This is a genomic window from Pseudomonas sp. 14P5.3.2 (assembly GCF_057799175.1).
Genome location: NZ_JBYOKU010000001.1, coordinates 287,838 through 403,180, shown reverse-complemented (window position 1 = coordinate 403,180; position 115,343 = coordinate 287,838). Strand labels below are relative to the sequence as shown.

Below are 115,343 nucleotides of genomic sequence, written 5' to 3'. Positions count from 1 at the left end.
CTTGCAGGATCTCGGCGACTTCGCGGTAGGACAGGCCTTCGACATAAGCCAGATACACGGTTTCGCGCTGGGTTTCCGGCAACGCATCGACCCGGCGAATCACTTGTGCCGCCATCACATGAGTCTGCGCAGCGTATTCGCCATCGAAGGCCAGTTGCCCGTCGGCATCGACCTGACCGGCGCCCTGACGCACCCGGCGGGCGCGCACTTCGTTGAGCCAGATCGAATGCAGAATGCTCAGCAGCCAGCGATCCATGCGCGTGCCGGCGACATATTGCCCGGCACGCTCCAATGCCCGCACACACGTGGCCTGCACCAGATCCTCGGCCACGTGCCGATTGCGCGACAGCAGCAGACCGTAACGCCACAGTCGCGCCAGATGCTGTCCGAGTTCCGCTCTGAATGCCCGATCGCTGACGATGATGGCGTTCCTTTATTTATTTCAGGTTTTCGATGAATCGTTGATGGCTTCAGCCAGGTCCTGGTATTCCTCGCAGGAGGTGCCGCAAATCGATTTGATCTGCTGCAACTGTTCCTGCGCCAGATCGACGCGGCCTTTGATCACGTAGGCTTCGCCGAGGTATTCGCGCACTTGCGCGTACTGCGGATCGAGTTTCACCGATTGCAGGTAATAGCCGATGCCCTCGTCGGTACGCCCCAGTTTTCGCGTGGCGTAACCGCGATAGTTCAGGGCTTTGGCGGTGTTCGGTTGTTTCAAAGTGTCGAGCAGGGCCAGGGCTTCTTCGTATCGACCGTCCTTGGCCAATCTGTAGGCGTAATCGGTCCGATCGGCATCCGGCACGGCGCTGCTGGTCTGCATCACGCATTTCTGCGATTTGCTGTCCCAGACCTGGCCTTTGGGGCAATTGGGCTTCTGCACGGGAGCGTCTTCATCACCGTTGGCAAACGCCATCGATGCGGACAACGCAGCCACCAGCAGCAACGGGGCGGCGAACATAACGGAACGGATAGTCATGGGCAAGGCTCCACAGAGGGTTATGTATCACTTTGAACACCGCAGGACGGCAATTTATTCATTGCTTTGTCAGGCTCTGTTCAAGGTACGCGCAAATAGCGCGGTTATGCTCAGGAACGCCTGCCGTCCATCCAGCGCTTCGCCATGACCCAGCGCTGACACACGAGGAACTGCCATGAAAGATCAGGTCCATCATTCCGCTGCTGCCGGCTACAGGACTGCCGCCGACACCTACGTCAAAGGTCGCCCCGATTACCCGCCGCAGGTCAGCCAGTGGTTGACCCAGACGTTGGGTCTGGACAGTCACAAGACCGTCATCGATCTGGGTGCCGGTACCGGCAAGTTCACCGGACGGCTGGTGGCGACCGACGCGCAGGTAATCGCCGTGGAACCGGTGGCGCAGATGCTGGAAAAACTCTCCGCCGCCTGGCCGCAGGTGCTGGCGGTGAGCGGCACCGCCACGGATCTGCCATTGCCCGACGCGTCGGTGGATGCGGTGGTCTGCGCGCAGGCGTTTCACTGGTTCGCCACTCCCGAAGCCTTGAACGAAATCGCCCGCGTGCTAAAGCCCGGCGGCAGACTCGGGCTGATCTGGAACCTGCGCGACACGCAGGTGAGCTGGGTACCGAAACTCGATGCCCTCGTCAACGCGCTGGAGGGTGACACGCCGCGTTACTACACCGGGCAGTGGCGTCAGGCGTTCCCACATCCGGCGTTCGGCGCGCTGCAGTTGCAGCAGTTTCATCATGGACATACCGGTTCGCCGGAGGATGTGATTTTCAATCGGGTACGCTCCACCAGTTTCATCGCGGCACTGCCGCAGGCGCAACGGGACAAGGTCGATGAGCAGATCCGCGCGTTGATCGCCTCGGAGCCGGCGTTGCGTGGGCGGCATGTGCTGACGGTGCCTTATGAGACGGCGGCTTATGTGGCGGTGAAGGGCGGTTAGATCGGCGGTGACTTCATCGCCAGCAGGCTGGCTCCCACAGGGGCAAGTGGGTGTCATCAATCCATGTAGGAGCTGCCGAAGGCTGCGATCTTTTGATCTTGAAAGTCAAAAGATCGCAGCCTTCGGCAGCTCCTACAGAGATCAAGGCGCGGCAAAAATCTCCTTGTTGGAGTCAGTCCCGCATTTGGCCGAACCGCCATCGTGATGCCTTGTTATAGTTCGGGCTTCATTTTTTGCCCGGTAAAGGATCACTGCCATGACTCAATACACCGCCTTCAGCGTCGAACTGGCCGACAACATCGCTCATGTGCAGATCAATCGTCCGGAAAAGATCAACTCGATGAACGCCGCGTTCTGGAGCGAGATCGTCGAGATTTTCCAGTGGATCGATGACACCGACGAAGTGCGGGTGGTGGTACTGAGCGGCAACGGTAAACACTTTTCCTCGGGCATCGACCTGATGATGCTCGCCGGCGTCGCCAATGAACTGGGCAAGGACGTCGGCCGTAACGCACGCCTGCTGCGGCGCAAGATCCTCACCCTGCAAGCCTCGTTCAACGCAGTCGACAACTGCCGCAAACCGGTGCTCGCGGCAATTCAAGGTTATTGCCTCGGTGGCGCCATCGACCTGATCGCCGCCTGCGACATGCGTTACGCCGCCGAAGACGCGCAGTTCTCGATCAAGGAAATCGATATCGGCATGGCTGCCGATGTTGGCACTTTGCAACGGTTGCCACGGATCATCGGGGACGGCATGCTGCGTGAACTGGCTTACACCGGCCGCACCTTCGGCGCTGAAGAAGCGCGCAGCATCGGCTTGGTCAATCGCGTGTATGGCGATAAGGAGCTGCTGCTCGAAGGCGTCATGGACATTGCCCGTGACATCGCCAGCAAATCGCCGATCGCCGTGACCGGCACCAAGGAAATGATCAGCTACATGCGCGACCATCGCATTGACGACGGCCTCGAATACGTTGCCACCTGGAACGCCGCCATGCTGCAATCCACCGACTTGCGCGTGGCCATGGCCGCCCATATGAGTAAACAGAAACCCGAATTTCTGGATTGAGAAACCATGACAGCTCGCTGGACCACTGCAGTACTGGACACCGATCAACCCGGCGGCTGGGCCGTGGCGCGCAGCCCCGAAGGCTTTCTGTTCGATGACAACGGCGCGCTGTTCCCGCGGGAATGGCTCAAGCGCCAGGACTTGTCGATCCTCGTCGAACACGGCATCGGCCATCTCGATGGGGAGCCGGTGTATCTGCTGGAATTGCACCGTTCCAGCGAGGTGCCGGGCTGCAACTGGAAAGGCCTGCGGGCATTCATGCTCGAAGGCGATCACACCGTCTATAAAGTGCTGGGCTATGCCGCGCAGATCGGCACCTGGGCCCGCGAGCATCGGTTTTGCGGCAACTGCGGACAGGCGATGACACAGGTGCCGGGCGAGCGGGCGATGTATTGCCAGCCGTGCGACCTGCGCAGTTATCCGCGCATTTCGCCGAGCATGATCGTGCTGGTGACCCGTGGTGACGAGATCCTGCTGGCGCGCTCACCGCGTTTCGTCAGCGGGGTCTACAGCACGCTGGCCGGGTTCGCCGAGCCGGGCGAGTCGGCGGAGGACTGCCTGATTCGCGAGGTGCGCGAGGAAGTCAGTATCGAGGTGAAGAACATCCAGTACATGGGCAGCCAGTGCTGGCCGTTCCCGCACTCGATGATGCTCGGCTTCCATGCCGAATATGCCGGTGGCGAGATCATCTGCCAGGAAGACGAGATCGAAGACGCCCAGTGGTTCAACGTGCACGATTTGCCGCCGTTGCCGGCGTCAAAATCGATTGCCCGGTACCTGATCGACGTCTACGTGGCGCGCCGCTTAGGCCACGCTGAACCAGTGTTGCCAGGCTAGCCGCACGGTCAAGCCCAGCACCACGGTGATGAACACCGGGCGAATGAACTTGGCGCCACCGCTGATCGCGGTGCGCGCCCCGAAGAACGCGCCGACCATCACCGACAGGCCCATGCTCAGGCCGATGATCCAGTCCACTTGCCCGGAAAACACGAACACCGACAGCGCCGCAATGTTGCTGACGAAGTTCATGCTGCGCGCCACCCCGCTGGCCTTGACCAGATCGATCGGGTAGAGCAGCAGGCTGCTGACCGTCCAGAACGCACCCGTGCCGGGGCCGGCCACGCCGTCGTAGAAACCGAGGCTGAAGCCTTGGGTCGATTGCCATTTCTTCTTGATCGGCGCGTCACTGTCCAGCGGCGCTTTGGGCGTGCCGCCGAACAACAGATACAGGCCACAGGCGAAGACGATCACCGGCAGCATCTTGTTCAGCCATTCCGCCGGCAGGTAGTGCGCGACGATGGCCCCGGTGAGCGCGCCGACCAGGGTGCCGACGATCGCGTGCATCCACTGCCGAGGGTGGAACAGTTTGCGTCGGTAGAAAGTGAAACTGGCGGTGGCCGAGCCGAAAGTCGAACTCAGTTTGTTGGTGCCCAGCACCAGATGCGGCGGCAGGCCGGCGGTGAGCAGCGCCGGAGTGGTCAACAGACCGCCTCCGCCGGCAATGGCGTCGATGAAACCGGCAATGAAAGCGACGAGGGCCAGGATGGCCAGGGTGGTGAGGTCAACGCTGAGTTCGAAAGGCATGGAATCGGCTTATTCGGCAGGGCGCAGAGGGGCTGCGGGGAAGGGCTGACATGTTACCTGTATCCGGCTTTTGCGGCGACCCGTCGGACGCCTTCGCGAGCAAGCCCGCTCCCACACTCTGGAATGCGTTCACCCTGTGGGAGCGGGCTTGCTCGCGAAGGGGCCAGCTCAGACATCGCCTATTCAACTGTTGCACACCCAACACCTCGACAACAAATTACCCTCCAAGAATGCAACTCCATCGGCTTCAAACCCAATAAAACCGGGCCTCTGAGCGATGGCACGCTTGCTGCTCTGTCCCACTGACCTTCCCAACGTCCCGAGGACACGCCAATGAGCAAGCAAGCCGTTAAATTCGCCTACTGGGTGCCAAACGTCAGTGGCGGTCTGGTGGTCAGCAAGATCGAGCAGCGCACCGACTGGGGCATCGACTACAACCGCAAACTGGCGCAACTCGCCGAGGCGGCCGGGTTTGAGTATGCCCTGACGCAGATCCGCTTCACCGCCGGGTACGGCGCCGAATTCCAGCATGAATCAGTGGCGTTCAGTCACGCACTGCTGGCCGCCACCAGCAAGCTCAAGGTGATCGCGGCGATTCTGCCGGGGCCGTGGCAACCGGCGCTGGCGGCCAAGCAGTTGGCGACCATCGATCAACTCACCAACGGCCGGATCGCGGTGAACATCGTCAGCGGCTGGTTCAAGGGCGAGTTCCAGGCCATCGGCGAGCACTGGCTGGAACACGACGAGCGCTATCGGCGCTCGGAGGAATTCATCCGTTCGTTGCGCGGGATCTGGAGTCAGGACGACTTCAGCTTTCGCGGTGACTTCTACCGCTTCGACCATTACACCCTCAAACCGAAACCGCTCGGGCGTCCGGAAATCTTTCAGGGCGGCAGTTCCCGTGCGGCACGAGACATGGCGGCGCGAGTTTCGGATTGGTATTTCACCAACGGCAACAGCGTCGAGGGGATCAAGGCTCAGGTCGATGACATTCGGGCCAAAGCGGCGGCAAACAATCATTCGGTGAAAATCGGCGTCAACGCTTTCGTCATCGCCCGCGACACTGAAGAAGAGGCGCGTGCGGTACTGGCGCAGATCATCGACCAGGCTGACCCGGAAGCGGTGAATGCGTTTGGCGATGCCGCGAAGCAGGCGGGCAGGGCATCACCGGAGGGTGAGGGCAACTGGGCGAAATCGACGTTCGAGGATCTGGTGCAGTACAACGATGGCTTCAAGACCAACCTGATCGGCACGCCACAGCAGATTGCCGAGCGGATCGTGGCGTTGAAAGCGGTGGGGGTGGATCTGGTGCTGGCAGGGTTTCTGCACTTTCAGGAAGAGGTGGAGTATTTCGGCGAACGTGTGCTGCCATTGGTGCGGGAACTGGAGGCTGAAAGGACTGCCGCAGTAGCCTGAACACTACAAAACCAATGTGGGAGCGGGCTTGCTCGCGAAAGCGGTTTGTCAGTTACATGAATATTGACTGACACGACGCCTTCGCGAGCAAGCCCGCTCCCACATTTTCGATCTATGTGAACTAGAGACCGAGATCGGACAGCCCTGGATGATCATCCGGACGCCGACCCAGCGGCCAGTGGAACTTGCGCTCGCTTTCCTTGATCGGCATGTCGTTGATGCAGGCATAGCGTTGAAACATCAGCCCGTGCTCATCGAACTCCCAGTTTTCATTGCCGTAGGAGCGAAACCAGTTGCCCGAATCGTCGTGCCATTCATAGGCGTAGCGCACGGCAATGCGGGTGTCGGAGTAGGCCCAGAGTTCCTTGATCAGACGGTAGTCCAGCTCCTTGGCCCATTTACGGGTCAGGAAGGCCTTGGCTTCTTCGCGGTTGTTGGCGAACTCGGCGCGGTTGCGCCATTTTGTGTCGACGGTATAGGCCAGCGACACCTTCTCGGGATCGCGGGAGTTCCAGCCATCTTCGGCCAGACGTACTTTTTCGATAGCCGATTCACGGTTGAACGGCGGTAAAGGCGGACGCACTTGGGCAGCAGTCGACATTTTCAGTCTCCCGATCTAATTAACAATTAAACAACGCTCAGGCTGATTTAAGGCGTTACAGGTCCAATAACTTACGCGCCATGCATTGCGCATTATCAGCGGCACTGTGATCACCCATCACCAACGCTACGGTAATGGCGCCGTCAATCAGGATCAGCAATTGTCTGGCCAGACGTTGCGGATCTTCGACGCCATGTTCGGTACACAGCTCGCACAGGTAGTCGAGCAGCTTCTGTTTGTGGTCTTTGGCGACCTGGCGCACCGGGTCTTCGGGATCGCCGGTTTCGCCACTGGTATTGATGAAGGCGCAGCCGCGAAAGCCTTCCGAGGCGAACCAGCTTTTGAGCACGGTAAACAGGTTGAGCAGGCGGTCGGCCGGGGTCTCGGCCTGATCAACCGCGCTGCGGTACCAGTGCATCCAGCGCACATCGCGGCGTTGCAGGGCCGCGACGGTCAACTCCTCCTTGTTGGCGAAGTAGCGGTAGATGCTTTTTCTGGAGACGCCGGCGGTTTTCACCAGAAGATCCATGCCGGTGGCGGCGATGCCACTTTTGTAGATCAACTTTTCGGTGACATCCAGAATGATGTCGCGGGTCGAGGTGTCAGTGATTTCGTTCATGTGGCGAACAGTAGAACGATCGTTCTCCTTGGTCAAGCAGTGATTTTCAGATTGCTTTCGCGAGCAGGCTCGCTCCCACATGGGAATGCGTTCAAATGTGGGAGCGAGCCTGCTCGCGAAGGCGTCATTACAGACAGTAACAAGACCCGAACCGGTTGATGGTGTAAGCTCTCGGGTTCTTCGGATTCGACCCATTGCGAGCCCTATGCCGTTGCTTTTCAAACGCTCTTTGCTGCCCAAACTGCGCAGCTTTCCGCTGACTGCCGAGGCCGTGACCATTCTGTCCGGCGCCGCCGAGTTCCGTCGTTGCCTGCTGGAGAAAATCGCCGAGGCGACTCAACGCATCTACATCGTTGCGCTGTATCTGCAGCACGACGAGGCCGGTCAGGAAATTCTCGATGCCTTGCACGCCGCCAAGCTCAAGCGTCCGGAGCTGGAAATCGTCGTGGTCGTCGACTGGCTGCGCGCCCAGCGCGGCTTGATCGGTGCCGGCAAACAGCCGGGCAACTCGGCGTGGTACCAGGAAATGACCCGCACACACCAGAGCGAAGTGCCGGTCTACGGCGTTCCGGTGCAGACCCGCGAGTTGTTTGGCGTGCTGCATCTGAAAGGCTTCGTGATCGACGATTGCGTGGTTTACAGCGGTGCGAGCCTGAACAATGTCTACCTGCACAAGTTCGACAAGTACCGGTTCGACCGCTATCACGTCATCGAAAACCGTGAACTGGCCGACTCGATGCAGCATCTGGTCAAGCACGGTCTGATCGAATCCAAGGCCGTGCATCGCCTCGATCTGCCGAACCTGCCGACCACCCGCAGCCTGCGCAACGACATCGGCGATCTGCGCAGCCGTCTCAAATATGCGGCGTACGACACCAGTGCCGGCAGCACGGCGCATACCGGTCTGTCGGTGAGTCCGTTGCTGGGCGTGGGCAAGAACAACCCGTTGAACCGGGTGATTGTCGAACTGATCGCCAGCGCGCAACAGCAACTGACCATTTGCACCCCGTACTTCAATCTGCCGCTGCCGATCATCCGCGAGGTCAACCGCGCACTGGCCCGTGGGGTGAAGATCGACATCGTGGTCGGCGACAAGACGGCCAACGATTTCTACATTCCGCCCAGCGAGCCGTTCAAGGTGATTGCGGCGCTGCCGTATCTGTACGAAATCAGCCTGCGCCGCTTCGCCAAGCGGCATCAGCGCAATATCGACAGCGGCCAGTTGAACCTGCATCTGTGGCGTGACGGCGACAACAGCTATCACCTCAAGGGCATGTGGGTTGACCAGCGTTATACGCTGCTGACTGGCAACAACCTCAATCCACGGGCGTTCCGCCTGGACCTGGAAAACGCGCTGCTCATCGATGATCCGCAAGGCGAGTGGCTGGCGCCACGGGCGAAGGAGCAGGAAGAGATTTTCCGCAACACCACGCGGATTGCCAGCTTCCAGAGCCTGGAGACACTGCCGGAGTACCCGGCGGGGGTGGCGAAGTTTCTCAAGCGGGTGAGTCGGGTGCGGATCGAGCGGTTGCTCTACCGGATTTTGTAAACCTTCAGATTATTCGGTGCGGCTTCGGCCGCTTTCGCGAGCAAGCCCGCTCCCACAGGGGGCTGTGTTGACCACAAACAAGGTGATCGACACAGGCCTAATGTGGGAGCGGGCTTGCTCGCGAAGGGGCCGGATCAGGCGCTACAAAAACTCAGTTCAGACCGAGCTTGCCACGCAACGTGGACAGATCTTCAGCCAAAGTATTGACCGGGCCAACCAGCGCCTTGCGGTCTGCATCCTTCACTTTGTCGTAAGTCTCGAAACCACCGTCCTTGGTCTTGTACTTGGCGAGGATCTTGTCCACGGTGGCGAAGTTCTTGTCGACTTTGGCGACGAACGCCTTGTCCTGTTTCTCGATCTGCGGACGGAACAGGTCGACGATTTTCTTCGCGCCGTCGATGTTGCCCTGGAAGTCATACAGGTCAGTGTGGCTGTAGCGGTCTTCTTCACCGGAGATCTTGGTCGCGGCGACTTCTTCCAACAGCGCGGCCGCACCACCGACGACTTTCTCAGGCGGGAAGGTCAGGCCGGCGACGCGGGTTTGCAGGTCCTGGACGTCTTTGTCCAGTTTGTCTGCCAGGTCGTTCAGGCCCTGAGTGCTCTTCTCCGAGAACAGCGAATATTCGATGCGATGGAAACCGGTGAAGTCTTCAGCCTTCACGCCTTTTTCGTGGTCGTCGACGCGCGAGTCGATGGACGCATCGAGGTCACTGAACAGCTCGGCGATCGGCTCGATCGACTCGTAGTAGACGCGGGTCGGCGCGTAAAGCTTCTGCGCGGTGGCCAGATCACCTTTCTTCACCGCATCGGTGAATTGTTTGGTGTGAGTGCCCAGTTGATCCAATTGCTCGGTGACGTAGATCTTGTAGTCCGACACCGGGCCGACCAGATCCAGTGGCGCCGTCGCGGCGAACGCCGAAAGTGGGGTGTTGAGCAAACCGAGGGTCAGCAGTAACGCGAGTGGCGACTTTTTCATGGAGCGGCTCCGAAGGTTTTTATGGTTATGCAGCTGTTTTGGGTTGTGTGGCGTTGAGCAGCGAGCGACCGATGAAATCCTTGTCGCCGGTGACACCCGGAAGGGTGAAGAAGTAACCGCCGCCGACCGGTTTGAGGTACTCCTCAAGCGGCTCGCCGTTGAGGCGGGTCTGCACGGTGATGAAGCCTTTTTCCAGATCGGCCTGGTAACAGATGAACAGCAGGCCCATGTCGAGCTGACCGTTCTTGTTCACGCCGTTGGAGTAGTTGAACGGCCGGCGCAGGATCAGGTTGGCCTGACTCGCAGCGGTACGCGGGTTGGCCAGGCGAATGTGCGCATCGAGTTTGGTCAGTTTGCCTTCCGGGTCTTTGCTGTAATCCGGGACTTCGGTTTCGTGGTTGGCGCCCATCGGCGCACCACTGGTCTTGACCCGACCGATGATGCTTTCCTGTTCCTGCAACGGCGTACGGTCCCAGCGCTCGACGAAGTTGCGGATGATCCGTACGGCTTGATAGCTGCCGTGGGCCGCCCACGCCGGCTCATCGCTGCCCGGTTGCACCCAGACAATCTTGTCCATCGCTTTGGCGTCGTTGGAATCGGGGTTGGCCGAGCCATCACGGAAACCGAGGAAGTTACGCGCCGACTGCGCCGGCACCCCCGGTTTGGCCGGGGCTTGTGGCGGCACGCTGCCTTCCTGTTTCCAGCGCACCAGCAGCAGGTCCGGCAGGTTCTTGACGATGTCGCGCAGGGCGTGAATGTTGGTGTCGGCGGTGTTCGAGCAGAACTGCAGGCCCAAGTCGCCGTGGCAGCAATCGGCTTCCAGCGCATCGTTGGGGAAACCGACCATGCGTTGCAGGCGCTTGGGTTTGGCTGCGGCCAGACCGAAGCGCTCGTCGAATAACGATTCGCCTACGGAGACAGTGATGGTCAGGTTGTCCGGGGTCACCACCGGCCCGAGAATGCCGGAATCCGGCGGTGGCAGTTTCGGGTCGATCTGCGCCACCGGGCCGCCCTTCATCAGGAACGCGATGCGTTCGTTGAGGGTGCGGAACAGCCGCTCCAGGTCTTCGCGATCACTGGCCAGTACGTCGAACGAAACGAACATGCCGGCCGCCGGGCGCGGGGTGACGATGCCGGTCTGGTGCACGCCGTGGAAGTCATGACGGTCTTCGGTCTTGTCGCTGCTCGGCGCTTCGGTGACTTGCGCCGGGGCCGCCGCCATGGCTGGGCAGCTCAGGGCCGAACCGGCCAGTGCGACGCCGGCGGCGCCCATGCCCATCAGCAGGCGGCGACGTTGCAGGTCGAGGTTTTGCAAATCTCTCATCGGTATTCGTCTTCTGCTTACAGGCCGGAGAGGCCGAGGGCGGGATCGATGCCATCCAGAGCGTCAGCCAGGGCCTGAGCCTTGTCGGCGATCTGTTTGCGTTGTTCGCCACTGACCGTGTCGTAAGTGGCGTAGCCGTCCTTGACCTTGAAGCTGTTCAATACGTTGTCGAAATCGCTCAGCGCTGCGTCGATTTTCGGCAGCAGATCCGGCGCTGACTTGGTCAGCATCGGCCGCAGCAGCTCGACCACTTTGTGTGCGGTTTCCAGGTTGCCGGCAAAGCCGTTGAGGTCGCCGTGGCTGTAGCGTTCCTCTTCACCGCTGGCGGCGCGCACGTCGGCCAGGGTGTTGAGGTTGCGCACCACGATGCTCACCAGTTGCTCCGGTGGTAGCGATTGGGCCAGCAGTTGCTGTTTGAGGGTGGTGACGTCGGCCAGCAGACGCTCGGCCACCGGGTTCAAGCCGTCGAGGCTGCGTTGCTGAAACAGCGCGTATTCGATCCGGTGGAAGCCGACGAACGCTGGATCCTGTTCGCGTTTTTCGAAGTAGTCAGCGCGGGCATTGATGCTGTTGTCCAGTTCGGCCAGACGTTGCGCGGCAGGTGCCAGACGCTGGTAAGCGGCACGGGCCGGCAAGTACAGCGCCTGTGCCTGGGCCAGGTCGCCGCTGGCAATTGCCTGATTCAGCGCGGTCACGGCTTTGATCAGCGCGCTGCCCTGAGTGGCCAGATACACGCGGAATTCCGACAGCGGCCCGACGAACGCGACCATCGACGGTTTGGCCTTGGCGGCCTCATCGGAGGCGGCAGTCGGCGTTACGTGCAGCACGCCACGCGGATTGCTCAGCAGCCCGCACGTAATCGCGTAGTCGCCGGGTTGCAGGTTGGCGTTGATCACCTGGCTCAGGCCGGGGGCGATGTTCTCGCGCTCTTCGATCACCAGCACGCCGTCGAGAATTTCCCACTCCACCGCCCGGTCGGAGCGGTTGACGATGCGGAAACTGGCGCGACCGGCGGGAACCGTCAGCTCGTTCGGATCGCAGCTGTGCGCGTTGATGTTCACCACCACTTCATCATGGTTGTGCTGCCGCTTGGCCGCGGCCATTTTCGAGGCGTAGTAGAACAAGCCACCGGCGGCGATCATCACGACCACCGAACCGGCCACCGCCCAGCGCAAGGCGCGGGGAGGGGAGGCCTGAGGAGTATTAGGCTTTGACATGGATGCCCTTATTGGCTGGAAGCGGAAGTCGTTTTGGCAGCAGCTTTAGTGCTGACCGGCGCGGCGGGGTAGAAGAACATCACCAGCGCCACCACCAGATAGATCAGATAGGCACCGAGGGTGCTGACGGTCGGTGCATCCTGATAGCCGAACATGCCGGCCAGCACCGAGCCCAGCGGGCCATCCATCGGTAGCGTCGCACTGAAGTCGAAGAGCACGGTTTGCAGGTGATTCCACACCCCGGCTTCATGCAGCGCCTGCACCGAGTTGGCAAGAATCCCGGCGGCGACCACCAGAATGAACAACCCGGTCCACTTGAAGAACGCCGACAGGTTCAGGCGCATGCTGCCGCTGTAGATCAGGAAGCCGACGATGATCGCCAGCACCAGGCCGAGCAGGGCGCCGATTGGCGCGCCCGGGCCTTCGCTCTGCTGAAATACGGCGAGCAGGAAGAACACGGTTTCCAGCCCTTCGCGAGCCACGGCGAAGAACACCATGGCGATCAGCGCGATCACCTGATGCTTTGACGAGGTCAGGGCGTGATCCAGCGAGGCCTGCAGCGAATGCTTGATCGAACGTGCGACCTTGCGCATCCAGAACACCATCGAGCTGAGAATGCCCACCGCGACCAGTCCGACAATGCCTTCGAACAACTCCTGCTGTTTCTGCGGGAATTCGGCGCTCACCAGTTCCAGGCCACCACCGACCAGCAACGCCAGGGCCGCAGCGAGAAACACGCCGATCCACACGGCAGGCATCCACTGGCCACGGCCGGTTTGTTGCAGGTAGCTGGCGATGATGCCAACGATCAGCGCGGCTTCGATGCCTTCGCGCAGCATGATCAGAAAGGGAACGAGCATTCAGGCAACCACGAGTTTTAGATAGGTGGCTAAGTTGTAACATAATGACACTCATTCCCAAATGGGGGTGGTTGACATTTACCTGAACATTCGCTGAACGGCATGTTTTTTCGCCCCGCACAGAACCTCTGTAGGAGCTGCCGAAGGCTGCGATCTTTTGACTTTGGATTTTGACTTTAAAAAACAAGATCAAAAGATCGCAGCCTTCGGCAGCTCCTACAGGGTTTTCGGTGAATCGGATGACTGCGTTAAGATGCCCCTCACTCGAAAACAACAAGGTCTGCCTCGCTCCATGTCGGAAAAAGACACCATCGCCGTTCAACTGGTGCGTGAAGCGCTGCTGCAAAGTTGTGCCCCGGGCGTGGCCACGGATGAAGTCTTGAACAAGGTCGGGATTGCTCCGGCCCTGCTGCACAGCGAACAGGGCCGGGTGCCGGCCTCGCAGTACGCGAAACTCTGGCGATTGCTGGCCCGGCGCGGTGATGACGAGTTCTTCGGCATGGATCCGCGCAAGCTCAAGTCCGGCAGCCTGGAATTCCTCTGTCGCAGCGCCATGGCACAGCCGACCCTGGCCGCCGGGCTCAACAGCGGGCTGAACTTCCTCTCGCTGATGCTGGAAAAAATCCCGGCGCAACTGCTGCATCAGCAAAGTCTGGCGGAAATCGTCCTGCTCGAAGACGACCCCGAACCCCGCCGGGCCTTCACCTATTTCACTTACTGGATGATCGTCCACGGCGTGGCGTGCTGGCTGGCGGGGCGGCGGATTCCGATTCTGGCGATCGAGTTGCGCTGCGCCGAGCCGGACTTCTGCGACGACTACCGGGTGATGTTCTCGGAAAACCTGCGCTTCGACCGTCCGCGCACGCGGATGATCTTTGCTGCTGACTGTCTCGATCTGCCGATCAAGCGTACGGCCGAAGAGCTGAAACGCTTTCTGGCCCATGCGCCGGCAAACATTCTGGTGAAGTACCGCGATCCTGAGAGTCTTGCCAGCCGGATCAAGCAGGATCTGCGGCAATTGCCCGCCGAACAGTGGCCGGAGACCGAGGCGCTGGCGCAACAATTGTGCATGTCCGCCTCGACCCTGCGCCGGCGATTGTCCGAAGAAGGGCAGACCTATCAGGGACTCAAGGACAGCGTGCGCAAGGAACTGGCAATCACCTGGCTGGCCGAGCCGTCGATCAGCTTCGTCGAAATCGCGACGCGGCTGGGGTTTGCCGATGCGAGTTCGTTCTACAAGGCGTTTCGCAAGTGGTCCGGGTCGAACCCGGGGCATTACCGCACGTTGATCCTCAACGAAGCCGTCTGATCCGTATTGTCAGTCGCCTGATCGGGCCTCTTCGGGAGCAAGCCCCCTCCCACATTCGAAATGCATTCTTCCTGTGATTACAGCCTTCCTGGTTTTCGCAGGTGGAGCATTCTTTGAAATGCAATCTTCTGTGATTGCAGCTTTCACAGTGATCCCCCCTATGCAATGCAATTCCCTTGTGGGAGGGGGCTTGCTCCCGAAGGCGCCAGTCCAGGCGGCACATCTCTGGAATCTTGGCCAAACCAATCAGCCAGATTGACAGCTTTGACCATTGCCGCCTCCGCGCCGCAGCGCGACTATCCCTGTGTTGTTTACGGTTCCCAGCCTAATAAAAACACAGAGGGATTCTGGCAATGCGCGATTACTTGTCTGCCACCGAACAGTTCAACTATCAGCACACCGTGGACGCTGCGCTCAGCGGCACGTTGGAGGCGCTCAACGCCTGCGTCGAATGTTGCGACCGCCATGCCTTGCCGGGGCGCATTGCGTTGTTCTGGGAGGGCCGCGACGGCGCGAGTGCCACGTACACCTTCAGCGAGCTGCAAGACAAAGCCGCACGTTTCGCCAATTTCCTTCTCGCCCAGGGCGTGCAGAAGGGCGACAAGGTCGCCGGCCTGCTGCCACGCAACATCGAATTGCTCATCACCGTATTCGCCACCTGGCGCATCGGCGCGGTGTATCAGCCACTGTTCACCGCGTTCGGCCCCAAGGCCATCGAACATCGGCTGAACAGCTCCGCGGCCAAAGTGGTGGTCACCGATGCGGTCAACCGGCCGAAACTCGCCGAGGTCAACGATTGCCCGACCATCGTCACCGTCGGCGGCACCAAAGGTCAGGGCATCGTCCGTGGCGATTTCAGTTTCTGGGCCGAGCTGGCCAACTATTCCAGCGTCTGCGAGCCGGTACTGCTGACGGGCGAAGAGCCATTCCTGCTGATGTTCACCTCGGGCACCACCGGTCCGTCGAAAGCGCTGTCGGTGCCGCTCAAGGCCATCGTCGCGTTCCAGAGCTACACCCGCGACGCGGTGGATCTGCGTCCTGGAGATTCGTTCTGGAACGTCGCCGATCCGGGCTGGGCCTACGGCATCTATTTCGGCGTCACCGGCCCTCTGTCGATGGGTCACCCGATCACCTTTTACGATGGCCCGTTCACCCTCGAAAGCACCTGCCGGGTGATCAACAAATACGGCATCACCAATCTCACCGGCTCGCCGACCGCGTACCGCTTGCTGATTGCCGGTGGCCACGAGTTCGCCAAGTCGATCAAGGGCAAGCTGCGCATCGTCAGCAGCGCCGGCGAGCCGCTCAACCCGGAAGTGATCCGCTGGTTCGCCGACAACCTCGGTGTGGTGATTCACGACCATTACGGCCAGACCGAACTGGGCATGGTCCTGTGCAACCACCACGGTCTGCAGCACCCGATTCACCTTGGCGCCGCCGGTTTTGCCTCGCCGGGCCATCGCATCGTGGTGCTCGACGAAAATTACAACGAACTCGGCGTTGGCCAGACGGGCATCCTCGCCATCGACCGTACACAGTCGCCGATGTGCTGGTTCGGCGGTTACCAAGGCGTGACAACCAAAGCCTTCGTCGGCGATTACTACCTCAGCGGCGACACCGTGGAGTGGAACCCGGACGGCAGCATAAGCTTTGTCGGTCGCAGTGATGACGTGATCACCACCTCGGGCTACCGCGTCGGCCCGTTCGACGTCGAAAGCGCGCTGATCGAACACCCGGCGGTGGTCGAAGCAGCCGTGGTCGGCAAGCCTGATCCGGAGCGCACCGAACTGGTCAAGGCCTTCGTCGTGCTCAACCCGCAATACCGCGCCGAACCGGCGCTGGCCGAGGAGTTGCGGCAACACGTGCGCAAACGTCTGGCCGCGCATTCGTACCCGCGTGAAATCGAATTTGTCAGCGAATTGCCGAAAACCCCAAGCGGCAAATTGCAGCGCTTTATCTTGCGCAACCAGGAAATCGCCAAGGCTCAAGAGGCCGCGGCGCACAACGTTTCAGCTTGAATCAGGAAGTCAGTCATGCAGATCGAGAACAAGGTTTTTATCGTCACCGGCGGCGCCTCCGGCCTCGGTGCCGCCAGCGCTGAGTTGCTGGTCAACGCCGGCGCCAAAGTGATGCTGGTGGACATGAACGCAGAAGCCGTTGCCGCGCAGGCCCAGCGCCTCGGCGCGCAAAGCGTCGTCGCCGACATCAGCAATGAAGCCGCTGCCGAAGCCGCCGTGCAGGCCACGCTCAAAGCTTTTGGCAGCCTTAACGGTCTGGTCAACTGCGCAGGCATCGTGCGGGGCGAGAAGATCCTCGGCAAGAACGGCCCGCATGCTCTGGCCAGTTTTGCCCAAGTGATCAACGTCAACCTGATCGGCAGCTTCAACATGCTGCGTCTGGCCGCGGCGGCCATCGCCGAGAGCGAGGCGAATGCTGACGGCGAGCGCGGGGTGATCATCAACACCGCATCGGTCGCAGCGTTCGACGGCCAGATCGGCCAGGCCGCGTACTCCGCCTCCAAAGGCGCGATCGCCAGCCTGACCCTGCCGGCCGCCCGCGAACTGGCGCGCTTCGGCATCCGCGTGATGACCATCGCTCCAGGTATTTTCGAAACCCCGATGATGGCCGGCATGACCCCGGAAGTGCGCGAGTCGCTGGCCGCCGGCGTACCGTTCCCGCCGCGTCTCGGGAAACCTGCCGAGTATGCCGCGCTGGTTCGGCATATCATCGAAAACAGCATGCTCAACGGTGAGGTGATCCGTCTCGACGGCGCCTTGCGCATGGCCGCCAAGTAAGGAGGATTTGTCATGAGCCTTTCCAACGATCCAATTGTCATCGTCAGCGCCGTCCGCACCCCGATGGGCGGTTTTCAGGGCGAACTGAAAAGCCTCACCGCGCCGCAACTGGGCGCCGCCGCGATCAAGGCCGCGGTTGAACGCGCAGGCGTTGCCAGCGATGCGGTCGACGAAGTGCTGTTCGGTTGCGTATTGCCCGCCGGCCTCGGTCAGGCACCGGCCCGTCAGGCAGCACTGGGTGCCGGGCTGGATAAATCGACGCGCTGCACCACGGTCAACAAGATGTGCGGCTCGGGCATGGAAACCACCATTCTCGCCCACGACATGCTGCTGGCCGGCAGCGCCGACGTGGTGATCGCCGGCGGCATGGAAAGCATGTCCAACTCGCCATATCTGCTGGATCGTGCCCGCGCCGGTTATCGCATGGGCCATGGCCGGGTGCTCGACTCGATGTTCCTCGACGGCCTCGAAGACGCCTACGACAAGGGCCGTCTGATGGGCACCTTCGCCGAAGACTGCGCCGAAACCAACGACTTCAGCCGCGAAGCCCAGGATGCCTTTGCTATCGCTTCGACCACCCGCGCCCAGCAGGCGATCAACGACGGCAGCTTCAAGGCCGAGATCGTTCCGCTGACCGTGACCGTCGGCAAGGAACAAGTGCTGATCAGCAACGACGAGCAGCCGCCGAAAGCCAAACTGGACAAGGTCGCGTCGCTGAAACCGGCGTTCCGCGAAGGCGGCACGGTGACGGCGGCGAACTCCAGTTCGATCTCCGACGGTGCGGCGGCGCTGGTGCTGATGCGCCAGTCGCAGGCACAGAAACTCGGTCTGAAACCACTGGCGGTGATTCATGGTCACGCGGCGTTTGCCGACACGCCGGGCCTGTTCCCGGTGGCACCGATTGGCGCGATCAAGAAGCTGGTGAAGAAGACCGGTTGGGCGCTGAACGAGGTCGATCTGTTCGAGATCAACGAAGCGTTCGCCGTGGTGGCAATGGCGGCGATGACCCATCTGGAAATCCCCCACGACAAGCTCAACGTGCATGGCGGCGCCTGCGCACTGGGCCATCCGATCGGGGCCTCGGGCGCGCGGATTCTGGTGACCTTGCTCTCGGCCCTGCGCCAGAAGGGCCTGAAACGCGGGATCGCAGCGATTTGCATCGGCGGCGGCGAAGCCACGGCGATGGCCGTGGAATGCGTCTACTGAAGCCAACATCTGACTGTCCTTGTGGGAGGGGGCTTGCTCCCGAAAGCGGTGTGTCATTCAGAAGTTATTTGACTGACCCGGCCTCTTCGGGAGCAAGCCCCCTCCCACAATGAACGGGTGGTGTTACCAGAATTAAGGATTCACCATGATTCCCAACGAAGACCAAACCCAGATCCGCGACATGGCCCGGCAGTTCGCCGAGGAACGGCTGAAACCGTTCGCCGCCGAGTGGGATCGCGAGCATCGTTTCCCCAAGGCAGCCATTGGCGAGATGGCCGAGCTGGGCTTCTTCGGCATGCTGGTGTCGGAGCAGTGGGGCGGTTGTGATACCGGCTACCTGGCCTACGCCATGGCCCTGGAAGAAATCGCCGCCGGCGACGGCGCCTGCTCGACCATCATGAGCGTGCACAACTCGGTCGGCTGCGTGCCGATCCTCAAGTTCGGCAACGACGACCAGCGCGAACGCTTCCTCAAACCGCTGGCCAGCGGCGCGATGCTCGGTGCGTTCGCATTGACCGAGCCGCAGGCCGGCTCCGACGCCAGCAGCCTGAAAACCCGCGCGCGCCTCGAAGGCGATCACTACGTGCTCAACGGCTGCAAACAGTTCATCACTTCTGGGCAGAATGCGGGGATCGTGATCGTGTTTGCGGTGACTGACCCGAGTGCCGGCAAACGCGGCATCACGGCGTTCATCGTGCCGACCGATTCTGCGGGCTACAAAGTCGCCCGGGTCGAAGACAAGCTCGGCCAGCATGCTTCGGACACCTGCCAGATTCTGTTTGAAGACGTGAAAGTGCCGGTCGCCAACCGCTTGGGTGAGGAGGGTGAAGGCTACAAGATTGCCTTGGCCAACCTCGAAGGCGGACGCGTCGGCATCGCTTCGCAAGCGGTGGGCATGGCCCGTGCCGCGTTCGAAGCGGCCCGCGATTACGCCCGTGAGCGCGACACTTTCGGCAAACCGATCATCGAGCACCAGGCCGTGGCCTTCCGTCTCGCCGACATGGCCACGCAGATCGCCGTCGCCCGGCAAATGGTGCATTACGCCGCTGCCCTGCGTGACAGCGGTCAGCCGGCGCTGGTCGAGGCTTCGATGGCCAAACTGTTCGCCTCGGAAATGGCCGAGAAGGTCTGCTCGATGGCGTTGCAGACGCTGGGCGGTTACGGTTACCTCAACGACTTCCCGCTGGAACGCATCTACCGCGACGTGCGCGTCTGCCAGATCTACGAAGGCACCAGCGACATTCAGCGCATGGTTATTTCGCGCAATCTCTGACAAGGAATCTTGCCCATGACTTACGAAACGATTCTGCTGGAAAACCACGGCCGCGTCGGCCTGATCACCCTCAACCGCCCGCAGGCACTGAACGCCTTGAACGCGCAACTGGTCAGCGAAGTGAACCACGCCCTCGACGGTCTGGAAGCGGATGCGAACATCGGCTGCATCGTCATCACCGGTTCGAAGAAAGCTTTCGCCGCCGGCGCCGACATCAAGGAAATGGCCGAACTGACCTATCCGCAGATCTACATGGACGACCTGTTCAGCGACAGCGACCGCGTGGCCAACCGACGCAAGCCGATCATCGCAGCGGTCAACGGCTTCGCCCTCGGTGGCGGCTGCGAACTGGCGCTGATGTGCGACTTCATCCTTGCCGGCGACAACGCCAAATTCGGCCAACCGGAAATCAACCTCGGCGTGCTCCCGGGCATGGGCGGCACCCAGCGCCTGACCCGCGCCGTGGGCAAGGCCAAGGCCATGGAAATGTGCCTCAGCGGGCGGATGATCGATGCGGTGGAAGCCGAGCGCTGCGGCATCGTCGCGCGGATCGTGCCGAGCGATGAATTGCTCGACGAAGCGTTGAAAGTCGCCGCGGTGATCGCCAGCAAATCGCTGCCGATTGCGATGATGGTCAAGGAAAGCGTCAACCGCGCCTTTGAGGTCAACCTGACTGAAGGCGTACGCTTCGAGCGTCGGGTGTTCCATGCGGCGTTTGCCACTCAGGACCAGAAAGAAGGGATGGCGGCGTTTGTGGCCAAGCGGACGCCGGAGTTTCAGGGCAAATAATGCGCTGACCTGACTGACGCCTTCGCGAGCAAGCCCGCTCCAACATGGGATTTGTGTACGACGCAGATCCAATGTGGGAGCGGGCTTGCTCGCGAAGCTTTTGGCGTTACAACTGATAGTTCTTCAATTCCCGGGCAATCACCATCCGCTGAATCTCGCTCGAGCCTTCATAGATCTGGGTAATCCGCGCATCGCGGTAGTACTTCTCGACCGGATAGTCCTCCAGATACCCATACCCGCCATGAATCTGAATCGCCGAGGAGCAGACCTTCTCGGCCATTTCCGAGGCGAACAGTTTGGCCTGTGACGCCTCCGACAGGCACGGCTTACCCGCCGTGCGCAGACGCGCCGCGTGCAGGATCATCAGTCGCGCCGCGTTGATTTGCATGTGCATGTCGGCCAGCAGGTTGGCGATGCTCTGGTGTTCGTTGATCGGCTTGCCGAACTGGATTCGGTCGCGTGAGTAAACCAGCGCCGCTTCAAACGCCGCCCGGGCGATGCCCAAGGCCTGCGCAGCGATGCCGATGCGGCCGCCTTCAAGGTTGGACAGGGCAATCGCCAGACCCTTGCCGCGCTCGCCGAGTAGATTGGCCTCGGGAATGCTGCAGTTGTTCAGGGTCACCGCGCAGGTGTCGGAAGCGCGGATGCCCATCTTGTGTTCGGTGCGATCGACGATGAAACCCGGGGTCTCGGTCGGTACGAGGAACGCGGAAATGCCTTTCTTGCCCAGATCCGGGTCGGTCACCGCAAACACGATCGCCAGTTTCGCCCGTTTGCCATTGCTGACGAATTGCTTGGCGCCGTTGATCACCCACTGGCCGTCACGCAGTTCGGCACGGGTGCGCAGGTTGTGCGCCTCGGAGCCGGCCTGCGGTTCGGTGAGGCAAAAGCAGCCAATCGTCTGGCCACTGGCGAGATCCGCCAGCCAGGTCTGTTTCTGCGCTTCGCTGCCGTAGTTCATGACCGGGCCGCAGCCCACCGAGTTGTGAATGCTCATGAAGGCACCGGTGGCACCGTCGCCGGCAGAAATCTCTTCCACCGCCAGCGCATAGGCCACGTAATCGACGTAGGTGCCGCCCCATTCCTCGGGCACCACCATGCCGAGCAAACCGAGCTCGCCCATCTTCGCCACCAGCGCGTCGTCGATCCAGCCGGCCTTTTCCCAGGCTTGTGCATGGGGCGCGATTTCGCCGCGGGCGAAGTCCCGGGCCATGTCGCGGATCATCACTTGCTCTTCAGTCAGTTCGAGATCGTGCATGGCTCAGCTCCCGCTCTCAGTAAAACCGTGAAAGAAACTCGCGACATGCCCGGCGTCCAGCGCAGCAAGGGTCGGCGGGTTCCAGCGTGGTGTCTTGTCTTTGTCGATCAGCAGGGCGCGCACGCCCTCGATCAGGTCGCCGCGTTCGAACCACTGGCGATCCAGATGCAGTTCGAGGGCGAAACAGTGTTCCAGGCTCAGGTGCCGACCGCGACGGAGCATTTCCAGGGTCACGGCCATCGCCAGTGGCGAGCGGGTGTCCAGCAGATCCGCGGTGGTGGTCGCCCACTCATGGCTGTCGGCGACGGTGACCGCGCGCAGTTGCTCGACAATGCTCGGCACGTCCGGCAGGGCGAAGAAATGGTCGATGGCCGGGCGCAGTTTCTCCAGCGGTGCATCGGCCAGGGTTTGCACGCCATTTTTCGCGAGCAGGCTCTGCAGATCCTTGAGCGGCGTATCGCGCCATTCCAGGTGATCGAGTTGTTCGTCGAGGCTCGCCAGTTTGCTGCTGTCGACAAACCAGTCGGCCAGCCCGCAGTACAACGCATCGGCCGCACGAATCTGCACACCGCTGACGCCCAGATAGATCCCCAGTTCACCGGGAATCCGCGAGAGGAAATAACTGCCGCCGACATCGGGGAAATAACCGATCGCCACTTCCGGCATCGCCAGACGACTTTTTTCGGTGACCACCCGCAGATCCGCACCTTGCACCAGGCCCATGCCGCCGCCCAGGACGAAACCGTCCATCAAGGCCAGCACCGGTTTGCGGTAATGATGAATCGTCAGGTCGAGGGCGTATTCCTCGACGAAGAAATCTTCGTGCAGCGTGTCGCCGCTTTTGAAGCTGTCGTACAGCGAACGGATATCGCCACCGGCACAGAAAGCCTTGTCACCGGCACCGCGCAGCACAACCGCGCGCACGCTGGGGTCAGTGGCCCAGGCATCGAGTTGCTGCTGCAACTGACGAACCATGTCGAGGGTGATGGCGTTGAGACCGGCGGGGCGGTTGAGGGTCAGGTGACCGATGTGATTGCGAACCTCGGCCAGCACTTCGTTTTGTGTGGCATCCATGGACGGCGTCCGCGGGGATGAAGCCTGAGCAGTCATCACTAACTCCCTGCTTTTATTGTCTTTATTCGAGAAGCTCGCGCGCGAGCGTTGACCGATCGTAACAGTGCAAATTTGCCGTGTACAACCGGGATATGTGCAGGGGGAGTTTGCGTTTTTGCCTTAGGGGAGAATCGACATCTGCTGGTGTAGGAGCTGCCGAAGGCTGCGATCTTTTGATCTTGAAAGATCGCAGCCTCGTTGCACTCGACAGCTCCTACAGGGAGTGTGGGGTATCAGGAGAAGACTTCGCCGATGCTGCGGCGTTTGGCATGCAGCTCGCTGGCATGAATCAATTGTTCGAGGTCTTCGGGGGTGACGTCGATAAAGGCTTCCATGTCGGCCAGTGCCCGTTTCAAATCTTCGGCGGTAATTGACTGGCTGTCGACGGGAGCCAGCAGCGGCGCAGGCTCGGTCGGGCGTTTCGGGTAGCGGATGCGCGTCAGGTTGTTGTAGGCCAGCGCGCTGAGCAGCATGCAGGCGGCGGCGAGCATCACCGGTTCCATGGCTTTCCAGTCCATTGCGATGGTGGCCGGATCGGCCAGTACCAGCGTCAGCGCGAGCGCACCGGCGGGTGGGTGCAGGCAACGCAGCCAGCACATCAGAATCAGCGCGATGCCCGCCGCCAGACAGGCGCTGCCCAGGGTGCGACCGAACACGTGGGCGACCAGCAACGCGACAACGCTGGCGCACAGGTAGCCGCCGATGATCGACCAAGGTTGAGCGAGGGCGCCCGAAGAGACGGCAAACAGCAACACCGCTGAGGCGCCCAACGGCCCGATCAGGTGATACGCGACCTCGATGCCGAACACCTGACTGCACGCCCAGACGCTGAACAAGGTGCCCAGCGCCATGCCGATCGCGGCGCGGCTCCATTCGGTGGGGCGAGTGTTGATGGCGGCGGGCAACCAGCGAGCGAGCATGTACATCGGGTCCTTGCGGTAAATTCGGGGCAAAAAAAAGGACTTGTCCGTTTCGGAAAGTCCTCGAAGTGTTCCAACTATTGGGGGAGGAACGCGCACAGTGTGCCGTGCAAAGTCGATGCTGACAAATTCATATAAATGCTGCTTCAGTGCATTATTTTTGAATTATCGCCACGCGGCGTCCACTGACAAAACACAGATACCCACCCAGCGCCGCCAGGGCGCTCAAGGCGTAGAACATGCTCGGCGCTGGCGTGTGCATCAGCAGGAATCCGCACATCATTGGACTCAGCGCGCCGCCTAACGCCGCGAAGTTCTGCGCACCGTAGTAACTGCCGCGCAGTTCTTCCGGGGCCAGGGTGTCGACGAAGAGGAAATCCGCCGGGTAAATGATCATCTCGCCGAGGGTGAAGATGAACATCGCCACGCACCAGCCGACCAAACTGTCGGCCAGGCTGAAGCCGATCAGACCGACGATGAACAACGCGGTGCCGCCGGCAATCCAGTAGCGCAGGTGCTCACGTTTGAGGAATCGCCCGATCTGGTACTGCAGCAGGATCACCGTGATCGCGTTGCAGGCGAGCAGGGCGGCCATGGTGTCGAGTGTCTGGTCCTGCGTGTGGGTCACCAGCAGGTACTGCGACAGGTACAGGGTGAAGCGCCCGTGAACCAGCGTGCTGAGCAGGCAACCAAAAGTGAACAGGATCATCGTGCGGTCGTTTTTCAGGATGATCAGGGTGTTCAGGAAACTCTGCGGTTGGCTGACCTGCGACAGCGGACTGGCCTCGCGGGACACGCCCAGCAGCAGGAAAACGCTGCCGGCGGCAATCAGCCCCGCGACAATAAACGGCGCTGAAGGCTGAACGCCGGCAATCACCACGCCGATCATCGGGCCCACGGCGTAGCCAATATTGGTCAGCGTGTAGTTCAACGAAAACGCCTTGACCCGCTGGCCGACCGGCAGGTTTTCACTGAGCATCGCTTTGGAGCAGATCAGGAACAGCGCCGACGCCGTTTCACTGATGATCAGCACCAGCGTGACCAGGTACAGATTCTGCGCGAAGGTCAGCAGCATCAGGCCGACACCGCTGGAAAGCATGGTCAGGATCAACAGCTGACGCTTGTCGAGGCGATCGATGATGTAGCCGCCGTACAGCGACAACAGCGTGGCACTGAACACGGCGATGCCCAACAGCAGACCGACATCCTGTGGGTTGAGGCCCAGTTTGTTGCTGAGAAACAAGGTCAGCAGCGGACTGATCAGGGCACGGCTGATGACGATACTCAGCGAGGTGATCATCAGTCGGCGGATCAGGCGGGAGTAGGTGGCCACGAAGAGATCAATGTCCTTATTTCAGAATGCGCGGGTGAGCCTTGCCATCCTCACCGGGTCCCGCTCAGCGGTCAACCTGACACAGCGTAAATCCCCTTGTGGGAGCGGCGGTGTTATCAATAGAGGGGCAGGTGCATGGCGCAGCGTCGCTCGGCGGCAAAGCCATGCTCGATTTCTTTCTGCAGAGCATCGAGCAAATGCGCTTCGTGCTCACCGGGTGCGACTTCCACAAACCCCATCCGCTGATAAAACGGCGCATTCCACGGCACGTCGCGAAACGTGGTCAGGGTCACCGCGCGCATTTGCTCGCAGCGGGCATGTTCAATCGTGGCCAGCAGCAGTTTACGGCCCACGCCTTGACCCTGAAACGCGAGGCTGACCGACAGTTCTTCAATGTGCAGCAAGTTGTCGAAATCCAGCGCGCGGATAAACCCTGCGAGTTGCGCCGAGGTGGTTTCGGCGACCCAGACGTGGGCATTGTCGATGGCTTGGCGGTGTTGCGCGGCGCTTGCCACGTCGGTGTCGGCAAGCCAGGCGAGGGTTGGATCGGTGCGAAACAGATCGGCGGCCGAGCGTTCGATGGCGGGGAGGGCGGCGGCATCATTCTGCCGCGCCCGGCGTACAACAAAACTCATGGTAAAAATCCCTGTAGGAGCTGCCGCAGGCTGCGATCTTTTTCCTGAAAGCGCAAAAGATCGCAGCCTCAATCAGTTCCTACAAGGGCTTCAGATACAACAGCACGTAATCGTTCTTGTCGAAACGCCCCGTCAGCACGGGTTGCAAGCCGGCCAGCGGGGTGCCCTGTAGCGATTGCAGGTCCTTGCTGTCCATCATCAGCCAGGCCGGGCCCTTGAGGGCTTCGAGTTGCTGGACTGTTTCGGTGAACTGCGGTTGCAGATCCTGCTCGACGTTGACCATGAACTTGATCGCCTTGGCGTCTTTGCCCATGCCGTGCAGCACCAGCGGTGCCGGGTTCTGCTGCACCTGCGCGAAGGCGGCGCGACTGAACGCCTGCGTGTCGTACAGACGTCGCTCTACCGGTTCGAACACCGCGGCATACACCGTCCACAACGCCAATACCGAACACAGCGCCAGCACTTCGGCACGCCAGCGCGGAATCATCAGACGCGACAACGCGAGCAATTGCAGAACGCCGAGCACGATCAGCACCAGGGTGATGCCGTCGAGCTGCTCGGGAAAGCGGCGCTTGGCAACCAGCAGGGCCACCATCAATAGCCCCGGCGTCACCAGCCAGATGCCTTGAATTACCCCACGCAATACGCGGAACACTCGACCGTGCAGCACCTGGAACGGGTACGCCGCGATGATCGCCGCCATCGGCAACATCGGCAGCAGGTAACGCGCCTTCTTCGCCTGTGGAATCGACAGACCGACCATGACGATCAGCCCGGCGGCCGCGCAGTATTGCACCAGACGCAAGGCCGGCCCGCGCTGATGCGGCTTGCTCAGCCAGGTCGCGGCCAACGCCAGTATCGCCAGCGGATACGCCAGTGCGTAATTGCCCATGGAGCTGGTGAAGTAATACAGCGAACCGCTGACGCCTTCGCTGCCGTCCATGCGCCCCATGAACTGCATACGAATCACGTCTTGCAGGAACGCCTCGCCACCGCTGAGTTTAGCCAGCCACAACAGCAGGCCGACGCATGCAGCGAGCAGGATCGACGCCAGCACACCGAACACGAACAGCCGTTTCCACTCGCGGTTGAGCAAGTAGTAACTGCAGAGCATGCCGGTCGGCACCACCAGGCCGATGGGCCCGCGAATACCGAAGCCCAGCAACAACAGGATAAAGATCAGCGGCCAGCGACGGCGCGAGCCGAAATGGTCGTGCGCGTAGCCCAGGTAAAACACCGACAGCGCCACGGCGGCGAGCATCAGGTCTTGCGACACGGCGCGCACTTCGGTGACGAAGGTGCTGGTGAGCATCAACAGCGCAATGCTGATCAACGCCCAACGCTGCGAATGCACCGCCAGCAAGCGATACATCAACGTCACGATCACGCCGCCGGCAATCGCGCTTGGCAGCCATGCCGTCAGGGTGTTGATCGCGCCGAAGGGCAACGACAACAACCAGATGAACAGCGTCGAGAGCGCTGAATAGTCGGCGTAAGGTTGACCGTAAGTGGTCGGGAATACGGTCGGCCCGTGTCGCAACATTTCCTGGGCAAACAGTACGAACCGTGAATCGAAGCCAATGGGAGCCTGTCCGTAAACCCCGGCTATGAACAGCAACAGCGCCAGCAGCCCTGCGATCAGGGACTGCCGGCGGATGACAGGCGACAACGTGATCAAGCGACGTCCGCTTTGTTAGGCCACTGTTGCAGCGGGATCGGCAGTTTGCGCGAATCACCACGGCCGATCGGGAAGTACTTGAAGCCGTTGCGCGCCAGACGCTCGGCGTCGTACAGGTTGCGGCCGTCGAAGATCACCGGGGCTTTCAGGCGCTGCTCGATCAGGTCGAAATCCGGCGCCTTGAACTGCTGCCATTCGGTGCAGATGATCAGCGCATCGGAACCCGACAGCACCGATTCCGGGGTGCCCATCAGCATCAGTTTTTCTTCGTTCGGATACAGATGCTGGGTTTCCTGCATCGCTTCCGGGTCGAACGCACGAACGCTGGCGCCAGCGGCGAACAGCGAATCGAGCAGCACGCGGCTCGGCGCATCGCGCATGTCGTCGGTGTTCGGCTTGAACGCCAGGCCCCACAGGGCGAAGGTCTTGCCGCGCAGGTCACCCTTGTAGAACGCGTTGATGCGTTCGAACAGCTTGTGCTTCTGCCGCTCGTTGATCGCCTCGACCGCTTGCAGCAGGTCGCTGGAGCAATGTGCCTGTTCGGCACTGTGGATCAGCGCGCGCATGTCTTTCGGGAAGCACGAACCGCCGTAACCGCAGCCTGGGTAGATGAAGTGGTAACCGATGCGCGTGTCGGCACCGATGCCCTGACGGACCGACTCGATGTCGGCGCCCAGGTGTTCGGCCAGTTCGGCGATCTGATTGATAAAGCTGATCTTGGTCGCCAGCATGCAGTTGGCGGCGTATTTGGTCAGCTCGGCGCTGCGCAGGTCCATGAACATGATGCGGTCGTGGTTGCGGTTGAACGGCGAGTACAGGTCGCGCATCACGTCGCGCACTTCGTCACCTTCGCAGCCGATGACGATGCGGTCCGGACGACGGCAGTCGGACACCGCCGAACCTTCCTTGAGGAATTCCGGGTTGGACACGATATCGAACTGCAGCTCACGACCGGCCTTGTCCAGCGCGGCTTGAATGTGTGCACGCAGGGTGTCGCCGGTGCCGACCGGCACGGTGGATTTTTCCACCAGGATCAGCGGCTGCTCACGATGGCGCGCCACGGCGTCACCCACCGACAGCACGTATTTCAGATCGGCCGAACCGTCTTCACTGGACGGTGTACCCACGGCGATGAACGCGACGCGACCGTGTTGTACGGCGAGTTTTTCATCGGAGGTGAAATGCAGGCGGCTGGAGTCCAGACCTTCGCGTACCAGGCTCGACAGGCCCGGTTCAAAGATACTGACGTGACCCTGGCGCAGCAGTTCGACTTTCTTCTGATCGATGTCCATGCACACGACGTCGTGACCGACTTCGGCCAACACGGCGGCCTGCACCAGGCCAACATAACCGCTACCAAATACTGTGATTTTCATGGAGCACTCCTGAATTCGGGCGCACGAGACGGACGAGTGTTAATAGTGATGACCCCGAGCATGACCAGTGCCACGCCCAGCGATTTAGTGAAACTGAACGATTCGTTGAACAGCGGCAGACTGGCCGCCAGCAGGTACACCAGCGCGTAGCTGATGCTCAATAGTGAATAAGCCCGGCCGAGCGGCAGATCGCGCAATGCCGCGAGCCAGCAGAGCATCGACAGGGCGTAGGCGAAAATTGCTACCAGCACCACCGCCAGTGCCGACAGATCGACACTGCCGGCGCTCAGCGCCGCCAGCCATTGTTCCGGTTGCGGCAGGCGCGTCATGCTCCAGCGCATGCCCAGTTGGGCACTGCTGACCAACCCCACGCTGGCGAGGGCGAAACCGATACCACGTACCTTGTTCATGACTGTTGCCCCAGCAAAACCACGCCGCCGATCACCAGCGCCACACCCAGCCAATGCTGGCGGTCGATGGGCTCGCGAAAGACGAAGCGGGCAATCAGGGTGATCAGCACGAAGTTGAGGCTGAGCATCGGGTAAGCGATGCCCACTTCAAGACGTTGCAACACCAGCAGCCACACCAGCAGCCCGCTGCCGAGAGAAACCAGCGCCAGCCACAACCATGGCGAACGCAGTTTGTCGGCCCAGGACGAATCAACGCCGCGCCAGCTCTCCACGGCGAATTTCTGCGCGACTTGCCCCAGGCACGTCAGCAGACACGCCGTCAGTAACAGCAACCAGCTCATGACGGATCCTTGGGCAGCACCATGATCACCAGATTGCCCGATTCGTAACGGGTACCGTCCTTGGGCAGCAGATCCAGCTCTTCGAGCTCGTCCTGGCCCTTGACGCGCATCAGCACACCGACCGATCCGCTGCGGCGCGCTTCGCGTACCCATTGTTGAACGTTGTCCTTGGTGAGTCGGCGCTCGGCGCCTTCCGGGTAGGAAAGACCGTACTTGAGTTCGCCGACTGTGTTGTACAGCGCGACCTCCGGTTGTTTCATGCGCCAGGCCAGTGCCGCCGCCGCGCCCAGATCGTTGCTCAGCAGATGCGTAGCGCCGGACAGTTCAGTGACGTGATGACGGACGAACTGATCCGGGGTCTTGTTGGCCACCACCGACTTGGGCAACGCCGCCGGCAGGATCCCGGCCAGCAACAGACTGCCCAACGCCGGAGCCGCCCAGCATTGCAGCGGCAGGAACGCTTGCGCGAGGTTGGCGATGATCCAGCCGATCAGGGCGATGAACACCAGCACCATGCTGTGCAGTTCGTGGTCGTACACCGGTTTGTTCAATTGCAGGTAAACCAGTGCGATCAGCGTGACCACACCCAGCAGCAGGTTCAGCAGACCGTTGATCCCCAGCGCCCGACCTTGTTCAAGACGCAGGCGATCAGCCAGCGCATTGCCCAGCACCAGTGCCAATGGCAACAGGCACGGCAGGATGTAGGTCGGCAGTTTGCCGTTGCTCAGGCTGAAAAAGCCCAGCGGCAGCCACAGCCACAGCAGCAGGAAGACCATTTTCGGCTGGGCACGGGTTTGCCAGGCTTGCTTGAACGCGGTCGGCAACAGACCGACCCACGGCAGGCTGAACGCCACCAGCAGCGGCAGGTAAAACCACCACGGTGCATCGTGCTGCGCATCGTCACCGGCAAAGCGGCGAATGTGTTCGTGCCAAAAGAAGAACCGCCAGTAATCCGGCTCCTGCGCGTGCACCGCCAGTGCCCACGGCAAGCTGACGATGATCGCGATGGCAATCGCCACCCGACCGAACACCAGCAGCTCGCGCCAGCGTTTCTGCCAGAGCATCCACGGCAACGCGATCAATACCGGCAACAACCAGGCGAGAAAGCCCTTGGTCATGAAGCCCATGCCGCAGGCCAGCCCCAACAACGCCCAGGCGCCCAGACGTTGCCCGGTGCTGCGGCCGTCGAGCGCAAACCACAACGCCACCAGGCTCAGGTTGACCCAGAAGGTGAATTGCGGATCAAGGTTGGCGTATCCGGCCTGGCCGGCGACGACCGTGAAGCTCATGTAGAGCAGGGCACAGACGAAGCTCTTGCGCGGATCGTTCCATAGCCTGCGCGCGACCAGGTAGGCCAGCAGCACACTCAAAACGGTGCTGAGGGCCGACGCGAAGCGCACGCCGAACAGGTTCTGCCCGAACAATTCCTGGCCGATGGCAATCATCCAGTAGCCGGCAATCGGTTTCTCGAAATAACGCAGCCCCATGAAATGCGGCGATACCCAGTTGCCACTGAGCAGCATGTCCTGGCTGATCTGTGCGTAGCGGGTTTCGTCGGGAATCCACAGGCCATGGGTGTGCAACGGCAACAGATAGGCCAGCAGACAGAGACCGATCAACAACGGCAGTGCCCAGCGTCTGGTCATGCGCCTTGCACTCCCAGCCAGCCTTCACGGCCTTCGAGCACGCCGCGTTGCACACGGCCCACAGGCAGGGTGTTGAAGAACTCGGGCAACAAGTCGCCCAAGGGTTTGAAGTCAATGTTGCGCTGGCGTGCATCAGCCAGCAATTGACGAAAATCCTGAGCCATCAGAATCCCTTCTACTTCGGCATGAATGGTGTAGACGTTGAGTGCTTGCGCCTGGAACTGGTCGAGGATGAAGGCGTTGAAGTCCTTCGCCGCCACGTGCGGGCCAACGACTTCGTCGAAGGTCGGCAGGTCCACCGGAATCTGCGGAGTCCCCGGCGTGCCGTCCGCCAGCAGCGGACGGAACAGGCTCTGCCCGCGGCAATCGCTGTTGTAGCGAAAGCCGAAGGTCTGTTTGGCCTCGATCACGCGCTCGTCCGCACGCCAACCGGCGGCGGCCGAACACTGGATCTTTTCTCCGAGGATGTCGCTCAACGTGTCGACGCCCTGACGAATCTGTTCGATCAGTTGGGCATCGCTCCAACGCCCGGCGTTGGCCTGCCAGCCATGGTGATCCCAGGCGTGCAGGCCGACTTCGTGACCGGCGTCCCGGGCCTGACGCATCAGGTGCCCGAGATCACGGCCAATCGGTTTGCCGGGCCAGGCAGTGCCGGCCAGCAAAATGTCCCAGCCGTAGAGGCCGGCAGCGTTGGAGCGCAGCATTTTCCAGAGGAACTGCGGGCGGATCAGGCGCCACAGATGCCGACCCATGTTGTCCGGGCCGACACTGAAGAACAACGTTGCCTTGACCTGCGCCTCGTCGAGCATCTCCAGCAGCCGCGGCACACCTTCACGGGTGCCACGGTAGGTGTCGACATCGATACGAAGACCTGCCTGCATTACTTCTTGTCCGCGATTTCGAGCATGGCTTCACGCAGGAAGAAGTCCAGGGTGTTGCCGATGGTCTCGCGCATTTCCACGGTCGGCTCCCAGTTCAACAGGCGCTTGGCGTTGGCGATGCTTGGCTTGCGGTGTTCCACGTCCTGGTAACCGGCACCGTAGAACGCCTTGCTTTCCACGTCGCGGAAACCGGCGAACGGAGGGAAGTTGTGACGCAGCGGGTGCGCTTCAAACTGACGCAGCAGCTCTTCGCCCAACTGACGGATGCTGGCTTCGTTGTCCGGGTTGCCGATGTTGATGATCTGGCCGTTGCAGACATCGTTGTCGTTGTCGATGATCCGCGCCAGCGCCTCGACGCCGTCAGCGATGTCGGTGAAGCAACGCTTCTGCTCGCCACCGTCGAACAGACGGATCGGCGTGCCTTCCACCAGGTTCAGGATCAACTGGGTGATGGCGCGGGAGCTGCCGATACGCGCCGAATCCAGACGGTCCAGACGCGGGCCCATCCAGTTGAACGGACGGAACAGGGTGAAGTTCAGGCCTTTGGCGCCGTAAGCCCAGATCACGCGGTCCAGCAGTTGCTTGGAGACCGAGTAGATCCAGCGCTGCTTGTTGATCGGGCCGACGATCAGGTTCGAGCTGTCTTCGTCGAAGTTCTTGTCCTGGCACATGCCATAGACTTCCGAAGTCGACGGGAAGATCACGCGCTTGTTGTACTTGACGCAGTAGCGAACCAGTTTCAGGTTTTCTTCGAAGTCCAGCTCGAATACGCGCAGCGGGTTGCGGGTGTACTCGATCGGGGTGGCGATGGCCACCAGCGGCAGGACCACATCGCACTTCTTGATGTGGTACTCGATCCACTCGGAGTGAATGCTGATGTCGCCTTCGACGAAGTGGAAGTTCGGGTGGCTGCGCAGACGCTCGATGGCGTCGGAGCCGATGTCCAGACCGTAGACTTCGTAGCGGTCGTCACGCAGCAGGCGCTCGGACAGGTGGTTACCGATGAAACCGTTGACGCCCAGGATCAGTACGCGAGTACGACGTGGCGCACGACCGGATTCGGCGCCGCGCAGCAACGAGCCATCCACCAGACCCAGTTCGTTGGCCAGTTGCGGGCCGCTGAGGTACAGACCGTTGTCGTTGCGCTGACCGGCGTTGATTACCAGCGAGTCTTGACCGCAGGCAATGCGCAGCGGATCGACGCTGATCACGCGACCTGGCGCCTGGCCTTCGTTGCCCTTGACGACTTCGGCGCTCCAGACGATCAGTTTGTGCTCGCCCACGGCGCAGAAGGCGCCCGGGTAAGGACGGGTCACGGCGCGCACCAGGTTGAACAGTTCTTCGGCCGGTTTGGCCCAGACCAGTTTGCCGTCCGCTGGCGTGCGGCGACCGAACACGGTGGCTTTGGATTCGTCTTGCGGGGTTTCAGTGATCTTGCCTTGCAGCATGTTCGGCAGGGTGTCGCGCAGCAGGTCGCTGGCGGCTGTGCGCAATTTGGCGTGCAGGGTCAGACCGGTGTCGCTGCGCTCGATGGCCACGCGTTGCTGGGCAACGATCGCGCCAGCATCAGCGCGCTTGACCATACGGTGCAGGGTGACGCCGGTTTCGGTTTCGCCGTTGACCAGCACCCAGTTTGCCGGAGCGCGACCGCGATAACGTGGCAGCAGCGAACCGTGCAGGTTGAACGCGCCTTTTTTCGCCAGGGCCAGCAGTGGCTCGCTCAGCAGGTTGCGGTAGTAGAAGGAGAAAATGTACTCCGGGTCCAGCTTGGCGATGCGCTCGATCCACAGTGGGTGGTTGGCGTCTTCCGGCGCGTGTACCGGAATACCTTTGTTCGCGCACAGTTGTGCAACCGACGCATAGAACGCGTTTTCTTTCGGATCATCGGCGTGAGTGAACACTGCTGCAATGTCAAAGCCGCTGTTGAGCAGGGCTTCAATGCCGGCGCAGCCAATATCGTGGTAGGCGAAGACAACAGTTTTTGCACTCATGAGAGAACCTGATCGGAAGTGGAAGAATTAGCGGTAGAAGAAAGACCATCAACGGTGACGGCAGGGGCCGGATCGGCCGGCTGGCTGCGCAACACCTTTTCGATGAAGAAACGCGGACGGGCGCGCACATCGCTGTACATGCGGCCCAGGTATTCACCCAGCAGCCCCATGCCGATGAACTGGCCACCGGTGAACACGAACAGTACGGCGAACAGTACGAAGGTACCGCCACCCGCCCAGCCGGCACCGAACGCCAGACGCAGAATGATCAGTGCGACGGCGAACAGCACACCCAGACCGGCCATGGCGAAGCCGACGATGCTGAGCAAACGCAGCGGGGTGGTGGTCATGCAGGTGACCAGATCGAACATCAGGTTGATCAGGCGCATCGGGCTGTATTTCGAGTCGCCGTGTTCACGCTCGGCGTGGGCCACGACGATTTCGGTGGTATGACGGGCGAAGCTGTTGGCCAGGATCGGGATGAACGTGCTGCGCTCACGGCAGGCGAGCATCGCGTCGATGATGTTGCGGCGGTAGGCGCGCAGCATGCAGCCGTAGTCGCTCATGGCAACGCCGGTGGAGCGCTGCACGGCAAGGTTGATCAGCTTCGACGGATACCGGCGCAGCGCCGAGTCCTGCCGATTGCCGCGCACGGTCCCGACCACGTCGTAACCTTTTTCGGCTTCGGCCACCAGCCGTGGGATTTCTTCCGGCGGGTTCTGCAGGTCGGCGTCGATGGTGATGACCACGTCGCCCTTGCACTGTTCGAAACCGGCCATGATCGCGGCGTGCTGACCATAGTTGCGGTTGAGAATGACCGCCACGAACGGGCTGTTTTCACGCCCGGCGGCTTCTTCGAGCATGTTCGCCGATTCGTCGCGGCTGCCGTCGTCGACCAGCACGATTTCGAAGTCGTGATGCAACTGGCGGCAGGCCGCCTCGGTACGACGCAGCAGCTCGGGCAGGCTTTCCTGCTCGTTGTAGACCGGGATGACGATCGACACACTGCGGATTGGATAAGGTTTCACAGGCGTTTTTCCATGATTTGTGCGATGGCACCGACAACACGGTCAAGGTCTTGATCGGTCATGTCGGGGAACAGCGGAATCGAGCACAGCCGCGCCGAGTTCCATTCGGTGTTGGGCAGGTAGAGGTCGGGGTCACGCTGGCGATACCAGGTGTGCAGGTGGGTGGCAATGAAATGGATACCGGTGCCGATGCCCTGATCCTGCAAAGCCTTCATGAAAGCTTCGCGATCCATGCCGCAACGCTCGCTGTCGATGCGCAGGATGAACAGGTGCCAGGCGTGTTGCTGGGCGTAGTCGGGCAGGGCCAGCGGTTGCACTGGCAAGCCTTCGAACTTCTGCAGATAGCTCGTGGCCAGTTCGGTGCGACGGGCGTTGATTTCCTCCAGACGCTGCAGTTGCACCAGGGCAATCGCGGCGTTGACGTCGGCCAGGTTGTACTTGAAGCCCGGCTCCATCACTTGCGCCTGCGGCTTGCGGCCACCGGTCAGACGGTCATAGGCGTCGACGCCCAGGCCGTGGAATTTGAGCATGCGCACACGGCTGGCGAGGGCTTCGTCATCGGTGACGAACATCGCGCCTTCGGCACAGGTCATGTTCTTGATCGCATGGAACGAGAAGATCGCCGTGCCTTGCGAGCCGACGTGACGCCCCTTGTAGCGGGTGCCGGCAGCGTGGGCGGCGTCTTCGATGACCGGGATGCCGTGCTTGTCGGCGAGGGCATACAGCGGATCGAGATCGAACGCTGCGCCGGCATAGTGCACCGGAATGATTGCCTTGGTCCGCGGGGTGATGGCCGCTTCGATGCGCGCAGCGTCGGTCATCAACGTGTCGCGGTCGACATCGACGAATACCGGTTTGGCGCCCAGCAGGGAGATCATGTTGGCGGTCGAGACCCAGGTCTGCGACGGGGTGATGACTTCGTCGCCCGGGCCGATGCCCAGGGCCAGCAGCGTGATGTGCATGCCGCCGGTGGCCGAAGACAAGGCTACCGCGTGCTTGCAACCGACATACTGCGCAAACTGCTCTTCGAGTGCCTGGTTTTTCGGCCCCGTCGTGATCCAGCCCGAGCGCAACACCTGCTCTACGGCGGCAATTTCCTCATCGCCGATACTCGGGCGAGAGAAGGGGAGAAACGCCTGACTCATGGGCACCTCATTGCAAAAAAAATAAAGGATGAATTCACGGAATCGTTGGATCCAACCTCAGCGTAGACGCAGAAAAGCACTCCTGCATCAATAACTTGGCAAAAAAAGCATGACGTCGGGATCGATTGACTTTTCACGATTTGCCCGGCAGGTTGGGCAAAGCCACTACCGAACCGATGGGAATTAAGGTTATGCCGGTTTTTGTGAAAGGAACATGAAAAACCGGTTGGCGAATCGTTTATCTGTCACTTATACAGCCGCTGTTCAGGCTTCTACCGTCCATCGCAGTTTTTTGTCGGACAGTGCGGCCCTAGTACCTTCTTTACTTCAAGTACATTGCATTTGTTAGTTGTTGTAGTGCTGTACGTTTTTTACTCAAGGTTTATCGTTTGATTGATTTAGTTGCTGCAACCCCGGTCGTTCCAAAGCCCAACCCGATGAGCCTGTACCTCGCGCGTTTGGCGCCTTCCAGCCAGCTCACCATGCGCTACGTGCTGCAAGATGCAGCCGATCGCCTGGGATTTGAAGACATGAATGTCGAAGAGATTCCCTGGCATGCCTTGCAACCCGAAGATGTTGTCGCACTGGTGGCGGCATTGCGTGCAGACAACTACGCACCCAACACTTCTTCGTTGTATGTGAATGCCGTGCGCGGGGTCATGAATGAAGCCTGGCGCATGAGCCTGATCAGCCAGGAACATCTGTTGAAAATGCGCTCGGTCAAGGGCATCGCCGGCACGCGGCTGTCTCAGGGGCGCAATCTCAAGCGCACGCTGATTCACGAATTGATGGAAGTCTGCGCCGCCGACCCACGCCCGCAGGGCCTGCGTGATGCGGCAATCATCGCGTTGCTGTACGGCACTGGCATGCGCAAGTCGGAGTCGGTGGATCTGGACCTGAATCAGGTCGACTTCAGCGAGCGCAGCCTGTGCGTCACCGCCAAGGGCAACAAGCAGTTGATCAAATACGCGCCGGCATGGGCGTTCAGCAAGCTCAATGCCTGGCTCGAACTGCGCCGTTCACAGCTCAAGGAAGGCGAGAGCGACGATGCTTTTCTGTTCAACCGCATCCGCCGTGGCAGCCACATCACCCGCGAGCGCATCACCAAGCACGCGATCTATTACATCGCCCGTCAGCGCGGGACGCAGGTCGGGGTGAAGATCATGCCCCACGATTTCCGTCGCTCGTTCATCACCCGGGTGATCGAAGAGCACGATCTGTCGATCGCGCAGAAACTGGCGCATCACAGCAACATCCAGACCACCGCCAACTACGATGTGCGCGATGACAACGAGCGGCGGCGGGCGGTGGATCGTTTCGATCTCTGATCAGTTCAGGCCAAACACATGCGCCGCACCGAGCACCGACAGTTGCACCGCGCTGCCGGCGGGCGGTGCGTGCATGCCGGAGCTGCGCACCAGAATCGAACGGGCCGGATCCTCAGTCGCGGATGAGCTCAGTTCGACCGTCAAGGTGCAGGTATTGCCGGCAAAATCGCGCTCGGTGACCAGCGCCTGGCAGCCTTGACTGTCAGGCGCCACTTCGGCGATCTGCAATTGTTCGGGGCGCAGCATGATCTGCGCAGCACCGCTGAAGCCGTTGCTGTTCACCGCCACCTGACCCAGATCGCAATGCGCCCAACCCGCCTCGATCCGCGCGGGCAGCACCACCGCTTCGCCGAGAAAGTGCGCAGTCTGCTCATCATTCGGAAAGCGGTAGAGATCCATTGGATGCCCGGATTGCACCAGCCGGCCGCTGCGCATCACCGCCAATTGATCGGCAAACGACAACGCTTCGCTCTGATCGTGGGTCACCAGAATGGTGGTGACGCCGGCGTCTTCGAGCAGGCGCGCGACCATTTTGCGCATGGCACTGCGCAAACCGGTGTCGAGGGCAGAGAACGGCTCATCGAGCAGCATCAGCCGTGGTTGTTGCGCCAGTGCCCGGGCCAGGGATACGCGCTGTTGCTGACCACCAGACAATTCGTGCGGCCAACGGTTGGCCATGTTCGCGTCCAGCGCGACGCTGTCCATCAATTGCAGAATGCGTTGATGGCGCGCAGCGCCGGTCAGGGCCAGGCCGAAACCGATGTTCGCTGCCACCGTCATGTGCGGGAACAACGCGCCGTCCTGCGGGACGTAGCCGATCTGCCGTTGATAGGCCGGCACTGCGTGGCTGCGGTCGACCAGCGTCTGGCCGTTGAGCGTGAGGCTGCCGCTGTCGGGAAACTCGAACCCGGCGATCATCCGCAACAGCGTGGTCTTGCCGGAACCGGAGGGGCCGACGATCACCGTGCGGCTGCCGGTCGGCACGTTGAGGCTGACGTCATCGAGCGCCTTTTGTGCGCCGAAGGTTTTACTGAGGTTGAGCAGTTCGAGAGCGTTCATCGGCCAGCGGTACGCCTGGATTGGTGATAGAGAATGGCCGTCAGCGGCAGGGAAAGCAGGATCATCAAGAGCGCGTAGGGCGCTGCGGCGGCGTAATCGATTTCGCTGGTCATCGCCCAGAAGCCAGTGGCGAGGGTGCGCGTGCCGTTGGGCGCGAGCAGCAGGGTCGCGGTCAGTTCATTGGTGATTGCCAGAAATACCAGGGCTGCCCCTGCCGCCGCGCCGGGAGCAGCCAGGCGCACGGTGATCAGCCACAATGCGCGCAACGGCGAGCGGCCAAGGCTTTGCGCGATGTTTTCCAGTTCGACCGGGGCCTGAGCGAAACCGGCGCGCAGACTGACCAGCGCCCGCGGCAGGAACATCAGCAGATAGGCCAAGAGCACGGTGATGGTGGTCTGGTAGATCGGCCGGGCGAAATGAATGGTCACGGTGACCAACGCCAACGCAACGACAATGCCGGGTAGCGAACTGGTGATGTAATTGCAGCCTTCCAGCAAGCGCTGCAGTTTGCCGGGAGAGCGGATTGACAGCCATGCAATGGGAATCGCCGCGATGCTGGTCAGCAACGCGCCGGCCACGCCATACGACAACGTCTGCAGCAGGGCCGGCATTAACTCGTCGCCTTGCCAGACCTGCACACCACCGGCCACCAGCCAGCGGCCCAGCGTGAGCAACGGCACACCGAGCGCCAGCAGGCAGGTCAACGTTTGCAGGAGTAACGCCAAAGATGTCGCGCCGCGCCCCAGTTGCACGCTGCGCTGATCCCGGGCGCTGCCGGACCCGACTCGCGCATAACGCGCCTGGCCACGGGCGGCGGATTCAGCCGTGAGCATCGCCAGACAGCACAGCGCCAGAACCCCGGCGAGCATGTTGGCGGCCGGGCCGTTGAAGGTCGATTTGAACTGATCGAAGATCGCCGTGGTGAAGGTGTCGAAACGGATCATCGCGTACAAGCCATACTCGGCCAGCAAATGCAGACCGACCAACAAGGCTCCTCCGCAGATTGCCAGTCGCAACTGCGGCAACACCACCCGAAAGAACACCGCCCAAGGCTTGAGTCCCAAGGATTGCGCAACGTCTTCAATCGCCGGATCGAGACGACGCAAGGTCGCCGCAATCGGCAAATACAGAAACGGGAAATACGCGATCACCGACACCAGCACACCGGCCGGCAGACCGTGGATTGATGGAATCAGGCTGACCCACGCGTAACTGTGGACGAACGCCGGCACGGCCAACGGTGCGACCGCCAGCACTGACCACAAGCGTCGGCCGGGCAGGTTGCTGCGTTCGGTCAGCCAGGCCAGTGTTGTACCGAGCACGATGCACAAGGGCAGGGTGATCAGCACCAGCAGTACCGTGTTGATCAGCAATTCGCCGACCCGTGGGCGGAATATCATGGCTTCGATGGTTGCCCAACCGGTGTACCACGACACGCCGATCACGAAGGCAATCGGCAGCAGTGACAGCAATGACACCAGCACCGCCGAGCTCACCACCCACGAGCTGCCGCGCCCGGCCAGCGCGCGGGGCGGGTGAAGGAGGCTGGCGGGGGCCGTCGCAACGGCCGGTGCAGGCAAGGTTTCGGGCATCACTTAGAGCAATCCGGCCTGGGTCATCAGCTCGACGGCTTTTTTGCTGTCGAGGGTCGAGGCATCGACTTTCGGCGCATCGAGGGTTTTCAGCGGGGTCAGCTTCGGATTGGACGGCGCGTCTTTGCCCACGGCGTATTCGAAGGAGGTGCCGGTTTCGAGAACTTCCTGACCTTCCTTGCTGGTGATGTATTTGACGAATTTTTGCGCTTCATCCTGATGCTTGCTCGATGCCAGCACGCCGGCGCCGGAGGTGCTGACGAATGCGCCCGGATCCTGATGTTTGAAGTAGTACAACTTGGTGTTGTTGCTGTTTTCGCCGGTCTTCGACTGATCGACGAAGCTGTAATAGTGATAGATCACGCCGCTGTCGATCTGCCCGGCGTTCACCGCTTTGAGCACCGCGCTGTTGCCGCGATAGATGGTTGCATTGGTCTTCATGCCCTTGAGCCATTCCAGCGTGGCGGCTTCGCCTTTCTGTTGCAGGACGGCGGCGACAATCGCCTGGAAATCCGCGCCAGCCGGGGAGGCGGCCCAGCGGCCTTTCCATGCCGGGGTGGCGAGGTCGAGCAGGGATTTGGGCAGGTCTTTTTCAGTCAGCTTGCTCGGGTTGTAGACGAACACGGTGGAACGGGCAGCGATGCCGACCCAATTGCCATGGGCCGGGCGGTAGGCGGAGTCGACTTGCTCAAGGGTCGCGGGCGCCAGTGGGGCGAACAGTTTGGCATTGTCCACCAGCACCATCGCCGGGGAGTTCTCAGTGAGGAATACGTCTGCCGGCGAGGCGGCGCCTTCCTGCACGAGCTGGTTGCCCATCTCGGTGTCATCGCCGTTGCGAATGGTCACCGGGATCCCGGTTTCTTCGGTGAACCCGGCCACCCAGGCCTTGGTCAGCGTTTCATGCTGCGCGTTGTAAACCACCAGACCCACCGAGTCGGCGGCAAACGCCTGCCCGGTGCCGAGCAATGCGGTGGCCAGCAATGCGCGCTTGAAGAAGGATGGAAGGCGTGGATTCATTCGGGCAGCTCCTGTTTTTAGACGTTATGAGCAAACCCTCGCAGGAAACAATGCGAACGATTTGCAAGTGTCGAGTCGCGGCAATGTAGGGTGGCAAATGAGAAAAAAACGTCAAAGAAGCCGTTAATACTTGTCATTGCCATTCAAATTTACCGCGACTCTCCACTTTTGTCTTAACGTCATTGCTCAGGAGTGGGGGATGTAGGCCACGCTCTGGTCTTCACGCCCGTGGAATAGCTGCTCGCCACGGGTGGGCGTGGTGGTGATGACCTGGTGATCAGCCTTCAGCGCATCCAGTGGTACGGCGTCACCGGAACGGTATTGCGCCACGAAAATCGTGCGTTGCGGATCCCAATGTTCCCCGCTGGTTCTTTCCAGCCAGGCGATCAGCGTCGCGGTGTCGCCATTGTGCGGGAAGTCCTGGATCGTTTCCGGCACGTAGTAGAACGGTGCACCACCGGTTTGCAGGTACATCGGCACTTTGTTGTCGACCTCGATCATGACCATCCGCCATTGATTCAACGGTGCCTGCTGACTGGCCTGTTCGCGAACCTGCTCGCCGAAGCGGATAACACCGCCGCCGCTGTTGGTCCACGGGTAAAGCACCCCCAGGATCGCGGCGAGCAACACCGTGGTGACAGCGAAGCCGATCTTCAGCCCACGACCTGCGCTGTTGCGAGCGGCCATGCGCCGGGTCACCCACCAGGCACCCAGCAGTTGCGCGAAGGGCACCAACGGCAGGACGTAATAGCTGCGGCGACTGCCACACGCGGTGAAGAACAGCATCAGCAATGCGAGCCCTTGAATCAGCCAGCGGGTATCCGGTTCGATGAGCTTCCAGTTGCGCGCGGCCACCCACAAGGCGATCAACCAGCACGGCGCCCAGGGCAGGGTGTACACCGGCAGGTAGATCAAGTAGGTGTAAATCGGCCCGAATTGATCGAACGGCTGGAAAAACCGCACGACGTTTTCGCGCAGCACCAGGCCGAGGCCGCTCTGTTCGTAGTTGGGCGCACCGTAGAGGTGGGACAACAGGAACGGCGTCATGTAGAACGCCCCGGCGATCAGCAGAGCCCCCAGCAGTCGCAGGTTCAGGTGACGTTTCCAGCGATGTTCGCTGAGCAGGTGCGGCAGCAGCACCAGACCGGGCAGGATGAAACCGATCAGGCCTTTGAACAGCGATGTCAGCGACAGCAGGCCGAAGAACACCACGTAGCGCCAGAACCGCGTGTCATCCGGGCCACGCCAGTACCACCAGACGGCCGCCAGTACACCGCACACGGTGAGGATGTCGGCGGTGGCGACTCGCGCCCAGAACACGAAGTAGAACGTGGTCGCCAGCATCCAGCCGGCGATCAACCCGGTGCCTTTGCGAAACAGTTGCTCGCCGATCAGGTACACCAGCCACACGCTGAACCACGCGGAAATCACCGATGACAGGCGCAACGACCAATGCCCCAGTCCGCCGGTGAACCACGAGGTGGCGGTGATCAGCCAGTACGACAGCAACGGCTTGTCGTAGTAGGGGCCGCCCTTGAGATAGGGGTCGAAATAGTCGCCGCTTTGCAGCATCTGCAAGGCGATGTTGGCCCAACGGGTCTCCGGCCCCCACAGCTCACGACTGCCCAGGCCGAGCAGTAAAAGCAGGGCAGTCGCTGCCAGCAGAAGCAGCAACTGCCTCCGTTCAGTCCTGGTCTGGGTCATGGCTGGCTCTGACTGAAGATGAGGATTTCGATTTGGCCACGGCGGTAGTGCTTGCCGTCTATTGGCAGCAACTCAAGTTGTTGCGCGTCCGATGTGCTGTTGACTCGCATCACCACGCCCACCGAGCCTTTTTTCCGCGCTTCGGTCATCCATTGGCCAACACCTTCCAGGCTGACCTTGCGTGAAGCCATGGCCGGGTCATCGAGGCCGTACTTGAGCTCGCCAACGGTGTTGAACAGGTCGACTTGCGGGCGGCGCAAGCGCCATGACAACGCAGAAGCCGCGCCCAGGTCGTTGCTCAGCAACGAGCTGGTCTGGCTGAGTTCCTGCTGATGCTCGGCGATGAACTGATCCGGCATCTTGCTGTTGACGATGGTCGCCGGCATTGCAGCGGGTAGCAGCGCGACAAGCAGGCCGATGCCCAGCGCCGGCATCGCCCACAGCGTCAGTGGTCGCAAGGCTTGCAGCGAACCGGCAATGATCCAGCCGAGCAATACGATGTAGGCCAGCGACAGGCTGAACATCTCGGTGTTTGCGTAGATTTCACGGGTCGCTTGCAGATAAATCAGCGCCACCAGCGCGGCGCCGGCCAGCACCACGTTGACCACACCGTTGGTACGCAAGACGCGGCCGTTCTGGTCAGCGAGCCAGTTCATCACGGTGTAGCCCATCAACAGGGCCAATGGCAGCAGGCACGGCATGATGTAGGTCGGCAGTTTGCCGCTGCTCGCGCTGAAAAACGCCAGGGGCAGCAGGAACCACAAAGCCAGGAAGGCGATTTTCGGGTCACGCTTTTCGCGCCAGGTGCGCAACAGCGTCGAAGGCAGCAGCAATGCCCATGGCAAGGTGGCGGCAAACAGCAGCGGCAGATAGAACCACCATGGCCGTGCATGCTGTGCGTCTTCGCCGGCGGCAAAGCGGCGGATGTGTTCGTGCCAGAAGAAGAACCGCCAGAAATCCGGTTCACGGTAATGCACGGCCAGTGCCCATGGCACGCTGACCAGGGCGGCCACCCCAACGGCGACCAGACCATAACGCACCAGCTCGCCAAAGCGTCGTTGCCAGATCATGTAGGGCAGGGCGATCAGCACTGGCAGCATCAGGGCGAGGAAGCCTTTGGTCATCAGCCCCATGCCACAAGCGAGGCCCAACAACGCCCAGCCGCCCAGGCGCGCGCGCGGGGTGGTACTGTCGATGGCAAACCAGATCGCCACCAGACTGAGGTTGACCCACAGGGTGAACTGCGGATCGAGGTTGGCATAGCCGGCCTGACCTGCAATCAGGCCGAAGCTCATATAAAGGAGGGCGCACGCTGCGCTGATTCGCGGGTTGTTCCACAGGCGACGGGCCAGTACGTAGGCCAGCCACACGCTTACGCCCGTGCTGAGCGCCGAGGCGATGCGTACGCCGAACAGGTTTTCACCGAAAATGGCCTGGCCGATGGCGATCATCCAGTAGCCGGCAATCGGTTTTTCGAAGTAGCGGATGCCCATGAAGTGCGGCGCCACCCAGTTGCCGCTCAGCAGCATTTCCTGGCTGATCTGGCCATAGCGGGTTTCATCGGGAATCCACAGACCGTGGGTCATCAGTGGCAGCAGATAAAAGACCACGAATGCCAGCACCAGCCCGGGTATCGCAAAGCGCTCGACCAGGGTGCTCTGGTGGAGGCGCGGCAAATTCAACGCTGCATGGTGCAGCGGTTTGTTCTCAGACGTCATGACTGGACCTTGGTGCAGTACAAAGTGTGCGTTTCAGTGAAGCGCCTGGCGATTTCCGTTGCAGGCGCGGCACTGGGTTGAATGAATGTAGAGGCGAGCACGTCCGAAGGGCGTGTCCTGTATTCAGAGAACGGGTCTGCTTCCAGCTTTAAGTTCTCCTCGGGAAGACAAGCTTTAAAATGAAATATTTCCAGTTTTTCAGTCTGAAAAACATTTCTTATTACAACTTCATGCGCGCCAATACCCTGCGCCAGAGCATTGGCCGAGCTGTTTAGTGCTTGATTAAGTTTGCTGGTTACTTGGTCAATCGCTGCCAGCCTTCGGGGTTCATGATGCCAATGACTTCAAGTTTTCCTTGTGCATCTATACGGGCTAAAACCGCGCCGCCATATTCGGTGGCGACCGCGCGCGGGTAACCGGTTTGTCTTTCGAAATCGGCGATGCAGCCGCTGTGGGTCACGAGGATCATGTTCTGCCCCGGGGTCTTGTGCGCCACCAACTCATCGCGCATCGTCGGGCCACAGGTTTCCAGCCATTCTGCCGCCACTGCGTCGCGACCGAACATGTAATGAGCCGTCTGCGCAGTGCGCGTCAGCGGGCTGGTGAACACTTGGGTCTGCTGCATTCCCAATTGCGTAAAGGCCCGGCCGACGGAGGCTGCGGAGACACTGCCTGCCTGGGTGATACCGTCTGCCGGACCCAGGCAAATGTTGCTCGAGCGGTCACAGCGTTCGGCGTGGCGCACCAGTGCGACGACCTCGCCAGCCTGCCAGGCTTTCACCCATTGCTGTGTGGTAGCGGCGCTGACATAACGCAGGTTGGCAGGTGAACGCTGCAGCCAGACGAAGCCACAAATCAGGCTGATCACCAGCACGCCGGCAGCGATGGCGACCCAGGCCCGCGGACGAGAGAGGTACGATCTCTTGGGTGCTGATTGTATTTGTACTAATTCAACCACGACGTTGCCCCTTGTCATTCCCGAGTTCCATTCAGTTCACACGCAAAGTGCAACGTAAGCTCCAGGAGGTTAGTTACTTTACGGCGGGTTGCTTGAATGGCTGCTGAACACTACGTTCAGAGTCGTGGCGGCGCAGTGAAGATCATGTGAAAAATTTGCGAGAGAGGCGCAGGTATCAACAGAAACGGCTATTTGATAACTAAACTCAAATAGCCGTTTTGTTTGCTTGAAGCACTTAACAACTGCGCCGGGCAAGGCGAAGCTGCGCGCTTTGGACAACGTTGTCGCGCCGCCCCTTGCAGCTCTGACATCAGCACTGGAGTCATTGAACCGGATGGACCTCAAGCAAAGCCTCGCCAATCGGATCGTGATTGTGTTCGCCTTGATGAGCGCGGTGGTAGCCGGTGTCTTCGCGATGGGCATTGTGGCCACGGTGCATGTCGTCGAGCACAAGTTGACCATGACGGCCCTGAGCGGCGGACTGCGCCGGTTGCTGGCGATGGACGACATCAACCAGTGGCGCCATGAGCCGGAAAAGAGCGAACTGTTTTTTTTCGAGAACGGTCCGGGGCCCATGGCGCTGACGCCGCAACTGGCAAAACTGCCCTTGGGGTTTCAGGAGATCACCTTCAACGGTGATGATTTCTACGCCATGGTCGAGGCAGTCGGCGGACGCAAGTATGTGCTGCTGCGCAATCAGGAAAGCTTCGAACAACGCGAGCACCTGCTGTTCGTCGTGGTGATTGTCGGGTTCATCCTCAGTGTCATGTTGGCTGTCGCGCTCGGCAGGCTGCTGGCGCGGCAGGTCATGGCGCCGGTGATTCGCCTGGCGGGGCAGGTACGTCATCGCGATCAGTTGATCGCGTTGGCGCCGGCCCTGCATCCGGATTACGCCGATGATGAAGTAGGGGAGTTGGCGCTGTCTTTCGACCAGACACTCGGCCGGTTGCGCGAGACTCTGAACCGGGAAAAGCTCTTCACCAGTGACGTGAGCCACGAACTGCGCACACCGCTGATGATTCTGGCCAGCTCCTGCGAGCTGTTGCTGGCCAACCCCTCGCTGGATCGGCGTTCCACTGAGCAGGTCAAACGCATTGCCCGGGCCAGCGCTGAAATGCGCCAACTGGTCGAAACCTTCTTGATGCTGGCGCGCAAGCCGGAAGAGCTTGGCACCGAATCCACCTGCACACTCAAATCTATCGCTGACGCCCAGGTGGACATCTGGGGGCGATTGATTCGCGAAAAAGGTCTGGAGTTTATCTACGAGCCGCAACTGGCGGGCACCACGCGTTATGACCTGACGTTCTTGCAATCGGTCATGGGCAATCTGTTGCGCAATGCCTGGCACTACACCGATCAGGGCTTTGTCCGGTTGACTCTGTTCAAGGACAGTTTCGTGGTCGAGGATAGCGGCATCGGAATTCCGGAAGAGAAACGCCAGGCGATGTTTCAGCCATTCGTGCGTGGCGACGAACAGCGCGGTGAAGGGCTTGGCCTGGGCCTGTCGCTGGTGCAGCGGATCTGCAGCCATCAGCACTGGCAGGTTCAGTTGGTGACTCGCGAACCCAACGGCTGCCGTTTCACCGTCACGCTACCGGCGGCGACTCAGGACGCCGATGGACAGGTGCGTGAATTGCCCGCCGCTTGATTGATCAGGGCAGCCAGGCGTTTGACGTTGTTCTGTTGCGCGGCCACCAGGTCATCGATGCTCGGGCCGGACGGTGTTTGCAAGGTTGAATGACACGTCAGCAGAGCATTGTCCGCCGCACCGCTCGGGCGCAGGCGCCACTTGACGTCGATCAGCCCGTATTGTCCGGGAATCGAGTCAAAACGCTGCACATCAATGCGCACCGAAACATTACCGCGACTGCCGGTATTGCTCAGTTGATCGCTCAACGCGCTGCGCAACTCATCCGCCAGACTCGCCCCCCACCATTGGGTTTCCAGAATCGCCAGGCCATTGTTGCCCTGACGGATGACGATTTGCGGGCGGTCGACCTGTGGCGGCACGCTGATCGCCTCGATGGGAATCTGCGCACCGGCCCGGGACGCCGGCAGTTGCACCGGGGTCAGGGTGTGAAAGTTGATCGGCTCGCTGCGGCAGGCACCCAGCAGCATGAACGCAGCGAGCACGGTGATCTTCAGCGGTAAAGCCATGGGGTAGCTCCTGTGCTCAATTGCGTGGCGGCCCTTTCAGATCCAGCGGCGCTGCGTTGTCGGGACGACCGCGAATCAGCGATTCCGGATGGCGACCGAGATAATCCGACAGCTCACGCAGCGACCGCGACATGCGCCCGAGTTCGTCGAGGGTCTCGGTGAGCTTCTCGCGCTGCGGCGAATCTTCGGCCAGGGTCGAGCTGGCGGACTGCAAGGTCTTGCTGACATCGGCCAGCGTGGTCTGCACGCTCGGCAGGGTTTTCGCGTTGAACTGGGTCAGGCCTTTGCGCAGTTCCACGAGGTTGCTGTCGAGGTTGCCGGCAATCCGCTCGACCGGCAGTTTGTTGAGCTTGTCGACCACGGCTTCGAGTTTTTCCTGCAACTGTTCGAGACTGCCGGGCACGGTGGGCAAGACCACTGGCCGGGCCGTTGGGTCAAACGCGACTTTCTCGGCTTTCGGGAAGAAGTCCAGTGCAACGTACAGCTGCCCGGTCAGCAGGTTGCCACTGCGGGCCTGGGCGCGCAGACCGTTATCGACGAAGGTGCCGAGCAGACGAATACCGGCGGCTTCGTCGTTGGGATCGTGCTTGAATTCGGTCAGCATCTTTTTGTAGGCCTGCCCCAGGCGCTGCGGGTAAATGACGATGCCGACGTTAAGCGGGAAACTGCGTTTTTTCGCGTCGAAGTCCAGGTTGATCCCGACGACCCGGCCGATCTCCATGCCGAGAAACTCTACCGGTGCATCGACCTTGAGCCCACGCAGCGACTGATCGAAACGCAGCACCATGTATTGCGCCTTGCCGTTGGGCGGGGCGAGGGCGGTCTGCTGATCGGCGAACAGCTCGAAGTCTTTGTCGTCCGTGGCAGCAACGTCGTTGGGGCTGTAATCCGGCGCACGGAAGGCAATGCCGCCGACCAGCATGGTCGACAGCGATTCGGTCTTTACTGCGAAGCCGTTGGCGCCGACATTGATGTCGATGCCGCTGGCGTTCCAGAACCGGGTATTTTCGGTGACGAACGCGTCGTTCGGCGAATGGATGAACACCTCGATGTCCACGCCTTTGCCCTCGGGATTGAGGGTGTAGGTGACGACCTGGCCGACCGGAATCTTGCGGTAGTAAACCGGCGACCCGATGTCCAGCGAGCCGAGATCCGGGGCGTGCAGCATGAAGCGCTTGCCCGGTTCGCCGTAAGTGATCGGCGGTGGATTTTCCAGGCCCTTGAAGTGTTTGGCGCGGCTGTCGGCCTGGCCGATATCGGCGCCGATGTAGTCGCCGGAGAGCAGGGTGTCGATGCCCGATACGCCGCCAGCGCCGATGCGCGGGCGCACGACCCAGAAGTGCGAGTCTTCGCGGGTAAAGGTTTCGGCCTGCTTGGCCAGTTTGATCGTGGCGTCGACGCTCTTCTGGTCGGCGCTCAACTCGACGTCAGTCACCTGACCGATCACCACGTTGCGATACTTGACCTCGGTCTTGTTGGCGGTCAGACCGCTGCCGGTCTTGAAATTGACGACGATAGTCGGGCCTTCCTGCAGCAGGTTGTGCACCACCAGCGAAATACCGACCAGCACCGCGACGATCGGCACGATCCACACCAGTGAAATGCTGAAACGACGCGTCTTGATCGGCGCTTGGCCCGGTGCTCGTGGCTCATCGGCGGCTGACGACTTCATCCATGTCCCCCTCGGTTTTGTGGATGCTGAGCGTCAGGAACGCAAAAGCACTCCATCAATATAGAAGTGCTTGGCGATAGAGCAAATAGCGAGGAGCTGGTTACGTGTAGGAGCTGCCGCAGGCTGCGATCTTTTGATCTTGATTTTTAAAGATCAAAAGATCGCAGCCTGCGGCAGCTCCTACAGGGGGGATGCGTTCAGCCGACAAGTTCGCGCAGGCGATACCAGAACATCCCCAGTGCCAGCAGCGGCGAACGCAGCGCCGGGCCGCCGGGGAAGGTCATGTGCGGCACCGCGCTGAACACATCCATACCCTGACTGTGGCCGGCGTGAATCGCTTCGCCCAGCAGCTTGGCGCACCAGTGCGTGACGTTGAGGCCGTGCCCGGAATAACCCTGAGCGTAGAACACGTTCGGCTGCTGCTTGAGCCGGCCGACCTGCGGGAAGCGGTTGGCGGTGATGCCGATCTTGCCGCCCCACTGATAGTCGATGCGCACATCCGCCAGTTGCGGGAAGACCTTGAGCATCTTCGGGCGCATGTAGGCAGCGATGTCCGCCGGATCGCGGCCGGAATAGTGACAGGCGCCGCCAAACAGCAGGCGTCGATCCGCCGAGAGCCGGTAGTAATCGAGTCCGACTTTCTGGTCGCACAACGCGAGGTTGTGCGGGATCAGTTGCGCGGTACGTTCCTCGGACAGCGGCTCGGTGGCGATGATGTAACTGCCGGCGGGCAACACCTTGCCACTGAGTTGCTGTTCGAGTTCATCCAGATGCGCGTTGCAACCGAGCACCAGACTGCCGGCGCGAACGCTGCCGGTGGCGCAGCGCACTTCAACGGTTTCGCCATGAATGATCTGCAGCACCGGGCTTTGCTCGAAGATTCGCACACCGAGGGACGCCGCCAGACGCGCTTCGCCTTGCACCAGATCCAGCGGGTGCAGATGGCCGGAGCCCATGTCGATCAGCCCCCCCGCGTAGCCGTCGGCGTTGACCACTTGCTGACGGATCTGCTCGGGGCCAACCAGGCGGGTCTGGTGTTGATAGCCGAGTTCGTCGAGGCTGACCTGTTCGTCCTTGAACGCCGCGAACTGCGCCGGGGTGTTGGCCAGTTCGCAGAAGCCCCAGCGCAGGTCGCACTCGATATCGTTTTCAGTGATGCGCTGGCGCACCAGGTCCACCGAGTCGATCCCGGCACGTTGCAGATAGCGCACGCCGTCGTTGCCCACGTAACGTGCAAAGCCCTCGACCTCATGACCGATGCCGCGAATCAACTGACCGCCGTTGCGTCCGCTGGCCCCCCAGCCGATGCGCCGGGCTTCGATCAACACCACCGACAGCCCGCGTTGCGCCAGCTCGATTGCGGTGTTGACCCCGGTGAACCCGCCGCCGATCACGCAGACATCGGCGGTGAGATCACCGTCAAGCACCGGCCAGGGCGTACTTGCCCGGGCCGAAGCAGCGTAATAGGAGCGGGCGTGTTCTTTGCTGTACTGATTCATTTGTTCGACTTCACTTTGCTCCAGGACCGGGTCATCAGACGCATGATCGACTGGGGCGGGGTGGTGGAAATATACAGTTTGTCGAGGACTTCCTGCGGTGGGTAAACCTCTGGATTGCTCACCAGTGCCACGTCCATGTACTGCTTGGCCGGCGGGTTCGGGTTGGCGTAACCGACCGAAGCGCTGACCTTGGCGATCACTTGCGGATCAAGCAGGTAATTGATGAAGGCGTGGGCTTCCTTGGGATTGGCGGCGTCGGCTGGAACGGCCAACAGATCGAACCACAGGTTGGCGCCTTCCTTGGGAATTGCGTACGCGATGTTCACGCCGTTCTTGGCTTCCTTGGCGCGGTTGGCGGCCTGAAACACGTCGCCGGAGTAGCCGAACGCCACGCAGATATCGCCGTTGGCCAGATCGGACACGTATTTCGAGGAATGGAAATAGGTGATGTACGGACGGATGCTCAGCAGTTTGGCTTCAGCCTTCTTGAAGTCTTCCGGGTTCTCGCTGCGTGGGTCCATGCCCATGTAGTTGAGGATCGCCGGGAACACTTCGTCGGCCGAGTCCATCATCGACACGCCGCACTGCGACAGCTTCTTGATGTTTTCCGGTTCGAACAGCACCGCCCAGGAATCGATGTGATCGATGCCCAGCACTTGCTTGACCTTGTCGACGTTGTAGCCGATGCCGTTGGTGCCCCACAGGTAGGGGACCGAGTGCGCGTTTTGCGGATCGTTCTTCTCAAGCAGCGCGAGCAGTTTCGGGTCGAGGTTTTTCCAGTTCGGCAACTGCTCGCGATCCAGTTTGAGGAACGCGCCAGCCTTCACCTGACGGGCGAGAAAGTGGTTGGACGGCACGACCACGTCGTAGCCGGTGCGGCCGGCAAGCAGTTTGCCTTCCAGGGTTTCGTTGGAGTCGAAAACGTCGTAGATCACCTTGATCCCGGTCTTGGCCTGGAAGTCGGCGAGGGTGGTTTCACCGATGTAGTCGGTCCAGTTGTAGACGGAGACCTGGGGCTGAGCCAGGGCTGCAGTGCTGCACAACAGCGCCAGTGCGGCGGGAACCATGGATTTCAATAGACGCATATCGACACCTCTTGGAATTATTGGAGTTTTCGGGTGGTTCTGGATTTTCAGATGGATCATTGTTCCCCTGCTCTTGTGGGAGGGGGCTTGCTCCCGAAGAGGCCGGTACCTCCAACATTACAGCTGGCTGATACACCGCTTTCGGGAGCAAGCCCCCTCCCACAAAAAGCCATGCCATGGAGGAAGGGGATTTGTGCTGGAGTCAGACGCTCAGCAGCAGAAACTCGCGCTCCCACGAACTGATCACGCGCTTGAAGTTTTCATGCTCGGCGCGTTTCACCGCGACGTAGCCGCGCACGAACTTGCTGCCGAGGTACCCGGCAACGGTTGTGCACTCTTCCATTTGTGTCAGCGCGTCTTCGATGGTGATCGGCAGGCGCAGGTTGCGGCGTTCGTAGGCACGGCCTTCAACGGCGGCACTTGGCTCGATGCCTTCGATCATGCCGATGTAGCCACACAGCAGGCTCGCGGCGATCGCCAGATACGGGTTGGCGTCGGCGCCCGGCAGGCGGTTTTCCACGCGCATGGATTCAGGGCCGGAGGTCGGCACACGCAGGCCGACAGTGCGGTTCTCTTCGCCCCACTCGACGTTGACCGGTGCCGAGGTGTCCGGCAGGAAGCGGCGGAACGAGTTCACGTTGGGCGCAAACATCGGCAGCACTTTCGGGATGTACTTCTGCAACCCGCCTATGTGATGGCGGAACAGCTCGCTCATCTTGCCGTCGGCATCGGCGAAGATCGGCTTGCCGGTCTCGATGTCGACCACGCTCTGATGCAGGTGCATCGCGCTGCCAGGCTCGTCGCCGATCGGCTTGGCCATGAACGTTGCGGTGACGTTATGTTTGAGCGCCGCTTCGCGCAGGGTGCGTTTGAACACGGTGATCTGGTCGGCCAGATCCAGCGCATCGCCGTGACGGAAGTTGATTTCCATCTGCGCCGGGCCGTCTTCGTGGATCAGCGTGTCCAGGTCCAGGCCTTGCAGCTCGCACCAGTCGTAGACGTCTTCGAACAGCGGATCGAACTCGTTGGCAGCATCGATGGAGAACGACTGCCGACCGCTTTCGGCACGGCCCGAACGGCCCAGTGGCGCCTTGAGCGGCAGGTCCGGGTCTTCGCAGCGCTGGGTGAGGTAGAACTCCATTTCCGGCGCAACAATCGGCTTCCAGCCCTTGTCGGTGTAAAGCTGCAGGACCTTTTTGAGCACGTTGCGCGGCGACAGTTCGATCGGGTTGCCGAACTTGTCGAAGGTGTCGTGGATGACGATGGCGGTCGGCTCGATCGCCCATGGAATCACATACACGGCGTCGCTCACCGGTTTGCAGACCATGTCGATGTCGGCCGGGTCGAGCAGGTCGTAGTAGATGTCGTCGTCGACAAAATCCCCGGTTACCGTTTGCAGCAGCACACTTTCCGGCAGGCGCATGCCTCGTTCATGCAGGAACTTGTTGGTCGGTGCGATCTTGCCGCGGGCGATGCCGGTCAGGTCGCTGACCACACATTCAACTTCGGTAATCTTGTGATCTTTCAGCCAAGTGAACAGCTGATCGAAAGGGGCATTCATAAAGACCTCGTTATTGGTTTTATAGACGCCGGGGAGGGCGGGTTTCATCTTCCGCCCCTTCCCCTGTGGCGCGTTGACGACTATCTTGGGCGAGCCTTGCAGTTCCATCTATCCACTTTAAGCAGCACCAAAGCGCACCAAAAGAGTGCGCAAGGTCTCCCATGACAACGTGTAATCCGCTACAGGTTCAGGCTTTCAATACCGCTGATGTCACCGAACAGATCCGCGCCACGCCGGGTTGGGTCCAGCATTACCAGCAGATGTCCCCAGGGCATTTCGCCGGGCAGATTCGCTATCTGGATCTGCAGGGCGTGCAGGTTTACGAAGAGCAGATGAACACCCGTGTCGAGCAGACGTTCAGCGCGCCATCGGGTGCCTTGGCGTTCTGTTTCGATCGCAGCGACAACGCGCTGTATCTGCTCAATGAAGACAGCCGCAACATCTGGATTACCCCGGAGAACTACCAGGAAATCGCTGTGGTGTTCGGCCCGGAATTCGTCCGTCAGCACGGTCTGGATGTGGCGAGGCTCGAGGGATTGTTCATGGCACCGCTTAACTGCGGACAGAACGCCTTGTTCAGTCGCTGGTTAAGCTCGACGCTCACTAAGTTATCGCAAACCCTTGATCAGCCAAGTAAAGAGGCCCTGACTCAACAGTTACTTGAAGACTGCCTGTTCATCCTCGACAACGCTCGCGTGCACCTGGATCGTGGCGGTTTGCAGCGCCGTAGCGAGGAGCGGACGATCATGAAGCGAGTAGGGGAGTGGGCCGCCGATTCACCGGAAGAAACGGTCAATCTGCTTGAACTGGCGCAGGTCGCGGGCGTTTCGCTGCGCCAATTGCAGCATGCGTTCAAAGACTTCACCGGCATGACGCCAAGCCATTGGTTGCGCCTGCGCCGGCTGAACAGCGCACATCGCGAATTACTCAAGCGTGCGCCCACAGACACCACGGTTGCCGAAGTGGCGATGCACTGGTCGTTCTGGCATCTGGGGCGGTTTTCCAGCAGTTATCGGGCACTGTTCAAAGAGCTGCCGAGCGAGACGCTGAAGCGTAAGAACAGCGCCTGAAGATGTTAGTTAAATAGCGGATTTGGCAACGGTAGATTTCTGAAATGCCTTTTTGAATAAATAGGCGCTAAATAGAAGGGTAATTCCTTCGAAATCCGCCGATCTACTGTTAACTCCACTAAATAGCCGTTTAGTAGAGCTATCGTCGCATCTGTTCTTAAATCAACGGAGTGGGCCATGAATCGAGGGAAAACAAGCGTCGAGAATGTGATTGCGGCGCTGGATCTGCAGCCTCATGTCGAAGGCGGCTATTTTCGCAGGACTTTTCAAGCAGATCAGCGCGCCATGCTGCAAACCGCCGGTGGTCCACGTTACCTGATGACCTCGATCTATTACTTGCTGACTGAAGATTCGCCAGTGGGCCAATTTCATTTCAACCAATCGGACATCCTGCATTTCTATCATCTGGGCGATCCTGTCGAGTACAGCATGATCCTCAGTGACGGTGAGTTACGAACGCTGGTGATGGGTAGCGACGTTCTGGCAGGCCAGCATTTGCAAATGCACGTGCCTGGTGGAATCTGGAAAGCTTCGCGATTGCTTGAGGGTGAGCACGGATTTGGATTAATCAGCGAAGCCGTGTCGCCGGGATTTGATTTTGCGGACATGGAGATGGCTGATCGACGGAAACTGATTGCGCGATTTCCACAGCATCGCACGCTGATTGAAAAGCTGACGCGGGATGCTGATTGAGGGTCGCCAGTTTCCGGCAAGGCCGCGGTTGTGAAAAGTGAGGTTTCAGGGAAAAGACGCTGGATTGAAATCTGGCGTGCAACCGGGTTAATCCTGAAACATCTTGTTACGTGTAATGTATATTATGTTAAACTACAGGTCATGTCATAGATGTTCATGATGTCGCATTTATCTATAACTGTGGGAATCGCGAAATGATGCGACAGCTAGCCCCTCTTCGCTGCAGACCGCATAAATCAAGGACTTCTGAAAATGTAGTGACCGCCTTGTCAGCTTTCTTCGAAGAAATGATGCTACGCGCTGTGACAAGGCTAATCCTCTGGAACCCTTGATTTGTAAGGACTAGGGCCTGATATCGTGTCCCTAAGGGATTGCCAGGAAGATTTGAATTAATGGTGCGACAGGCGAGTTCAGGAATCGCTTAGTCGAAGAAATTAAATCAATATAAATCAGTTAGATAGATGACTTTCGACGTAATCGTGCGAATTTCCGGCGGAGGATTCTTCAATTGAAATGATGAGAAATTCCTTGAATATGGCCCACTTTCCACACCTACCGTTACGATCATGCATGGTGGAAATTGGGCCCAACCAATCTGTGCAGACTAGGTAACGCGTGACTTAGGGCGCTCGACAATGCCCTCGCTGCAATTTTCTAAGCTCTTAAAACTCAAATGCCTAGTTGTTAGGAGCATCCGTCACGGCATAGCTTTTTAATTATTTAATGCGAAAAACCAAGTCTAGCCATCCTTCACTGCATCCCATAGAATATTGAAACATGGCGCTTCCTAGGATTTGAAGAAATAGTGCGAAATTCCATAGTCAAGGCCATTAGAAGAAATGATGCAAGTTTCCAGTAGGAGTTATTCGTGGAGAATGGTTGTCAATATATATAAGTAGTTCGCTTTTCACCTCGTGACGCTCCACCCGGGCTCAATTACTGCGCGCGCATACGAGCGCGCTATGCGATAGAGCAGCGTGTAGTCAAGCGTTATTGGCTGAAGCGGCCTAACTATTTTGTGGTTGCTAGAAGGAACGGTGAGCGCTAACATTTAAAGCTTTGTTATCACTTATTCCTGATGAAAGGGTTTAACTGTGACTTTTAGGTCTCCAACTTCCGATTACTGTCATAACTGGAAGTATCTCAATAGCGCTAACTAACGTCTCTGGTGGTCATGAATGTCTCACTCGCCGAAGCCCTTATTTGATACATACGATTCCTTCCTTGATCAGGACTTCAGTAATAGCGAGCCCACCACCCCATGTGTCAAAGCTTACCTTGCCTCATTTCCCCCTGCGCTAGAGGCTCCGCGCGGCTACCTGGCCGTGCGCTCGTTCCTGCGGGCCTTTTCCGACAATGCTCAGACCTTCAGCTCGTATCGCATCCATATAGAGAGGTTGCTGCTGTGGTCATTGTTGATTAACCAGAAGCCGCTGAATCAACTTAAGCGCCAGGACGCCCAGGATTATTTGAGTTTTTGCCGTAATCCACCTCAAGTCTGGATTGGTTCTGTGACGCGTAGCCGTTTCGTGAAAAATACTGATGCGCAGAGCGCGCTCGAAGACCCTATTATTCCTAATCCTAACTGGCGTCCATTCAATATTAAATCCTCGAAACCGCTGATTGGCTTCGATGATCAAGAACAAGGAATAATCGAGAAAAAATACAGCGCAACCAACAGCACCATAAACCAAGTATTCTCGATTTGCAGTCGCTTCTTCGAATTTATGGTTGAAGATGGTTATGCAGCGGCAAACCCTTTCCGAATGATCAAAAAGTCAGGCCGCTATAGCGATGATGTTCAAGATGAGGGGGTTACGCGTGCATTGACGCCGCTCCAATGGAACTACGTGCTTGAAACGGCTGAGAAGCTGGCGGAGTCAGAGCCTGCTCGGCATGAGCGTACACTGTTTATACTTTCCACATTGTTTGCCATGTATCTTCGCGTGTCAGATGTTGTCGGGCGACAAAACTGGAAGCCCTCTATGGGTGACTTCCGCCAAGACCCTGAGGGTAACTGGTGGTATCACGCCGTTGGCAAAGGTAACAAGGTCGGAAAGATTGCCGTCAGGGATGAATATATCAATCTCTATCTGAAGCGCTATCGTCGGTTCTTGGGTCTGCCCGAACTTCCTGAAATCGGCGAGACCACACCTTTGATCAAGACCCTCAGAGGACGTTCTGGTCTGTCGGATCGACAGGTACGCGCCCTCCTCCAGGTTGTCTTCGACAAGGCTCTTGAAAGTATGCGCATCGAGGGTCGTGCGGTTCACGAGATGGAAAGCTTAAAGGTCGCTTCTCTGCACTGGCTGCGCCATACCTCTGCGACGTTCGACGCGCCCTTGCGGAACGCCAAAGACCTGCAGGTCGATCTGCGTCATAGCAATCTCAGCACTACCCAGAACACGTACTACCACTCACACGATCAGGAACGTGCACACTCAATCAAGCGCCTAGGTTTACGCGATCGTGGGTAAACGTCTTTAGCTCCAGACGCGTCGATGTGGAGGTTGGCCAAGAGCTGGGACATTTATTGCGCAATATCCGAACAGAAAAAATGCTGGCAGGTATTTGATCGGCCGGGGCGTTCCCTCGCTGGGTATCTTCATTCGAGATCGCACGCGGCCTGCTCTTCAGAAAATATCTAGGATGTCGACTGGATCTACGGGTGCCAAGTGCTGAGCCAGCATCCGCAGCTTACCGAGCAACTCGTCAAAGGTGACAACCTCGACGTCCTTGCAGGCGTTGCGAAAGATCTCGAAGCTGCGCCGGCGGCCTTCTTCGGTTGGCTTGGTACCTGCAATGACGACGCACCTCGCTGTGTCAGGTTGCAAGTCTCGCATCGTCGGATCTTGCAGGTGTGACAGCCAGTTGGAGCGCATCAAGCCTTGCTGATGCAGTACCTGAGTAATCGCTCCACTGAGCTGCAGGTGTGGGCCGAATACATCGCGATTGCGATATGGCCTGCTTTGCATGAGTGGAGTGGAGGGCTTCTTGATCTCCACGATGGCAAGCTCGCGTCCCTGGGCGAAAAGCAAGTCGCCAATGTGAGCGCCAACTCCATTGACCATAGATCCACGGGCATGGAACTGAGTGTGCAGAAGTGCCACCGGGCGCGTGAACACTATCCCCAGGATGAACAGGTTGCCTTCGAAAAACTGCTGCCAGTTCCCCTCGCTGAGGTTCTGGCCAAGCATAGTCTCGAACTTTTCGATCATTACAGCCAGGGTGACTCTCTCGATCTCCGCACGCAATTCGAAAAGTTCGCGAGGAGCTTCCTTGGCCAGCATCTCAACACCGACCTTCACCTCCCTAAGCTGGTGACGCCGCGCTCGCACAGCAGCTTGTGCAATCGGGTTGCCGACCTTACGAGCATTCGTATCGCTCACCAGCACAGGGCGGCTGCCTTCGAACACCACGTTGGGCATCAGCGTCGGAAACACCTGGCTCATCACCCAGTGCAACTGGGCTGACGTCTCACTCTTTTTTCGGGCCCGGGTAATCCGCATGCATGTTCTACGGCATTCATCTACCCTCGACTCGCTCACAAAGACCGCGTCGCCTGTGATAGAGGTGTCACTCTCTTCCGAGATAATCAGGGTTTTTACACCTGGCGCAAATCGCAAGCCTCGCCACAGCGGGGTGAGCTGCTTCACCAGCCCCAGCCCTTCATCACAGGAATCAAACAATTTGCGAGGGAGGCTGGCGTCGATGTAGAACACGGCATCATCTGGAGTGTCTGGAAGGTCGCGCGTCGATTGATGGCTGTACATGATGCAGCCCACGCTTCCGTGCTTCTGGCTACGATATCGCTGAGTGTGGGGGTTGGTGTAGATGGGATACATCGTAATCCAGCCAGGCTCGATCGTGGCCAGGCAATGCCATTGCTCTTCGGGCAGTGACTGCCATTTGTCCAAGGAAACCTTTTCGAAGACTTGAAGGTACAAATCAACGCAGAAGCCGCCTTCCGAGGGCCGGCGAATGGTGATGAAGCTAGGTTCTAGCACGTCCTCTCCATTCCACGTGTCCTGCGAAGCTTGCGGAAGCCCTTCCATAGATATACCTCCATGCCAATTGTTGTTGGTATCGCTGGTTGGTGAGCGTGAAGCTTACAGGCCATGGTCTGTCCGCAATATTGTCCAGCGAAACCCGATTGATTTGACAGTGCAATGCTCGGCAAGCGCAAAAAGTCGGGGGGTGCTTGCTCTGTTAGCCCAGGCGACCTTACGCGCTGCGCCTAGCTAACCAGTCCCCGGGGTAACCCCATATAGTGATTGCGCCGACAGGCAATAACCAGTTGGGCAAATTGAACCAGATCCCGCACCGGCCCCCAGCCCGCCCCATCCAAATGAAACCCCAGCATCCCCACTGCCCTGGGCCCATCTTGACCACACTTCAATGAATCGCCCACCATCTCGATCCGTTCATTCTGAGCTAGGTTGTCGCCTAGAATTAAAGTTTGCCCCTCGCGAGCGCCTTGCTCCTCTCAGTTACGGCGCCCAAACCGGCAGTTTCGAGTTCCCAGGTTTATCGATGATGATCGCCAGGCTTTGCTTAGCCCGCGTAGCTGCAACATAAAAGGCAGCCGCTGATGTTGATTCCAAATAGATCTGTTTCTGAATGAAGGACTTTATTGGCGCCGTAGGAATGATCAGCACACGCTCGAATGTGGCGCCTTTTGACACTTTGAAATTCATGAAATCCAACGTGAACTCCTTCCCAGAAGCTATGGTGCTACGTAGGCACTGAGGCCGGTACCGCTCGACGTATTGGTCGACATGCTTGGAATACAGCAAGTACACGCCATCATGTTCAGACGCTACGTGGTTCTCTGACGTTGTTTCTGGAAAGCCCCATGACGCATCAAAAATGGAATCAGAGAATGTCGCGATTTCAGTTCGGCAGCGGTAAGTAGTGGTCGCATACTCAATGCTAAGCAACCCTTTCTGTTCGCGCACAAGAAACCATTCAAGGGCACCTGCGTATCCATACTGTTTGTTTTTCTGTCCTCGTGGGTTGGTCGAGAGTACCGCTTGGCGCACGTCACCAACCATGCGAACGTCGATCCTCGACTGAAGCAGTTCATCGACGATTTCCCAGTCATAACCGCTGAGATCTTGTACCTCATCGATCAGAATCTCGTCGTAGATAGACTCCAGTCGTCCTAACAACATGGGTGTGGCCGCCATCAACTCTCGCGCGAGACGGCCGAGCTCGCACGCGTAGATCTGGTTGCTACCATCCATAAATCTCTGTTTGCCGTTCGCGTACATGCTTGGGCGACCTTCGAAGTTGAAGCCCCCTACCCGCTCCCCTGGGAATTTGAATGGAAGGAACGGTTTTGCAAAGTGGCGAAGCAAGAATGTGTACCAGCCTAGAACTTCGATGTTGTGGCGATCACCGGCTTGGGAGCCGAGTCGATGAATCAATTCCTGCTGATTGGTCTGGGTGAAGGTGACAACGAGCACACGCCGATCTCTAGGTAGCACTTTACAGTGATCGACCAGTCCTTGAGTTTTTCTACCACCAGCGACAGCCAAGGTCAGTAGGTTAGGCATTGTGAATGAACTCCGCAGCAGCCTTCATGTAGGCCGGTGGGCTGAGCACCTCATCCGACTCGGCTAGTCGAATTGCTCCTTCCGTTTTCTCCCGCGCCATCCAGGTTTTAAGGTTTGCTGCCGCAGTGATCCCGAACATCTTGCGCAACTGAGGCTCGCCGTTCGCGGTAATGAGCTGGGGTTCGAGCGTGTTACCGTCAGCAACGGCGCCGATAAACAGCTCTCTGCGTTTGACGTCTAACCACTTTACAACCGGTGTCCGTAGGGCGTCTGGGTCAACGCCGTCGTTGTCGCGCATCACGGCTACTGGCTTGTTGATCGCGGCGCAAAGCTCGAGGCATCGCGCCAGTGCCAACCCACGCATGCTGATGACATCTATCCCGTGGGCCATCGGGCGTGCGCCGAAGCAATCTTTGTAGACGCGTTCAAAAATGATTTCGTCGGATGGCCCCTCGACCAAGACGACTTTTTTCGCAAGTACCAAGCGGAGGGTGTCGTAACCAGGCAGCTTCTGAAAATAGCTCACTGTGTCTGGATTAAGTTCTGTCATTTTGGAAGCGCTGTTGCGATGAAGAAGCAGCAATGCGTCGAGGCCGAGACGGTTCAACACATAGGTGCTGTGAGTCGAAATGAAAAGCTGCTGCTCTTCCTTCGCGAGCTCTTCGATTCGATTGAGTAGGGTCGTCAGGCTGGTGTGAGATAGATGGTTTTCGGGTTCCTCGATCATTACGATGTTCGCCTTCGAGGAATGTCGCTTCATCGCGAGCGAGATCTTAATAGCCGCCTGTTGCCCCAGGCCTGCCATCGCGAATGGGAGTCCGTCGACATGCGGAGTTACAACGCTTTCCCAAGACGTACGAGACGTCTGATCCATTGCTAGCGCCATGGGCTCTGACTGCAGCGCAGCGTCCAGACCAAAAAGTCGCTTGTTCACCGGCGCCAGTGCACCATCCGTCATAGATGCTTTGATACCGCGGTAGTCCAGCGAGATCTGTGCTTTCTCGGATGTTTCCAAGTGGTCGCTTAGGATCTGGCGAAGATGGTAGTCAACGCCGGCGGCGGATTTGACTGTGCGAGAATCAATGGTGGCCACAGAGAGTGTCCGTGGTCGCCGTGTGAGTTCTCTATCAGCGAAGGAGCGCCATTCGTAGGTGTAATATTCGACGGGAAGCAGCGCAGATGGCGCTTTTAGCCATTCATCCAACTCGTTCTGATACTCCTTATTGGGAACAATAGACAGAACGATTCCAGGACAAGCGTTCGTGGGAACGTCCGCGTTAACGGCGCCTAGCAATACCTGGAGATCAAGTGTGTCTTTCAGGTAGAGCTCAATCAGGATTTCCGGGAGTTTAGGTTTTTCCCCCGCATTCCTGAGGGCAAGAAACTCAGCCACCATCTCGGTGTTGAACCAGTGAGGGTTCAGCTCCTCTAGGATCCCTCTCCCACCGATCCGCCCGTTAAGCGCCAGCGAAATTGCCTCCATCAGCGTGGACTTGCCGGCGTCATTGTCACCGACCAGGATGTTCGCGTTCGGGTTAGGTTTCAGCACGAACTCTTTGTAGATACGGTACCCACGGATACGGATTTTGGTGATCACGTTCGACGTTCCTTGGCAGAGGTTCCGCTAGATGGCGCTTTGATGGCCGCTTTGCTTGATGCTATAAGCGAAATGTTTCGTTGTCGACTCAGCCATATTCTGGTGCGCCCTCCTGCTTCTACTTGATTACCGGGCAGTCGAGAACGCCCGATAATGCGCTTCGCGAGCAGCTAAGCCACTGTTGCCCTCCGAGAGGTAACAATGTCGCCGTCCGTTTTAAAGTTTGCTTGGTCTAAGGTTCGCGACCATAAGGCTAGTAAATATGCCCTGCTTTTGATTACTCCAGTCGTTGTAAAACCCTTGGACTTTATCTCTGCCAATAGACCGATCCATTTGCGGCTCCAGGGGCTCTGGGGATTGCCTTTGGTTGTTGCAGGTGTGTGGGCAGCTTTAGCCTGCCTGATTTTAGAGTGGGCTTATGGAGACTCTGCTGGGTCTGGAGTGTCGGTTGCCGAGGCATTTACGATCCTCGGTCGCCTCAAAAATATGACCTGGGTGTTGGTCACTGTTTCGACCGTAATATTGCTATACAGCGTTAGCATTCTACGTTGGGGATTCCACTGCGCTGCGATCCGGCTGCTGAGGAGATGGTTTCCCACTATCAGCATGCCGCATTGCCTTTTCTTTGTCGTCAACACGTCGGGATGGGGGATGTGGCTTGCGATATACGGATTTGGCCTATTTCAAGCGATCAAATGGTGGGTCAGTGCAGGAAAACCTACCTATGCGCCGGACGCCAGTAACTTGACCGAACCGTTGTTACACTTAGCCGTTCTTTGTGCTTTGGGCGGACTGCTGCACCTGACGACCCGAAATAGTAATGAAGGGTTGCGAGCGCTTTACGGAGGGCATCGAGGGCTGAGCTTTTTGGTCAACCTCGTAGGCATCATCCTGATGTTTCTCCTTGGCAGCATTTCTTTAATGCTCGGCTAATCTCCCCAGCTAGTAACCAGCCGCACCCAGTCATAGAGCACTCTGTGCAACTCCGCACAGCTATGTGCTGAGTTGCCAGCAACCGGTTATCAACATCCTCGTGTAGCCGGATTTTACCGATAGCCAACGCCATGACGAACTCCATGGCGGCTTCGCCGCGCTCATGCCCATACCCTGCGACAACACGTTGAATAATGTCCGACATCGATAAGCTGTGGGTTTCGTGGAGTGGTAGTCGGAGAATAGAGTCAGGATGACGCCGGTCTGGTACATCATCGCCCTGCCCCCCATTTTCTAAGATCTGGAATTCTAGATTCAATCCCTGCTACCTGAATGGTTAGATTTCCGCACCACGCAAACTTCGGCTAAATTAGGGCTACGCTAGGATGTGGCGAACTGCCAGCGGAGCTGGTCAACACGATGATGAAATGAAAGGATGTCAGTATGATCAGACGGTTTCGGCTTGAGCAGAAGTCGCTCTACGAGAAGCTAGTCATCGCTCAGCGCGTGGCTGACATGCTGGCGAAGTTCCTCGACGGACGTATCGCTCCGCTGGAAATTGGTGCCGAGACTGGTGGTATTGAAGAGTGGGACGATGTCGTTGTTGTCCATTCACGAGATTCTTTCGAACATCTTCAAATCAAGCGTCAGACGACGGATTTCTGCACCAAAGACCCTGATCTGCGGGAGTATCTACCCAAGCTTGCGAAGCGTCGAGTTGCTCGTAAAAACAAGTCGATGAAACCAGCTTCCAGTTCCTCGGGCTCCCCTGATCCAGACGATTCCGCTTCGGTAGAACCCGCTGGGATGGACGCAGCCAAGGGAATCCTTTCTGTCCTCGATTCGGCGTTTGCGAGCTTAGCTAAGCATGCACGCGTCGGCACATTTGCCCAATTGCCCGAGCGTCGATTCCAGCTGACGCTTGTAGGGGCGAGCCTGCAGATTAAAAATGACCTTACCGTTAATCATCTGGACGAGCTGTGCAAGCTTTGTCGCCAGGCGGGACTCAATCCCGACGAGTTGGCTCAGCGCGTGGACGGCCCAACAACGCGGGCTTATCTTTGGCTCACAACGTGGTGTGGCTTTGAGAATTGGACGCAGATCATCGAGACCCTGAAGCGTGTCACGGTTGTTTGCGTTGGGAATGACGCAACATTGGAGCAGCGGTCTATCCAATCCCTGGGCAGGCATTTCACAAATCCAGAACGTACGCTCGATCGGCTAATCTCGGTGATCACCGCAGAGACCTCTGACGTTTCGGCCTTGGGGTGTCACGCGATCATCCGCGAGCTTAGAGATGAGCTTCGCCCTGATATCGAAACATGGGCTCAGTATGAGCTGGCCGATATTGTCCTACCTGCCGGGCAGTCTTGGTCATTAGCCGGCACCCACGACCTTGGTGCCTTAATACCCAGGTCTGCCCAGGGGGTTGTGGAGCATATGTGGAGCAGCGAGCCGGGAATCCGAAAGCTGCGGGTATATGCCCAATACAAGGCCTCTACCGGAGCAAATCTGACGCTCCCTGCAGCATTGTTGCGAATGGCTTTGCATTTGCCTGCCGGTACTCACGGTTTAATGCGGAACGAGCCAGTATGGCGAGGTAGCGTTGGCCACGAAGTTGGGCACACGCTGGGTGTTGGTGAGAACGATCTGAATCACCTTGCGTGGGTGGGTAACACCGAGCGACTCGCGTGCTCGACCGATCATGTATTTACATCACGAAGCGCGATCCACGCCGAGGCGCAAGCACTCGCCGACGCCATGGACGAGCTCGTTTGGCAGCGTGTCAGCCAAGGCATTTTTGAGAAGATCACGCTCATTTCCGATCCCCCTCTTGCCGACGCAATGGAAGCGATGTGGATCGAATGGTTGGCAGGTTTTGCTGCAGATCCCGGTAGCCGTCGAGAATTCCTGGAACAACTTCTGTACCCAGAAACGGAAGGAAAGAATGCGAAACACGCGTTGCGTCTTGGCCCTCGTACTCATGACTTGCTGGTGGGTGCGATTCAGACACTACTGCTCGTCGCAGTAGGAGTCGGCGGCACTGGTAACGAGTGGGGACACTTTCCACAGTGCGGAAAGGTATTGAGCATCGCCCTTCAATACTGGTCTGGCCCGGCCGGCCCCGCTCCTGAAGTTCGAGAGCTATCTGACGGCCCTTTGATCGACGTTATTGGCCCGTCACCTGCCCCGGTCGTCATCCTGGCCGGAGTTAGCTCTTCCCCCACAGAATTGTTGAATATCGGTATGGCTGACGATGCAGAGACCGCCACCAGCATGGCGGCCGAGCGGCGGCCACATCTTCTCGTCACTCGTTCTGGTTTGCGTCACCACTTGCGCAACGGAACGCTGATAACGGTGCGGCAACACTTCAACAATCAATTGCAAGATCGCCTGCTCGCCCGCGAGTCAGCCATCAAGACGAGTGTGAAAGGATTCTGACATGCTAACAATCGACGAGGTGGTCGAAGCCATCTTGAGCCGTGCCGAAGAACGCTACGAGGTCTATTTTCCTGACGCAGCGGAAGTGGCCGCGCCTTGGGCTGATATCAACTCAATTGCGATACAGCTCAAAAGGGTCAATCGGGAAGGTGCCGGGTGGCGAACTGTGTTGATCACAGCGTTCTCTAATGACTTGGGGAAAGTCCAAGGTGCCTTTCGGTGGGCCGCGGACGTTCGGGACAACCTGGCGGAGCCGCAAACAGCTGACCTGTATATGTTCATGCTGATCGAGGGAGTTACTTCCGAAGATGCTGCACGACTAGAAACCGATGACCGCTTTTGCCGGAAAGTGGTGGTCAGAGAGGAGGAAAATGCGGACTCCTTCCTCGACCGTAGTTTTCTAGCGACCCTATCCCCCTCTGGTAGTTTGGAAAGCATCAGCGACCCACTGCTAGCATCCATGGGCACGTTAGGCCTGACACATTCCTGGGTGTTACCTCACCTGGAAGCGTGGCGGGAATTGTTGCTGTCTGGGAAGTCAGGGAGTGAGGTTGCTGATGCTTTAAGGGTTGTAGCGTTCGGCGAGGAGGACTCCCAATGAAACAGTTGAAGTCCATCACCCTTTCCAACATCCGCCGGTTTAGCGCTGAAACTACGATCGAGCTTAGCCGCGGTGCAACTATCCTGCTTGCCCCCAACGGCACCGGAAAGACGGCATTCTTTGAAGCCATTGAGCTTGGCCTCACTGGGAAGATCTTACGTCTGGGCGACAATCTTTTGCCCATCATCCGAGACACCCAGAGCATGGCTCGAGTGGGCCTGGATTTCGGTGATGTGCAAGCCGCTGTTGAGGTGAACAGCATTGGCGACGTTGAAAGAACGGGCGACCTTAGCCCTCTGTTCCCGGACACGAATCCTGACGACATTCCGTTTCTGCTGAGGCTCACCCACCTACTGGATCAGTGTGAAGGAGAATGGCTGGTAAAAGCAGATCCCAAGGTCGCGGGCTCTCAGTTAGCTCGTTTGCCAATTGGTAAGGATGGCACGCTGGTCAGCTCTGCCCTAGGTAGTATTCGCCGCGCGCTCACTGAAAAACTAAAACAAGCCAAGAGCTCACTCGAAGTTCTTGAGGCGGAGTTTAATGAATGGCAAAGCCTCACTCTCGAGCGAGATCTTGCAGCTTCTCAGTCTCAAGGCGCACTGCGTAGCAGAGAAAACATTGCCGAATCCATTTCAGACATTGCGCGCCAGGCGAAGAGCTTCGATCAATTGCCCGCAGGTCTACTGGTGCCCCCGCTGGGTCAAGATGGTTTGGAGACGGTGCACGACGCGCTGGAGCAATTGGTACAAGCCAAACTGGATCGGCTTCGCGATCAGATCACGGCTTTAACTGAAGTTGACGGGCTCATCGGTCGGTTCGCTTCTGAGCAAGCACGTTCAGAGCAGCTTGGTACCGATCTGGTTTTGGCAAAGCAGACACTCGCACAGAGAGTACAAGATCGCTCTGCGGTTGCTACTCGTCATGAGCAGTTTCAGCAGGAGTTGGTCACTGCGCAAGATGAGCGTGATGCCATTGTTCAGCAGCTTAACCGGCACGTGAATGAGAGCAAAGCTAAGGAAACCGTAGAGCAGCGCAAGCAGGTACTGGTGACCGCCGATAAGACTCTGGCCACCGCAGAGACTCTGGCCTCCACACTGCGCACTGAGCATGAAGGCAATCAACAGCTCGGTGTCCAGCATGAGCTGATCAATAGGCAACGCGCTGCGTTGCTGCAGATAGATGCAGGCCTTTTGACTGCCCGTGAGCTTGTTCTGCGGTGGGTGCAGGCGATTGAGCACGTCACAGAGGTCGTGGGTGCCATCAGTGATGAGGTGGTAAAGGAGGATCTCCTTCAAGAACAACTTCGCACCGCCGTTTTATCGAGAATAGCCGCTGAAACTGAGGAGCTTGCAGCAAGGAGTCAGCACGAGGCTTTGACGTCGGCGGCCGACTCTATCCGGCAAGCCGTTGCGTCCATCGCCGCTCATTTGCCTGCCGATCGTGGCGACTGCCCGCTTTGTGGCGAAGAGCATGGGGCGGAAATTCTTCATAAGCGTGTTGCCAAGGCTTTGGTAGCGATTGACCCCAATGTCGTGGACGCCGAACGACGGGGCAAGAAGTCCACTGATGCGCTCCGTGAATGTACAGCCGCGGTTGCTTTCGCCGAAGCCGAGCTGAAAGCCTGTAAAGGTAGAATCATTGAGCTGGAACACCAGCAAGCGGGTCTGCTGACGGACATTGATGATCTCAAATCCAACGTTTTGCTCGGCGGAGACACGGTACCGCTTGCCAAAGAGTCGATACGGCTTCGGGAAGATGCAAATGCTTCCGCCAAGCTCCAGCTCGACGAGAAACAGAGCAATCTTGCACCTGCGCTCGAAGCTAAAGTCATTGATAAGGCTAAAGATGCCTACGACTCAGCTGCGCGCGCATTGGACACGGCCCGGCAGGAACGGTCAGAGGCCAGTAGCAGGCTTGAGCAAGCAACTGCTGCTTTAGCGGCAATCACTGCAGACGCGCCCCCCGCCCAAACGCTGGAAGAGTTGTCACTGGCGCAAAACCAAAACACCAATCAGATTGTTGACCTAAGCGCCAAGACGGCCGCCGAAAAGTCAGCGCTGGATCGGCACCAAGCACAACTCAGTGACCTGACAAATAGCGTATCCGAGCTTGAAACTCAGTTCTCAGATACCCAAGCTCGCCTCGCTACCGTCCGAGCATCCTGGCGCCAGCTATCGCTTGCAGGTGATCCTACTGCAGAGGTTGCGAGCAGCCATGAGGCACAGCTGCAATCATCCGCCGCCGAGCTAGATCGACACTCAGAAACGCTGCAAACGATCAAAATAGAGATCGGCGCATGGAACAAGTTGGAACAGGCGCGCCTAACTCAAGGGCTTTTGGATCGTCGACGCGGTGAGCTATCAGAAGATGCGTTCACTGCGGATCTTCGTCAGCGAGTGGAAAATGAGCAGTTGGAGCAGAAGCGTCTGTCGCTTCTATCCGATGCCATGGACACGCTCAACCAGCACCTCTCGACCGAAATCGCTAATGTTCAAAAACACGTTCTTGCCGTCGTACCCCGGTGGCAGGCGCTTTTGAAACGAGTGGTTAGGGAGCAGAGGTTTACCGGGACGAACCTCGATTTCCGCAGCCTCTATAGAAAAGAGCGAGCTGAAGTGTCGGTGCAGGTTAATGGCGAACAGTTTCCGGTACCCGTGATAGCTAGCGAAGCTCAGCTGACTGATCTGCAGCTGACTTTCTTGCTATCGATGGCGCTGGATCATCAGTGGTCTTCTTGGCGTGGGCTGCTTCTAGACGACCCGACCCAGCACCATGACCTGGTGCACGCTGCATCTGTATTCGATGTGCTTCGTGATTACATCGTTGATCATGGTTTTCAGGTGGTGATTGCAACGCACGACGCCCTTCAGGCCCGTTACTTTATGCGAAAGCTGCAGAACGACGGTATCGAAGCGCGTATATGGTCACTCGCCCCTACCCCTGAAGGGGTTACAGCGTCGGAAACCCCTTGGCCGGCGACGACCCAGTTCACGGTTATCGACCAGCCAAACCCAAGCTCCGAGAGTGAATAGTTCTCGGTGACTTAGCTGATCTGATCGTGCCAGGCTTTTGACCTGGCGCGATCAGATACTGCGCGCTCTGGCGGAAACGCTCAGCTCTGCGTGTAAACCCCATCGGCGCACTCTCAACTCTACAGCGCTCACGCGAGTTTGGGCTCATTCGCCACGCCCTGCCCTCTAGCCGAATTCCGACTATGGAGTTAATGGCCATCACGAATGCTTTACTGGTTTCCTAAAATCTTCAAAAAAAGGTTTTTGGAACGGTATCCGTGCCAGCGCACTGACCAATCCACCCTTTGCGGGTTTGGCAGGCTCAACAAACCAGTAGCAGTGTTGTTTGGCGCGCGTGATGGCCACATAGGCCAGGCGCAATGTCTCTTGACCCTGGGCCGTGTCATAGGGCGCAGGATCACCGGGATCACCCAGACTCGCTTGCTCATATGCCATGTTTCGATGAGGCGATGTGGACATCTGAGCACAGTCTCCGACGAGGAATACTGCGTCCGCCTCCAAGCCCTTGGAGCGATGATAGGTCAGCAGCTTGATGCTGCTCGTCCGCTTAGGCTTTTTCGGCCTTGCCAGAATCGACCTGAGCTTGATCCGAACCTCCTTTTTGGTGTCATTTTTGCGGTACAACACCAGTACGGTCTGCCCCCGGTCGAAATGCTGCTCAACGAAGTCTGCAAGCACATTGTCATCTCGATCCAGAACCTGGACAGGGAAGGCAAGGTCTTTCACCTTGGGATGTGCTGCAACTCCGTGCTTGTCTTTGTTGGTGGTGATCTTTTGCACCAGACATTCGGCGGCGTCGATCACCATCTGCTGGGAGCGGTAGTTTTCCTTCATGAGCACGTGTGTAGTGCTTGGTGAGGGGAAATACGACTCAAAATTTTCGAAAAATTTCGGCGAGCTCCCCCTCCAGCCATAGATGCTCTGCCAGTCATCACCTACCGCCATGAGGGATGCAGGGTAAACCGCGGTATCGGTGGTAACGCCAAGCCCCCTCACCCGTGCTTCACGGAATACTGCGCGCAGCCACGAGATGGTATTGGCTCCGCAGTCTTGGAACTCGTCTACCAGAAGATGCAGCATGGGCATGAAGACATCATCGGGGAGTTGCTCGAGGTTGGCCGCCCCTCGCTCACCAAACATCTCGAACATTTTGTTGAAGGTGAAAATTGGTGGTGACTGGTTGGCCAGGTAATCATTGAAGGCTGGCCAGAAAATGGCGAGCGCATGGAAGAAAATCGCATCTTTGCTGTTGGGCGCGAAGCTCATATGTCGTACGGCTTCGGTCACGTCGAGCCCGAGGTTTTCCAGGAAGGAAGCGGCCGAATGGAAAGCCGCCATCACCGGAGCCTCACCCAACTCACCCTCGATCTCATACTCAAATTTCGGGCACTTCCTAACGTACCCTCGAAGCACGTCAAGCGTCGCAAGTCCTTCAGCGTAGTTATCTAAAAACAAGATGCTCTTGTCGCAATAGACCTGAAACAAGGTTTTCTTCATAGTCGTTGCCCCCGTCAGCTTCATCGAGGGCATGGATTGCAAACATAGCTTTCGATCGTTGCTACCCACTCCAAGAATGACGTAGGCCTTAAGCTCTTCACAGTAGCCGTTGGCGAAGAACGGCAGTCTCTTCAGCGTGACGGGAAAAGGGCCGGCTTCGATCCCTTCTATCGGCCAGGCGCCTTCCGCACGCCATAGCCGCTCCACAGCGTCGGTCAGCTCTTCATCACGTTTGGAACAATCAAGTATGCGGCCGACGCGTCTTTTCGCTTCGGTGGAGTTAGCACTCAAGGGGAGTAGCTTAGCTGACGCGCGTACCAGCTCGGCTATGAGGCCCTGAAATGTCTCGTTGGTCTCATAGACGTGTTGATACGCCGCATTCATCAGGTCTAGCTGTTCGTTGGTGAGACGGATGTCGAGTGCGTTTTCGACCTCGTCGCCCTCTTCGTCTTCGGCGTCGCTGAGCGAGAAAAACTCAAACGCTTTAACTTTTACATGGGGTTGGCTCCAGCGTATGAAGTCAAGGATCCTCGAGTGGAACGTTCGCACGATTCGGCCTGTGACCTCCTCGGTCAGAGTGACGCCCCAAAGCGCAAATACCTCGGCCAGCTTGCGCCTGAAGTCTTTCCTGGATTCGCGTGTGAAGGTGACTACTGCGTTTCTTTCTTTGGGTATGCTCAGGTACTTATGCAACACCAGAAGACGCAGCACCATCGTGGTGGATTTTCCGCTGCCAGCGCCGGCGACGATGCAGGTTGAAGGATCCTTGGAAAAGATCATTTCCCACTGATCATGCGTGGGTTCCTGTCCCTTCAGGTGTTCGGCGACTTTATCTCTGACCTCCTGCTCAACCTCAGGGGTGATGAGGAATCGCCATTTCGAGAACAGGTTGTGATCAACCTGAGGGCCTTGAGCTTGCACAGCACGGCCTGGACGCAGCTCGATGATGCGCTTTCCAGCTTCAATGCCTTCGGCCAGCCGTTGCTGGTGGCCCAAAAGCGCGCCGGCCTCTTGCCCTTGCTGGAGGCCTTTTTCAAGGCCCAGGGCATAACCAGCATGGCTGCCTTTCTTCCAACCATCCTCGTATCCATGCCGGAATCCGTGCTGCCACGATTCCCTGTCATGCGCACGCTGAGAGCGAAGTACAGCTGAGGCGAGGGCCGAAAGAATCCGGGCTCCAATTCCTCTCAGTAACGAGATGTCACCGGCCCAATCCTCTTGCCGTCCTTGCTCTGCAGATCCCACACTACACCCCTTTATATGTTCGTTATTCCGGCGAACACCGAGCCGACCATTGCTGGCCGCAACCGCTCTAGGCCGGTGGTTGAGGGGATGGTAATCGCCGAAACAAAATTTACGAACGTGGAGTTCCCGATCTGCTGAATAAAGTAGGTTTCGGTTAAAGTATCGGCCCTTCTCCTCTGCATTGGCTCATGGAATCGTCACATGCTCGGCATCGACCTCAACAACAGCGCCCAAGCAACCTACAACCCGCTCACGCAGACCATCATGCTAAGAAGAGCCGAAGAGCCTGATCTGGTGAACCTTGCTAATGCGGTCTATAACCCCGATTGGAATGCGGGGTTGCTGCTGGTCGACGGCGCTGAGAATGTGCTTGCTCCTTTGGCGCACGAGATGCGGCATTGGGTGGACATGAACTGTTCCATCAGGGGCCTGAGGACACTCCAGGACATCTTCCAGTTGATGGCCGACCCCAGCGATACGAACGTAGCCGTCAAGCCCCTAAAGCGGGATTTAGCGCTGAGTCATTTCATCGAGCGGTACGAGCATGCTGATCCTGCTGCGCGGTATCCCTGGCAGGTTGACTTCAGCCTGAGCCAACCGAACTTACACGAACCGATCGAGCACATCTCGCTGTGTTTCTTCGCTAACAATGACCGTGACCGGCGGCGCGTACTCTTTAAATCACCTGTTTATCTGGGCAGCATTCTCGAGACCTGTGCGATCTATCAGGAGCAGCGAGACGTCTTTCCGCTTTTCCTCCAGCCGAACTTGCCGAGGGACGCTCGTGACAATGCGGAGGCCGCGGCGATGAGGCTTCTCCAAGATCCGACAGCGCCCGAGTACCATTCCATCAGTCACGCGATTTCGATCGCGGCAAGACAGCATGAAGGGGCTCACGGTGTATCACTCGCTGCGGGACTTTGCACGCTGCTGTTGAACATGCCTCCTCAGATGCTGAAGGAAAGCTGCCGCCGGGTGGAGGACGGCCTGAAAAACCGCAGGTATGGCGATGGGGCAGTGTTGGCCGCTCGCCAGATGCGAGAAATGCGTGCCGTCAGCCCTGAGGCCGCTCTTATTCACAATGCGGTGTCTGAGCTTTCCCGACGTTCTGCCAAGTCGGGGCCTCTTCCCTATAGTGACGACCTGATATTTGACCTAGTGCCGTACTGGAAAAAGCGCCAAGCAGAGTTTTTCGAGCGTAGCCATCTGCACTTTGTGGCTCAGATCAATGCCATGCAAGGGCCTGAATATTTCCATACAGCTATCCCCGCATTGATTGAGAACAACAAATGGATCATGGAGCAAGAAACCTTGCGACTGACACTCAACAGGCTGCCTAAGCGTCCTCCAATATTTTTTGGTGACGGTTTCGTGCTGCAGGGCGCCCCAGAGTTCTGGGGGGTGGAGCCGCACTACCTGGAGGCAGATATATCCATGGCTGTGTCGGCACTCAAGATACGTGCACTTTCCCGGTGCCCGCATAGAGCCAGCCCGAGTCGCAGATAAGCAGTATGCATCAGCTACGAGGGCCGGCGATGCAGCCCTCGACCATCAGGATCTTTGGAAGGGAGTTCCCCCAGGCATGGCTGCGAAAAACACTGGTACGCACCAACCGCTGTGCGTCAATGGTTGGGTATATCAAATCAATCGCCGCCTGGGCCGTGGCGGTAATGGTGATGTTTATCGCGCGGAAAAGGATGGCGGCTCGAGTCCGGCGGGCGTACTGATGCAGTGGTGCAATACTCTGACAACGACGTTCTGACGTTCGTGGAATGGGAGTGGAAACGCGCACATGCCCCGTCGGCTTTGCCTGCTCATAATTCAGTCTGCTAGGCCATCATGAGGTTTACTAAACATGACTCTTCCTTCGTATTTATTAGATTTTTTTAGCTCTCTGCAATCTGAAGAAAGAAATCATCTGAAAGAGGCATTTGAGGGTGATTTTTCCAATGTGGGAAAATTTACAATTTTGGCAGAAAAATATTTGGAGGGTAACGAAGTATTACTAGGGAAGATAATCAAGGAATTTATAGTCGACTTTGGGATTGAGGCTGTCAAAAGTTTAATTTTAAATGCTCAGAGAGAAAAAATAAAAAGGGAACTAAGTGCTCTATACAAAGAGCTAGAGAGCGCTCCTGGCCCATTCTACGAGCGGCAAATACAGCATAATGAGAGCCGGATATTACATCTCTCCATGTCTTCCATAGAAGACGAGGCGTATTCAATATTTGATAGCGTTATATCGGACATAATTAAAGAAAGCAATAATCCTAATTTAACAAAAGAAACCTATATTTATGTATTTTATTTGGGGATTCTTTATGAGGAATACAAATTCGATACGGGGCTGAAAAAAAAGTACCATGTCGAATCAAAAAAAGAAAACAATCTCTATAAATACTACAGAGCTCTAGGCGTCAACTTGAGAGAGGCTGATAGACAGTTTTTAAAATATAATTTACTCTCCGTAAGTAGCTCGGAGCAAATAATTTCTGGCTTGCCGAGCCGCATTTTTGACAGTAATAAAAGCTCTCAATTCCTGGTTGAGACTCCAGAGCCTTTGTTGGATTTATTTATCTATCTTTTAGATATAGATGCTATAAAAAGCATTTCTTTTCTTGTGGGGGGTGAAGTCGTTTTTCAAACACCTGAGCAATATTTCATTCTTCTTGGGAATGAACAAAAAAGGCCCCCTGTGCTTCTTGAAGATTTCCTAAACGCCACCCGGGACAGTCACGCAATAACAGATGTCATTAAGAGTGGTGATGTAAAAAATATGCCACCCACTCAAGTGGGAGCAGGCCGTTTCTACGATAAGGACAACGATAGTGCATGGTATTTTATAGATGATCGCAATATCTATTTTGAAGAGCTAGCTCGCGACCCTGAGGTGCTTGATGACTGTGTCGTGACCCAACTAGTTCATGTCGAATATTTTGTTGTAAATAACAACTTACTCCTATCGCATATTGATCATGAATATATTTTTTATTCATATGATGAGTACGACAAGAGGCTTGAAGATTTCTCGCAAAAGGGAAGTGCCAGAAAAAGAATTAAAACATTCAAAATAGATAGGTCGGAAATTCCGTTGATTGTCAAAGGAGGAGTTCTGGTGCTCAATACAATTTTAGAATATATTTTTGAAAAACCATACCTGTTTAATAATTTCCTTCTGAAAATAACAAAAAATTCGATAAAGTCTTCAGAGCCAGTGACTGGTGGCGAAGCTTAAATTTAACGTTCAGTGTCCGTTTTCGTTAGCAGCACTGACCGATACTGGTCGATTGCTGCTGTTGTCGACCCCAAGCGGAATGCTCTTCATGCTTCTGCTCTAGGGCAGCAAAAGCTAGGTGGGCAGTGAGCGAATAGATTAGGCTCGGATGAGATGTTTCGTGCCCTCCCCTCACCCGTGAAGCGATCGATGGAGATCGGCTCCGATCATCGGCTCAGTGAATTCGAAGTGGCCGCGGCAGATGGCATCATTTCGAAATGCATTCGACTAAGACGAGCTCCAGATATTTGTATTTTTTTTCTTCGCCGCGGCTTTGGCCTCTTGCTCAGCGACCAGCTTGCTGAGGCTGCTTGAGTCATGCACAAACACATCAATATCGCCCTCGTACACCTTGGACACGTGCAAGGTCACCCGCAGCTTCGACGTATGGTAACCACTCGCTTTCTTCGCTTGAGGCGTCGGGCTTGCAGCTGGTTGGGATCTGGGTACCGCAGGCGCTGACGATGGCACGGGTGGTGTCACGGGATCCGCACTGGCTCCGAAGAGTGCTTTACGCATTTCCTCTTCACTTAATTCAATTGCCATAGATCTACCTTCGGGCGGTCAGAAGTGCACAGGTGTGCCGGTATAAAGGGTTTGCCTATTGAGCTGCAGGTATGCCGGCGCGGCTATCCGTATGGTTTCGAGAGAGCACCATATCCAGACGACCTGCGACGACCAATTGATTGATCCTTTCGTGCGCCCGCTGGAGCTGATGGTTTTTTTCGAACGGCCGTGGCGCAGTGCTAGGTACAGGTGTCATGACTGTCTCCCTTTTCGCTTCGAATGGGTTCCTTTTGGCGCCGGCGTATCCTGGGTCTCTGATGCCGGGAGCTCAATCTGAGGCGATGACTCTTTATCCAGCTCGGGCTGGGTGTCCGCGCGTTGCTCAAGCTGAATTTTCAGATCCTCTACAAGCTTAGCCAAGTCTGCCTCACGAGCGGCAGTCTGCGCCGCAGAGGTGCGGAGGGCTTTGAGCTCGTCGTTCAACTCACTGGCGCTGTCTTTTTGAAGCTCTATGATCGCCCCTGCCCTAGCTTCCGCTAGCATAAGCGCCTGTACCTGGGCAGTAAGGGCCTGTATCTGATCGCTCTGGGAATTCAAGGTCTTCACCTGTTGGCGTGACTCTCCGAGTAGACGCTCATTGTCGCGGTTGAGACGTGTGGACTCATCCTGTTTGACCGCGAGCGATTCCCGCAGCTTTCGCTGCTCGACCTGCGATTCATGAAGCTGGGATTCATGCCTACGCTGATCCTGTTCGCGCTGCTCCTTAACCGACTCCCGGTAGTGTTCAAGCGCCCCGCGCGCGTGAACGTGCTTCTCCTCAAGGGATTGGATCTGTTTATTCCTATCACTGACCTGGGCATCCAGATCACTACAGCGTTGGCTAAGCCCGGCATTACGTGTCAGCTCTGCCTGGAGAGAAGACTGCGTGGTTTGAAGGTCAGCAGTTTGAGCTTCAATGGCTGCTTGCTGGGCGTCTAACTGCCTCCGTGCAGAGGTCAGTTCCGACTGTAGATTGGCGATTTGAGCCTCGAACGCTACGCGCTGTAAATCGAAGGCTGATCGAGTCTGTTCGATCGACTCATTACCCTCCTCCATCAACCGATCCAGAAGGCTTCCAACCATCGCGGAAAGCTCTTCCCCCATGCGTTCGTGCTAGCGAGGATGCCTCGTCGATTGCTATTTGCCATCACCCCCCTCAGAATAAACGAGTTTGAGCGTTCAAGGACGACGACCCCCCAAAAGTAAAGGGGTTTAGGATTAGCTTTTGCTGCGCAACTGGCACCACGCAGAACTCAACGACGAAAAGCCGCGCGACAACCCTCCTCGGTCGTCCTTTAGGTCTAACCTTCTCCTATCCCCGTCTGTCCCTGGGCACGCTGCTGTAAACGCTGTAACACTACTGTAAGCCATGTTCATGTGTAAGAAGACTTATAGTCTTTAGCCTCTAACGATCATCACATACACACGGCAAGTATTCAGGAATACAGCCCCGGCGCGGTTGCATATCCAGCGCAGCCGCAGATCATCTACCTTGTTGCTAACACCAGAGGTAGATGTGCAGCCGCAGCCAGGAGGGCTCTTTGCAGGCTATAGGGACATCGCATGCCAACTGATCAGCACACTCAAAGCCTGTTCCTTCTCCAGGACGAATCAGCATCGACCGATGAGTCGGACGTCGCAACACCAGGTGAACCTGACGAGCGTCTGCCTGAGGCGCTCTACAGACTGCTAAGCATCCACCTTGTCGACTCATTATCCAAAGGCCGCGTCCAGAAAATGGACGTCGATGGTGGCGTGGCATTGACTGGACGCAATGGCCAAGGGAAAACATCGTTGCTAGCCCTGGCCCTGATGTTTTCCGGCGTCGAGCCAACGGACGTGGTATCCAAGGGCAAGGACTCCTTCATCGACTACTACCTGCCTAATCAGACCTCATACATCGTCTATGAGTATGAAGTGCCGGATGGTAGTCGGCGCCTCGTCGTAGCCTACAGCAACAGCACAGCAGATCGGGTGCGCTACCGATTCGTCAAAAGCGAGTTCCGACGTGACATGTTCGTGTCTGATGACAATCAGTTCATCTTGAACAGAGATTTTCGCAGGAGACTTGCGGAGCTCAGGATTTCCTGTGCTGACCGGCAAATTGATACCTACCTTGATTACCGCTGCATAATCCAGGGTTGGCAGCCTCACCACGCTGATAGCAATCAGCGTCGATACCTGGCCGGCATGTCTGCTGAGTATGGATTCACTTCATACAATCGCCCCCTGCGGCATCTGGAAAAGCTCACGAAAGGCATGTTCTCTCGGCAGGCCAACTTTGATGACCTCCAGCAGGTCGTAGCGGACTGGGTTTTCGAGGGCAAGCCCTCGGTAGGTATCCACACCGATCGGGCACGTGTGGAAAACTGGCCCCGAGATTACAACGCTTACCGGCAGATCATGACGATCGAGCATGAAGTGGTTGGCACTGTGACTGTGCGAGAAGCCCTTAACGCTGCCCATGAGCGCGTTCGGGAATTCAAGGAGAAATTCCTGATCTTGCGCGATCACCTTGAGTTCAGTCAGGCGGCCAAGGAAAACGAGCGGACGAGTCTTGAGAAATTCCTTGGCGAACGTAAATACGAGCACGAGGCAGCTGCTGGAGAACTGATTCGCCAGATTGCTGAAGCGCACCATCAAGTGGGACAGTGCGAAAAAGACCTTCACCGTATTGAGGGTCAGCGTCAGGCATTCGCTGACGCCCAGGTCGAGGACAAACGAAGCCGTGCTGCCCAACGGGAGTTGCTGATCGACGAGGCCCGGCGCATCGACGAGCAATACAGGCTTGCTCTAGGTGCCGCTTCTGATATCCAGACCCAGTATGACGCGGCGATCAACGAGGAAGCTCGTCGGCACCAGATTTACCATGCGGCCGCCCTCACCAAGATTACCGAGCTCAACAGTGCACACCGGGCAGAACTCGATGCAGCTGCCGAGTGCGCGGATAAAGATAAACGTCTCTACGATTCGTCCTGCGAAGCTGAACGTAACCGCATCCAGGAACAAATTGATGTTTTGAGGGGCCAGGTTGGCCGGGATGAGGAGCGGGTTAACAATCCCTCAACGGATCCGTTGCTGATCAATGCTATAGAACTGAAACAGGACTCCCTGCAGCAGGCTGCGGCGGTGCTCCGAGCAGCGGAGAAAACCGTCAGCGCCAAAGAGCATGCTGTCGACAAGCTCCAGGCTGAATCAGCGACGCTCGACCTCCAGATCCAGCTACATACCAAAGGCTTGTCGGCCCAGTCTGAAAAAATTCAAGGGATCCAGCGCTCTCACGCTCCCGATCCGGACAGCCTGCTGCACTTCCTCAGATCCACGCGCTCCGACTGGGGTGTGCACATTGCCAAGGTGATCAATCCCGAACTGCTTCATCGAACCGATTTGCACCCGCAGACAGTGGACTCTAGCCAAAGCTTGTATGGGATTGCACTCGAGTTAGATTTTGTTGCTCCAGTCGACGAAGCGGACGATACGTTGCTGCAGGAGATGCTTGCTGAAGCCGTCGCTGAGCGGGAGGTGTTGCAGAGTCAGCTGGATTCGGCCGTCGCTCAGCAGAGAGCATTGCGCGAGGCGATAAAGACAGCAGTTACCGAGTTGACTCTGGCGCGTGCAGCCTTGGGTCGTGCCCAAAACGATCATGCTGCCCTAGATACGGAAATCCGTGACGTCCGCAAGGAACTCCAGCGCAAGCGGGATGCTGCAGTCTCGGATGCTGTAACTGCTCTCAGCGCAAGGCGAGCGCAGCTTGAGTCTGCGATAGGCGTACAAAGGGAATTCAATGATCGCCATCAGCAACGACATGTTGAACTGACTAGCTTGGCTACCGCTAAGCGTGAATCGATCAACACACGCTTTGGGCTTTCTGCCAGGCAGATCAACACCGCGATCGCTGACCACGAAACCGCCACGCAAAACGCAATCAAGACCCTGAGAAAACAGCAGGATGCTGCTTTGTCCGAACGAGGGGCAGATGTCGAGGTTTTGAATGCGCTGAAAAATCACAGCCAGCAGCTAAGAGATGATCTGGAAGAAATTAATGGTTGGACTGACCTCCTTAATCAGTGGCACCACTGGCTGACTGTCGTTGAGCCAGAAATTCCGGCAATTCAGGAGAAACTTGATCAGCAACAGGCTCTACATGGGCAGCTGACATTCCAGCTCAGTGCGGTTGAAGAGGCATGGACTCGCACGAAGCGCGAAGTCGAGAGGCAGATCAGCGAATGCAGTACAGCTGCCTCCAACTTCTACAAGGATTTCTTAGCCGTAGAAGCCACGTTGCGGGATCAGCTACAGGACTACACGCCGACCGACCGTTATGAAACTTATGATGTGGCTTGGCAAGCGACCGCGCTGCGCACAGCACTAGGGGCCTGTTTCCAGGAACTGCATGATGCGGACGGTTCCTTGCGAGCGAAGATCAAGGGAATGCGCGGGGCATTCTCCGCTATTGCACTCTCTCCGCCCGCCACCTATTTCAGCGATCGTTTGAGCAACCTCAAAGACGAGCTCCCGCGGGAAATCTCTTCTAGTGACGTGCTTGGCGTCGTGGAAGATTGGTTCACCCACCAGCACGAGCAAAGCCGTCGGCTGCTGATCGCGGATGCTCGTACGATCTTTGGAGAGATCCAAGGGCTGCACCGAGAGCTTAAAAAGTTTAGCGATCGACTGGCACGCTTCAATACGGCGATGCAGAGTCATCTGTCCCACAGCTCAAAGGTGTTCGACAGCCTAACTGACCTTCAGATATCTATCGTCTCGGCTGTCGAAGATTTGAATTACTGGTCAATCATCAAGAAGATCACCGATGACCGTGATCAGTGGGTCAAGGATGGCGATCTTCCAGACGAATACGCTGTCGACCACCTGCGTGCCCTCCTGAACCTCTGGGACATCAAGAGCGGTATCAACGCGAATTTCAAATCACTGGTCAGCATCCGCGGTGCTGTCAGGGAGAACGGAAACCTGAGGCAGTTTCGCAACCGCGCCGAACTGGAAAATATCTCATCCAATGGCTTGAGCTATCTGGTGATGATCATCCTATTTCTTGGGTTCATCTCTAAGGTTCGAGGAAACGCCCCGGTGCAACTGACCTGGTGCGTGGATGAACTCAAGGCTATCGATGCGCAAAACGTTGTGTCGCTGTGCAACTACCTTGGGGAAAATCACATCACGCTATGTACCGCCTTCCCTGACCCAGACGCAGAAACGCTCATACTGTTTGCCAACAAATACAAGCTCGATTCAGAACGCCGGCTGGTGCATTGCGAGCTTGCCATAGAGGGCGATCCAGAACTTGATGAACCTCTGGAAATCGAAGTGGAGGACGTCTAATGAGCCCTTTCGCCCGCATTGTGACCGATCTTCTCAACGGCAGGTTTATCTGCCAGGTAACTGACTACGAGGGCTATCAATTCCTCAGCAGCCCACAGGCGTCAGGTAGCCGTACTAGCCAGGATGACGTCGATGACTACCTGCGCCGTATCAACATCCGACTGACGCAGACCCGCAATGGCAGCGCCTTCTTCGCTGCAGCGTCAGAGATTGACGGAGAAGGCAAAAAGATTGCGAGGAGGCGCTTTGGGGAGCTGAAGAACACTCTTAGGCCAATGGTTTCCTTCCTTGAAATGGTAATGCGGCTGGAAGGTGATGACGACGCGGTATCCCCTGGCCAAAAGCTCGATCTCAACCGCACCATGGCCAAAATTGCAGCGAACCCCGGCATCGGTGAGCAGTTGAGGCAAATTGCATCAGATACCAACATCTCGACCCGCGATGGGTCAGACAGAGAGCGCCTTAACAAAATCGTGAAGCGGTTTCGTGACGATGGCTACCTGCAGTTGGTCAACCCGGAGTCAGAGATCTACGTGTTCACCGGTCGCATTGAGTGGTTGATGGAGGCAATCGAGTATCTGATGCTCCACGACCAAATCTCAGACGATGACAAGGAATTCGATAAGAGAACGGCCTCATGAGCACCCTGGCAGATGCAGTGGTCGGTCATTTGGAACTCTTGCACTCTCAGCGCAAGCTGATCGCACAGATGTACGTAAGTGGCCACGTTGTTCGGGACGAACAAAATGCTAAAGCGCTGAGCCAGCTTCAGCAGATCCGCGCGATCCGTTTGAACGAAACACTCAAAGACTCCTACAGACTTTCTCCTACGGTCAGCCGGCTGCTCAACGAGGCGAGTTACCGATCTCGAAACTATGGGGTTTCTGCAGATTTTGGGAAACAGCTAAGTCGGCTGGATAAGCTACTGGAGGACTTTTCCGAAGCATATTTCGACGGTCGTGGTGAGGACGTCATGCTATTGCAGGACGAGATCGACCTCACTCTCTTCGAAATATCGGAAGAGATGAAAGACTTCCTGCTCCACGTCCGAACCGCAGCCGAAAACAACTTTGGCAACGTGCGCGCCTATCGGGAGAAAGAAAAACAGAATTTGCATTATCTGGAACAGCTCGAGCGAATAGTCGAGGCATTGTCGCAATTCGATGACGCTGCCTTGCTCGAAAGCCTGGGTTCCAGTGAGCGCGAGGCTTTGGAAGCCCTTTATCAAGGCTATATTCTGGACAGATTGTCGAGTTGGCGATCCACGACGGCGGATATTACCCGGGTGTTGAAGCTATATCTGCATAAGCTGCGGGTGGTCGAGCCTCGAGCAAGGAGATTGCGAGCTTTGCAAATGTACCTGCTCCGACACCCTGAGTATGAGATACGTGATCCTGATGAGTATCCGGAAATCCCGGATTGGGCCTATCAGCACGAGCCAATGAAGCTACGATTGGATCTCGACTTCGGCAGGCAAGAGATCAGGGACAGCCTGGCCAATGTGGCTAAAAACATCGACCGCGCAGTGGCTGTACCCACCAAAGAACGACGACCAGGAACGCTCGTCACGGAAGCGCCACTCAAGGCTGCATTGATCAAAGGATCTCCCCTTGTGGTCGTGAGCCAACGCCTACTCAACGAGGCCGCCCACAGCGCCGCCCCAATGTCTGCTGCTCGATATTTCGCGCTCGCCCCTGAGACCCAAGTGCTGGATCAGGAATCTTGCATGATGTGCTTCCTAGCCTTGCTTGATAAGCAGATGAAGGCAAATGCGCAAATCGTACGGCGCTTACAAATCGAGCTCGTCTCCATCAATGACGACGATAGGCTCAGTGGAAACGTCATTATTGCGGATGTCACCGTATGCAAGCGTTAGGAAGTCTGAAAAAACTGCTGGCTATCTACCAGTCGGAAAAAGAGCTTTTCAAACGTTCCCGTCAGTTGGACGGTTTGTGCGACGAGTACGGAATCGGTCAAGCAATAGGAGCCATATGGCAATTCACCCCGGCCGACAAACTACAAATCGCAGTGATCATCCAGAACAACTGGAACGTTGACCCCATGATGTCACTCAACGGGTGGGACGAGCTTTCTCGCAACGAGGCGGTTCAGATGGGAGGAGATGAGAAATTCACCAAAAAACGGTTAAGAGGTCAACGAGTCGCCATTAAGTCCCTACCAGATCGCCCTCTGATGCTTGGGAGCGAACCTTACACCCTTCCGCCAGGGATCAATCTGGATGTCGAACGCCAATGGGTCGTGGAGCGCTGCCAGCATGATGCAGTACTGCTGATTGAAAATTGGGAGAACTTCGAACTGACCGATCGGACACCGATACTCAAATCAGCGCCGGGCAATCCGCTTGTGGTTTTCCGCGGGGCGCCGGGCAGCTACAAGGTCGACAGTGCCTACCGCCTGCTGAATGACTTGGGCCTGCCGGTGATTGCGTTTACCGACTACGACCCTGAGGGACTTGCGATCGCAGCCACTCTGCCATATTTCAGCCGGTACCTCGCTCCAGGAACGGGATGCCTTGAAAAACTCTGCAGTAAGCTGAGCACCCAGCGCAGATACCGCGAGCAGATCGTTCAAAAGCGCTCGATGCTTGAGGCGCTCCATGATCCCGAGCTGGTGCGTGTGTTCGAGATCATTAAAGCTGCGGGCAAAGCGTTACCTCAGGAAAGACTAATCGGATTGGTGAATTGGCAAGAATAGGCCTCAGGATCACCATCGTCGCAGGAAGCCTTCCGAACATAACCCCTTTACATGTCTGCGTGCCGAACTTGGCGCCTCCTCAGTGCGATGCCAAGGAAACCTTGCAGACAGTTTCAAACATAGATCCCTGATTGAGTCATTGAGATGACAGAACATTCCGATTCAGCCTCTTCTGAAAAGCTGAAAAGCAAAAAAACGGGAGGAGGTTCAGCCTTTGGGGCCGGTGCCAATTTTCAATCCTCGCTGACAGCCATTGTCGCGAGCCATATTTTGCATGGCAGCCCTTTAGGTTGGCTTGATGGTGTCTGCGACGATATTCCCGCTGCTGTTTGGGCTGAGAGCGAGGGAGCCGGTGACGATCTGCGGATTGAGCTTACAGACGGCAGCGCAATCGAGGTGCAAGCCAAAAAAGGTCTGAAACACCGTGACAAGCTATGGTCAGCACTCATGGATCTGGCACAAGCCATTCATGACGGGTCACTCGCCTACGGCATCTTGGCGGTAGCCTCGGATACCAGCGCCGCCATTAGAGAAGATCTTGCAAACGACATCGAGCGAATGGGGCAAGGTCGCGCAGATAGGCTGACTGCTATCGGGAACGAATTTCACGACGTCCTGCTGACCAACAATCTCTCGGTGGAGGTTGTGTGTCGATCCCTTCAGATCCGTGTCATCGATACTCTTATTTCAAAAAACGGGGACATCAATGCCGCAAAAAATGTCCTCCGATCAATTTGTGTGGATGAAACTGATGCTTCCGCAGCGTTCGATATCCTAGGCTTCCGGGCATTAAGATTGATTGAGAATCGCGGGCGATGGACGCTGCGAGATCTGGTGCAATTGCTTCGAACAAGAGGCATCAAGCTTCGTGACCATGGCAGCCCCGCTGCCATACTCGACAGCTTCGCACAATGGGTGTGCGGTAACCACAAGGATTTCGCCATCCTGGGCGTCCCCAATCGAATCTCCATCGCGCATTTGCTCCCAATGAAGTTGGAGCATCGGCAGTTCGAACAGGAAGACGCTATTGATGCAATGTCTGCATTGGCGCGTTATCAGAAAATCCGTATCCGCGAAGGGATAGGAAACGGTTTCGATTCGATATGGACGGCTCGGTTTAAAAGACGTGCCGTGGTCGTGTCTGGCCCTGGCCTAGGTAAATCGACTTTGCTGAGACAGCTGGCGCATCAGTACTCTCTAGACGGGTATATGGTACTGAGCGCTCCGCTCAGGTGGATCGCGGCTGGAATGCAAAATGGAAAAGCATTTAGTGATCTGCTGGTGACTAAGTCGTTCGACGGCTCAGGGCAGGTTGGTGGGGACGTCGTCAACGACAAACGCTTCAATTGGGTCGTCCTGCTCGATGCGTTGGATGAGTGCGCCGATGAGCATGAGGCTATAGCTGAGGATATCCGCCGCTTTTCATTGGGGCATCCAGAGGCGAGGATCGTGGTCACAACAAGGCCAATTGGATACACATCCAACGCTTTGTCGGATTGGGCTCACTACACCCTCCTCCCACCCAAGGTCGAGGAGGGAGCTGAGAACTTGGGCAAGCTGTTAGGGTTAATTGCGCCAGGTTCGGTGGATGTCGCGGAGCACCCCGCGTTTTCCTCTGGCTATAGCAGACATGACGCCCCGAGCAATGCCTTCGCTACCAGCCCTCAACTGCTAGGTTTGTCAGCCGTACTCATCCATCGAAATCGTGCTCTGCCTGCGACCCGAGTCAGGCTGTACTCCGAACTCATCAAGCTGTTTGAAGAGGCACCAATCAAGGCGCGGGCTTTAGACGGTGCAGAGCTGACTGACATCGCGATTCATGTCCTCGGCATGACAGGACGGCTCTTGCTTGAAAATCCATTGTTGCCGTTTAGCCAGTTGTTGGATCAGATAGCCGCCGAGCTGACACCGCTAGTAGGCAAGCCATTGCTGGTGTCCAAAAGCTACGTCAGGGCCGCCCTGAAACATTGGGAGAAGGCCGGGCTAGTCGAGACCTTCTACCATGCTGGTACAGAGCTGATCGCTTTTATTCACAAGACATTCTGTGAATTTGTAGCAGCACGATACTACACTGAGCAGTCGCAAGACGTGATCGATGGGGCAATCGACCGTGAGGGTTTAGATGAGTTGATCAATTTTGGTGTAGGACTTGGTCTGGCGGATAAGCTGATCGATATCTACCTGCGTCGCCACGCTAGCGGACAGTCCAACCAAATCCCAAAGGCTCTGGCATTGCTGAGCAAGCCGGACGCCATTTTCTCATTAACGAACGTGAAGCGACTCATTCACGAATCCTTCAGAGCGATTGACGATCAAGATAGTAATGCATGTTCCATCGGCGTAGCACTGGCTGATCTTCCAGAGGACGCTGCAGATTTAGTCACGGCTGAGGCCATTAAGCGGCTCTACGTAGCGCAGGCCCCCATTAGGCTCATTGCATGGGCATTGGTCGATCATAATGCAGACACTGATCTCAACTCGGCTGCCATACTCAGCGCGTTAGTGCTCACAGTACCAGCCTTAGACCGTAGGGCTATTTTTGCTGAGGATAAAGCAGACAGAAGCGATCTGGCACTTCTGCGCCGCCTGGCATTTAAATTTCTTGAGGCTCAGCCCGACGCCCAGGTGCGAGGCTTTGCGGAGCAGCTTCGTAATCAAGTCTTCGAAAACGTTGGTTTTATATTAGATGTAAATGCTCACCTAATAGGACGGGAAATCCAGCCCATCCCAACAGCTTGGGATCGAACCGACCCCGAGCGCGAACCGTCGCCTGTAGCTCGCATAAGCTTTCGTGGTGACCTCTCAGGTATGCAAGCGTTTGTCGCAATTGCCAAGGCGTTTGTACCCCTTGACTACTGTTTCTCCTCAGGCCCGCCACGTGAGCGTGCACTGCCTCAGCTGGCTGCCTTTTTGAGGGCTTCGGGATTCATGGACATACCTGCGGGCGATGTAACTACGTGGCAAGAGCCGCACGATGAGGCAGTCGTTCGAAGCACCCTTAGGTACGTAGCCTCGCATTTGCCACTTGATCTAGACGCATTGCAGCAGGAGTGCTGTGAGGTGCTTGATCTGTATCTTGCAGGCAAAAGCTCACTGTTCGAAGTTCTGCCGGACGTGGACATCCCCAAGCTCTCATGGCCCAGAATCAGGACTGCGCCCAATAATTTGGTAAATATCAAGAAAGGGCTTCTTCACTCATCCGAATGGCTCTGCAGATTAGCCATGGAATCCTGCGAGCCATTTTCCATAAACCAAGAAGAACTCAAAAGAATCCTGCGTGCTTCCAGCGGCCATTCGCTCCGAGCTGTGCTCTACCTAATCGCCCGGAATTACCCCGACGACCTCGTCGATCTTGCCATGCAACGGCTGGTCAGCACTCCGACGAACGATGTGAGCAGCATCGTTGATTTGTTTCGTAAACTCGACATCGCGCCCTCCCCAGAGATCATGGACATTGCGCTGTCGAGCCTCAGTTCCAGCTGTAAAAATACGGTTTCAGCAGCTACAAGGCTTTTGGGTGCTTGGGTAACCAAGGGCACACTGTTGGATAGAGATAGAATCGAGGAAGCGGTTGAGCATTGGGGTGGCCGAGAAGCCGCCAAGCCACTCAAGGTACTCCGTACCCCACTTCATTCCATCATTGAGCTTTCAGAAAGGGTTCACGCCATGAGCGAAGCCATTGAAAAGTAATTCGATTCTGAAGGCAGCCGCCGAAGTGCCGATCTCCCCTACCCACCGGCAGCTCGATCGATGCATATCGCTCGATCCCGTCAACGGCTTTCAAAACCAGCTCAAGCTTCAGGCTAAAGGTCATCAGCTACTAATTTTTGTGCTGTGAACCAGGGCAAGTTTCATTGGCCAGGCATCCATCGTGGGAAGGAAGTTGAAGTCGACTCCGAACAACTCCAGGCGCTGGTGCTTGGATTGTTTTGGCAACGAGTCGGTTCTGCCGGCGCAATTACATTGCTTTAAACGCTGCCTTTTGGCTGTAGCAGTCGGGCTGCTTTGGTAAAATCCACGGCATGACTTCCTTGCTCGATCTCGACCAAATGCCCCCCGAACAACTGCGCACACTGGCTGCGCAGTTGATGTCCCAGGTCGACACCCAGGCGCTATCAAAGAATGATGGGCTGAGCGCGTGATGAGTCTTCCTCTGCCGAGCTTGGCGAAACGACCAATCATTGCGTTTGCTGGCGGTGAGCGAAAAATCCCTGCGATCCTGGCAGCTTTGCGCGGTCGCTGAATTTTCCGGGCTTGTAACTGATCAGCAAACGGCAATGCAGCTGGCCACGTTGTAACCAAGGCTTCTCTGCTCGATGGTACGGGAGGCCATCGAGCACTGCGTCTGAAGTTTTTACGTAACTCTGATCCCATCCCATGCAGAGCAGCAAATAGTTCCCACAACGCAGAGAGCGTCACTGGTGATCTATAGATCCAGCATGGCAAGATGGTGGGCAACTACCGCGGTTCAGTTCTGAAAACGCCATACCGGCATCAGCGGTGAATATGGATTCGCAATCATGGATGATCTCCAGTTCGACTTTGGCAATGCGGTGCCTTGGTTTCCGCACAGCCAAGAAGATCCCTATGTTCTAGTTCGGATGAGTACCGCGCATGTCGCGCTCCTGCAAGCGACGTTGGCCGAGCCATTGCGTCGCTGCTACATCACTGATGACCTACTCCACCGTTCCGCTGCGCGCACTGGACTGTCGTTAGCTGAAATTCTCTCCAGCAAGCTTCCGGATGCAGGATCAACCATGGCTGGCGATTTTGGTGAGGTGCTAGGTTACTTCTATCAGGCAGCTAAGGAACATCCGACCGAAGCGATAGGCCCCAAGAAATGGCGGCTCAAACAGGACAGGACTAAACCGGCCCCCAAATCGGATGTCATCCATTTCCTGATGCCCGATCACCCCAATGCGAGCGCGGACGATGTCATCCTGTGCTCCGAGGTTAAGCTCAAATCCACTTCTGCTCCATCTGATCCCATAGCCACCGCAATTAAGGACTGTGAAACGGATCGGGTTAGCCGGCTTGCAAAGACCTTGGTCTGGCTGCGCGAACGATCCATGACTGAAGATCTTGGGGATGTAAATATTCCTCTGTTAAACCGCTTTATCAATGCGGTTGACGCTCCATCTGCGACCAAGCGCTACCGCGCAGTTGCCGTCATCTGTGAAAGTTTGCTCACAGCAGAACTCGCGACTGCACCCACTACAGCAAGCGACGACTTCACCCTGGTCGTAATCTCTGTTCCCGACCTACACGCCACCTATAACACCGCGTTCCAAGCTGCACGCGCTTCGGTGATTTGACTATGCGAGCCGCACTCCAAACGTGGATTAATAACGCAGACATGGCTCGTCATCTTGGCCATTTCTCGATAACACAGATGCCGATGGAGCTCGCTCGCATCAGCAATCGGCTTGAGGATTACTACATATCTCTGGTTGGCGAGCTCTTCGAGGGGGCTCGCGGAACAGACACTCCTAGCGCTGACTGGGCTCAGCTAGGAAATGCTTTCCTGCAGTTCTCAAAAGAATTGCCACCGGTGCAACTGGCACAGCTGGGAATCGCCCAAGACGAGGCAGCCCTGTTCGCGGCTGCAGCATTCTATTTCGGGGATTTCCCCGCTTCCGCCTGCCTCGCCATGCGCCAATCGGCTATCCCTGGCTCACCTCAGAGCTTGAGAGCCGCTTGCTACGACTTCTTGGCCCGTCCAGCACAGCTGCGATCTGAGGCAGCACATGCACTGCAGGAACACTTAAGAACCGGTAATTTGGTGGCCCTTGCCAGTGATGTCGAGGCGGCCGTTCAGGCCGAAAAAGCTGCTCTGGTGGAGGGGCCAGATGCTTGGGTTGCCGCCGCATTGCTCAGTAAACTTCTTACTCGATTCCATGCATCAAATGTCCGTGCGGTCTTACCCCAAGGCGCGAATCCATTCTGGACATCGCTCATCAACTCTTTCCTTGATCGCAAGCCATCGACGTGGGAGTTTTTCCCTTCGCAGATACAAGCCATCCAGGGTGGATTGCTCGAAAACAACCAAAGCTATGCTTTGCAGATGCCCACCGGCGCGGGCAAAACAACGCTCTGCGAAACGTTGCTTTACTGGCATCTCAACTTGAATCCGCAACATGTCGCAATCATGGTTGTGCCTTATCGCTCGCTAGCATCAGAGCTAAGAAGCTCACTGGTACGCAGACTCAACGCGATGGGTTTACCGTCTCGCTGCGCTTATGGTGGCACCGTCCCTTCGCGGGACGAGATGCACGGGTTGGATCAAATACGCGCATTGGTCGCCACTCCCGAATCATTGTCCGGAGTTCTCAGCGCTGACCCATCGTTTGCCCAGCGTGTATCGCTGGTTATCTGTGATGAAGGGCATCTTCTGGATAGCTCAGGTCGTGGCATTGGGCTCGAATTACTTCTCGCACGTATGAAAGCGCGGGTCATCAATCCTATCCGCTTCGTGTTCATGTCAGCGATCGTTCCCAACATTGAAGAAATCAACGCGTGGCTGGGGGGGAACGAACAGACGGTTATCAGAAGCACCTATCGACCCGCCATTGCCGAATTTGCGGTGTTGCGCTCTCAGGGGGCAGGCGCATTAAAATCAGTTCGTCTCGACATGCACCCTCATGAACCCAATCAGCGCCAATATGGTATTTACGGTTTTCTGGATCGAAGCCATTTCCAGTACATAAACCCCGCCACAGGCCGAAATAAAACCTACACGTTCACGTCCATTAAGACGCTTGCGATTGCGGCGGCCCGCAAGGTCTTAACGATGGGAACCACTGCGGTTTTTGCAGCGAATAAACGAGGGAATCAAGGGGCGATAGGATTAGCTGAGGAGCTTATCGACCAGTTGTCTTTGCCGCTTTCACTGCCCAATCCGATCGCTTATGCAAACCTGGAAAAACTGGAAAGTCGAATCAATTATTTAGAGACTGAATTTGGCTCGTCTTGGATCGGGGCACGATCAGTAAGAAATGGAGCAGTCCTTCACCATGGCGACATTCCCCAAGAAACCCGCGAGGTACTCGAGGAGTTGCTGCGCGAGCGACACATCCACCTCGTTATTTGCACAAGTACGCTTGCTGAAGGTGTGAACCTACCTATCCGATCCTTGGTGCTGTATTCGGTGCAGCGGCGTCAAGGCAAGGGTAAGCCGGTAGATATGCTCGCACGGGACATCAAAAACCTTGTGGGTCGCGCTGGTCGCGCAGGTGCCAACACCAAAGGGTTGGTCATCTGCGCCAATGCTGACCAATGGAGCTTAGTTGAGCCCGTGGCGACAGCTGGCCCCGGCGAGACTCTGACGGGCGCACTGCGCACACTGATCCGGAATCTCGAAAATCACTTATCAATCTACAATATTGTCCTTACCAATGAGTTCTTAGAGGCCAATGCCGTTATTCATCCTCTTGTGGACGGAGTGGATTCGACGCTGTTGGAGCTAATTGGGGAAGAGCTTGGGGACAACGATTTCGTCAGGCTGGCCACGGATCTGGCCTCACACACATTCGCGGCGCATCAGCAGCCACCAGGATCTGCCGGCACCTTGAGATCTGTGTTCGAACTCCGAGCAGTACGTCTGCTGGCGTTACGTGCGCAGGGCAAGCTCGCGTGGATCAAAGAGACGGGTACCAAGGTTCGGCTGCTCGCATCTGTCGAACAACTATTGCTTCCAGCCCGGACGGATTGGTCAGCGCCAGTGGATCCATCCTCAGATGATCTTCGAACTACGATTCTTGAATGGGCATGGCAGGATCAAGAGCTGCAGAGTGACGTGAAGTCCGCGTTCCGGCTGGATGAAAATCAGCACCCAGTTACGGTAAAACCTAGGTTTTTTGAAATCGTGCGTCTGTGGATGACGGGAGCGTCGTTTTACGGAATCGCTGCATCAACGCAGTTGGAAGTGGATGACCTGTTGGCAGTTCACTCGCGCGCGACGTCATATTCGCTGGAAAGCGTCGTAGAGCAAGGCATCACCCTCCTTTCTCGTATTTTGCTGGAGCGTGGAATCGTCATTCATGAAGGGGTGACTGCATTTACCGAACACCTTAAGTTTGGTGTGCCTTCCCGTGAGGGGAAGCTTTTCGCTACCGCGGGTGTTAGACACCGCAGAGCCTACGTCATGTTAGGTAATGTCCATAAACGTGATGGCATCACCGTTGAACCGGCAAATGCCAAGGCAACAGCACTCAGAGCCATGAATGCTTTTCCAGAGCAGTGGCATGCCGCGTTGGGCGACTTGGTCTACAACAACACACTCGTCGACCTCGGCAATCTGTGAGCGTTGGGCCCTGATATGTGATGGGCCCTTTTTGTAATTGCTAACGTTACTCGAGTCTCAGCAGCTCAGGCCAAGAACACAGCTATAAACCATCATCTCAATGGCAGGACATGGATATCTATGGACATTGGCTTCGTCGATTTGGACATCTTAGTAACCCAAATCCGCAATTCAGCTTCTAAACGGTACTTCCTAGATGCCGTGAAAGCCTACAAGGCCGGAGCACTTCGAGGGTCTCTCACCTCGTTATGGGTCGCACTTGCCTACGATCTGATAGCCAAATATCGCGAAATCAGCGCTGAAGGTGACGCAGCGGCAACCGAGTTCATCAGGCAATGGGATGCCGCGACGGTGGCAGACAATATCCCAAAGTTGCTCAGCCTGGAGGCTGAAATACTTGATCATGCCGCGGATACGACCCAGGTCATTGACGGGATTGCCAAACGGCATCTGGGGCGTCTACGGCAAGATCGACACCTATGCGCACATCCGGCGTTCTCGGCGGAGGCAGCGCTCTTCGAGCCATCACCGGAACTGGTGAGACTCCACCTGGTAAACGTCATTGATTGCGTTCTGTCTCGTGAGCCTCGCCAAGGCAAAGCGATTTACGAAATCTTCAGCCTGGATGTCCAGTCCGCAGGATTCCCTGCAGACCCAGACCGTATCCACAACTACGTAGATCAGCGCTATTTGAAGCGAATCAAGATACAGAATGTGCAGAACTTCGGCACGGTATTAGCCAAATCACTATTAAAGGGCGTCCCACCAGAATGGGAGGCTCACCAGGCAAAGATTTGTCATTCCTTGATAGCCTTACGTGACCGAGCGCCGGATGCATGGCCTGATCTGTCTACGACGATTTCACGGCTGATTGACAACTCCGAGCCGCTGACTCGCCCGCGATCAATAGCATTTCTGGCAGCGTTACCTGCTTTTTGGAATCAATTGCAGCCGGCCACACAAACCGCACTGCAAGGAACCGCGGCAAATTTTGATCCGGCCAACGCGCCTGATTTTCGAATATTGGCCGGCGTTTCAGTCCCCGCCTTTCGGCAGGCGTTGCTGGACGCAATCGCCAATATGGATGAAGACCAACTGGTGCAAGCGATCGCTATATCGCCAGTACCTGAACTATGGATTCCGGCAGTCGAATCCTATGGAGAATCGGGTAGCTACCGTGGGTCAGAAGGAAGGTTCAGAAGGCTGCTAGCTCCATTTTCAGGCCACCTAAGTAGCGGGCAGCTCGATACGCTACTGGATAAGCTTATGATCAACTCCCAATGCTGGGATGCTGGCGCAACACCCGGATTTTTGCTCGGTTTGCTGCGGGATGCTGGGGCTCGGAATCTTCCCACTGACGAAGCGAAAAATCGCTTCTATCAGCAAGTTCGTCGTAAAGGGGCGGAAGCCCAGTATGTTGATGTTTTAGAGCTTTTCGTCGCCCATGGGTGGGAGCGCCGAGCCCCCGAAAACGTAGATGAAGACGATTGAGGCAATTGGAGTGATGAACCGACCGATATCGATCGGTTCAGCTCCGAACGAACCGCCTACTTAGGGCAAGCGCTTTGGCAACAGAGTGGCTTGCTTCGGGCCCCTATCGAGTGTCGACGCCTGCACTCATCCCCACTCCGCGCAGAAGGTCATCTGCCATGATGTTTGCGGCTCATGAATATCGCCAGCAATATGATCCCACCTTTGGTCACGCTCTGGACATACGGCGAGACACTCATAAGGTTCAGACCGTTGTTCAGAACGCCGAGAAGCATAGCGCCGACCAATGTGCCGAGGATGGCCCCCCTGCCCCCAGTGATAGCAGCTCCGCCTAGTACAACTGCGGCGATGGCGTCGAGCTCGAATGAAACCCCTGCATTAGGCTGTCCGCTCATCAGTCTGGAGGTCAATAGAAGTCCAGCGACCGCTGCGGTTAAACCGCTAATCCCGTACACAAACAACTTGTATCGGGGCGCTCGTACGCCGGAAAGCCGTACTGCCTCTTCGTTGCCACCTATGGCGTAAATGTATCTACCCACAGGTGTGTGTTGAAGCAGAACGAATGCTGCTGCATTGACCAGGAACATGGTCAGAATCGGTAGCCGCACACCCATTACCTCACCATGACCAAAAACGCAGAATCATTCCGGCAATCCCGAGATGGGATAACCATTGGTGTACATCAGACCCAAACCGCGAGCAATCCCCATGGTGGCCCACGTGACAATGATGGGTGGCATTTTGAGATAAGCGACAAAGATGCCGTTGCCAATGCCAAATGCAGCGCCCAGCAATAGTCCTGCAAGCAAGCACCGCGATTGGCCCGGGCACGCCCGCAACGAGGAGTGCCGCAGTGAGCGTCCCACTGAAAGCCATAACCGTCATCCGTGAGATAGCTGATGAAAAGGCCGACGCTGTAAGACAGGCTGTTATCGAAATTGCAGAAGAGAATGGAGAGCAGCCAGGGGCTCTGGGCCCACTTCAGCTCGAGTCAAAATGGTGACGTGGCCTGCCGATGATAACGTTCAACATCCAGCCGCCAATGACCCAATGCGGTGACCCCTACGCCGAATGCGAAGTCTTTGCCGCGCTCAAAATTGGCGAACGTTACTTCAAGCTGGAAGAGGTGAAATGACACGTCTTGGCGTCAGGAACTTTGCCGGCAAGGCAACGCAAAAGGATAGCTAGGCTCGGTGGCACGGTCACTTCCACCCTCCGTGTCAACCGAGCAGCGAGTAACGCCTGAACAGCGCACGGTAGAAATCGATGAGCATCTTGTCGGCATCAGGCCGTCCGAGCTCCTCCGCACCAAAACGATAAACCTCGCAACCGACCAGTCTGAGTGCTCGATCCGCGGCCATCATTTCTGCATAGAGCTTTGGACTCGCCTTACCGTTTTCCGAATAGTGGTGCTGGCCATCGACCTCTATGACTATTCGCACGCCACCTGGAAGCAGGATGAGGAAATCCATCCGGCATCTGAGCAACGCCTCTTTCCCGCGGTATTTAAGTGTCTGCGGATCCCAGTGAAACCAGACCTCAGGGACAAGCGCAGGCAAATTCGGGACATCTTTTTGAAAGGCACGGAAAAAACATGAAAACGCTAGGGCTTGCGGCGGTGAGTTTTCGGGCAAGCTAGCCTCGAGCCGACGGTATAGCGCTACTTTGGCATCCTCTACGGCGAGCCCACGGGTGTGCGCATACCAAGCTTGCAGATCCCTCCAAAGGAGCCCTGCCGATCCGATAGGGCGATCGTACATCAGTACATCTTCAGCTCCTTGAACGATCTCAATATCGTTGTCCAGCGCATTGCCTAAGCGCAGGTCTGGCTTTTTCCGGGAACCGAAGATGAGATTTTTCGGAGATGCCTGTTTTGCTCCACCGATAGCGACCAAAGTAGACGTGAGGTAGCCGTCCACGCCATTAGATGTATAAAGATGAATGCCGCACGGCTTCAAGGCGGCGTCGACAGCCGCAATGAAAACGCGCTGCTGAGACTCATCGGGCCTGACCGTCGAGGAAGCAAGTGCCTCCACGAATCGACAGAATCGAGCATCAGTACATTTGTACGCACCGAGCATGTCGAAAAGGGTCACAGCGTCCCAGTCTGGGTTGTCGATGTAATGACGAATAATCTCGTCACGCAGGGTTGGCGTCTTGTTCGCGAAATCTAGAAAAGGCCGGTCATCAATCTGCCAGAAGGTACTTAGCACCTCCTCAAACCCTGCCCGATCCAAAGCCAAGTCGATTTGCTCGAGGCCTTTTGCCAGATCTCGGCGGTATCGCGCAGGGATCGTGGGGCTAGTCCCGTCATCCCACAACAGTTCTTGAAGTACATCACGTTCACGTTCGGGTAATTCAATGCTTTCCAAAACACGTTGCACGGCTACGATCCGCTGATCGTCGGTGGCTATTAACACCGCACCTGCTAAATGCTGACGCTTGCTGGGACTGCCGGGATTATCCGGCAAGCCAAGTTTGGCCAGGAGATCCGGGATCTTGGCATCACTCTGATCGTCTTTCCGATCACCTAGGATAGCGGCGAAAGACGCGCGAAGGGTTGCGAGATTTTGCTGCGTCCGAGCCATAGTCAGCATTTCAAAAAATGTGGGATGAGGATGCTACCACTGGGGAGAAATGGCTGAGTATTGCAATTGAAAGGCCCACCTGAGCAGCCTATGAGCCCTCCTCCAAAACAACTCTCGATCCATCTGCCGTGCTTAATTGATGCGTGAACAGATATAAGCGCGTCGAAGGCTTCCTGAGTCGAATATCCTTCACGCAGTTTCCCCGCCAAAAACTCCGCATCCAGCCCTGCTGGGTCAAACGCTTCGCGAGCATGCCTGACCAAGGCCAACCATAGCTCCCAAGGAAGGGCCGTTTGCTGAGCATTACGGCAGCGATAGCTGGGGCGCTGCAACAACGCCGGCTCACGCTCAACAAGCGTATCGCACAGGCGTCGTAGCACCTGGAACACTGACTCGCTCATGCCGATAATACTGGGATGCACCTGGACTGGGATTGCCTGAATCGTTGCTTCAGGGTTGAGAGCATGAAGCCCCGCCAGGCGCAGAACATCAGCTTCGAACGCCTCAATACCGATAGAGGCGGCTAACCGCTCTACGATTTCAAGCTCCGCCAGATTCTGACGCTCCAATCCTATGACGTGCTTTTCCATGATCGACTTACGCTCTTGCAGCTGATGCATCATCCACGCCCCTGCCCGGTCGAACTCCTCCATCATCTCAGAGAATTCGGCGTCGGTCAGTGGTACCGGCTGTTCTGTGCTGCCCGGCATCATTTGCCTCTAAGTGACTGAATCTTTGGACGCTTGCGTATGCCGACTATCTGCAGATCTAAGCTCCCGAACAGGTTGCCACCTAACACTCACCCGCCGGCAGCGCCCCCCTAGGGGCCCTGGCTCGTTGATCTTTGAGATCAGGTAACGAATGGGGGGGGGTGACGGGCGGGCCGACTGGCTGAGCTACCAGTTTATGCACCGTGGCACTTCTTGAATTTAAGCCCCGATCCGCAAGGGCACCGTTCATTGCGTGCCACCCCAACCATTGTTTGCCTTGCTGCCACGCGCTTAGCTTCGCTGATGATGCCGGCGATTAGGGCAGTTTGACCCTCCAGTTCATGCCTTTGAACCACGTCCAACCCTTCCAAGTAAGGCTCCAAGCGGTGCATTTCAGCAATAGCCCCTCGGTGATCGCCACACCACGCCAGGATCACCGCATACTGACTACTGACCTGAACCATCCGGGCAATCAGGCCTGCTTGGGCAACAACTGGCAGAACATGCTGCTCCATGACTTCTCTGGCGCCCTGGAAGTCTTTCACACCGACAAACTCATCAGCCAGATCCTGTCCCACCCGAACGATCGACTCGTACCCCTCCACCATCCCGTAGAATTTCATAGCATGGATACGCTGCAGAGGGGCATGCAACCCCTGAGCCTCTCGGGCTTTGGCGTAGACCTCCAGAGTATCGGCAAGATGCTTGATGTGCTCATGGACGTCAGCCGGTTGTTTGATGACCGTCCAAAGGACATCCGAATTCTTGCCCATGACGCCGTTAGGCGTCAGCCCCAGAATTTCAAAATACTCATCAGCTACTTTTTTGCACAATGCTTCAGCTTGCTTGTTTTTCTTAAGCTTCCACAGAGCAACAGCATGGTTGTAGTCAAATACCCGTTGGTGATCAGCATCAGGTATTTTTGGTGCGGCGTACGCCACGGTCTGCTTCACCTCATCTTCATGACCTTGGTCTGAGGCAAACAGGATTTTCCTCATTGCCCATGCGATCTGCTCGCGAACCTCAAATCCATGCTCCTCGAGCAGTTGCTCCATCGCGGACAACGGATCACTCACCTCGTCGAAGCGCCCTTCGCGCATGAATGAAAACACAAGGCCATCAAGCGCCCAGAAAGCCTGGTGAGGATTCAGATCACCATCCTCAAGCGCCTGCTTTAAGCTGGAGGTGATATCGACCGATACCCCCATCTCGTAGAACAGCTCCTCGCCTGCCAGCCCAATGAGCGTCATCACGTCGTTGAGCCTGATGAACACCCGCGTAAGAAGTGAAAACCGCGAAGTATCGCGGTGTTTCTCCAGGCTCTTGATCAGCAGCTCCTTCAGCGCCAACAAGCCAGCGGTGACCACACCCTCCCCCATGAGCTCTAGGTGTCGTAGACCTAGCGCACGGATGGCATCATGGACTTTGAGTGTCTTGGCACCAAAGACCTCAACTGTCCCTGTCGCCTGGATTTTCCTGATTGCCGTAGCTGCGCCGCCCTGTGACAGCTGAAGCGTGGCCGATAGCAGACGTACGACCTCTTCATGCGTGAGCCCTGTGTCTGCAAGGCTAACGACAGCCAGGGCGTTCTGGGTCACCTGGTCATAGCCATCGTAAACGCGAGCCAGGATAACTTCTTGAGCCGTTTCCACCACGTTCGCTTGCTGGGCGAGATCAGCGCAAAGCGCCTCGATGTCTCCTCCGTATTCCGATAAGGCAACCGTAATGGCGCTATCGACGTATAGAGGCAGCCCGCCTGAGTAAATCCGCAGTTGTTCGAATGCTTGGGCACTACCGAATGCGCCCGCATTACTAGCCACCCGAGCCACTGTGTCGATATCCCACCCCAGCAGGGTCTCACGCCGCAATGCCATGACCGCTTCGAGCTCGCGGATATTCTCATGTGGCTGACAGAGAAGAATGAAGCGGATGTGACGAGTCGCGTTCAGAAGATCTCGCAGGTTTGCGACGGGAATGCGATGGGCATTGTCGATAACGACGACCAATGGAGCGCCAGATTGCTCCATAAATCGATCAAACGTTCTAATCGCCTCGTAACCGCTAGCACCGGGCAGAAGGATTTGCCGGATGCATTCCGGGTCTCGCTTGGAATACTTTGAAGCTAGTTCCCGGACGAGTGAGCTTGCAATAGCGGGCCCAGGGAGATCACCGACGTCGTAGTAGGCACATGGTTCGGGGCCCAGCAGTGCAGCATGGGCTGCCCACGTAGTTTTCCCTGCGCCCGACAAACCGCAAATGATGCGAACCCGCTCATCCGATATGAATGTCGGCTCGTTCTGCTGTGGCCTGTATGAGGCGGGCGGCGTGGGAAAATCTTGCAGTTGCACGATCAACTGCTCAAAAAGGCTAGGAAGCTCCGAACTACGGAACACGTGTCTGATGTTTCCGTCGCCGGCGGCAGACGCCAACATCACCAAGCCGGCCATTTTCCAAGTCAGAGCAGAAGGCGAAAGGAATGAGAAATTAAGTTTTTCAGCCTGGGCCACGCACCATTGCGCGGCCTCTTCTAAAGTCGACCACGCAGGTGGAAGGTAATCTGGGCGCGAGGCTTTTGACTCTGGGTAAAGGTAAATCAAGTCCGAGGAGGTCTTGTTCTCATCCACTTCGGTCTGAAGCGTTTCTCCGAGCGGTTGGTTAACAACGATCACGAAGAGGGGTTTCCCAGCTCGCAGCCCTGGCCCGTGCTCCTGCCGGATCAGCTCGAACCGCTCCAATGCGCCTGCGGCGTCGCCAGGCATCAGGGGCCGGGAGCGTGTCTTAACCTGGACGTACACCCGGCCGGCATCAGTGCTGAGCTCTACGTCTTCATCCAACTCGACCAGAACCTCCCTCACTCCAGAGGCTTGAGCCAGGAAGAGGCAGCCCACAGCGTACAGATGCTGATAGAGAAACCCCCTATGTACGGATTCGATCCGCTTAAGTTGCGCGGGATCAAGCACGACATCGGGATGTGTCTGGTCATTCGATTTCATAGGATATCCATTCCAGGATTCAGCAGAAAATGTTCGTTGTGCGGGTGTTCAAAGCGCAGCTTTCTCTGCAGCATTTGAGGGGGCATTCCCCCAAGGCACTAGGCTATTCAGGAGCCTCCCAATCAACAATGCCAAGCTTGTAACTATTCCAGAGCCTCGGCTCTACGGCGTTCAATAGGCAGGTCGATATTTGGGCATCCTCATCCTAAAGTGCAGTTCTCACAAAGACAGAACATCGCTAATGATTGCCATATGCCACCAGCCAAATCAGAATACCTCAAAAGGAGATTTGGCTAGGTGATGTCCATCATGGAAAGAATGCCGTTACGCGCGTTAAACCTCGATGTGATCATCGCCTGGCGCAGATTCGTCGTGGGTCGCCGCTATTCTTGGCGTAGAAGGCCCCGAATGAACGACCTTGGAGCATGGGCTGAATAATGAGTTCTTTCGCAGGCAACGACCCCGCAGACCAAAAAGCTAGTGATCCGTACAGCGCCAGAGAGCAAGGACTAGGCTACATTTTCCAGCCTCGCTTTGCGCTGTATCAGGCATTGGAGCTTCCCGAGGACACCGCGATCCTCATCGAGAAGGAAGATGATCTCGATTTTCTGGAGTCCTCTGGCAAGAAGACACTGAGCTCGCTCAAACACAAGGCTGCTGGAGAGAGACTGACTGACCTGTCTGTGGACTTCTGGAAGTCGGTCAATATCTGGCTAACTCGTTACATCGCCAACGGACGGGTTGAGTCTGACTATCAGTTTTTCCTGTTCTCCACCTCGTCCGTCGCGCCGGATTCATTCTTGAATTTCTTCCTTTACGGAGCGGATACCACCAAGGCTCATCCCAGCCTTTGGCAACTGACGGAGGACACGCTTGCCACCAGCAAGGCAAAATCGTTCGTCAAGATCAAAGACTTGCTCTCTCAGCTGACTGCGCTGGAGAAAGAGGACTTCGTATCGAGAATCGTGATTATTGATAACTCCCCTCGGATCGACGATCTACCGGCACTTATCAAGACTCAAAAAATGCGAGCCATTCGCCTCGAACACAGGGACGCTGTCTTCGAGCGGCTGGAGGGATGGTGGAATGATCTGACCATCCAGATGCTCTGTGACCCGCAGAGCGAGCCGGTATATGCCCGGGACGTGTCGGAGAAGCTGTTCAGTTTCAGCGAGGAATACAAGGATGACAATCTCCCCATCACTTTTGAGGACGCGACACCCACATCCCCCGTCGATGCGAACACTGATAGCCGGCTGTTCGTGAGTCAACTCCGTGATCTGAAACTGAGCCCCAGCCGTATCCGCAATGCGATCCTGGACTACTACAGGGCATTTGAGCAGCGCTCCGTCTGGGCAAGACAGCGCCTGGTGGGCTCCGAAGAAATCATCCGCTACGAAAAGCGGCTGACGGATGAGTGGGAGCGCACCAAAGACGCCCTGTTCGATGATGCCCTCGACGCACCGATTGAGGACTGCCCTGACCCGGAATTGATTGCCGTTGGCAAGAAGCTCTACACCTGGGCTGAGACAGAAGCCCAGAAGCTTGCTCACCTGAAAATCCGGGCGCGCGTGACTGAGCCCTATGTCCTGCGCGGCAGCTTTCAGATTCTCGCCAACAAGCGCCCCTACCCCACCGTTTACTGGCATCCACAGCTTCTGGATCGCCTGTCCAAGGCCGCTGGAGAGACCGAATGATTCGCTGGGATCAGCGTCCTTTTGAGACCAGAAACCTGTTCAACCCAGCCTTCTGCGCGGTAGTGCTGCTGCGGGCGCTCAAGGCCTATGCAGTGGTAGATCCCAAGGGCATGCCCTTTTCGATGTCACTGCTTGTGTTGCCGTTGAGTCTCCACCACGAATCTCGAAGCGCGCTGCTCAAGCACTACAAGGGCTACCTGCTCAAGACAGTGGAGACGTACCCCCAGATGCAAATCGGTCTGGCTGAGAGGGTAACGGAAATGCTGCCGTTCACTTTCGAGGCATTTGCGTTGGCGCACCACACCGATTGCTTCGAGGTCACTCCACAGGGTCGACTCCTTCCGAAAGCCAGGAGGGTTAAGGCTGACATCGATGGCACCGAGGAGTCAGTGGCGTGCCAACGCGCAGCGGCTCTGCTGGGGAGAGAGTTCGCCAAGATTGCAGACAGGGTTACGGTGTACACCGCTTTTGGAATTCGACCATGAAAATCAGCTCCATCCATGTATATAGCCACGATGGACAGCGCCGCGATGTCAACTTCGAGGTCGACGGGCTCAACATCATTACGGGCCGCTCGTCGACAGGTAAATCAGCCCTTTCGGATATCATCGAATACTGCATGGGCCAATCGAACTTCAACGTTTCGGACGGTGTTATCCAGGACAAGGTGTCTTGGTTCGCAGTGATCTATCAATTTCCGGACGTGCAGGTCATGGTGGCGAAGCCGACCCCGCGATCAGGCGGCGCGAGCTGCAGCCTGGCCATGACACGTACCGGGGAATTTGTGCAGCCCCCTGAGTTTTCCGAGCTTGTGGTCAACACGGATGACATCGCTGTCACCTCGTTGCTGTCACGTCAACTTGGCATTCCGGAAAACCGCACAGAGGTGGCGCAAGAGCATACGCGTAACAGCTACGAAGCCTCCATCAAGCACTCGTACTACTACCTCTTTCAAAGACAAGGCTTGGTCACCAACAAGGATCAGCTTTTCTATCGCCAGAACGAGCCGTTTCAACCCCAGGCGATCAAGGATACGCTTCCTATCCTGCTAGGCGCGTCAACCAATGAGCGCTACGAACTGCAGACCAGACTCCGGACAGCTCAGCGAGACCTGAGAGCCCAAACAAAGCTGCTGGAGCAGGCAAAGCAAGCCGTGGGCAACAACCGAAACCTGGCCATCGCACTGCTGACGGAAGCCAAGGCCGTAGGGATAATCCCTCAAGAGTCCGCCATTGGGGAGGTCGAGGAGATCATTGCTGCCCTCAGAACAGCAGCACAGTGGACTCCCGCCAAAGCGCATGCCGAGCCTGAGGACAAGGTACCCAAGCTGGAGGTTGAGCTGGCCAGGCTGCGGAAGACCAGGCGCGAGATCAAATCCAAAATTGAGACGGGTCAGCTGTTCGAACGGCGTGCCAGCGGCTTCCAGAGCGAGGCATCGGAACATATCGACCGCCTCTTATCCATCAAGTCGCTTCCAAAGAATGCTACAACGGGCGAATGGCAGTGGCCTTTTGCGGAAAAAAACCTGGCCATGGACACCCCCATTGCCCAAGCGCTCATCGGCGAACTGGCGTCCCTGGAAGCAGAAATGCAGACAGTGATGGGTCAACGTCCGCAGATTCAGGGCTACTTGGCGGAGGAAAACCAGCGCCTTCAGAATACATCCAAGTCGATCGTCGAGAAGGAAGCGGAGCTGACAGCCGCCATCGCCGCCAATACATTGCTGGCGAACGCACAGAAGCAAAGCGACGCTGCCAAGCATGTCGTGGGGCGCATCAGCTTTTTCCTTGAAGGCTTCGTTCCTGACAATTCGCTGAAACAGCAAGAGGCTGACTATCGCCGTCGGGAAATGCGCGTGCAGGAACTTGAGAAGGCGCTGGCAGACGTCGATGCAGACGACCGCCTGGCGTCGATCCTGAATAGCATCTCGGCACAATTCAATCTGTACAACAAGCGGTTCGAATCTGAGTTCAGTGCCTACCCTGCCCGATTCGACCTGAAGAAGCTGACAATCATATTCGACCGCCCTGAGCGCTCTGTGCCCATGGCTCGAACAGGCGGAGGCGAGAACTACCTGGCCTACCATCTCTCTGCGCTGCTCGCCCTCCATTGGTACTGCGCCAAGAGCAATCAACCTATGCCGCGCTTCTTGGTTATCGACCAGCCGACCCAAGTGTATTTCCCTTCAGAGGAATCCTACAAAGCGGTCGACGGTACGGTAATGAACACTGAACAATCCGATGCTGACATGGATTCGGTACGCAAGCTGTTTAATCTGCTGTATCAGTTCACGGTCGAGGACGTTCCAGGGTTCCAGATCATCATCACCGAGCATGCCAATCTCCGCGATGATTGGTTTCAAAAATCGCTGGTAGAAGCCCCCTGGAGCAAACCTCCTGCATTAGTGCCGGAGGGCTGGCCTCTCAAAAGTGAGGTAATACGCTAACGGGTAGTGGAATGCACCGCCCTCCCCAACGCTCAAGGAGTGACGCATGGCACGCTCACTCCTTTGCGCAAGCGTCCGAGGCAACCCCGAGCCCGGGATATAAACGCTGGGCTCCGATAGGAGCAATGCTCATAATTTCTTCATTCCCAGTCATTCGCTAACCTGAGGCTTCAGACCAGTCGGGTGGATGCAGTGATGAACGACAAGCAACGCAAACAACTCAGGAAGCTCCGCAAAAAAGCCAATATTTCGGTCAGACATGCTGCTCTGTGGGCACATGTGGAACCGCGTACCTGGCGCTCATGGGAAACATCGAATGACAAGGGATCGACCCGATCCCCCTCGCCGGCTGCACTCTGGGGCTTCTTTGCCAGGGCGGGCCTTGAGATGCCTAAAGAATTGAAGCCGCTGGCAGCACCAGCACCACTGGGACGAGCACTATCTATTTCTTCGTATAAGGGCGGGGTTGGGAAATCGCCTCTGACGGTAAACGTTGCTGCCTGCTTGGTTGATCTTTCTTACCGGGTCGCAATCGTTACCGACGACGGGGTCTATCGTGGAATGCGCGATGCTGGAAGGTTTCCCCAGCCCGGCAGTTTGATGAGTAAAATCGACTTCTACGATGAGCGTGAATTGATCACCTTCCCTGCGGCGGTCAAGCGCATGAAGAAAGAGATCCGTGACAACGTGACTCTCGCTCTTCCGCAAGATCGTGAGGATGCCAAATTCCTTTACGGTCACATTATTGAGACTGTCGAACACAAGGAGAAAGCTACCGAGAAGCTCTCCGAGCTTATTACTCGGTACGACTACGTTCTGATCGATGTGAACGCAGAGATTGAGTTGATCCGCCGATACGCGGATCTCGTCGCGATAGTTCTCGACAGCCATTGCATGATGTCTATCCAAAGCGCAGGAGCGTTTTCGGCTGCGTTGCGACGCATCAAATGCCGGGAAACGTCGCCCGCATATTTTGGTCTGATTATAAACAACGATGTAGGTGCGGTCAGCCCAGAGCTGGAAGAGTACGTCGGCGATCTGCCGGCCTTGGATGATACGCTACGAGCGGAGCTTGAGGATGCTCGGCATACCTATGCTCGGCGTCGAGAGACCATCCTTAAGGCTATCGGCGAACTGGAGCTCCCTACCCTTACTACAGAGCTGACGGCAGCCCACAAGGTCGCAATCGAGATTTACAACAAGGATAAGGCGTTCATGGACGGCTATAGCTACTTCCACTCTTTGGCCGACGTTGCCCCTAATTCCCATGCAGCTAGGGAGATGCGCCGCCTAACGGATGAGCTCATCAACTTCAGAATGTGATACTCCTCTTCAATTTGAACCCGACGGCAGCAATGTTTAGCGATAGGCTCCGTGGTAGCAACCGGGATAAAAGACATTTGGGGGCGCGCCAAAGCCAGCAAGCCAAGTCTCGCGCTCCGTCCGCATGGCCCAATGCAAAGCATGATCCAGCGCTGTACGTCCTCGCGCCGGCAATGAGCCTTATGGGGGCCCAGGCGCTGGATTGTAGCTCCCTTGGTTTCTACGAGATTGCACGCGGTTTGTCCTGTCGGCGTGACTATTTTTTCGCCTTGGCGCATCATCCACCGCGCGGTCACCAGTTAAAAGCCCCGAGCACAACTTGATCTTCCTTCGCCACCGGACAGGTTGGTAGGCGGCGGTAACACCGTCAATTCCAAGTGACCTCAATGCAGGAGCGCGCGACCGTCACCCTGCTGAACCCCAAAGGGAGGTTTTGAATTCTGTCGCAGTACAACAACATTCCAGATGCGCCTGCAGGCTGCCGCCGAGCACACAGCAACTACCCTGTAATCCGTTCTGGAGATACAGTGGATCGCACCTGTAGACCGCAGCATGACGACTGCATCGAATACCCGCTTATTGCCCGTCGGCAGCAAGCCGTACCCCCCGATCGAGCAACTCAGCTAGCAACTCATCTCGCGATTTACCCGACTCGCGTCCCAGTTCCACCAGAGCCGCGGCAGCTTTTGCCGCAACTCTTCGTGCTTGCACACGTTGAACGGTGGAGATCTTTTGCAGCCTGCCCCGCCCATGAATGAACGCACTTCTGAGATCGAAGAGGTGTTCATAAATCTTCGCCGCACCTGGATCATTCAAGGCCGCGGCTAGGCGCAGTGCTACTCGTTCCGTAGGCCCCTTACCCGCATGATTCAACCGCTCCTTGCGCCGGTAGTCGCTCTGAAGTCCCAGCGCCGCCTCCACGACGGTAAGGTGAGCCATGAACTCATCGATACCGTTAGCCAAGAACGCCCGCACCAGGAAATGAATAACTGGCGTATCGAACAAGCTGGTGTTGAGCGCGGCTTGGAATTCAGACCAGTGCTCTTGGTTTCGGCCCAACAGCAGCTGACTGGTTTCATCAGCCAGCCTCAACTCCACTGGGCCTTCAATTTCTTCAACCTGTCCTAATTCGTCGTGGAAAAATTTGGGTTCCCATGACAGGGAATCCGGGCTCCGGGGCTCAGAGGGCGCCACAAACAAGTCGTCATCCAGCTGGTAAATCCACGGTATTCGAAACCCACGCCAATCCACCTCTGTCATTGTTGACCATTCCTCCCACGGAGCCAGAAGTAGGAAAAAAAGCGCATTCTCAACCGCACGGGGATATCTGCTTTCGTGAGGGTCGATCTCGCCAAAATCACGAGTCATCATCATCGAGAAGCTCGGCATAGAACGGCCGCCAGCGCTGTCAGCTACGGCCACGTCCTCCTCCACGATCAACCAATGAAATTGTGAGAATCGTTTCGAGTCGAACGACAGATTGGGGTAGTACCTCGCCAACCGCGGTTTATCGAAGAGCTCATCCAACTGAGCGGCGGTGAAATGCCCGACTTTTGCATCACCAAACACTAGCGTTGGAATGACTTCGGCCAAATCAAGGGGGCATATGTACCGGCGGCGCGTGGTCTTGCGTGTGAAAGCCTCGTCTAGCAGCGTATAGCCTTGGGCCGGATCAAGCGAACCAGCGTGAGTACCTTTCTTGGCCAGGCAAGGAAGGCCTAGAGATTTGAGCGCGTGATCCAGCGCGAATGTCAGGCCAAAAGTGTCCTTGCCGTGCTCGTATCTATCGGCGCAGGCTTTTTTCAGTTGACCAAACTCAGGGGCTTTCCAGAGTCCGCCTACCGGCGTCGTACCAAGTGCCCAGATGGCGTTTACAGCCTCTCGGACTCGAGTGTCCACATCCATGTCCAAAAAGTTGTCCTCGTAAATGTCAGGCTTCGGTTCGATAGCTGCGGGGTTCGCATAAAGTCACGAACAGCAGCAGTGGCCAATGCCGGCGCCAATGGATTACCAGCGCCAAGCCATACAGGATAGCCATGTAGGGTCGCAACTCAACCGTTGAGAAGCCTCTCCGTACGCACGGCAATGCATTAGATTCAGGCGATGTGGTGGCGCGGTTTTCCCGCAAAATTCATTATCTTGACACCACAGGCTAATTTGGCGACCTGAGTATCACTGACGTCACTGATCAGCTAGTTGACCGTCGCTAGGCTGTTGAAGGACGACGTCTTTCATGGCTGATCACGACAGAGTACTGCGGACATGATAGTGAAGTGAGTACTGAGCGACTCCAAGCACTCTAACGTCGAAGTGGCTGACTGGTTTCCCTCTCCAAGGGACAGACGAAGATTCCTCTCGCTTTTGGATTTGGGAAAACCCAAGCTTCTTGAGAAGCACAGGCTGGAGAAAGTGGAAGCTAGACTCAGCTCGCAGTAACCTCACCACAGTAGGTGGTGTATGAATTTCCACGAGCCCAAAGCCGGACGGGCACTCTCTCAGTTAAGGACGACAAATGTTTCCACCGATGGCAAACCCCAAACTCGAAATCACAGCCGCCGAATTTGAGCGGTTGGTAAAGGACTGGATCCTCAAGCAAGGTGGTGAGCTGACATCGCTGGAGGTAATGCACGACGTGAAAGTCGAAGCCTACGACTCAACCTACCAGATCGATGTGCTGGCAAGGTTCCGAGCTTTTGCAGGCGCCGAATTCACTGTGCTGATTGAGTGCAAAAAATATCGCAGCGCAGTCGAACGAGAGTTGGTTCAGGTGCTGGACAACAAAGTCAGATCTGTGGGCGCTCATAAAGGAATGCTGTTCACCACATCAGGATTTCAATCCGGAGCAATAAAATATGCGACAGCGCACGGTATTGCTCTTGTGTCGATAATCGACGGTGCAGCAACCTACCAAACCCGCTCCGCCTTTCCCGTTGCTGCGAGGCCTCCGGCTTGGCTAAACCTACCGAAATTTGCGCTTTGGCACGTTGGTGAGAATGACGCTGGAAGCATCTCGATGAAGTCCTTGGGTCGTGCTGATACGGAGTTCAACGAGATGTTCAGCTAAAAAATGGACAAAGCTGCCTCGACGCACGATATGCCAGTGGCGAAACTACCTGCTGAATCCCAGCATTCGAGCCAATGACATCCGTTGTGCCCGCCATTTTGCTCCGATCTAAGTTACGCCGAAGAATTAGGTGCCTACCGGCATCTCACATTCAACGATTGATGAAGAATCACCTGCTCTAGACGCTTTGCCAAAACTGCCTGGAGCGCCCCGTCACGGCCTCTGGAAATTTTAAGGACAGCTACTAACTCACGATAATCAATCACGTGAAACAGCTCACCGGTTTCGCGCATCGCAGAGGTCGCAGCCTCATATACCTCATCCCCTTTGCCTCCTGGGGCTACAAGAAGCCGGGGCAAGATAGATATGTATTAAAAATGCCGACTGACAAAAAAATCCCTTCAAGGGCCCTTTTGCACTCAAACCAAAAAATTATCTGGCCAGCCAAGACTCGACCGTGTCAGAGCCATGCTTGGCCTTCCACTCTTTCAACGTCTTGTGGTTGCCGCCCTTGGTTTCAACGACTTCTCCGCTGTGAGGATTTTTATAGGCCTTCACCTGGCGTGGCTTACGGCTGCCGGATTTAGACTCAACTGCTGGCGTGCGGCGCCCTACCTGCGGATCGAGAAGATTGATAACGTCTTTCAGGCTGTAGCCATACTCCCCCAGCAATGCACGTAGCTTGGTCTCGAATTCGATTTCTTTCTTCAGGCCAACATCACCTTTCAGAGTCTCAAGGGCCTGCAGCTGCTCGGCGAGGTGTTTTTCGAGTTGACGGAATTCTGCGAGCTTGGACATTGGAGGCTCCTAGGGAACATTGGATATTCAAGTCAAAATAAAACTTTAGAGTGCCTTGTGACAACGGCGAGAACCGAATTTTCTATTGCTTTACCGCAACGTTGGAAAGACGCTTAAACACATCAGCGTAGATGTCAGCATCTGCCAGCGAAAAAAGCAGCATTTCAACTTCATGAATACGGTTGGAATCACCCCAAAGATCCTGGCTCACCTTGGAGACCAACGACACATAGGTAGCGTACGTACTGTGCTCAGGAATAAAGTGATTTTTTCGGATCGTCTTGGGCTCACTCGCACCATCAACGTGTGGTTGCGTATGCCCCAACCTTTCGCTCAAAAGCAGCGTTGGAACGTCCAACATCTTGAGGCGTGAGTTGCGCCCTTCTGGCATCGGAAAAATTGGGTGCTTAGCCCCGGCTAGATAATTAATAGCATTTAGCGAGTAGGCAACCCTAGCATCATATATACATGCCCAGTCAGGACAGACTATAGACGCCCATTTCGACCAGCTACTGATCATCTTGAATGGGAGATTGTAGGCCACCGGCGGAGCTGTGCTGCCCTTCATGTGTGCAAAAAGACAAAGTGTCTCCTCGACTTTTGAGAAGCGGGTAATCCCCCCCCAAACTTTTACGAAATAGATCGCTACTCTCGCGTGCTCGATCGGGCAGTCGGTTTCCCTCACCAGCTGACGCAAACCTGACTTCAGCTCCAACGTTCTACCGAACGATGTGGTATCCGCAAAGCTCAATCCGAACTCTTTTGTTGCGCGATCCTGGTCAAAATCCCAATCGTAAAGGGTTGGTAGCTTGTCTTTCCATGGACGTAAATATTCAGCGACAAGCTTGTGCATTTGATACCTCGGAATCGGCAAGCGATCACAATATCAAAACAACATCATCAACTGAACACGGTCTTGTCATGAGACGAACCAGCTTAACAACTGATTCATCCCGACCCGCGCGGCCCTGACTAATGCCTTGCGCTGAGAGTTGCGTATTGAGATCAACATCAACCTGGCCGACAGGCGAAAATGATGCGGGAGGCCTGAGGCGTATCCAAAGGCAGCACTCGGTTTAGCTAAGCGTTCATCTCAGCCACCAACAGTTCGGGAATTCGGGATACGAAAGCATGAGCTTCCATCGGTTCATCAAGCACTGGCACGGCCTCGCTCTGAACAAGGTTCTCAGAAGTGATGTGGATACGAGGGTCATTCATGACTCAGCCTTATCGGCAGTATGAAGTCACAGCAACTGCGGGGTGCTCCGCCTGTTTTGTTTTCAACGTGTTGCTCCGATGACTGAACATAAGCGCTCTAAACGAGAAAATTATGGCTCAGCAATAATTATGGCTGAGCCATAATTCGAGATAATTCAGCTTTGCTCCACACCGATAATGAAATTCGAATCACCTGCAAGACCCCTTCCAAAGCTGATCGGCGTACGTCGTGATGTTCCTCTATGGTGACAAAACAACTGTGGACGCTAAGAGCTTGAAAAGCTTTGCAAGCATTCGCGCGTCCAGTAACGCATGGTGTGGTGGTTCACACAGTTCTACCTGTTCAAGAGCTTTTGCATCTACTTGAGCGAAGAGGATCGTTAGGTTGATCGGTTGATTCATTACCCTGGCTGGCCAGGGCTGATGATCTGCGCAAGCGAGAACACAGAAAAACCCCCAATCCCAATGTGGCGCATCGGAACACACCTCAAGCTCCTCGTCGAAGCTGCTTATGAATCTTCGAATCGAGGCTCGGGCCTCGACGAGCGACTGTCCATATCGCAGACAATCGAGCTGCGGTAGGACGTTCTGGATGACGAAATCACTGCAGTCCTCAACCGAATAGGCATCCGTCAGCTCAACGTAGAACTCATCGCCTGATTCCGATACCAGCGCTAGGGATATCAGCTTCGAGTCCTGATTGAGCTGGGTAAATTCGCAATCCAGGAATATCTTCAACGTCCTTTCCTTTCAACGATTTTTTGCGTGGCCTGTCATCGGGGCGTGTGTACGTCCCACTATTTACAGCCCCAATGGATGTTCGAGGAGCGTAACTCAAAGGTCGGCCGAGTAAGTTGACGAGCAACACTGTGATTGAAAGTGGGTTCTGTCAGTCGTCACTCCTAGGATCGAATTTGTCCCCATACCTAGTGCGTAAGGCGCGATTGCGCTCGATTCGCCAGATCCATGGATCGTAGTCTTGGGGCAACGCGGCGAGCTTAGCGCTGATGATTATTTGCACCGCTTCGTCGCGCAATAACCTACTGGTCAGCTTACGGTATTCGCCACGTGTAACCACACCATAAATGGCGTGATTGTCTTTTACGTAGAGGTCAGTCAATCCCACCCGCAGGTGGCCGTATTTTTCTACGTCGTCGGGGTAGACGTCCTCAATGCTGAGGTGTCCCATGTTGGACTCCGGGTTAAGAATGTATTCCCTGAATGCAACCGATCACGTGCACCGTTATTGAAATCGCCCCTTCGCGCCAGCGCCTAACAAAGCCAGCAAACAGCAAGCGACTCAACGCGCGCATAATAGCGTTCACTCAGTTATCACTACTGAGAGTCCGCCTCGAACGCAACTGACGCACGGGCCGATTTCAACAACCTGACCCAACGCACCGAAATTTCCGACAACCCTGTTGGGCGCTGGCAGAAGAGGCGGTGGAAGCTCATCGCTGAAGACATCTACAAAAGCACATCCAAAGAGGCGTTGCTTGAAGCAAGAGGCAGAGCCGAGGGCTACATCCACGGTCTCGTAGACGCGGGGCATTTGTCGACGAGAGACACCGATCGCGACTACCTCATTTTGAGCATCGTCCAACGGCGGCGTGAGTTTCTACAAAAAACTGCTGAACGAGTGCGGTTACTGAAACAAGCTCTGTGCCGAACCGTACCTCGAATACGAAGGCGCTTTCTCGCCATCAGTTAAAAACGGTCGGCGGAATCGAGTAGCTTAAGAAAGCTCGCTCTGCCGAGGTCTCGCTTAAAGCTAGCGATGACGTAATTACCGTCTTGGGTTTCGAGCAGCCAAAACCGCCCTTCTTTCCTCGCTGATTGAATTTTACCTGTACGCAGAATGGAACCGTCAGCCCTGTGGTATTTATCGTCACGCTCGGAATGGTCAAAGGAAACGCCCAGGCATGTGTCATCTATAATCAGAGCATCGCTAATGAAGGCTGTGATAGGCACCTCATATTTTCGAAGGCTTGCTCGCACCAAGCGACTCAGCTGAAAGTCGCTCAAATCTTTACTGTGGAATTTCAACTCAGTGACTTCAGGCATCAAACCCAAGCTCCAAAACGACTCTATATAATTTATCGGCGAGCATTGCTCACCCTGCCTTCATCGAAAAAGCCGCACCAATGCTAGCTTCTTTCCTCTGTCCTGCCCCTAGGAGAAGGTAGACCGTACTCTTGGTTTCAAACATGCAGCCTTCAGTGAAGGATTTTCCGAAATTGCTGCGCACCCACATACTCGGCTGGAAACGGTTTTTGCTGTCTAGGACGACTTCGTGAGCGAAAAGCGTCGCGGGAAGTAGACCAAGCCCGCTTAGCTTTTCTTTCTCATCCGAGTTAACCGTGAGGTCGATCAAAATCCATTGTCGCACTATGCAAAATGCTTTCCCTGCGAAGGCCTTTACGGACAATGCAATCAGCTCATCTTGGGTGCCTTGCCAGCCAGGCATCTCTTCTCCTGCCCCATAAAGGAGTTTGGAAATCTCTTCTAACGTAACCATGTGAATTTCTCGAAATCGATTTAGGTAGAGCTGACATCGAGCGCGGGGCCTGATGCCTCCATGCAGTGTTATTCCTTCTGCTGAGGGTCATGACTGAACGACTGCATATCAAAGCTCGATCAGAAAATCTGGATCGAACCCAGTCTGTTGATTTGGATATCCGCGAGGATTAGAAACCACACGACACCCATTCTTGAGGAAGTCCGCTGAGACGTGGGTATGCCCGTAGACCCAAAGATCGGACTTGCCCACGAGCTCCTGCCAGTTATTGGCATAGGCAGCGAGCAGGTGTGTGGGTAGGTCATCTGCCACGTAATCCAACGTCGGTGCATGGTGCGTAACAACAACGGTCTTGCCATCGAATGGCTTATCCAGTTCCTGTGTGAGCCAGGCATAGGCTGCTTTAGATTTAGCGATCAAGTCATCGGGACGGAGGCGACGGTAATTCTCATCTTTTCTGATGAGGGTAAAATCGTTCATCCATTCCCAGGCAACGCGTTTCGCGGCAGCAACATCTCCTGTCGACGAGTAATCTGTCCACGCTGAAGTGACCAAAAACCTAGTTTGGTTCAGGATCAAGACTTCGTTTTCAAGGACGTGGACGTGAGGCGCTGCCGCGTCCTTCATCTTCCGCAGCGTGTGATCAATGTGACCACCGTAAAACTCGTGATTGCCACACACGTAGATCACCGGACACCGGAACACCTCGTTCGCCCATTTCACGCCGCGCGTTTTGATATCAATGTCGCCAGCGAGGATAACTACGTCCGCGCCGCTTGAGGCGGGCTCGAACCGATCGAACTCTATGTGCAGGTCTGAGTACACTTGAAGCTTCATGGGAATGGCCGTGCTGTGTCGTGCTCCGCGCATTCCTGAACAGGTTGCTCCATTTCCTCATAGATCGTTCGTATATTGGTAAGTGAGTCAGCTACGAGGCCCTCTTGAGCGCTGCTGTAAACAGCTCCACCTGCCACCTTATGCAGCATCACGCACTCGCCTTTTTGGTCGTATCCGACGACCAGACTGAGCAGCTTCTCCATACGCTCTGAAGATCCCCCGTTCAACCAAGGGGCAGTCACGACCTGGATCTCTTCAACCGAGCAGGTTGGACTCTGCTGAGCCAGTAGGTCGGACAGCAAGGAGGCGTCTGTTGGCATAAATTTTTTTGTGCGGCGCCTGGTTCCTTCGCAGAACCGGAGGATGACGTGATACCAAGGATCCATTGATTCCCGCTCGACCATTCGCCATGCGGCTCGCCCTTCCCCCAAAAGCCCAGGAAAACGTACTGAGCAAGATTCATCGGAGATAAACATGTTTTAGATACTCACCTGTGGTGCATGCATGTGCGGTAACCCTATTGAATTTGTGCTTCCTTGCTCTCGTAGCGAGGGGGAATTGCTTCGCCCCATTGGATTCCATCGCGTCAATACATCGAATACGTTTACGATTCTTGCGAGCTCGATTATCTCGATATAGAGCTCCCTAGGACGCTTGAAAGCAGATGACGCGGCCAGCTCCCAAAGCCTAACAATCGACGTCGTCCAAAATAATAACATCAATCGACGTTTATCTAAACACTCCGTGTGTGGCCCTATCCTCGCTTTTTAGGGACAATCATGTCGCTCAAGAAAGAGATTGCCGCAACGATCCGGGTAATCCGGTCGGTGCGCGGGCTGGCATACGAAGACTTGGCGCCTGTCACCGCGCGCACGAACATCAGTGCGCTCGAACGCGGGAAGATCAACATCACCATTGATAAATTGATCGAGCTATCCACGCCTCTGAAGCTTGACCCTGTGGCCCTTCTTGCCATCAGCATCTCCATGAGCAATGGCGAGACCCCCGAAGCGGCTTTGGAACGAGCCCGTGTCGAGTTGGAGAGCTTCCGATCAGAAGGAGGCTTGGATCTTCTTGCAACGCAGATTGTTGACGACACGCTTGTGCAGCGCTCTCGAGGGAAACCGGAGGGCTCTAAAAATGCTCAGGCAATTAGGGAGCTCAAGGAGGCAGGGTTTAGCCGAAAAGACGTTATGGAAAA

General features: G+C 56.9%; 89 protein-coding genes and 1 pseudogene (2 of these 90 cut by a window edge). 37 read left to right on the top strand and 53 right to left on the bottom strand.

Annotation, left to right across the window (positions count from 1 at the left end; genetic code table 11):
- A protein-coding gene (locus tag AC27VU_RS01695; RefSeq protein WP_230679381.1) for a sigma-70 family RNA polymerase sigma factor crosses the window boundary here: on the bottom strand, window positions 1-352 show its 5' portion. 107 nt of this gene lie to the left of the window's left edge; 352 of the gene's 459 nt are visible here — the first part of the coding sequence; it begins with the start codon at window positions 350-352; its stop codon lies off the left edge, out of view.
- Window positions 353-442: 90 nt separating this feature from the next.
- Complete coding sequence (locus AC27VU_RS01690; RefSeq protein WP_103483362.1) at window positions 443-976, bottom strand: tetratricopeptide repeat protein; 534 nt, start codon at window positions 974-976, stop codon at window positions 443-445.
- Between the two features lie 175 nt (window positions 977-1,151).
- Here AC27VU_RS01690 and AC27VU_RS01685 point away from each other — a divergent pair, with 175 nt between their 5' ends.
- The 3 genes from AC27VU_RS01685 to nudC all read left to right on the top strand — a co-directional run bounded on the left by AC27VU_RS01685 (window position 1,152) and on the right by nudC (window position 3,831).
- Window positions 1,152-1,925 (top strand): class I SAM-dependent methyltransferase, encoded by a 774-nt coding sequence (locus AC27VU_RS01685; RefSeq protein WP_103522376.1) that lies wholly within the window; start codon window positions 1,152-1,154, stop codon window positions 1,923-1,925.
- A 256-nt stretch (window positions 1,926-2,181) separates the two neighbouring features.
- Window positions 2,182-2,994: a crotonase/enoyl-CoA hydratase family protein gene (locus AC27VU_RS01680; protein ID WP_003224676.1), complete on the top strand. Its 813-nt coding sequence runs from the start codon at window positions 2,182-2,184 to the stop codon at window positions 2,992-2,994.
- Window positions 2,995-3,000: 6 nt separating this feature from the next.
- Window positions 3,001-3,831 carry an NAD(+) diphosphatase gene (nudC, locus tag AC27VU_RS01675; RefSeq protein ID WP_488723269.1) on the top strand — a complete coding sequence of 277 codons (831 nt, stop codon included), beginning with the start codon at window positions 3,001-3,003 and terminating at the stop codon, window positions 3,829-3,831.
- On the opposite strand, the gene AC27VU_RS01670 is transcribed toward nudC, so the two are convergent.
- Window positions 3,799-4,578, bottom strand: a complete 780-nt coding sequence (locus tag AC27VU_RS01670; RefSeq protein ID WP_003224680.1) for a TSUP family transporter — start codon at window positions 4,576-4,578, stop codon at window positions 3,799-3,801. The two genes, nudC and AC27VU_RS01670, sit on opposite strands and share 33 nt — an antisense overlap.
- Window positions 4,579-4,911: 333 nt before the next feature.
- Here AC27VU_RS01670 and sfnG point away from each other — a divergent pair, with 333 nt between their 5' ends.
- A complete protein-coding gene (sfnG, locus tag AC27VU_RS01665; protein ID WP_488723268.1) occupies window positions 4,912-5,994 on the top strand; it encodes a dimethylsulfone monooxygenase SfnG in 1,083 nt (360 codons plus the stop codon).
- A 121-nt stretch (window positions 5,995-6,115) separates the two neighbouring features.
- On the opposite strand, the gene AC27VU_RS01660 is transcribed toward sfnG, so the two are convergent.
- Together AC27VU_RS01660 and AC27VU_RS01655 are read right to left on the bottom strand one after the other, a co-directional pair.
- On the bottom strand, window positions 6,116-6,595 hold the full coding sequence (locus AC27VU_RS01660; protein WP_103483367.1) for a nuclear transport factor 2 family protein: 480 nt from the start codon (window positions 6,593-6,595) through the stop codon (window positions 6,116-6,118).
- Window positions 6,596-6,650: 55 nt separating this feature from the next.
- Window positions 6,651-7,214 (bottom strand): TetR/AcrR family transcriptional regulator, encoded by a 564-nt coding sequence (locus AC27VU_RS01655; RefSeq protein ID WP_096796073.1) that lies wholly within the window; start codon window positions 7,212-7,214, stop codon window positions 6,651-6,653.
- A gap of 205 nt (window positions 7,215-7,419) precedes the next feature.
- On the opposite strand from AC27VU_RS01655, the gene pssA reads away from it, so the two are divergent.
- On the top strand, window positions 7,420-8,763 hold the full coding sequence (gene pssA / locus AC27VU_RS01650) for a CDP-diacylglycerol--serine O-phosphatidyltransferase (RefSeq protein ID WP_003224687.1): 1,344 nt from the start codon (window positions 7,420-7,422) through the stop codon (window positions 8,761-8,763).
- A gap of 151 nt (window positions 8,764-8,914) precedes the next feature.
- Here the strand turns inward: pssA and efeO (AC27VU_RS01645) are convergent, their stop codons facing one another.
- Genes efeO (AC27VU_RS01645) through efeU form a run of 4 tightly spaced genes read right to left on the bottom strand, consistent with a single transcriptional unit; the run spans window position 8,915 to window position 13,140 of the window.
- A complete protein-coding gene (gene efeO, locus AC27VU_RS01645) occupies window positions 8,915-9,739 on the bottom strand; it encodes an iron uptake system protein EfeO (protein WP_003224689.1) in 825 nt (274 codons plus the stop codon).
- 25 nt (window positions 9,740-9,764) lie between these two features.
- A complete protein-coding gene (gene efeB / locus AC27VU_RS01640; RefSeq protein ID WP_488723267.1) occupies window positions 9,765-11,063 on the bottom strand; it encodes an iron uptake transporter deferrochelatase/peroxidase subunit in 1,299 nt (432 codons plus the stop codon).
- A gap of 17 nt (window positions 11,064-11,080) precedes the next feature.
- Window positions 11,081-12,280 (bottom strand): iron uptake system protein EfeO, encoded by a 1,200-nt coding sequence (efeO, locus tag AC27VU_RS01635; RefSeq protein ID WP_488723266.1) that lies wholly within the window; start codon window positions 12,278-12,280, stop codon window positions 11,081-11,083.
- 8 nt (window positions 12,281-12,288) lie between these two features.
- Complete coding sequence (efeU, locus tag AC27VU_RS01630) at window positions 12,289-13,140, bottom strand: iron uptake transporter permease EfeU (RefSeq protein WP_103483370.1); 852 nt, start codon at window positions 13,138-13,140, stop codon at window positions 12,289-12,291.
- 292 nt (window positions 13,141-13,432) lie between these two features.
- Here efeU and AC27VU_RS01625 point away from each other — a divergent pair, with 292 nt between their 5' ends.
- The 6 genes from AC27VU_RS01625 to AC27VU_RS01600 all read left to right on the top strand — a co-directional run bounded on the left by AC27VU_RS01625 (window position 13,433) and on the right by AC27VU_RS01600 (window position 20,512).
- Window positions 13,433-14,449 (top strand): AraC family transcriptional regulator, encoded by a 1,017-nt coding sequence (locus AC27VU_RS01625; RefSeq protein ID WP_103520937.1) that lies wholly within the window; start codon window positions 13,433-13,435, stop codon window positions 14,447-14,449.
- A 353-nt stretch (window positions 14,450-14,802) separates the two neighbouring features.
- Window positions 14,803-16,467 (top strand): AMP-binding protein, encoded by a 1,665-nt coding sequence (locus AC27VU_RS01620; protein ID WP_488723265.1) that lies wholly within the window; start codon window positions 14,803-14,805, stop codon window positions 16,465-16,467.
- Between the two features lie 15 nt (window positions 16,468-16,482).
- Entirely contained in the window at window positions 16,483-17,244 is a 762-nt protein-coding gene (locus AC27VU_RS01615; protein WP_488723264.1) for an SDR family NAD(P)-dependent oxidoreductase, read from the top strand.
- A 12-nt stretch (window positions 17,245-17,256) separates the two neighbouring features.
- Window positions 17,257-18,450, top strand: a complete 1,194-nt coding sequence (locus tag AC27VU_RS01610; protein WP_488723263.1) for an acetyl-CoA C-acyltransferase — start codon at window positions 17,257-17,259, stop codon at window positions 18,448-18,450.
- Between the two features lie 145 nt (window positions 18,451-18,595).
- Entirely contained in the window at window positions 18,596-19,723 is a 1,128-nt protein-coding gene (locus tag AC27VU_RS01605; protein ID WP_488723262.1) for an acyl-CoA dehydrogenase, read from the top strand.
- A gap of 15 nt (window positions 19,724-19,738) precedes the next feature.
- The gene (locus AC27VU_RS01600; RefSeq protein WP_103483376.1) at window positions 19,739-20,512 is read left to right on the top strand and encodes an enoyl-CoA hydratase; all 774 of its coding nucleotides are present in this window, start codon (window positions 19,739-19,741) and stop codon (window positions 20,510-20,512) included.
- Window positions 20,513-20,618: 106 nt separating this feature from the next.
- On the opposite strand, the gene AC27VU_RS01595 is transcribed toward AC27VU_RS01600, so the two are convergent.
- From AC27VU_RS01595 to arnB, 14 genes are all read right to left on the bottom strand, one after another.
- The gene (locus AC27VU_RS01595; protein WP_488723261.1) at window positions 20,619-21,770 is read right to left on the bottom strand and encodes an acyl-CoA dehydrogenase family protein; all 1,152 of its coding nucleotides are present in this window, start codon (window positions 21,768-21,770) and stop codon (window positions 20,619-20,621) included.
- Window positions 21,771-21,773: 3 nt separating this feature from the next.
- Window positions 21,774-22,880 (bottom strand): enoyl-CoA hydratase/isomerase family protein, encoded by a 1,107-nt coding sequence (locus AC27VU_RS01590; protein ID WP_488723260.1) that lies wholly within the window; start codon window positions 22,878-22,880, stop codon window positions 21,774-21,776.
- 236 nt (window positions 22,881-23,116) lie between these two features.
- Complete coding sequence (locus AC27VU_RS01585; RefSeq protein WP_488723259.1) at window positions 23,117-23,803, bottom strand: HPP family protein; 687 nt, start codon at window positions 23,801-23,803, stop codon at window positions 23,117-23,119.
- A 154-nt stretch (window positions 23,804-23,957) separates the two neighbouring features.
- Window positions 23,958-25,136 carry an MFS transporter gene (locus AC27VU_RS01580; RefSeq protein ID WP_488723258.1) on the bottom strand — a complete coding sequence of 393 codons (1,179 nt, stop codon included), beginning with the start codon at window positions 25,134-25,136 and terminating at the stop codon, window positions 23,958-23,960.
- Window positions 25,137-25,252: 116 nt separating this feature from the next.
- Entirely contained in the window at window positions 25,253-25,771 is a 519-nt protein-coding gene (locus tag AC27VU_RS01575; protein ID WP_488723257.1) for a GNAT family N-acetyltransferase, read from the bottom strand.
- Between the two features lie 79 nt (window positions 25,772-25,850).
- Window positions 25,851-27,449 (bottom strand): ArnT family glycosyltransferase, encoded by a 1,599-nt coding sequence (locus tag AC27VU_RS01570; protein WP_488723256.1) that lies wholly within the window; start codon window positions 27,447-27,449, stop codon window positions 25,851-25,853.
- Window positions 27,446-28,825 (bottom strand): UDP-glucose dehydrogenase family protein, encoded by a 1,380-nt coding sequence (locus tag AC27VU_RS01565; RefSeq protein WP_488723255.1) that lies wholly within the window; start codon window positions 28,823-28,825, stop codon window positions 27,446-27,448. The genes AC27VU_RS01570 and AC27VU_RS01565 overlap by 4 nt, the downstream gene beginning before the upstream one ends.
- Window positions 28,822-29,235: a 4-amino-4-deoxy-L-arabinose-phosphoundecaprenol flippase subunit ArnF gene (gene arnF, locus AC27VU_RS01560; protein ID WP_488723254.1), complete on the bottom strand. Its 414-nt coding sequence runs from the start codon at window positions 29,233-29,235 to the stop codon at window positions 28,822-28,824. The genes AC27VU_RS01565 and arnF overlap by 4 nt, the downstream gene beginning before the upstream one ends.
- Entirely contained in the window at window positions 29,232-29,576 is a 345-nt protein-coding gene (arnE, locus tag AC27VU_RS01555; RefSeq protein ID WP_003224726.1) for a 4-amino-4-deoxy-L-arabinose-phosphoundecaprenol flippase subunit ArnE, read from the bottom strand. The genes arnF and arnE overlap by 4 nt, the downstream gene beginning before the upstream one ends.
- Window positions 29,573-31,222 carry a lipid IV(A) 4-amino-4-deoxy-L-arabinosyltransferase gene (gene arnT / locus AC27VU_RS01550; protein WP_488723253.1) on the bottom strand — a complete coding sequence of 550 codons (1,650 nt, stop codon included), beginning with the start codon at window positions 31,220-31,222 and terminating at the stop codon, window positions 29,573-29,575. The genes arnE and arnT (AC27VU_RS01550) overlap by 4 nt, the downstream gene beginning before the upstream one ends.
- The gene (gene arnD, locus AC27VU_RS01545; protein ID WP_488723252.1) at window positions 31,219-32,103 is read right to left on the bottom strand and encodes a 4-deoxy-4-formamido-L-arabinose-phosphoundecaprenol deformylase; all 885 of its coding nucleotides are present in this window, start codon (window positions 32,101-32,103) and stop codon (window positions 31,219-31,221) included. Before arnD ends, arnT (AC27VU_RS01550) begins: the two co-directional genes overlap by 4 nt.
- A complete protein-coding gene (gene arnA / locus AC27VU_RS01540; RefSeq protein ID WP_003224731.1) occupies window positions 32,103-34,094 on the bottom strand; it encodes a bifunctional UDP-4-amino-4-deoxy-L-arabinose formyltransferase/UDP-glucuronic acid oxidase ArnA in 1,992 nt (663 codons plus the stop codon). The genes arnD and arnA overlap by 1 nt, the downstream gene beginning before the upstream one ends.
- Window positions 34,091-35,122 carry an undecaprenyl-phosphate 4-deoxy-4-formamido-L-arabinose transferase gene (arnC, locus tag AC27VU_RS01535; protein ID WP_201137718.1) on the bottom strand — a complete coding sequence of 344 codons (1,032 nt, stop codon included), beginning with the start codon at window positions 35,120-35,122 and terminating at the stop codon, window positions 34,091-34,093. The genes arnA and arnC overlap by 4 nt, the downstream gene beginning before the upstream one ends.
- Window positions 35,119-36,267 carry a UDP-4-amino-4-deoxy-L-arabinose aminotransferase gene (arnB, locus tag AC27VU_RS01530; protein WP_262141195.1) on the bottom strand — a complete coding sequence of 383 codons (1,149 nt, stop codon included), beginning with the start codon at window positions 36,265-36,267 and terminating at the stop codon, window positions 35,119-35,121. The genes arnC and arnB overlap by 4 nt, the downstream gene beginning before the upstream one ends.
- A 437-nt stretch (window positions 36,268-36,704) precedes the next feature.
- Between arnB and AC27VU_RS01525 the strand changes: the two genes are divergently transcribed.
- Window positions 36,705-37,595: a site-specific integrase gene (locus tag AC27VU_RS01525; RefSeq protein WP_003224736.1), complete on the top strand. Its 891-nt coding sequence runs from the start codon at window positions 36,705-36,707 to the stop codon at window positions 37,593-37,595.
- On the opposite strand, the gene AC27VU_RS01520 is transcribed toward AC27VU_RS01525, so the two are convergent.
- The 6 genes from AC27VU_RS01520 to pmrG form a co-directional block, all read right to left on the bottom strand.
- Window positions 37,596-38,654, bottom strand: coding sequence for an ABC transporter ATP-binding protein (locus AC27VU_RS01520; protein WP_488723251.1), 1,059 nt, complete (start codon window positions 38,652-38,654; stop codon window positions 37,596-37,598).
- Entirely contained in the window at window positions 38,651-40,246 is a 1,596-nt protein-coding gene (locus tag AC27VU_RS01515) for an ABC transporter permease (protein ID WP_488723250.1), read from the bottom strand. The genes AC27VU_RS01520 and AC27VU_RS01515 overlap by 4 nt, the downstream gene beginning before the upstream one ends.
- 3 nt (window positions 40,247-40,249) lie before the next feature.
- On the bottom strand, window positions 40,250-41,263 hold the full coding sequence (locus AC27VU_RS01510) for an iron ABC transporter substrate-binding protein (protein ID WP_400496744.1): 1,014 nt from the start codon (window positions 41,261-41,263) through the stop codon (window positions 40,250-40,252).
- A gap of 186 nt (window positions 41,264-41,449) precedes the next feature.
- Entirely contained in the window at window positions 41,450-42,967 is a 1,518-nt protein-coding gene (locus tag AC27VU_RS01505; RefSeq protein ID WP_488723249.1) for an ArnT family glycosyltransferase, read from the bottom strand.
- Window positions 42,964-44,685 (bottom strand): lipid IV(A) 4-amino-4-deoxy-L-arabinosyltransferase, encoded by a 1,722-nt coding sequence (arnT, locus tag AC27VU_RS01500; RefSeq protein ID WP_226499377.1) that lies wholly within the window; start codon window positions 44,683-44,685, stop codon window positions 42,964-42,966. The genes AC27VU_RS01505 and arnT (AC27VU_RS01500) overlap by 4 nt, the downstream gene beginning before the upstream one ends.
- Window positions 44,686-44,980: 295 nt before the next feature.
- A complete protein-coding gene (pmrG, locus tag AC27VU_RS01495) occupies window positions 44,981-45,661 on the bottom strand; it encodes a lipopolysaccharide core heptose(II)-phosphate phosphatase PmrG (RefSeq protein ID WP_488723248.1) in 681 nt (226 codons plus the stop codon).
- A 316-nt stretch (window positions 45,662-45,977) separates the two neighbouring features.
- Here pmrG and AC27VU_RS01490 point away from each other — a divergent pair, with 316 nt between their 5' ends.
- On the top strand, window positions 45,978-47,291 hold the full coding sequence (locus AC27VU_RS01490) for a sensor histidine kinase (RefSeq protein ID WP_488723247.1): 1,314 nt from the start codon (window positions 45,978-45,980) through the stop codon (window positions 47,289-47,291).
- Here the strand turns inward: AC27VU_RS01490 and AC27VU_RS01485 are convergent.
- From AC27VU_RS01485 to AC27VU_RS01465, 5 genes are all read right to left on the bottom strand, one after another.
- A complete protein-coding gene (locus AC27VU_RS01485; RefSeq protein ID WP_103483393.1) occupies window positions 47,249-47,800 on the bottom strand; it encodes a PqiC family protein in 552 nt (183 codons plus the stop codon). The genes AC27VU_RS01490 and AC27VU_RS01485 overlap by 43 nt on opposite strands.
- 16 nt (window positions 47,801-47,816) lie before the next feature.
- Window positions 47,817-49,472: a PqiB family protein gene (locus AC27VU_RS01480; protein WP_488723246.1), complete on the bottom strand. Its 1,656-nt coding sequence runs from the start codon at window positions 49,470-49,472 to the stop codon at window positions 47,817-47,819.
- A gap of 197 nt (window positions 49,473-49,669) precedes the next feature.
- Window positions 49,670-50,971 (bottom strand): NAD(P)/FAD-dependent oxidoreductase, encoded by a 1,302-nt coding sequence (locus AC27VU_RS01475; protein ID WP_488723245.1) that lies wholly within the window; start codon window positions 50,969-50,971, stop codon window positions 49,670-49,672.
- Entirely contained in the window at window positions 50,968-52,056 is a 1,089-nt protein-coding gene (locus tag AC27VU_RS01470) for a polyamine ABC transporter substrate-binding protein (protein WP_003224753.1), read from the bottom strand. The genes AC27VU_RS01475 and AC27VU_RS01470 overlap by 4 nt, the downstream gene beginning before the upstream one ends.
- 202 nt (window positions 52,057-52,258) lie before the next feature.
- Window positions 52,259-53,617, bottom strand: coding sequence for a glutamine synthetase family protein (locus tag AC27VU_RS01465; protein ID WP_488723244.1), 1,359 nt, complete (start codon window positions 53,615-53,617; stop codon window positions 52,259-52,261).
- A 161-nt stretch (window positions 53,618-53,778) separates the two neighbouring features.
- Between AC27VU_RS01465 and AC27VU_RS01460 the strand changes: the two genes are divergently transcribed.
- From AC27VU_RS01460 to AC27VU_RS01450, 3 genes are all read left to right on the top strand, one after another.
- Complete coding sequence (locus AC27VU_RS01460) at window positions 53,779-54,687, top strand: helix-turn-helix domain-containing protein (RefSeq protein WP_201137709.1); 909 nt, start codon at window positions 53,779-53,781, stop codon at window positions 54,685-54,687.
- A gap of 177 nt (window positions 54,688-54,864) precedes the next feature.
- On the top strand, window positions 54,865-55,380 hold the full coding sequence (locus AC27VU_RS01455) for a cupin domain-containing protein (protein WP_201137708.1): 516 nt from the start codon (window positions 54,865-54,867) through the stop codon (window positions 55,378-55,380).
- A 1,178-nt stretch (window positions 55,381-56,558) separates the two neighbouring features.
- The gene (locus AC27VU_RS01450; RefSeq protein ID WP_488723243.1) at window positions 56,559-57,857 is read left to right on the top strand and encodes a tyrosine-type recombinase/integrase; all 1,299 of its coding nucleotides are present in this window, start codon (window positions 56,559-56,561) and stop codon (window positions 57,855-57,857) included.
- A 156-nt stretch (window positions 57,858-58,013) separates the two neighbouring features.
- Here AC27VU_RS01450 and AC27VU_RS01445 read toward each other — a convergent pair whose 3' ends face one another.
- From AC27VU_RS01445 to AC27VU_RS01435, 3 genes are all read right to left on the bottom strand, one after another.
- On the bottom strand, window positions 58,014-59,435 hold the full coding sequence (locus AC27VU_RS01445) for a Shedu immune nuclease family protein (RefSeq protein ID WP_488723242.1): 1,422 nt from the start codon (window positions 59,433-59,435) through the stop codon (window positions 58,014-58,016).
- A gap of 435 nt (window positions 59,436-59,870) precedes the next feature.
- Complete coding sequence (locus AC27VU_RS01440; RefSeq protein WP_488723241.1) at window positions 59,871-60,938, bottom strand: UvrD-helicase domain-containing protein; 1,068 nt, start codon at window positions 60,936-60,938, stop codon at window positions 59,871-59,873.
- On the bottom strand, window positions 60,931-62,535 hold the full coding sequence (locus AC27VU_RS01435; RefSeq protein WP_488723240.1) for an ATP-dependent nuclease: 1,605 nt from the start codon (window positions 62,533-62,535) through the stop codon (window positions 60,931-60,933). The genes AC27VU_RS01440 and AC27VU_RS01435 overlap by 8 nt, the downstream gene beginning before the upstream one ends.
- Window positions 62,536-62,736: 201 nt before the next feature.
- Here AC27VU_RS01435 and AC27VU_RS01430 point away from each other — a divergent pair, with 201 nt between their 5' ends.
- From AC27VU_RS01430 to AC27VU_RS01415, 4 genes are all read left to right on the top strand, one after another.
- A complete protein-coding gene (locus AC27VU_RS01430) occupies window positions 62,737-63,468 on the top strand; it encodes a hypothetical protein (protein WP_488723239.1) in 732 nt (243 codons plus the stop codon).
- A 444-nt stretch (window positions 63,469-63,912) separates the two neighbouring features.
- Complete coding sequence (locus AC27VU_RS01425) at window positions 63,913-65,910, top strand: ABC-three component system protein (RefSeq protein WP_488723238.1); 1,998 nt, start codon at window positions 63,913-63,915, stop codon at window positions 65,908-65,910.
- A 1-nt stretch (window position 65,911) separates the two neighbouring features.
- Entirely contained in the window at window positions 65,912-66,511 is a 600-nt protein-coding gene (locus tag AC27VU_RS01420; RefSeq protein ID WP_488723237.1) for an ABC-three component system middle component 1, read from the top strand.
- Window positions 66,508-69,543 carry an AAA family ATPase gene (locus AC27VU_RS01415; RefSeq protein WP_488723236.1) on the top strand — a complete coding sequence of 1,012 codons (3,036 nt, stop codon included), beginning with the start codon at window positions 66,508-66,510 and terminating at the stop codon, window positions 69,541-69,543. Before AC27VU_RS01420 ends, AC27VU_RS01415 begins: the two co-directional genes overlap by 4 nt.
- Window positions 69,544-69,741: 198 nt before the next feature.
- Here AC27VU_RS01415 and AC27VU_RS01410 read toward each other — a convergent pair whose 3' ends face one another.
- Window positions 69,742-72,285, bottom strand: coding sequence for a UvrD-helicase domain-containing protein (locus AC27VU_RS01410; RefSeq protein ID WP_488723235.1), 2,544 nt, complete (start codon window positions 72,283-72,285; stop codon window positions 69,742-69,744).
- A 201-nt stretch (window positions 72,286-72,486) separates the two neighbouring features.
- Between AC27VU_RS01410 and AC27VU_RS01405 the strand changes: the two genes are divergently transcribed.
- From AC27VU_RS01405 to AC27VU_RS01395, 3 genes are all read left to right on the top strand, one after another.
- The gene (locus AC27VU_RS01405; RefSeq protein ID WP_488723234.1) at window positions 72,487-73,791 is read left to right on the top strand and encodes a hypothetical protein; all 1,305 of its coding nucleotides are present in this window, start codon (window positions 72,487-72,489) and stop codon (window positions 73,789-73,791) included.
- 76 nt (window positions 73,792-73,867) lie between these two features.
- Entirely contained in the window at window positions 73,868-74,047 is a 180-nt protein-coding gene (locus AC27VU_RS01400; protein WP_488723233.1) for a hypothetical protein, read from the top strand.
- A 93-nt stretch (window positions 74,048-74,140) separates the two neighbouring features.
- The gene (locus AC27VU_RS01395; protein ID WP_488723232.1) at window positions 74,141-75,520 is read left to right on the top strand and encodes a hypothetical protein; all 1,380 of its coding nucleotides are present in this window, start codon (window positions 74,141-74,143) and stop codon (window positions 75,518-75,520) included.
- A 267-nt stretch (window positions 75,521-75,787) separates the two neighbouring features.
- Here AC27VU_RS01395 and AC27VU_RS01390 read toward each other — a convergent pair whose 3' ends face one another.
- A complete protein-coding gene (locus tag AC27VU_RS01390) occupies window positions 75,788-76,105 on the bottom strand; it encodes a hypothetical protein (protein WP_488723231.1) in 318 nt (105 codons plus the stop codon).
- A gap of 213 nt (window positions 76,106-76,318) precedes the next feature.
- Window positions 76,319-77,209, bottom strand: a complete 891-nt coding sequence (locus AC27VU_RS01385; protein WP_488723230.1) for a DNA-binding protein — start codon at window positions 77,207-77,209, stop codon at window positions 76,319-76,321.
- Between the two features lie 459 nt (window positions 77,210-77,668).
- Between AC27VU_RS01385 and AC27VU_RS01380 the strand changes: the two genes are divergently transcribed.
- From AC27VU_RS01380 to AC27VU_RS01345, 8 genes are all read left to right on the top strand, one after another.
- On the top strand, window positions 77,669-81,442 hold the full coding sequence (locus AC27VU_RS01380) for an ATP-binding protein (RefSeq protein WP_488723229.1): 3,774 nt from the start codon (window positions 77,669-77,671) through the stop codon (window positions 81,440-81,442).
- On the top strand, window positions 81,442-82,083 hold the full coding sequence (locus AC27VU_RS01375) for a condensin complex protein MksE (protein ID WP_488723228.1): 642 nt from the start codon (window positions 81,442-81,444) through the stop codon (window positions 82,081-82,083). Before AC27VU_RS01380 ends, AC27VU_RS01375 begins: the two co-directional genes overlap by 1 nt.
- Window positions 82,080-83,318 (top strand): hypothetical protein, encoded by a 1,239-nt coding sequence (locus AC27VU_RS01370; protein ID WP_488723227.1) that lies wholly within the window; start codon window positions 82,080-82,082, stop codon window positions 83,316-83,318. The genes AC27VU_RS01375 and AC27VU_RS01370 overlap by 4 nt, the downstream gene beginning before the upstream one ends.
- On the top strand, window positions 83,306-84,157 hold the full coding sequence (locus tag AC27VU_RS01365; protein WP_488723226.1) for a DUF7281 domain-containing protein: 852 nt from the start codon (window positions 83,306-83,308) through the stop codon (window positions 84,155-84,157). The genes AC27VU_RS01370 and AC27VU_RS01365 overlap by 13 nt, the downstream gene beginning before the upstream one ends.
- A gap of 144 nt (window positions 84,158-84,301) precedes the next feature.
- Window positions 84,302-87,847 (top strand): NACHT domain-containing protein, encoded by a 3,546-nt coding sequence (locus tag AC27VU_RS01360; RefSeq protein WP_488723225.1) that lies wholly within the window; start codon window positions 84,302-84,304, stop codon window positions 87,845-87,847.
- 830 nt (window positions 87,848-88,677) lie between these two features.
- Window positions 88,678-89,472, top strand: coding sequence for a Hachiman antiphage defense system protein HamA (locus AC27VU_RS01355; RefSeq protein WP_122786036.1), 795 nt, complete (start codon window positions 88,678-88,680; stop codon window positions 89,470-89,472).
- A gap of 41 nt (window positions 89,473-89,513) precedes the next feature.
- On the top strand, window positions 89,514-92,459 hold the full coding sequence (locus tag AC27VU_RS01350; RefSeq protein WP_488723224.1) for a DEAD/DEAH box helicase: 2,946 nt from the start codon (window positions 89,514-89,516) through the stop codon (window positions 92,457-92,459).
- A 120-nt stretch (window positions 92,460-92,579) separates the two neighbouring features.
- Window positions 92,580-93,950 (top strand): hypothetical protein, encoded by a 1,371-nt coding sequence (locus tag AC27VU_RS01345; RefSeq protein ID WP_122786034.1) that lies wholly within the window; start codon window positions 92,580-92,582, stop codon window positions 93,948-93,950.
- A 149-nt stretch (window positions 93,951-94,099) separates the two neighbouring features.
- Here AC27VU_RS01345 and AC27VU_RS01340 read toward each other — a convergent pair.
- The 4 genes and pseudogenes from AC27VU_RS01340 to AC27VU_RS01325 form a co-directional block, all read right to left on the bottom strand.
- Window positions 94,100-94,832, bottom strand: a pseudogene (locus AC27VU_RS01340) (ABC transporter permease); the annotation flags it as partial.
- A gap of 338 nt (window positions 94,833-95,170) precedes the next feature.
- Window positions 95,171-96,538, bottom strand: coding sequence for an AbiJ-related protein (locus AC27VU_RS01335; protein WP_488723223.1), 1,368 nt, complete (start codon window positions 96,536-96,538; stop codon window positions 95,171-95,173).
- Window positions 96,539-96,540: 2 nt separating this feature from the next.
- Window positions 96,541-97,248: a hypothetical protein gene (locus AC27VU_RS01330; RefSeq protein ID WP_488723222.1), complete on the bottom strand. Its 708-nt coding sequence runs from the start codon at window positions 97,246-97,248 to the stop codon at window positions 96,541-96,543.
- Between the two features lie 194 nt (window positions 97,249-97,442).
- Window positions 97,443-100,241, bottom strand: a complete 2,799-nt coding sequence (locus AC27VU_RS01325; RefSeq protein ID WP_488723221.1) for an SEC-C metal-binding domain-containing protein — start codon at window positions 100,239-100,241, stop codon at window positions 97,443-97,445.
- Window positions 100,242-100,678: 437 nt separating this feature from the next.
- Here AC27VU_RS01325 and AC27VU_RS01320 point away from each other — a divergent pair, with 437 nt between their 5' ends.
- The 4 genes from AC27VU_RS01320 (at window position 100,679) to AC27VU_RS01305 (ending at window position 105,707) form a co-directional block, all read left to right on the top strand.
- A complete protein-coding gene (locus tag AC27VU_RS01320; RefSeq protein WP_488723220.1) occupies window positions 100,679-101,938 on the top strand; it encodes an ABC-three component system protein in 1,260 nt (419 codons plus the stop codon).
- A complete protein-coding gene (locus AC27VU_RS01315; protein ID WP_488723219.1) occupies window positions 101,935-102,423 on the top strand; it encodes a three component ABC system middle component in 489 nt (162 codons plus the stop codon). Before AC27VU_RS01320 ends, AC27VU_RS01315 begins: the two co-directional genes overlap by 4 nt.
- Window positions 102,420-104,384 (top strand): DUF3732 domain-containing protein, encoded by a 1,965-nt coding sequence (locus AC27VU_RS01310; RefSeq protein WP_488723218.1) that lies wholly within the window; start codon window positions 102,420-102,422, stop codon window positions 104,382-104,384. The genes AC27VU_RS01315 and AC27VU_RS01310 overlap by 4 nt, the downstream gene beginning before the upstream one ends.
- Before the next feature lie 195 nt (window positions 104,385-104,579).
- Window positions 104,580-105,707 carry a ParA family protein gene (locus AC27VU_RS01305; RefSeq protein ID WP_488723217.1) on the top strand — a complete coding sequence of 376 codons (1,128 nt, stop codon included), beginning with the start codon at window positions 104,580-104,582 and terminating at the stop codon, window positions 105,705-105,707.
- A gap of 576 nt (window positions 105,708-106,283) precedes the next feature.
- On the opposite strand, the gene AC27VU_RS01300 is transcribed toward AC27VU_RS01305, so the two are convergent.
- Window positions 106,284-107,612, bottom strand: coding sequence for a hypothetical protein (locus AC27VU_RS01300; RefSeq protein ID WP_488723216.1), 1,329 nt, complete (start codon window positions 107,610-107,612; stop codon window positions 106,284-106,286).
- 607 nt (window positions 107,613-108,219) lie between these two features.
- Between AC27VU_RS01300 and AC27VU_RS01295 the strand changes: the two genes are divergently transcribed.
- Window positions 108,220-108,771, top strand: coding sequence for a restriction endonuclease (locus AC27VU_RS01295; RefSeq protein ID WP_488723215.1), 552 nt, complete (start codon window positions 108,220-108,222; stop codon window positions 108,769-108,771).
- Window positions 108,772-109,203: 432 nt separating this feature from the next.
- Here the strand turns inward: AC27VU_RS01295 and AC27VU_RS01290 are convergent, their stop codons facing one another.
- From AC27VU_RS01290 to AC27VU_RS01255, 8 genes are all read right to left on the bottom strand, one after another.
- Window positions 109,204-109,569, bottom strand: a complete 366-nt coding sequence (locus tag AC27VU_RS01290) for a histone-like nucleoid-structuring protein, MvaT/MvaU family (RefSeq protein ID WP_488723214.1) — start codon at window positions 109,567-109,569, stop codon at window positions 109,204-109,206.
- 82 nt (window positions 109,570-109,651) lie between these two features.
- Window positions 109,652-110,422: a hypothetical protein gene (locus AC27VU_RS01285; protein ID WP_488723213.1), complete on the bottom strand. Its 771-nt coding sequence runs from the start codon at window positions 110,420-110,422 to the stop codon at window positions 109,652-109,654.
- A 605-nt stretch (window positions 110,423-111,027) separates the two neighbouring features.
- Window positions 111,028-111,525, bottom strand: coding sequence for a 3'-5' exonuclease family protein (locus tag AC27VU_RS01280; RefSeq protein WP_488723212.1), 498 nt, complete (start codon window positions 111,523-111,525; stop codon window positions 111,028-111,030).
- Window positions 111,526-111,676: 151 nt separating this feature from the next.
- Entirely contained in the window at window positions 111,677-111,976 is a 300-nt protein-coding gene (locus tag AC27VU_RS01275) for a hypothetical protein (RefSeq protein WP_488723211.1), read from the bottom strand.
- Window positions 111,977-112,494: 518 nt separating this feature from the next.
- Window positions 112,495-112,851, bottom strand: coding sequence for a hypothetical protein (locus AC27VU_RS01270; RefSeq protein ID WP_488723210.1), 357 nt, complete (start codon window positions 112,849-112,851; stop codon window positions 112,495-112,497).
- 49 nt (window positions 112,852-112,900) lie between these two features.
- Entirely contained in the window at window positions 112,901-113,305 is a 405-nt protein-coding gene (locus AC27VU_RS01265; RefSeq protein ID WP_488723209.1) for a DUF6957 family protein, read from the bottom strand.
- Window positions 113,306-113,413: 108 nt separating this feature from the next.
- Window positions 113,414-114,142 (bottom strand): metallophosphoesterase family protein, encoded by a 729-nt coding sequence (locus tag AC27VU_RS01260; RefSeq protein WP_488723208.1) that lies wholly within the window; start codon window positions 114,140-114,142, stop codon window positions 113,414-113,416.
- Window positions 114,139-114,618 carry a hypothetical protein gene (locus AC27VU_RS01255; protein ID WP_488723207.1) on the bottom strand — a complete coding sequence of 160 codons (480 nt, stop codon included), beginning with the start codon at window positions 114,616-114,618 and terminating at the stop codon, window positions 114,139-114,141. The genes AC27VU_RS01260 and AC27VU_RS01255 overlap by 4 nt, the downstream gene beginning before the upstream one ends.
- A 303-nt stretch (window positions 114,619-114,921) precedes the next feature.
- Here AC27VU_RS01255 and AC27VU_RS01250 point away from each other — a divergent pair, with 303 nt between their 5' ends.
- On the top strand, window positions 114,922-115,343 hold the 5' portion of the coding sequence (locus AC27VU_RS01250; RefSeq protein ID WP_488723206.1) for a helix-turn-helix domain-containing protein. The gene runs 46 nt beyond the window's last position; only the first 422 of its 468 coding nucleotides appear in the window; the start codon lies at window positions 114,922-114,924; its stop codon lies off the right edge, out of view.

What these genes read in the sequence shown, in the direction of transcription:
- AC27VU_RS01385 (WP_488723230.1), bottom strand. Translation starts at nt 77,209, where the DNA reads ATGGGGGAAGAGCTTTCCGCGATGGTTGGAAGCCTTCTGGATCGGTTG.
- AC27VU_RS01605 (WP_488723262.1), top strand. Translation starts at nt 18,596, where the DNA reads ATGATTCCCAACGAAGACCAAACCCAGATCCGCGACATGGCCCGGCAG.
- arnD (WP_488723252.1), bottom strand. Translation starts at nt 32,103, where the DNA reads ATGCAGGCAGGTCTTCGTATCGATGTCGACACCTACCGTGGCACCCGT.
- AC27VU_RS01325 (WP_488723221.1), bottom strand. Translation starts at nt 100,241, where the DNA reads ATGAAATCGAATGACCAGACACATCCCGATGTCGTGCTTGATCCCGCG.
- AC27VU_RS01475 (WP_488723245.1), bottom strand. Translation starts at nt 50,971, where the DNA reads ATGAATCAGTACAGCAAAGAACACGCCCGCTCCTATTACGCTGCTTCG.
- AC27VU_RS01315 (WP_488723219.1), top strand. Translation starts at nt 101,935, where the DNA reads ATGATTCGCTGGGATCAGCGTCCTTTTGAGACCAGAAACCTGTTCAAC.
- efeU (WP_103483370.1), bottom strand. Translation starts at nt 13,140, where the DNA reads ATGCTCGTTCCCTTTCTGATCATGCTGCGCGAAGGCATCGAAGCCGCG.
- AC27VU_RS01295 (WP_488723215.1), top strand. Translation starts at nt 108,220, where the DNA reads ATGTTTCCACCGATGGCAAACCCCAAACTCGAAATCACAGCCGCCGAA.
- AC27VU_RS01460 (WP_201137709.1), top strand. Translation starts at nt 53,779, where the DNA reads ATGACAACGTGTAATCCGCTACAGGTTCAGGCTTTCAATACCGCTGAT.
- AC27VU_RS01330 (WP_488723222.1), bottom strand. Translation starts at nt 97,248, where the DNA reads ATGCCGGGCAGCACAGAACAGCCGGTACCACTGACCGACGCCGAATTC.
- AC27VU_RS01575 (WP_488723257.1), bottom strand. Translation starts at nt 25,771, where the DNA reads ATGAGTTTTGTTGTACGCCGGGCGCGGCAGAATGATGCCGCCGCCCTC.
- AC27VU_RS01260 (WP_488723208.1), bottom strand. Translation starts at nt 114,142, where the DNA reads ATGAAGCTTCAAGTGTACTCAGACCTGCACATAGAGTTCGATCGGTTC.
- AC27VU_RS01420 (WP_488723237.1), top strand. Translation starts at nt 65,912, where the DNA reads ATGCTAACAATCGACGAGGTGGTCGAAGCCATCTTGAGCCGTGCCGAA.
- AC27VU_RS01345 (WP_122786034.1), top strand. Translation starts at nt 92,580, where the DNA reads ATGGACATTGGCTTCGTCGATTTGGACATCTTAGTAACCCAAATCCGC.
- AC27VU_RS01270 (WP_488723210.1), bottom strand. Translation starts at nt 112,851, where the DNA reads ATGCCTGAAGTCACTGAGTTGAAATTCCACAGTAAAGATTTGAGCGAC.
- arnA (WP_003224731.1), bottom strand. Translation starts at nt 34,094, where the DNA reads ATGAGTGCAAAAACTGTTGTCTTCGCCTACCACGATATTGGCTGCGCC.
- AC27VU_RS01515 (WP_488723250.1), bottom strand. Translation starts at nt 40,246, where the DNA reads ATGCCCGAAACCTTGCCTGCACCGGCCGTTGCGACGGCCCCCGCCAGC.
- AC27VU_RS01480 (WP_488723246.1), bottom strand. Translation starts at nt 49,472, where the DNA reads ATGAAGTCGTCAGCCGCCGATGAGCCACGAGCACCGGGCCAAGCGCCG.
- AC27VU_RS01660 (WP_103483367.1), bottom strand. Translation starts at nt 6,595, where the DNA reads ATGTCGACTGCTGCCCAAGTGCGTCCGCCTTTACCGCCGTTCAACCGT.
- AC27VU_RS01620 (WP_488723265.1), top strand. Translation starts at nt 14,803, where the DNA reads ATGCGCGATTACTTGTCTGCCACCGAACAGTTCAACTATCAGCACACC.
- AC27VU_RS01525 (WP_003224736.1), top strand. Translation starts at nt 36,705, where the DNA reads ATGAGCCTGTACCTCGCGCGTTTGGCGCCTTCCAGCCAGCTCACCATG.
- AC27VU_RS01320 (WP_488723220.1), top strand. Translation starts at nt 100,679, where the DNA reads ATGAGTTCTTTCGCAGGCAACGACCCCGCAGACCAAAAAGCTAGTGAT.
- efeB (WP_488723267.1), bottom strand. Translation starts at nt 11,063, where the DNA reads ATGAGAGATTTGCAAAACCTCGACCTGCAACGTCGCCGCCTGCTGATG.
- AC27VU_RS01415 (WP_488723236.1), top strand. Translation starts at nt 66,508, where the DNA reads ATGAAACAGTTGAAGTCCATCACCCTTTCCAACATCCGCCGGTTTAGC.
- AC27VU_RS01510 (WP_400496744.1), bottom strand. Translation starts at nt 41,263, where the DNA reads ATGAATCCACGCCTTCCATCCTTCTTCAAGCGCGCATTGCTGGCCACC.
- AC27VU_RS01590 (WP_488723260.1), bottom strand. Translation starts at nt 22,880, where the DNA reads ATGACTGCTCAGGCTTCATCCCCGCGGACGCCGTCCATGGATGCCACA.
- AC27VU_RS01585 (WP_488723259.1), bottom strand. Translation starts at nt 23,803, where the DNA reads ATGCTCGCTCGCTGGTTGCCCGCCGCCATCAACACTCGCCCCACCGAA.
- AC27VU_RS01625 (WP_103520937.1), top strand. Translation starts at nt 13,433, where the DNA reads ATGTCGGAAAAAGACACCATCGCCGTTCAACTGGTGCGTGAAGCGCTG.
- AC27VU_RS01380 (WP_488723229.1), top strand. Translation starts at nt 77,669, where the DNA reads ATGCCAACTGATCAGCACACTCAAAGCCTGTTCCTTCTCCAGGACGAA.
- arnE (WP_003224726.1), bottom strand. Translation starts at nt 29,576, where the DNA reads ATGAGCTGGTTGCTGTTACTGACGGCGTGTCTGCTGACGTGCCTGGGG.
- AC27VU_RS01600 (WP_103483376.1), top strand. Translation starts at nt 19,739, where the DNA reads ATGACTTACGAAACGATTCTGCTGGAAAACCACGGCCGCGTCGGCCTG.
- AC27VU_RS01395 (WP_488723232.1), top strand. Translation starts at nt 74,141, where the DNA reads ATGACTCTTCCTTCGTATTTATTAGATTTTTTTAGCTCTCTGCAATCT.
- AC27VU_RS01485 (WP_103483393.1), bottom strand. Translation starts at nt 47,800, where the DNA reads ATGGCTTTACCGCTGAAGATCACCGTGCTCGCTGCGTTCATGCTGCTG.
- AC27VU_RS01610 (WP_488723263.1), top strand. Translation starts at nt 17,257, where the DNA reads ATGAGCCTTTCCAACGATCCAATTGTCATCGTCAGCGCCGTCCGCACC.
- AC27VU_RS01685 (WP_103522376.1), top strand. Translation starts at nt 1,152, where the DNA reads ATGAAAGATCAGGTCCATCATTCCGCTGCTGCCGGCTACAGGACTGCC.
- AC27VU_RS01300 (WP_488723216.1), bottom strand. Translation starts at nt 107,612, where the DNA reads ATGGATGTGGACACTCGAGTCCGAGAGGCTGTAAACGCCATCTGGGCA.
- AC27VU_RS01275 (WP_488723211.1), bottom strand. Translation starts at nt 111,976, where the DNA reads ATGGGACACCTCAGCATTGAGGACGTCTACCCCGACGACGTAGAAAAA.
- arnT (WP_488723253.1), bottom strand. Translation starts at nt 31,222, where the DNA reads ATGACCAGACGCTGGGCACTGCCGTTGTTGATCGGTCTCTGTCTGCTG.
- AC27VU_RS01595 (WP_488723261.1), bottom strand. Translation starts at nt 21,770, where the DNA reads ATGCACGATCTCGAACTGACTGAAGAGCAAGTGATGATCCGCGACATG.
- AC27VU_RS01445 (WP_488723242.1), bottom strand. Translation starts at nt 59,435, where the DNA reads ATGGAAGGGCTTCCGCAAGCTTCGCAGGACACGTGGAATGGAGAGGAC.
- AC27VU_RS01355 (WP_122786036.1), top strand. Translation starts at nt 88,678, where the DNA reads ATGGATGATCTCCAGTTCGACTTTGGCAATGCGGTGCCTTGGTTTCCG.
- AC27VU_RS01390 (WP_488723231.1), bottom strand. Translation starts at nt 76,105, where the DNA reads ATGGCAATTGAATTAAGTGAAGAGGAAATGCGTAAAGCACTCTTCGGA.
- AC27VU_RS01670 (WP_003224680.1), bottom strand. Translation starts at nt 4,578, where the DNA reads ATGCCTTTCGAACTCAGCGTTGACCTCACCACCCTGGCCATCCTGGCC.
- AC27VU_RS01450 (WP_488723243.1), top strand. Translation starts at nt 56,559, where the DNA reads ATGTCTCACTCGCCGAAGCCCTTATTTGATACATACGATTCCTTCCTT.
- AC27VU_RS01690 (WP_103483362.1), bottom strand. Translation starts at nt 976, where the DNA reads ATGACTATCCGTTCCGTTATGTTCGCCGCCCCGTTGCTGCTGGTGGCT.
- pmrG (WP_488723248.1), bottom strand. Translation starts at nt 45,661, where the DNA reads ATGACAAGGGGCAACGTCGTGGTTGAATTAGTACAAATACAATCAGCA.
- AC27VU_RS01335 (WP_488723223.1), bottom strand. Translation starts at nt 96,538, where the DNA reads ATGGCTCGGACGCAGCAAAATCTCGCAACCCTTCGCGCGTCTTTCGCC.
- AC27VU_RS01425 (WP_488723238.1), top strand. Translation starts at nt 63,913, where the DNA reads ATGATCAGACGGTTTCGGCTTGAGCAGAAGTCGCTCTACGAGAAGCTA.
- AC27VU_RS01370 (WP_488723227.1), top strand. Translation starts at nt 82,080, where the DNA reads ATGAGCACCCTGGCAGATGCAGTGGTCGGTCATTTGGAACTCTTGCAC.
- AC27VU_RS01400 (WP_488723233.1), top strand. Translation starts at nt 73,868, where the DNA reads ATGGCTGCGAAAAACACTGGTACGCACCAACCGCTGTGCGTCAATGGT.
- AC27VU_RS01520 (WP_488723251.1), bottom strand. Translation starts at nt 38,654, where the DNA reads ATGAACGCTCTCGAACTGCTCAACCTCAGTAAAACCTTCGGCGCACAA.
- AC27VU_RS01440 (WP_488723241.1), bottom strand. Translation starts at nt 60,938, where the DNA reads ATGCCTAACCTACTGACCTTGGCTGTCGCTGGTGGTAGAAAAACTCAA.
- efeO (WP_003224689.1), bottom strand. Translation starts at nt 9,739, where the DNA reads ATGAAAAAGTCGCCACTCGCGTTACTGCTGACCCTCGGTTTGCTCAAC.
- efeO (WP_488723266.1), bottom strand. Translation starts at nt 12,280, where the DNA reads ATGTCAAAGCCTAATACTCCTCAGGCCTCCCCTCCCCGCGCCTTGCGC.
- sfnG (WP_488723268.1), top strand. Translation starts at nt 4,912, where the DNA reads ATGAGCAAGCAAGCCGTTAAATTCGCCTACTGGGTGCCAAACGTCAGT.
- AC27VU_RS01290 (WP_488723214.1), bottom strand. Translation starts at nt 109,569, where the DNA reads ATGTCCAAGCTCGCAGAATTCCGTCAACTCGAAAAACACCTCGCCGAG.
- AC27VU_RS01285 (WP_488723213.1), bottom strand. Translation starts at nt 110,422, where the DNA reads ATGCACAAGCTTGTCGCTGAATATTTACGTCCATGGAAAGACAAGCTA.
- AC27VU_RS01430 (WP_488723239.1), top strand. Translation starts at nt 62,737, where the DNA reads ATGTCGCCGTCCGTTTTAAAGTTTGCTTGGTCTAAGGTTCGCGACCAT.
- AC27VU_RS01305 (WP_488723217.1), top strand. Translation starts at nt 104,580, where the DNA reads ATGAACGACAAGCAACGCAAACAACTCAGGAAGCTCCGCAAAAAAGCC.
- arnB (WP_262141195.1), bottom strand. Translation starts at nt 36,267, where the DNA reads ATGAGTCAGGCGTTTCTCCCCTTCTCTCGCCCGAGTATCGGCGATGAG.
- AC27VU_RS01350 (WP_488723224.1), top strand. Translation starts at nt 89,514, where the DNA reads ATGGCTCGTCATCTTGGCCATTTCTCGATAACACAGATGCCGATGGAG.
- nudC (WP_488723269.1), top strand. Translation starts at nt 3,001, where the DNA reads ATGACAGCTCGCTGGACCACTGCAGTACTGGACACCGATCAACCCGGC.
- AC27VU_RS01615 (WP_488723264.1), top strand. Translation starts at nt 16,483, where the DNA reads ATGCAGATCGAGAACAAGGTTTTTATCGTCACCGGCGGCGCCTCCGGC.
- AC27VU_RS01455 (WP_201137708.1), top strand. Translation starts at nt 54,865, where the DNA reads ATGAATCGAGGGAAAACAAGCGTCGAGAATGTGATTGCGGCGCTGGAT.
- AC27VU_RS01405 (WP_488723234.1), top strand. Translation starts at nt 72,487, where the DNA reads ATGCTCGGCATCGACCTCAACAACAGCGCCCAAGCAACCTACAACCCG.
- AC27VU_RS01265 (WP_488723209.1), bottom strand. Translation starts at nt 113,305, where the DNA reads ATGGTTACGTTAGAAGAGATTTCCAAACTCCTTTATGGGGCAGGAGAA.
- AC27VU_RS01465 (WP_488723244.1), bottom strand. Translation starts at nt 53,617, where the DNA reads ATGAATGCCCCTTTCGATCAGCTGTTCACTTGGCTGAAAGATCACAAG.
- AC27VU_RS01680 (WP_003224676.1), top strand. Translation starts at nt 2,182, where the DNA reads ATGACTCAATACACCGCCTTCAGCGTCGAACTGGCCGACAACATCGCT.
- AC27VU_RS01490 (WP_488723247.1), top strand. Translation starts at nt 45,978, where the DNA reads ATGGACCTCAAGCAAAGCCTCGCCAATCGGATCGTGATTGTGTTCGCC.
- pssA (WP_003224687.1), top strand. Translation starts at nt 7,420, where the DNA reads ATGCCGTTGCTTTTCAAACGCTCTTTGCTGCCCAAACTGCGCAGCTTT.
- AC27VU_RS01375 (WP_488723228.1), top strand. Translation starts at nt 81,442, where the DNA reads ATGAGCCCTTTCGCCCGCATTGTGACCGATCTTCTCAACGGCAGGTTT.
- arnF (WP_488723254.1), bottom strand. Translation starts at nt 29,235, where the DNA reads ATGAACAAGGTACGTGGTATCGGTTTCGCCCTCGCCAGCGTGGGGTTG.
- AC27VU_RS01255 (WP_488723207.1), bottom strand. Translation starts at nt 114,618, where the DNA reads ATGTTTATCTCCGATGAATCTTGCTCAGTACGTTTTCCTGGGCTTTTG.
- AC27VU_RS01360 (WP_488723225.1), top strand. Translation starts at nt 84,302, where the DNA reads ATGACAGAACATTCCGATTCAGCCTCTTCTGAAAAGCTGAAAAGCAAA.
- AC27VU_RS01655 (WP_096796073.1), bottom strand. Translation starts at nt 7,214, where the DNA reads ATGAACGAAATCACTGACACCTCGACCCGCGACATCATTCTGGATGTC.
- AC27VU_RS01565 (WP_488723255.1), bottom strand. Translation starts at nt 28,825, where the DNA reads ATGAAAATCACAGTATTTGGTAGCGGTTATGTTGGCCTGGTGCAGGCC.
- arnT (WP_226499377.1), bottom strand. Translation starts at nt 44,685, where the DNA reads ATGACGTCTGAGAACAAACCGCTGCACCATGCAGCGTTGAATTTGCCG.
- AC27VU_RS01470 (WP_003224753.1), bottom strand. Translation starts at nt 52,056, where the DNA reads ATGCGTCTATTGAAATCCATGGTTCCCGCCGCACTGGCGCTGTTGTGC.
- AC27VU_RS01310 (WP_488723218.1), top strand. Translation starts at nt 102,420, where the DNA reads ATGAAAATCAGCTCCATCCATGTATATAGCCACGATGGACAGCGCCGC.
- AC27VU_RS01365 (WP_488723226.1), top strand. Translation starts at nt 83,306, where the DNA reads ATGCAAGCGTTAGGAAGTCTGAAAAAACTGCTGGCTATCTACCAGTCG.
- AC27VU_RS01505 (WP_488723249.1), bottom strand. Translation starts at nt 42,967, where the DNA reads ATGACCCAGACCAGGACTGAACGGAGGCAGTTGCTGCTTCTGCTGGCA.